The sequence below is a fragment of the Porphyrobacter sp. MBR-49 genome (assembly GCF_053628655.1).
In genome coordinates, this window is the sequence record NZ_JBRJGU010000002.1 from 317501 (window position 1) to 430500 (window position 113000).

Below are 113000 nucleotides of genomic sequence, written 5' to 3' on the forward strand. Positions count from 1 at the left end.
TGAGCTGCAAGGAGCCAATACCTGCTGTCAAACGTAATGGATACGAATGAACATGCTTATCATCCGGACAGGCGTGGAGCCCGTGATCGGATGTGGCATCGGCTTAAATTAACCGGTTACCGGAGCCTTGAGGTCCCCGGACCGGGCGCCGTCGCCCACATGTCCCTTCATCAAAAACCAACAATGTCAAAGAGCCACCAGACAGTAATAGCGGACAGCGATGGTTTCCCCGATTTACACCGGGGGACCGGCTATCCGTTTATGTTGGCGACCGAGCGTTGCGGTGGCGGTTGAAGCCGTCAGCGCCGCGTCGGTGAGGGGCATATATGGGCGACCTCAGATTCGGTCAACGGGTTTTTGCAATTTTATTTCAACGCAGCGAAAGCACGTTGATTCTATTGTAATTTTCTACCATTTCTGGTTTCATCTTGGTTGTCACATGCGGCAAAGGCACCCTTGCAGCGGGCAAATCTTCCCTGATTCAGGGACGAAACCGCGACTTGCGGGCTCAATAGAGCCGAAGAAAGCATCGTTCTCGACCATAAGCCGGGGCGCGATCACGAATCGCCGCTGCGATGTGCTCCCGGTCTGGTTTGGGCCGCAGCTCAACTAGTGGTAGTATCACCGCAACGGAGCAGGCCAATAGCGCCGCGCCGTAGTGGAGAGTGCAATGATCGTGCGGAACATGGCGGCATTGGCCGCGCTGGTGTGCAGCGCAACTGCGTTGGCGGAAAACCCGGCTTCGCTTGAGGCGCAGACCCCTGTGGCTGGCACCACCTTGGTCGATCCGGCGGCCGAGGTGCTCGCACTCCAGCAGGAACGCTACCGCCGGTTCACCCTGCCTGTGATGGTCGACGGCAGCGGCCCCTATGCCTTCATGATCGACACCGGCAGCGAAGCGACCGCAATCACGCATGAGATTCGCGCCGCGCTCAACCTGGCTCCGGCGGGCACGGCAATGCTGGTTGGCATGGCCAGCCGCCGGATGGTGGACCTGGCCAGCGTTGACCGGATCGACTTCGGCAGCAACAGCTTCACCGATTTCGTCGCCCCGGTGCTGATGCGCGAACATGTCGGAGCGGACGGGATCATCGGACTGGATGCCTTGCAGGATTTCCGTGTGCTGATTGATTTCCGCAATCACACGATTGCAGTCGAGGATGCCGCCGCCAAGCAGAGCAACCGCGGGTTCGAGATCATCGTGAGGGCGCGGCAGGAATTGGGCCAGCTCCTGATTACCAATGCGCTGGTCGAAGGCGTGCGTGCGACCGTCATTATCGACACCGGCGCACAATCGAGCCTGGGCAACATCGCCCTGCGCGAACGCATCCGGGCCAAACGCGCGCAGGCGGTTGTCACCACTGACGTCAATGGTGTTGATCTGATCGGCCAACTTGCGGTCGTCCGATCGCTCAGCATTCAGGGTCTGGCGCTCAACGATGTGCCGCTGACCTTTGCCGATACCCCGGCCTTTGCCGCGCTGGGCTTTACCAACAAGCCGGTTTTATCGCTGGGGATGCAGCATCTGGCGCTGTTTGACCGGGTGGCGATCGACTTCAACCGCCAGCGCGTGCTGTTTGACGTGCCGCGCGATGTCGCCAGAGCGATGCGCGAGGCGAAGCGATCAGGGGCATACAGGTCGGACTTCTAAGCCGCCTGCCTTGCGGGATGCGCCCCTTGCGCCCACATGATGGCGCGACATGCCACCTGATAAAGACCAGCCAGCCGATCCCCTCATTCGCGCCCGTGATGCCGAAAGCTGGGCGACGCTGCGGCGGTTCCTGCCGTACCTGTGGCCAAAGGATGATCCGGGGCTGAAGCTGCGGATCGTGATCGCAATGGCGTTGGTGCTGGCGGCCAAGGGCGTAATGCTGGCGCTGCCCTTTGCCTATAAGGGCGCGGTGGATGCGATGTCGGGTTCGGGGTCGGGTTCGGGTTCGGGGGCCGGGACGGTCGATGCGGGCCTTACCGTCGCGCTGGCGCTGGTGGTGGCCTATGCGCTGGGGCGCTTTACTGCGGTGGCTTTCGACAATCTGCGCAATATCGCGTTTGAACGGGTCGGCCAGCAGGCGACGCTGAATCTGGCGGAGGATGTGTTCGCCCGCCTGCACCGCCTGTCGCTGCGTTTCCACCTCGCGCGGCGCACCGGCGAAGTCACCAAGATCATCGAACGCGGCACCAAAAGCATCGATCAGATGCTGTATTTCCTGCTGTTCAACATTGCGCCGACGATCATCGAGCTGATCGCGGTCGGGATCATCTTCTACATCAATTTCGGGATCGAGCTGGTTGCGGCGACTGCGGTGACGGTGGTGGCCTATGTCTGGGTGACGCGCGCGATCACCGAATGGCGCACCAAATTGCGGCGCGAGATGAATGACCTTGATGGCAAGGCGCTGCACCGCGCGGTTGATTCGCTGCTGAATTACGAAACGGTGAAGTATTTCGGCGCCGAGGCGCGCGAGGAAGCCCGCTATGCCAGCGCCGCGCGCGCCTATGCCGAAGCGGCGATCAAGTCGGAAAACTCGGTTGGCCTGCTCAACATGGCCCAATCGGCGATCACCAACGGGCTGGTGGCGGTCGCGATGGCCTATACCGTGTGGGGGTGGAGCAAGGGCACCTTCACCGTCGGCGATCTCGTGCTGGTCAACACCATTCTGATCCAGCTGTTCCGTCCGCTGGACGTGCTGGGCTGGGTCTATCGCACCATCCGGCAGGGCTTGATCGACATGGCCGAAATGTTCCGGCTGATCGATACCGATATCGAGGTGAAGGATGCCCCCGGCGCGCCCGCGCTGATCGTGCGCAGGCCGACGGTGGCGTTCGACAATGTCAGTTTTGGCTATGATCCGGGGCGCACGATCCTGCGCGGCCTCAGCTTTGAAGTGCCCGCCGGATCGTCGCTCGCCATCGTCGGGCCTTCTGGCGCGGGCAAGAGCACGATCGGGCGGCTGTTGTTCCGGTTCTATGATCCGACGCAAGGCCGGGTGCTGGTGGGGGGTGAGGATATTGCCACCGTTACGCAGGCGAGCGTGCGCGCCGCGATCGGCATTGTTCCGCAGGATTCGGTGCTGTTCAACGAAAACCTCGCCTACAACATCGCCTATGGGGCAAAGGACGCGGATCAGGCGATGATCGAACAGGCCGCGCGCGATGCCGCGCTGACCCCGCTGATCGAACGCCTGCCGGATCGCTATGATACGATGGTGGGCGAACGCGGACTGAAATTGTCGGGCGGAGAGAAACAGCGCGTCGCCATCGCGCGCACATTGGTGAAGAACCCGCCGATCCTGCTGCTGGATGAGGCCACCAGCGCCTTGGACAGCCGCACCGAACAGGAAATCCTCGGCACGCTGAAACGCATCGCCAGGGGGCGCACCACGATTGCGATTGCCCACCGGCTGTCGACGATTGCCGATGCGGATCGCATTATCGTGCTGGATCACGGCCAGATGGTGGAAAGCGGCAGCCACACCAGCCTGCTCGGCCAAGCCGGGCTGTATGCCGATATGTGGGCGCGCCAGGCGAATGAACAGCGCGAGAATGATCCCACCGCCGCAGTCGAAGCGGCGGAGTAACGGGTCGCGAGGCTGATAAATCCGTAAACCACCACACCAAAGCTGATTGACGTAAGGTAAGAAGCAGGTAAGTCTTATTTCCTCTTTGAGGAGGACGCGTGTGGCCCTTATTCGGTGTACTGACTGCTCAAAGGAAATTTCAGACAAGGCTTCTTCTTGCCCCAATTGCGGAGCACCTGTTGATGCTGCCAACGCAATTCCAGCACCAGATAGACTGGGGTTCGAGGACGGCGAATTCGTTGGAACCTCAGCGCAACTGGTAGAGTTGGCAAAGAAGGCAATCGGGCGTCTGAACTACCGGGTTGATAGTGCCGACGCCTCTTCAGGAACCGTGTCATTCACCACCGGAGTTACAATGGGATCGTGGTCCGGCGTTTCAGGCACAGTTTCATGGGAAGAGACATCACCGTACCACTTCAAGGTGGTTGGTCATGGCAAGCAAAACGTAAAAGGCGGACAGGTTGTCGCGATCAACCTCTTCGATGAAGCGAACGGAAAAACGAAAAATGTAATCGATGAGATGCAACGATTGGCTTGCGGAGGCTCAGAAAATGACCCGCCAGCTTCATCTTGTTTGGTACTCTTATTCGTGATCTCGGGTTTTGCTCTGGGCGGAGGAGTTCTAGCATCAAAGCTAGTCTCGTGAAGGCGGCAGTCTTTCCAGCGCACTGACATAACCGCGCACCATTGCCTGCTTTGCCGCGCGCGGTTAGTCCTTTCTCCATTCCTACACCGGAGAGAGAGCCAACAATGCGCCATGCCCGACTGCCACTGCGCCTGACCGCCCTGCTGCTTGCCGGCGCCGCCGTTCCCGCTGCTGCCCAAGATGCCGCCGCCCCTGCCGCGCCCGCTGTGCCGATCCCCGCCGCGATGACGGCTGAGGATATGCCGCCGATCCCGCTTGCCTTGGCCGAGCGCGCGCGCCCCTATCTCGAAGCGCGCGGCGCAGGCTTTGCCGGATGGGATCCGAACGCCCGCGCAGTGCTGATCTCCACCCGCTTTGCCAATGTCAGCCAGCTCCATCGGGTCGAGATGCCGCTGGGCGCGCGCACCCAGATCAGTTTCGAAGCCGAGCCGGTGAGCGGAGGCTATGCGCCGGGCAAGGGCGACATTATTCTGGTGACCAAGGATCGCGGCGGGGATGAATATTTTCAGCTCCACACCCTGAAAGATGGCCGGCTGACCTTGCTGACCGACGGCAAGAGCCGCAACGGGCTGAATGCCTGGAGCAAGGACGGCGAACTGATCGGCTATAGCTCAACCGCGCGCAACGGGGTGGATGCCGATCTTTACGTGATGAACCCGCGCGATCCGGCCTCGGCGCGGATGGTGCATGAAAGCCAGGGTGGCGGCTGGGCCATCGTCGCCTTTGCCGCTGACAAGCAGACCGCCATCGTCATCGATTATAATTCGGTCCAGGATCTTGATCCCTACCTGCTCGATCTGACGAGCGGCGCGATGGTTCCGATTGGCAATCCGGCGGCAGAGATTGCCTATGGCGGGCTGGAAATCGCGCCCGATGGCACGTTGTGGGTAACAAGCGATCAAGGATCCGATTTTCAACGCTTGGGTCGTCTAGACCCCCTCTCGGGTGCCTTTAGCCATGTTTCACGTGAAACATGGGACATCGACAGCTTCGACATTTCGGACGATGGCAAGACCATCGCCTATGTGGTGAACGAGGCTGGTTCCGACCGGCTGCGGCTGCTGGATGTGGCCAGCGGCACAGTCACCAAAGTCGATGCCCTGCCCGCTGGTCAGATCGGCGGGTTGGAGTTTGCCCCGTGGGGCGAGATCGGCTTTTCGTTCTCCTCGGCCAAAAGCGCGGCGGACGTATGGTCGCTCGATCCCAAGACGATGGCGCTAACCCGCTGGACGCAAAGCGAGACCGGCGGGCTGGACGCGGGCGTGAATGTCGAACCGCGGATCGTGACCACCCAAAGCTTTGACGGGCTGGAGGTATCGGGCCTGCTCTATCTGCCCGATCCGGTGAAGTTCCCCGGCAAACGCCCGCTGATCGTTTCTGTCCACGGCGGGCCTGAAGCGCAGAGCACCGCCGGGTTCATGGGGCGCAACAACTACTATCTCAACGAATTGGGCATCGGGATATTCTACCCCAATGTGCGCGGATCGACCGGCTATGGCAAAACCTTCGTCAGCCTCGACAATGGCCCGTTCAAGCGCGAAGATTCGGTGCGCGACATGGAGGCGTTGATTGACGCAGTGCGCAAGGATGCAGCGGTAGATGCGGCGCGCGTCGGCCTCAGCGGCGGATCATATGGCGGCTATATGTGCTATGCCGCTGCGGTGCAGATGAAGGACAAGCTGACCGCGACGCAGTGCACCGTCGCGATCAGCAATTTCGTCAGCTTCCTCGAAAACACCAACCCCTACCGGCAAGACTTGCGCCGCGTGGAATATGGTGACGAGCGCGATCCGGTGCAGCGCGCCAAGCTGACCGAGATCAGCCCGCTGACCCGCGTGAACGCAATCGAAAAGCCGATGTTCGTGATCACCGGCGCCAATGATCCGCGCGTGCCCAAATCCGAAGCCGATCAGATGGTCGCCGCGATCCGTGCCAATGGCGGCGAGGCATGGCATCTGGTCGCCGCCGATGAAGGTCACGGTTTCCGCAAGAAGGCCAATTCGGATTACGCCTTCCTCGCGCAACTGGCGTTCTGGGAAAAGCACCTGCTGGGGAAATGATCGCACGCGGCCCTCACCCCGTTCAGGGGAGAGGGCCGCGACGGTCACAGGATATATTTGCTGAGGTCGGTGTCGCCCGCCAAGTCTGCCAGCTTGTCGCGCACATAGGCAGCGTCAATCGTCACTGTTTCGCCCTTCAAGTCCTCAGCTTCAAAGCTGACTTCTTCAAGCAACCGCTCCATCACCGTCTGCAATCGCCGCGCGCCGATATTTTCGACGCTGGCGTTCACCTGCGCGGCGATGTGGGCGATTTCAGCGACGGCATCCTCGGTAATGTCGAGCGTCACGTCTTCTGTGCCGAGCAGCGCCTTGTATTGCGCCACCAGATTGGCGCGCGTTTCGGACAGGATGCGCACGAAATCCGCCTCGGTCAGCGCGCGCAGTTCGACCCGGATCGGCAAGCGGCCCTGCAATTCGGGAAGCATATCGGATGGCTTGGCGACGTGGAACGCGCCTGATGCGATGAACAATACGTGGTCGGTTTTCATCGGCCCATGCTTGGTTGCCACCGTGGTGCCTTCGATCAGCGGGAGCAGATCGCGCTGCACCCCTTCGCGCGACACCGAGCCCCCGCGCACATCGGAAACCGCGATCTTGTCGATCTCATCAAGGAACACGATCCCGCTGGTTTCGGCATTGGCGAGCGCCGCGCGCGCGACATCATCCTGATCCAGCCGCTTGTCCGCTTCCTCGTCCACCAGCCGGTCCCACGCATCGGGCACGCGCAATTTCTGGCGGCGGGTGGCTTTGCGGCCCAGCGCCTTGCCCATCATATCAGACAGGTCGATCATCCCGATCTGCCCGCCCATATTGCCCATATCAAACGGGGCAGACGGGCCATCGGCAACCTCGATCTCGACCTCGACGTCATTCATCGCGTTCTGCACGATCCTCTGGCGAAAGCTGGCCCGCGTCGCTTCGGAGGCATTGTCGCCCACCAGCGCGGTCAGCAGCCGCTCCATCGCGGCATCGGACGCTGCCTCGCGCACGGCTTCGCGGCGGCGTTCCTTTTCCAGCCGGATCGCTTCTTCAACCAGATCGCGGGCAATCTGTTCGACATCGCGCCCGACATAGCCGACTTCGGTGAACTTGGTCGCTTCAACCTTGATGAACGGGGCCTCGGCCAGCTTCGCCAGACGGCGGCTGATTTCGGTTTTGCCGCAGCCCGTCGGCCCGATCATCAGGATGTTCTTGGGCGTCACCTCGTCACGCAAATCCGCACCGAGCCGCTGGCGCCGCCAGCGGTTGCGCAGCGCCACAGCAACCGCGCGCTTGGCGTCCTGCTGGCCGATGATGTGTTCATCAAGCGCGGCGACGATGGCTTTGGGGGTAAGGTTGTCGGTCATTTTTCGAGTTCGTCATTCCGGCGAAGGCCGGAAACCAGTGTCCGGCGTTGCGATACTGGGCCCCGGCCTGCGCCGGGGTGACGGATGTGTGCTAAACGGTTTCAACCGTCAGATTACCATTGGTGAAGACGCAGATATCCGCCGCAACCGCCATGGCCTTGCGCGCGATCACTTCAGCGTCGCTTTCATAATCGGCAAGTGCACGCGCGGCGGCGAGCGCGAAGTTGCCGCCCGATCCGATCGCGGCAATTTCGCCCACTGGCTCCAGCACATCGCCATTGCCAGTCAGCACAAGCAGCGTGTCGGCATCAGCAACGATCATCAAGGCTTCGAGATTGCGCAGGTATTTGTCGGTGCGCCAGTCCTTGGCGAGTTCTACCGCCGCACGCATCAACTGGCCCGAATGCTGTTCCAGCTTTTTCTCAAGCCGCTCGAACAGGGTGAAAGCATCCGCCGTCGCCCCGGCGAACCCCGCCACGACGCTGCCATCACCAATGCGGCGCACCTTGCGCGCATTGGGTTTCATCACGGTGTTGCCCATCGACACCTGCCCATCGCCCGCGATCACGGTTTTGCCGCCGCGCCGCACGCCGATGATGGTGGTGCCGTGCCACTGGATAAGGCCGTGGCTCGCCGGATCACTTGTCATGATCCCGAATATGGCGCGCCTGTCCGCAGGATCAAGCGCGCTTGTGGCAAAGACCTATGGCCCGCCCGGCCCGCCGCCACCCGGCAGCCCGCCACCGACCTGACCAATATTGCCGAACAGGTCTTCCAGGAACCCGCGCTCACGCCCAAGCGTCGGGGTTTTGTTACCATTGGGATCGAGGAAGACCACCTTGTCCACCCCGCTGCGGTTCACGCTGATTACGCGGCCCGCATCGTCAAACTGCACCGCCAGAACGGTGTGTTCGCGGATTTTCGGGCTGTTGAATGGGCGCTGGCCGGTAATGCTGGAAACGTAATACCACGTCGGCGTGCCGAACTGACTGGTGAAGGTGGGGCGCCCCAGCGTTCCTTCGACCGATTGCTGGTTATCGATCCGCGGCTGAATCGCGTTGGTCAGCATCGGATCGACGATATAACCGCGCGATTCGCGGATCGAAGAACACGCCGGAAGCGTGGCCGCCATCGCGGCCAGCAACACGACTGCCTTGATCCTGCGCGCGCCGGATTTCATTACGCCTGCGTCTTTCATCTGCGCCAAACCGTGTTCGTCCCGTCCTGTGTCGCGCGTTTGCGCTTTTGTCCCTTGGGGGATGCGCTTTAAGGGGCTAGGCGCAAGCTTGCAACGCACCATATGGCAAAGCGGTGGCGCAGGCGGCCTGAACTGCGGTTGAACTGCGCTTGGGCGCATCCGCATGATGGGGGTTTGCGTAACAAATGCGGTGCGATTGCGCCTGCGATGATCCGATTTTGAACGTGCGAAAGGCCCGTAAAGCATGTCCTTCCTCTCCCGCCTGCTCGGCACTGCCCCCGACCCGCGTGAAAGCGTGCGTCCGCTGTGGCACCGCGTGATCGAACTGGCGCGCGACCCGGCCTATTATACCGAATGCGGTGTGGCCGATTCGATTGCCGGGCGGTTCGACATGATTACCGCTGTGCTCAGCACCGTGATGGTGCGGATCGAAGCGTCCGAAATGCGATCTGAAAGCGCGTTGCTGGCGGAATTATTCGTCGAGGATATGGACGGGCAATTGCGCGAATTCGGGGTAAATGACGTGGTGGTGGGCAAACGCATCGGCAAGCTGATGAGCGTGCTCGGCGGCAGGCTGGGCGCCTATCGCAACGCATTGAACGCGGGCGATCTGGAAAAGCTGGCCAGTGCGGTGCAGCGCAACGTGACCTTTGCCGACGGGTCGGATGAGACGGCGAGCGCGGACATGGTCGCCGAACGGTTGATGCAGCTGTCGCAGCGGCTCACCCGGTTCAGCGACGACGATATGCTCAAAGCGAGCGCGATCGAATGAGCGCGCCTCCATCTTCCGTCACGCCCCCATCCGAACTGACCCGCATGGTCAAGGCGCGGCCCCTGCCCGCCGATCCGGTGGTGATTGAGGCCAGCGCCGAGGAGCGCGCTGCGCTGGCGGCACGGTTCGGGCTGGGCGCAGTGCAGAGCCTGCGGGCCGAAGTGACGCTCGACCAAAAAGCCCGCGCGATCCGGGCGACCGGGCGGCTGCGGGCCAAACTCATGCAGCCCTGCGCGATTTCAGCCGAGGATTTCCCGGTCAGCATCGATGTCCCGGTCGACCTGCGCTTCGTCGAAGGCAGCGGCCGGCCGATGACCGAGGACGAAGCACTGGAAATCGAACTCGAAGCCGATGATTGCGACGAAATCGCCTTTACCGGCGAAATGTTCGACCTGGGCGAAGCGGTGGCGCAGACACTCGGCCTCGCGATTGATCCCTACGCCGAAGGGCCGAATGCCGGAGCCGCGCGCAAAGCCGCAGGGATCGTGGCCGAGGGCGAGCAGGACGGGCCGATGGCGGAAATGCTGGCGGCGCTGAAGAAGGATTAGGCGGAACGTCCGCTTTTGGGTGGCGCGATATTCGCCAAGAATGGCGGGGATTGGGTGGTTTGTTGCCGGTCCGCTATTCGAACACCAGTTTGGCGCGACTTGAACTATCTCTTGATGTCTGGTTCACCGAACACTATGTCCGGTAAACCAGACACGGAGTTCCTCGGTCGATGCCACGAAGTATCATTACCGCATGCGGTGCGTTAGCCTTCGGTGTCCTGCTTGCCCTAGCTTCCCTGCATTTGAATTTCCCCATGGGATGGATCGGTGCGCTAGCTCTCGTGACATGGACTGCGTGGGCATGGCGGCGATGGGCAACGCTGGAAAAAACGACCGGATTGGAGCCGGGTGCTCCCGAGAGAAATGTGCGTTTCTATGCTGTGGGGACGGCACTACTTTTTGGTCACCTGATTGCGACGCTCGCTTATCCGGACATAGACTTTCACGTCGGTCACGGAAATTATCTGGCAATAGATTCGTGGACAATACTGGCGACGATGATCGTCGTGAGCTTTGCAGTGAGCAAGGCAGGCAATATCCGCGATGAGCGCGACGAAACGATCATAGCGCGCGGGACAAAGGCGGGCTTTGTGTCCTTGATCGCAGGGTTGGTCATATTTTCGTTTGTGATGGCATTTTTTCCGCCAGTTCAGGGAAAATCGCTGACACTTTTCATGGCCGGAAATATTCAAATTGCGATAGTTGTTGCATCTTTGCTGATCAAATATGCGACCCAACTGATCGAATATGCCAAAGATACGAATGCTGCGAGCGCGATTGGTCCTGACGAATGACTACCCTCCAGATCGGCAATAACATTCGCCGGTTCCGCTTTGACCAAGCGGAAATGACCCAGGCGCAACTCGCTGAAATCGTGGGCGTCACACGCCAAACAATCGTTGCTCTGGAAACGGGCCGATATGCTCCATCTCTGGAACTGGCCATGAAATTGGCGGCTGCATTCGGGTGCACTGTGGACGCTTTGTTTTTCTGGAAAGACCCGGAATTTGGGCGCGCAGACGCGCAGTCCCACATCAACAAGGATTCATGATGACCAAGTCAATTAAGTTCCTAAAATGGGCAGGTATTTCGATATCTGCGCTGATCGCGGTTGCAGTTGGTATTTACGCCTATCTGGTAATCAGCTTTGATGATCAAACGCTGCCGGAAAACCATGGCAGAGTGAATACAGAGCTTTTTCTGGGTGAGGGTGATAATCAACCTCTGATTGTCGGCTTCGGCGGTGCCGAAGGCGGTAATGCTTGGGCAAGCGACGTTTGGAAAGAGCAGCGCGACGCGTTCATCGCGCAGGGATACGCATTCCTGGCGGTGGCGTATTTTGGTGAGCAGGGAACTCCAGAAAATCTTGACCGCATTGCTTTGGAAGGCGTCCACCAAGCAATTCGCGATGCCGCCAATAAGCCGAAGATAAACGGAGAATGCGTCGCCCTGATTGGCGGTTCCAAGGGCGCAGAATTGGCCCTGCTTCTTGGAAGCCACTATTCCGATATTGATGCCGTTGTCGCCATAGTGCCGGGCAATGCAGTATACCCTGGGGTCACCATTGCAATGAATACGCCGTCATTTACCTTGAATAGAGAGAATTTGCCTTTTGTGCCAATGCCCACAAGCGCAACATGGCCGCTGATCAAGGGAGACTTGAGGGCTGTTTGGGAAGAGATGCTGAAAAATCAGAAAGCCGTGGATGCCGCTTCAATCGAAGTCGAGAAAATTAGCGGTCCGGTGTTTTTCTTGTCTGCGACCAAGGATGAATTCTGGCCATCAACGGAGATGTCTGCCTCGATGGTGGAGCGCCTCGAGGGGAACGGATTTCCATATTATTTCGAACATCTTGCAATTGAGGGCGGGCATAATGCACCGCTTGATCACTTCGATGTCGTTGAGCGGTTTCTCGCCAATAATTTCTTGCAAGGCGATTCATCTGGCTGTTCGGAGGCGCCATAGGTTCCAAGAGTAGGACATGAACGAACCTTGCACGGCCTTGGCTTGACGACCGACTTGGCGTCGCAAGCCGAACGGCAGGAATTTCCTCAACCGGGACGATTGTGTTGAAAAACCCGGCGCTGAGATCGCTGCTGGCGCGATCAGGGAGGGCGCGCAGAGGCTTCGCCCCCGCTTATGCGGGGGTTGGGGTGGCTGGCATCAGGATCAGCGTGGCCATTTTCCGAAGGTTTTGGGCGGCGGCGGCGGTGGTGGAACGCTGTTGGCTGCGAGCGCCGCAGCAAAAAGTTCTGAAAGCACGATAACCCCGCGATAAGCCACACCCGATCAGCGCTAGAGCTACCATGCCTTAAGCGCTTAAGTCAAAACGGAATATCATCATCCAGATCGTCATAGCCGCCACCCGAACCGCTGCCCGCGCCGCCTGAAGAACCGCCGCCCGCAGAGCCGCCGCTCTGATCCCAGTCGCCGCTACTGCCGCCTGCTGCTGCGCCGCCGCCATAGCCGCTCGCGCTGCCGCCCGAACGCCCACCACCGCCGCCGCCCTGCGCGCCATCAAGCATGGTCAGCGTGCCGCCGAGGCCTTGAATGACGATCTCGGTGCTGTAACGATCCTGCCCGCTTTGATCCTGCCATTTGCGGGTTTGCAGCTTGCCTTCGACGAAGACCTTGCTGCCCTTTTTGAGGTAGCGTTCGACCACGCCGACCAGCCCTTCGGAAAAGATCGCGACCGTGTGCCACTCGGTCTTTTCCTTGCGTTCACCGGTCTGGCGATCCTTCCACGTTTCCGATGTGGCGATCCGCAGATTGGCGACCTTGCCGCCGTTCTGAAAACTGCGAATTTCGGGATCGGCCCCCAGATTGCCGATCAGCATGACCTTGTTGAGCGAACCCGCCATCGAAACGTCCCTTCCCGTCAAAAACTTGCGCGCGCGAATGCGCGACTCTTGCGAGCGTCATAGGACATCAAAGCGGGCGAGACGACAAGCCCCGTGGGCTAATCCCCGAATTACCTTGCCGGATAGCGCAATCGGCCGAGAAACCGCGTCAGGCTCGGCAATTCGCGGTCTTTGTTCAGAAACTGGGCCTTGGCCTTTTCAAACCGCATCACCCCGTCAATCCGGCGGTCAAGGAAAGCGTGGGTATCGGCTTTGTCTTCGCTGTCATCATTCACGAAAACCGCCAGCGTGGCTGAATAGATGCCCGCAAGGATCGCGCGCTTGGTGTAGTGGTTGTAATCGGTCGCGGTGTCGCCCGCCAGCCGCCACATGATATCGGCCGACCGCCATCCCAGCTTTAGCGCGCGCGGCGCGTTCTGCGGCTGCGCCATTACCGCCAGCGCGCGGCGCACGGCTTCGTCAATATGCGCCACCGCGTCCAGCCGGAACGCGACCAGCGTGCGGATGCGTTCGCGGATTTTCAGCGTCGCCAGCCGATCGGCGGGCCATTGCGCCGCCATTGCTGCATCGACACTAGTGATCCACGCTTCGATCATGTCCATCGGCTTTGCGCCGGGGAAGGCGAGCCGGGCAATATCGACATCGCACCCGGCCATTTCCGCCGCCGCAATCAGCGCGGTTTCGTTCCAGCCGTCGAAGATCGCCGAGGCGGCAATATCGGGGGCGAGTGCGACGCGCAGTTCATCCAGCGTCAGGTCGGAAAAATCGGTGGTGGCCATATCAGAACGATGGCCCGTAATCGCGCTTTGGCCCTGCCTCTTCGCGCTTGGTGTCAGCATTGGTGAATTCCTGCTTCATCAGCGTATTGCCGCTCATCAACTCCATGTAATCGCGCGCGGAACGCCCGGAATTATCGTTGTGGTCAGGATCGGCGCCCTGTTCCAGCAGCACCCGCACCAGCGCCACATTGCGCGAATGCACGGCGGCGATCAGCGGGGTTTCCCCGGTCTGATCGCTGACATTGACACTCGCCCCGCCCTTGATCAGCGCTTCGACCCCTTCGGTAAAGCCCATCGATGTCGCCAGTTGCAGCGGGGTCACGCCTTTCTTGTTGCGGATATTGGGATCGGCCCCGCGCTGCAGCAGGAACCGGATCCACAACACGTCGCTGCGCGCGACCACGATATGCAGGCCGGTTTCACCTGAGGTGATATCGCGGGTGTTGACAATAGTGCTGCCCGGCTTGTTGAGCATGTCGGTGACCTCTTCCCCTTCACGATCCTTGACCGCTTCGAGGAACTTGTACCCCTCAGACTGGAACTGCGCTGCAGCAGGAACGCCCAGCGCCACCACGATTATCGGCGCCAGTATCGCCATGATTGCACTGGCAATCGCGCGGCGAGCGCTTAATTTGCGCAAAACAACGGCCGTCACGGTTTGATCCTTTCGCATTACCTGTCACACATCTGGTGTGTATAGCGGGAGTGGGCAAGCCTCGTTCCCTTCGCAAGCCAACAGTTAGCAGAGCATGAACCGTATCAACAAGCCTTCCGCCACATTCGCCCTTCTGATCGCTGGCGCGCTGGCGCTGGCGGGCTGCAATGCCGCCGCGCCTGATGCTGAACCGCCACTGGCGGGCGCAGCCATCGGCGGCGATTTTGCGCTCACCGCCAGCGATGGGCGCACCGTCAAGTGGGACGATTTTGCCGACAAATACCGCGTTGTCTATTTCGGCTATGCCTTTTGCCCCGATATCTGCCCCACCGACATGCAGCGCGTCGCGCAGGGGCTGAAGGTGCTGAAGGCGAGTGATCCCGCCAAGGCGGCAAAGATCCAACCGATCTTCATCACCATCGACCCCGAACGTGATACGCCGCAGGTGGTGGGCGAATTCGCCGCCGCGTTCTCGCCCGACATCATCGGGTTGACCGGCACCCCCGATCAGATCGCCGCTGCGGCCAAAACGTTCAAGGTGTTCTATGCCAAGGGCGAAGTGGTTGAAGGCGGCGGATACCTCGTCGATCATTCCGCTATCACTTACCTGTTCGGCCCCAAGGGCGAACCGCTGGCGACGCTGCCAACCGATCAAGGCGCCGATGCGGTGGCGGCGGAACTGGACAAATGGGTGAATTGAGAGAGCATTTCTGGGAGCTGCCCTTGGGCGAGCTGACCCGGCCCGAATGGGAAGCGCTGTGCGATGGCTGCGGGCGCTGCTGCCTACACAAGATCGAAGACGAAGACACTGGCGAAATCGTCGACACCAACATTGCCTGCCGCCTGCTGGATACCGGCACGGCGCAGTGCAGCGATTACCGCAACCGCAAGGCCTTCGTCCCCGATTGCCTGCGGTTGACGCTGCGGATTGTCGAACAGGTGAGCTGGCTGCCATCCACCTGCGCCTATCGTCTGCGCGCCGATGGCCGCCCGCTGCCAGGCTGGCATTATCTGATCAGCGGTGATCGTGATGCGGTGCGCCGGTTGGGCGTATCGGTGGTGGGCCGGGTGGTGAGCGAGGTCGACGCCGGGCCGCTGGAACATCACATCGTTGAATGGCCTTCACCGCGACATGACCGCCCGATGCTTGAGGAGGACGCCGAAGCGTGATCGACTGGCTGCGCCGCCCTGCCTTGGATGCCGCAATCGAGCTTGGCGGCAAACGCCTTCCGATCGTGCTCAAGCGGCAGCATAATGCCCGGAGGCTGACCTTGCGGCTCGCCCCCGATGGCAACGAAGTGCGCGTTACTCTGCCCGCCTGGGCCGAAGGGCGCGAGGCGATTGCCTTTGCCCATGCCCGCAGCGATTGGCTGGCTAGCCAACTGGCAAAGCTGCCTGCCCGCGCTGTGCCCGAACCGGGGGGCGAGGTTCGCTATCGCGGCACCGCACTGCGGCTGACGTGGGAGGCCAAAGCCCCGCGCCGCCCTGAAATCACGGGCGAGGCTTTGCGTATCGGTGGGCCGCAGACCGGGCTGGAGACGCGCCTGCGCCGCTGGCTTGAGGCCGAGGGACTGCGCCTCGCCCAAGCCGACATGCACGAATATTGCGCTGCCGCCGGGCTGGAACCGGTGCCCGTTGGCCTCACCCGCGCTCAGCGCCGCTGGGGATCATGTTCGGACAAAAGCCGCATCCGCATCAATTGGCGGCTGGTGCAGGCCCCCGATCACGTCCGCCGGTCGGTGGTGGCGCACGAAGTCGCGCATCTGGTGCACTTCGATCACAGTCCCGCGTTCCATGCGTTGCTGGCACGCATCTTCGAAGGCGAGATTGCGGCGGCTGACCGCTGGTTAAAGGAACATGGGCGCGGGCTTTATTCGGCGTTCGGATAAGAGACAGGTTTTGCGTTCGGGCGGACGCCTCCCTATAATGGGCTGATGCTGTCCAATTCCCGCTTCAACCCAGCCCCCGGCCTCGCCGATTTCTGGAACGAGTTCCGGCGGCCCAATCCCTATCGCTGGCCCATTCTGGTGCTGTCGATCATGCCGGTGGCGGTGATCCTGTATTGGGCGATGGGCACCACGGTTTACAAGGACCCCGAACGGCCAACGATCACCTATATCACCACGGTCGACCCGGCGCGCAGTGACGCGGAAATCGCCGCTGAAAACCTCGCCAACCAAGAGGTCAAAGACCTGCGCGCGGCTGAGCTTGCCCGGATCGCGCAGCGCAAGCGTGAAATGTACAAGGCGCTGGGCGCGGCCGCAGGGATGGATGTCGAAGAGATAGAGCGCAAGGCCGATGCCGAGCGCGCTGCCGAAGAAGCTGCGAGGGCCAAGCGCCGCGAAGAACTGCTTCAACAGGCTGGCAGGTCGGCTGACACCAGCAGCGAAGGTGCTGAGCAATAGCCGCCAGCGCGCTTCCGACCGATCACGACTGGATGGCCGCCGCCGCGCGGTTGTCGCTGCGCGCCCGCCCGCTGTCGCGCCCCAACCCCGGCGTCGCCGCGTTGGTGGTGCACCGGGGCCGGGTGGCGGCGCACGGGTGGACGGCGGCAGGCGGGCGGCCCCATGCCGAGGCAACGGCGCTGGCGGGGCTGGCCCCGGACGTGCTCGCGCAGGCGACGCTTTACGTCACACTTGAACCTTGCGCGCACCAATCAGCGCGCGGCCCGGCCTGCGCCGACCTGATCGTCGCGGCCAAACCCGCCCGCGTGGTGATTGGACAGCGCGACCCCGATCCGCGCACCGCGGGTCAGGGCATCGCCCGGCTGGAAGCGGCGGGGATTGCGGTGGGGTTGCTCAATGATGCAACCTCTGCCGCCAGCCTTGCCGGGTTTCTGACCCGCCAGCACTCCGGGCGGCCGTGGGTCACGCTCAAGCTCGCCACATCGCTCGATGGCTGCATCGCGCTGGCTGATGGCACCAGCCGCTGGATCACCGGAGAGGCCGCGCGCGCGCACGTCCATGCGATCCGCGCGCAGCATGATGCGATTCTGGTGGGCGGCGGGACGTGGCGTGCGGACGCGCCGCGCCTTGATGTTCGCCTGCCGGGGCTGGAAGCGCGCTCGCCAAGGCGGGTAGTGCTGACGCGCGGGCCAGCGCCCGAAGGCGTCACCGCGATTGCCGCGCCGCAGGACATCGCGGGGCTTGATGGCGCGCTCTATTGCTATGTCGAAGGCGGGGGCGAGACGGCAGCGGCTTTCCTCGCAGCTGATCTGGTGGACGAACTGCATCTTTACCGCGCGCCAATCCTGATCGGCGATGGCCGCCGCAGCTTGGGCGGGCTGGGGCTGGCGAGCCTTGCTGATGCGCATGGCCGCTGGCGCTTGCGCGATCAGCGCAAGCTTGGCAGCGACACCTTCACGGCCTATCTGCGCGGCCGAGCTTAACGAGGAACCCAGCCCCATGTTCACCGGCATCGTCACCGCCATCGGCACCATCGCATCCGCCGAACAACGCGGCGACCTGCGGCTGCGGATCACCGCCCCGCTCGACCCAGCGCGGATCGATATCGGCGCATCGATTGCCTTTTCGGGCGTGTGTCTGACGGTGGTGGAGCGCGGCGGAACTGCGGGCGATGCGTGGTTCGATGTCGATCTGTCCGGCGAAAGCATCAGCCGCACCGTGCCCGGCATGTGGGCGGTGGGTGCCAGGCTCAACCTTGAACCCTCGTTGCGGCTGGGTGACGAGTTGGGCGGACACATAGTCACCGGCCATGTCGATTCGGTCGGCACGGTTGTGCTGGTGCGGCAGGAAGGCGGCAGCTGGCAGGTCGCCATCCGCGCACGCGCCGAAATGGCCCCGTTCATCGCGGAAAAAGGCTCGATCACGGTCAACGGCGTATCGCTGACCGTAAACGACGTGCGCGACCGGGACGATGGCACTTGCGATTTCCTGCTCAACATCATTCCCCACACCGCCGTCGTGACGACGCTGGGTCAGTTGGCGGTGGACGACAAGGTCAACCTCGAGATTGACGTGCTGGCGCGCTATTTGAAGCGGATGCAATCGCTCGCAGCGGCGGGTTAAGGTCAGCGAAGAACCGATATTCGGGCGCGATCTGGCTGTCTTTGGCGGCTGGGCATGTGGTGCATCGCTGCAACGATCAGTCCTTGAAATGTGTGAGCGATTCCAGCGTCCATTGTTGGGCTTTCGGTAATGTGACAATCTGACTGCGTGAAGGCCTGCGCATTAAGCTACGCATCAAGAAAGCGGGCCGAATAATATCTATGCTTGGGGAGAGCATCCATGAAAGTTGCCAACGCATCCAACAAGTTCCTTCGCGGCCTGCTCTTGGCCGGCACAGCTTCAGCCTTCTGGGCAAGCCCGGCATTGGCACAGCAGAATGCTTCGGGTTCCGCCGAAAGCGGTGATAATGCTTCGGGCAATGTGATCATCGTTACCGCGACAAAACGCGATACCACAATTCAGGATGTGCCCTTTTCGATCAACGCACAGACGCAGGAAGACATTCAGAAATCCGGCGCAGTGACGCTGGAGGATTTGTCGCGTAACGTGGCGGGTCTGACGATCCAGAATTTGGGGCCTGGGCAAAGCCAGGTTTCGGTTCGCGGTATTTCTGCCGGGCAGGTGGTGCGCGATCAGCCCGGCGTGAAGGAACAGGTCGGCGTCTATCTTGATGAATCGGTCATTTCGCTATCGCTGTTTACGCCCGACCTTGATCTGTTTGATCTCAACCGGGTTGAAACCCTGCGCGGTCCGCAGGGCACCTTGTTCGGTTCCGGTTCGATGGGCGGCACGATCCGCTATATCTCGAACCAGCCAAAACTGGGGGTGACAGAAGGTCTGGTCGAAGCTGACATCAACGCGATTGATGGCGGCAACGCAGGCGGCAGCTTCAAGGCTGCGGTCAATCTGCCGCTGAGTGATATCGCGGCGGTCCGCGCGGTGGGTTACTATACCCGCTATGCCGGGTTTGTTGATGCCGCTGGCCCGGGTGGGGGCAAGAATGTCAATGATGGGGAGCGTTACGGCGGCAGGCTGGCGCTGACCGTGGAGCCGACCGACAATATTTCGATTACCCCGCGCGTTATCTATCAGAAGATTTCGGTAAACGGGTTCAACCGGCAGGAAACCTTCAATCTTTTTGCCAACCCTTTTACCACCAGCCGGCCCCCGCAACAGCTTGGCAAGCGTGAACAATTCCTGTTGCTGAAAGAGGATTTTGAGGACGAAACCTTCATCGCCGATCTGACGGTGCGGATCGGGCTTGGTAATGTCGATCTCACCTCGGTAACATCCTATACCAATCGCGATATTCTGGTCAGCCGCGATGCCAGTGCGCTCAGCGGTTCCGTTTCGGTTGATCTTGGCTTCCCCGACGAAGCAGTGCTGCTGCCGTCTAACCTGCGCGACACCACTGACCTGGAAACCTTCACGCAAGAAATTCGTCTCGCGTCCGATTATGATGGCCCGTTCCAGTGGTTGATCGGCGGTTTCTATTCCGATGTGCAGCGCAATTACATGCAGCGCCTGCCAACTCCCGGTTATGACGCATTTACCGATGCGGTGCTGGGCGCGGGCACTTCGGCGGCGGTAGCCAACGGCTTTCCGGCGGATTCGCCGTTCAATTCGGATCTTCCGTTCGATATCGAACAGACTGCGGTGTTTGGCGAAGTGAGCTACGAAATCACCGAGAAGCTGACCTTTACTGCGGGCGGGCGTTATTACGATTTTGATGAAATCCGCACCATCACCACCGGCGGCCTGTTCGCCAATGGTGATACTGGCGTAGTAGATCGCACCGCATCGGATGGCTTTACCCCGCGTTTTCTGCTGAGCTACGCCGCCAGCCCTGATGTTTCGATCAATGCTCAGGTGTCGCAAGGCTTCCGGCTTGGCGGCGTCAATGATCCGCTCAACACCCCGCTTTGCAATGCGGAGGACCTTGCCCTGTTTGGCGGATTTCAGGATTATGACGACGAAAAGCTATGGAACTACGAACTGGGTGTGAAGACGCAGGGCAATGGCTTCACCTTCAACGCTGCTGCCTTTTATAATGATATCAACAACCTTCAGACAACTTTGGATGCCGGTAGCTGTTCATCGCGGATTGTGTTCAACGTGCCTGATGCACACACCGCCGGGGTGGAAGCCGAAGTCGGGGTCACCCCGTTTGACGGCCTCAAGATCAATCTGAGCGGCAGCTACATCGAGGCTGAATTTGACAGCACGCTTCCTGGTGTGCTGGCTGGCGCAACCGGCATTCGCGATGGCAATCGCCTGCCTTCGGTGCCCAAATTCCAGTTTTCAGCCAATGGCAGCTATGAATGGGCTGTTGGCGCATCGACCACGGCGTTTGTGACGGGCTCTGTCCAGCATGTCGGATCGCGCTTCACCCAGCCTTCCGATCAGGAAGACAACCCGCGCACCTTTGTTCACGGATTGCCGTTTGCAGGGATGCCTGCCGATGCCGCGACAACGATTGACCTGAAATTGCCTGATTACCAATTGGTCAATTTAAGCGCCGGGGTCGAACTTGATAGCGGGCTATCACTGACCGCCTATGTCGACAACGTGTTCGATGAAAACGCGCTGCTGTCGTTCGATCGCGAACGCGGCGGACGCGCACGGCTTGGGTTCAATATCGGCCAGCCGCGCACCTTTGGGGTGACTGCGCGTCAGAAGTTCTGATTATCAAGTAAGATACTGTGCGCAACCGGGGCGATCTGCAAATGATCGCCCCGGTTGCAGCAATTTATCGCTGCACCTGCGATATGCGCGGCACATCACATTCTTAGAGTAAGGCGCTGGCCCTCAACCCGCCACCGCCGCCAATGCGGCGATGAACCGGGGCAGGTTTGCCATCGTCAGGCCAGCGATGTTGATGCGCCCCGATGCGGCCATGTAGATGGCATGATTTTCGCGCAGGGTGGTGACCTCGTCCTTCGTCACTGGCAGCATCGCAAACAGCCCGTTCTGCGCGGCCAGCGGGGTCAGGTCGATCCGCCCTGCCCTGCCAGCTGCTGCCAGCGCATCGCGCACCGCCCGCATCCGCGTGCGCATATCGTCAAGCTCCGCCAGCCACGCCGTGGTCATGCCCGGATCGCTCAGGATGATCCGCACCGCCGCGCCGCCGTGATCGGGCGGCATCGACCAGCAGGCACGCGCCAGCGCATTGGCGTTGGAGAACGCCGTGTCGAGCTCTGCCTGTCCATTGCCAAGGATGTAGAACGCCCCCACGCGGTCGCGATACTGGCCGAAGTTCTTGTCGCAGCTATAGGCGATAAAAGCCTCGGGCACCTTGGCCAGCACCGCGCGCATCCCGGCGGCATCTTCTTCAAGCCCCTGGCCCAGCCCCTGATAGGCCGAATCGATGATCGGGAAGGTGCCTGACGCCGCGAAAGCATCGGCAACCGTGTCCCACTGATCGTGCGTATAATCGATTCCGGTCGGGTTATGGCAGCAGGTGTGCAGCAGCACCGCCCCTTGCGCACCGGCACCATTGATCGCCGCCAGCACCGCATCCAGATTGGCACTGCCATCCGGGTTGGCATGGTCGAATGTGACCAGTTCCAGCCCCAGATCGGCGATGATTTGCGCATGATTTGGCCAGCTCGGTACCCCCAGATGCACGCGTTTCACCCCGGCTTTCTGCGCCAATGCCAGCGCCAGACGCACCGCCCCGGTGCCGCCCGGCGTCTGCATCCCGGCAATCCGCCCGCCCATCGTGGGATCAGCGCCAAAGATGTAAGGCATCAACGCATTAACGAAGCCGGTGTCACCTTCCGGGCCGAGATAGGACTTGCTGTCCTGCGTATCAACCAGCCGTTGTTCCGCCGTCTTGATCGCGGCAAAAACCGGGGTCGTGCCTTGCTCAGTTCGGTAAACGCCGACGCCAAGGTCGATCTTGTGCTCACGCGGATCGGCGGCGTGGAGACGAATGAGGGCGAGCAGCGCGTCGGGCGCCTGTGGGCTGAGTCGGTTGAGCATCATGCTGCGGCCCATGGCGCGCCAGCCCGCGCACCGCAACAGCGTTTGCACCTATCGGATCAGAAAGGCAGCCAGCGCTGTTCCTTAGAGAACTTCATGTAGCCCGCATTGATTCCAAGCCTGAGGCCCGCGCCCACACGGATCGGGATCAGCACCACATCGCCGCGTCGCAGATAGCTGGCATGCATCCCGCCGACGAAATAGGCCTGCCCCTCGCCCGCAGGGAAGCGTTCAAACAGCTCTTCGGAATCATAAAGATTATATACCAGCACAAAGGTGTTGGCAGCATTGGCACCGACATCAAAACCGATGGACGGGCCGGTCCAATAGACCTGCTGCGTGCCTTCAACCTTGTGATGCAGCGTGCCCGAGCCATAACGCGCACCGACAACGAATGCCCCGCCAGCCTCACGACCGACGATGTAGCCATTGGGCTCGCCCTGCTTTTTCAGCAGATCCTCGATCATCCGGGCCAGCCCTTCGGCGCCCTTGCCGAACACGCCTTCGGCGGCGCCAATCAGGTCGTCCTCGCCATAAGTGGCCGAATCGGTTGCGGCTTCCGACGCGGTTGGCACGGTGGCGGCTTGCTCTGCCGCTTGCGGCGCAGCAGCAGGATCGGTGGGCGCGGCGGCGTAATCGCCAAAGTCCCGGTCGAAGGACGGTTCAGCCGGAGCAGTAGGCTGAACGCCAGGCGCGGCAAGATCGGCGTCAATGCCGCCCGCAGGCGCCGCATCCTGCGCCGCATAGGCCTGATCGGGGTCGAATTTCTCAAGCTCCTGCGCCGCCGCCGGAACCATCAGCAAGCAAGCGGCAAGCGCAGCCAAAGCCGGGCCAAGCAGCCGTCGGCAAAGGTCAGGAGTTCGTGCGATCATGGTGATCATCATGCAGCCTTTCACAAGGACGGGTCAGCCCCGGATTGATGCGGTTTGCAGCAGAATCGCTTGTGCGCCCCGCTGCAATCGCTTGTCGCTGGAGCGAATCGGAATCGCGACGAGCCGTGACGAGCTAAGGCGCGAAGGCTGAACCGCTGCCGAACTCGCGGTTCGGCAGGACGCAATCCAGCGCCCGCTTCAAAGGCACAAGGTTTTTCTTTCAAGCCACCTTGCCGCTGGCAGACATGGCGATTATAGCCCCGCCCTCACAGCCTCGCTGTTACCCGGAGACGTGGGTGAGTGGCTGAAACCAGTTCCCTGCTAAGGAACCGTACTCTATCAGGGTACCGAGGGTTCGAATCCCTCCGTCTCCGCCATTTCATTTTTGCAGCCCAAAAAATCCTCTAAAGCCCTGAAAGGGAAGGATATTCTGTTAGTTCGAACACCCTGATTCCAGTCATATTCCAAATGACTGTCCAGAGTGAGTTGCAGCACTATCCTCTTGTCCTCCAGACCTCCTTTTTCCCAAAGATAACAAGGGTTTGATAAAAATTCGAACGCAGTTCGAAAAGTTTCGTCATAGTCTCGTGCGACAGTGCCGCAACGAGCCTGCTTTTCGGCGAGAAGATGCTTTTCACGCTCCAGTTCGGCGATCTTGCGCTCATAAGCGGCAACGACAGCGCCACTCTCGGATTCGACCACCCGATCCAGAAGCCCGTCGATCTTTTTCTCGACCGCGTTGATCTTGAGTTTGAAAGCCGTCTTCGCCTCGCGCATGGAGGCCATGCGTTTGTCCCAGAAGATACGGCATTGCGTGGAGACGAGCGAGAACAGGTTCTGGTTGGGCTTCATGGAACGCAAAAGTTCTTCAAACCCGTCTTCGACCTTGGCGCGGGCAACGGACTTGCCAAACTTCGCACAGCCACGGTGACGGCACACATAATAGGGGTAGGACTTCCTGCATCCCTTGCTCCAGTTCGCGGTGAGCGGATTCCTGCATTCCCCGCACACGACGAAGCCGCGTAACGGAAAATCCTCGTTGATATCGGTACGGGCGGGCGCATAAACCTTGCCCGACAGCCTCTCCTGAATGCGCTGATAGGTTTCCAAGCTAATCAGCGGCTCGTGCTGGCCTTTACGGAACGACACGCCCCAGACCTTGGATTCGATATATCCCGCATAGATCGGACGGGTCAGGATACGGTGGGCTTGCTCGTTGGTGAGAATGCCGTGGCGCGTGAGCCGTGCGCCGGGGCTGTTCTCAATGTGGCGTTTGACATCCGCCTTTGTGTTCAGTCGTCCATCAGCAAAGCCCTCCAAGGCTTCACGGATGGCGGAGGCCATCGGCTCGTCGGGGACGAGGATCGAACCGCCAGCAGGGCTTTTCTGATAGACATAGCCAAGCGGCGCATAAAACACCCAGAAGCCGTTGAGCATACGGGCGCGCATACGGTTTTTGGCTTGCTCGCCGTTCTTCTGGCGCTGGTGTTGCGACACCGAGGCCAGCAGATGCTCAACAAGCGTGCTGTCGGAATCCTCGCCGAACTCGATAGAGGGCGATTCCAGAACGCCGCCCGCCTTGTTGATCTCGGTGCGGAGCTTCAAATGGGCTTCGAGGCCACGCGCAAGGCGCGAAATGTCGTCGATGATGACGACCATGCCGTCGCGCCGATGCTTGCGCACAAAGGCGAGCATGGCGGTGATTCCCGGACGGCCCAGCATCGAGCCGGACATGTCGTCGGTAAAGACCTTGACGATCCGATACCCCTTATAGGCCGCATATTCGCGGCAACGGGTTTCCTGACTGTCCAGCCCGCTCCCTTCGCGGGACTGTTTCTTGGTGGAGACGCGGGCGTAAATGACCGCCTGTTTTTCTGTTGTCATTTTCATCGGTAAACCTTGCCCTTATGGGCCGTTGGGTGCGTTGCTCGCGCCCCCGTCACCGGGGTCAATGCTCTCGTCGCTTTGGAACAAACCAAGAATAGCATCATCCCGACCGTTTTGGAAATGCCTGTTTGCCCTCGCCGAGAGGGAAAGTTGCACGGGATGAAGACCGAAGGACTGATCCACGAACGATGCAACGATATTTCCGACAATGCGGATAAGTTCATCCTTATCCGCATCGCTCATGTCGATATCCGCGATGCATTCACGACATTGCTCGAATTCCTCTGGTGTAAACAGTGACACCCGCATGTCCCCTTCCCGCCGCTTCACGCAGCAGTTGATTCAACCAAGACGCGGGGATTGAGATATGCCGATTGCTGACTGTCTCTGGGGGAAACCTCACGTTCCTCCCGCGCCGACCGCAGCAATCCTCACTATCAAGATTTCAGTTTACCGCAGGGAGTTGGGGAAATGCAAACTTTTGAAAATATTGAATATTAGAAGATTCTGATAACAATGAGCGGGATAGCCCGTTTGCGCGCCCATATCGAAGTTAAGAATTCCCGAGGTTCGGCGGTCAGAACCCGCCTTGGTGAAGCTCGCGCACATCGCCAATCTGCGCTTTCCACGGATCGACTGCATAAAATGGCAGGCGGTCGCACACGACCAGTTGCGGCAGGCCCGCAACCTTGATGATTTGCCGTCCCGCGCCGATGCCGCGAATATCCTCCGCTTGCAGAACGGGACGGCGGCTCTCGCCGCGATTGATTCCGGCGCTTTCAACCGCACCACCGCCGATATTCTGCCCGCGAGTGACAATGGTGCGATTGCCCGACCACCGCTCCACATCACGCATCATGGACGGGTCTTCGATCCCCGTCATATTGAGGATCGAGGCCTGATCCTCAATCTCCTTCACCGCATCCTGTGACCAACGCCCCTCCATCGAGAAGCGGCCTTGCGCGAAGAACCAGAGTTGGATGCCCTTGCCGCGATAGAGGCGCAGTGCCTTCAAAATCGCGGGCGCTGGTGGAAGCTGCGGGAATTCATCGAGCAGGAAGCAGGTCCGCACGCCGCCCCGCTCGCGGGCTATCGCCTCGATGGCGTAATTGACGATCAGGCTGACCCACGGGGCAGCAACCCCGAGCTTATCGGACGGGGTGATGAGATAGACGGTGCAAGGCTCATGTTTCAGTCGCCCGAAGTCAAAATCATGCGCGGAAGTGGCACGATCCAGTGTCTTCCCGACCTCAAAGGCCGCAAGGGCTTCGATGGCGTCCGACCTGTAGGCCTCGAATTGCTTGGGCGCATCGGCATAGGTCGCGCCCATTGCGGCGGCCTTGCGGGCGATGCCCTCAATGCCGCAACTCGCCATCATCTGAAACTCGCGCTCCAGCTCGTCATTGCCTGCGTTCACGAACTTCCACAAACCGCCGAGCGTGCAATTCGCGGGATCGAAATGCGCCGCATATTCGGCGCGGATCGAGATAAGTCGCACCGAGCCTTTGCCGACCCAGCTATCCCCTTCACGCGGGTTCATTGGGCGGATGGTTTGGGCAATCTCGTCCGCCTGCGTGTCGATTTCGCCGCCATCTACAACAATATCGATCAGCACTTGCAGCGGATTGATGCGGGTATTGGGGAGGCCCAGAAGGTTGAACGGATTGAGGTAGATGCAAGGGGAGCCAAGCCCGTCCCCGCGATGCTCGCGGGACGCAAAGCAGTTCTCGCCATCCTTCACGTCCACGACGATCAGGCTGCGATCACGGACATGGGCGAGATTGGGTAGAACCAGATCTCGCCCTTTGCCCGACCCTGTGCGGGCATAGGTCAGGAGATGACCGTCGCCGCTGAAAAACAGCATCCGCCCTTGCTGCGCACCAAGAAACAAGCCGCTGGTCTCAAGGAGACCGGCGGCTTTCAGATCATCGAGACTGGCAAGACGCCCATCGCCGAGCTGCCCGGAGGGCGCGGCAATGTTCATCAGATATTGCTGCCATGCGGCCCGCTCGCGGGCTTCCTCTTCGCGCTGCGCCCGATCCATCTCCCGCGTCATGGAAAACAGACGCGGGAGGAACGCTGCCATCTGTTCGATCCGCATGGGATTATTCGCCTCCCTCGCTTTGCGCATCGCGGCTGATCTCAGGAAGGTCGGGAAAGCTGATCGGTGCCATCCTGTCGATATCGGCCTGAACCGCGCTTGGCGGAGGCAATCCCGTGTCCCAGCCCTCGACCGAGACGGTGACGCCATTCTGGACCGCAGAGGTCAGTTCCTGTTGAAGCTGACCGCCCACTTGGTCGGCATAGGCGAGCGCATCATCACCGCCGCCCGGTTCGATGACATTGGCAACCCGACCCCACAGGCGCGCCAGATTGATGACCAGCGCATCGGTGCCCTGCTGCTGGCGGGCGATTTCGGTGCGCTGATGCACATAGTCCTGCTGGAGCTGCGCCGTGGTCTGCGCATAAATTCGGGTACGATCATAGGCGGCCTGATAATTGGTCAGGATGCCTTGGGCCGCTGCGCGATATTGCTCTTGCTGCTGCGCAACGCTCACCTTGACCTCTTCGGCCCAATCGAGAAACGCAGCCTGCGTTTCCAGATCATGCGCCTTGATTTCCGCCGCATAGCGCCCGCCATATGAGCCAGTGATGGTCGAAGGACGATAATCGGGCGGCGCGAACATCTCCGCGCCATAAAGCGCAGCGCCGCACAGGATGATGCCGAAGAACATGCCCGCGCCAGCGGAAATCCGCTTCTTCTGTGGCGGCATGACTATCTGAAACGGCTGGCCCGCCGCTTGTGGCGGAAGGGTCGCCATCCCGCCTTGCTGGGGCGCTTCGCCCCCATAGTCTATGGAATATTGGGTATTGCTCATGGCAAAAGCTCCTGTCTGGTGGTTCTCACCAGACAGGAGCCGGATTTAGGGTGACAGCGTGGGGGAAAGCCCACGCTACCCATCATTCATGCGATGACCCGCGCCGCGACCGTGGGGTAACGGATCGCCAGCGCCAGATAAAGCAGTTCCAGTCGCGGCAGGGTGCGCTTTTGCGGCGCTTGTCTGGGCTGATACACCGCGAATCTCAGGAAACCGCCAAGCCACGAGTTGCTTGGGTCTTCGTCGGTTCGCAAGATCGTATCGACGCAGATTTCAAGCTGGTCGATCCTGCGCCCACTGGCATCGAGGACAATGCCATCGAATTCCCAGACGATATCGGACAGCAGATCGGCAAAACCACGACGGCTGCATGGCAGCAGCGCACGATAGGCTATCGCCAGTCGATATATGGCTGCTTTGGTCAGCAGCTTTTGGGGTGGAGGAAGGCGGACGATCCCCTCAAGGTCGTTATCGTTCGCGGCGAGCGCGTGAAGCGTTTCGGGAGACAGCCAGTCCGTCACGTTCGTCCCTCCCTTTGCCAAGGGCAGGCAACGCAACGCGACCAGTATTTCCACGCCCAATGGGCGCAAGAAGGGATGTTCCCGCAAGCCGGAAGGTCATTGTCATTCTGTGTCGGATAAACCCGCCGATCAGCGGTCAACACTCCGCGCCGAAGGGCGCGTCCATCACGCATAGCCATCGCTTCACTCCCGTATCACCCGCGAAAAGCGGGGTCGTGAGACGCTTCACCCGTTGAAGCGTCTGAGCGAGGGATGGCCACCTCTCAAGCCTGATATGGAGAAGCTTGCCTGATTCGGCAACCAAGAACGATACTCAAACATCTTTTTTAGTTCTTAAGGCCTCGACGACCCATCGCGCTTGAAGCACGGAAAATCTCATCTCTGCGGAAATAGTCGCGCTCGAGAAACTCGCTTGTCACGTCGGAAGCGCTTTTGACGCGCAACCCTTCTGGCAGCTCGTTGTTTCGCGTCCAATTTTGGAGAGCTTGATAGGCGCGATGGTCCGCATCCTTAAGGATAGGCATCGTCAGTTGCTCTGCATCCACCCATTCTCCCCAAACTTCACGTAAGAATGGGACGATCTCATCCTTCCGAGGAACGTATTTTCGCTCAGGCAGAGGCGGTGTGTGATCTAGGCGTGCGCGATCAAAATGCGATTTGAGGAACTTCCCCAGCTCCTCAACCAATGCGTCATCGAACAAAGGGCTACCGCTGGCGTTCGCCGCGATCTCCTGCATGAATCCTATAAAATCTTCTTCTCTCCCAAATTGCATCTCGGTCTTTTTTGGTTCGGGTTGCTCTTTTCTCCTCCGCAGATTTTCGCCTCTGAGGATCGCCAGATGCCGTTCGGCCTTTTGGCGGTCAAAGGGTTCAAGCCCGGTTGCATGCTGCACGATCTGTTTGGGCTCACTGGGCTTGACGCCGAATACCCTGGCACGAACCTTTTCAGCCTTGGACAGCTCTCGCCGTTCACCCTTGCTCATTGGTTGGCCCCAAAACGAAAATCACATTTCGAAGTTCGTACAATGTTCTTATGCAAAATGCAAGCATTTTCGCCGTGTGCGTGATGCAGCGCTACGGGCAGGGTGCTTTCTATACGAGCTTGTGGTGACAAGAATGCGGGGCGCTGTCCCCAGCGCCCCGCATGTCCATTTCTCCACTCCGTTCAGGCTTTTCGGGGTCGCCCAACCCGTCTTTGCGGGCTTGGAGCGTCGAGCGGACTTGGCTGACTGCCTCCGCCGCCCGACCCCCTGTGCGTGACCATCACGAACCCGAGCAGGATTCCGCCAAGCGGGATCAGCTCGATACACGCGCCAATCGCAATCGCCGCGATGGTCGCTTCGGGATAGAGCGCGAGATAGGCCATGTTCGACACGACAGGCATGGTCGGGATCGGCTCTTCTTTGAGGGCTGCGATATCATCCAGCCCTTCGGTCAGTTCCTCTGCCATGCCGTCGAAATTATGCGTGATCGCAGCGGCAGCGGACGGCGGCAGTCCCGCCGCGAGCCAGTCCTTGCGCATCGCGCTTGCTACCGCCTGCATGGCTTCGACAGGGAGCGCGTCGTTCACTTCCCGCGTCAGCCGCGTGAAATTCTCGCCTTTCTTGCGCACGGCGACAAGCTTCTCGTGGCGCTCCATGTCGCTGTCGATCACGCGCCGCGTGTCGATCAGCAGACGGTCGATCCTGAAGAAAAGCCGTTCCAGCTTTGCACGGCTCGCGAAGATCGCGGCCCGCGCATTGGCGCACCCTTCGCTGATATTGGTGAGCGCCGTCGCGACTTGGCCCACGTTGCCGCCTTCGCCGCTATAGACGCCCGTGCCGACCTCCTGCACGCTCATATTGGCAGCGGAACTTTCGCAATCATTCATCACCGACGAACGGTTGATCAGCGACGCGGCGGCACGCTGGCGTGCCTGCGTTGCTTCGGTCTGGGCGGTCAGGGTCGCTTCCATGTGCGCGACTTCGCCCGAAGCAGAGGCGAGAACGGAAGAAGACGCGATCCCGAGCATGAGCGCGACCGCGAGATAGGCCGCCACGAAAATCCCCATCACCTGATTGCGATTTGCTCGCGGCAGCGTCGGGATGTGCGTGAGGGCGATGTAGGAGCCGTATGAAAGCCCCGCCGCAATCGCAACCGCCGACATGACCGTCTCCAGCCATGTCAGCAAGGTCATCTCGCCCGTCGGAGCAACGAGGTCTGATATCCAGACCCCCGTGAAGATGCCCGAGAGCACATGGAACAGGATGTTGAGGATCAGGATTTTCCCGACCATCGCGGCAGTCAGTTCATTGGTCTTCGGCATAGCGCCCTCCTTCTAGGGAGAGCTTTGCGGGCTATTTGCATGAAGTTTGGGGGGAAGAGCGGCTGATATTTGCCGTGACGCATCATATTGCGGCTGTAGGGTTATGGCGGGACCGATAGGCAAATTCCGTTGCGATCCGTTTCGATATGGCGCGTTTCGGTATATAGGCGTGTGGCGAGGGCTGAGCCTCCCAAGGCTGGTTTTGGGCCAGTTTTATGCGTTAGCACGTTCCGCAAGATGTGCGTTTGTATTACAAAATCCTGCGCCTGCGGCTCCGGTTTTGCCAAACGCTCATCTTGGCAAGGGGAACCCGCTGCGCGTTCCCCGTTGCATCCCCTCCGGCTATATGGCGCTCCCCGATCACTCATCCGGCCTGACAACGGGTCAGACAGGATCAGTGCCATTTCGCGCCATCGGGGAGCCTTCGGCGCTCCCCGACAGGCATACGAGCGTATGCCTTCCCCCATCGACAAGGGGCGTGCCTGACCCCTTTGAACCCAGCCTCTCCCGAGGGGCCAACCCTCACGCGGATTGGATGTGCGCCACGGTTTCGCCCGTGGAGCCGACCAAGGGGCATTTCGCTGCCCCTCTGGACACCCTTGCGACAACCGAGCGCCGGTTGGGGCGATTCACAGGAAATCGTGCAAGCCATATGTTCGAGTATTGTTCTAGCGCCAATCTGCGATAGCATCGGCGGCATGGATACGTTTACGCCGCCCCCTATCGATCCACTGAGCCAAGCGAAATGCGTGGCTGACCCTGCCATCAAGGAGGTGATTGACCTTGATACGGGGCAAGTTCTGGGTTCGGCGGAATTCATTGAAAGATATCGCAACGCCGAGTTGATCGAAACTCGCGTCGAAATCCGCAGCCGCATGAGCGGGGATGAACCAAGAGTCATCTGCGCGATTTGCGAAGTTCCGGTCCATATTATTTTGCGCACGGATCGCAGCGCATTCCACTTCCGCCACAAGGAGGAAGATGGCTCATGCCCTGCGCAGACCCGCTCGCCTTTGAGCGAAGAGCAAATCCGGGCGCGGAAATATCACGGCCTCAGGGAAAGCGAACCGCACAAGAGGATTAAGGCGCTGGTGCTGCGCAGCGTCGATGCGGACCCTGAGTTTCGCAACACAGTGCCGGAACAGAAGTGGGAGAGTCGGGACGACCCCAAGCGATATCGGCGACCGGATGTGCAATCGGAGAACGATAGCGGAAAATTCGCGTTCGAAATCCAGTTATCGACCACCTTCCTCGGCGTCGTCGTTGGTCGCCGCGACTTCTATCGTGATGAAGGCGCATTGCTGGTGTGGGTCATGGGAAACTTCGATCCCGCTTATCGCCTGATGACGACCGATGACCTACTCTTCTCGAACAAATCCAACATTGTTGTCGTTGACGAGGAAACGACCGCGCTGTCCGAAAACACGCGCCAATTCCATGTTCGATGCCATTTCCGAAAACCCGTGCGCAACGGTGATGAAATATCGGACATCTGGACGAGCGAAGTCGTCCAATTTGCGGAATTGCATCAGGATCGGGCGCGGCAGCAGGCATATTTTTTCGATTACGACGCGGCCTACGATACGCTGGTTTCCGCGATAGCCGCAGAGCGCCAAGCCGCGCTGGATGCGGAAATTGTAGAAGATGCCGATGCGCTTTTTGAATTTTGGAAAATTCACGGACATCGGTTTCGGCACACGGCGGAAAATCGGGCGTATTGGCAGGATATTCGGGAGCGTTTTGAAAAATGGGAATTCGATTTACCCGAATGGCCTGACAACGACCTTGAATTCGAAGCCATGCTCAGTGTCATTTACAGCGTCCGCGAGGGAAAGCCTGTCGGATACAAGTTTTCCAGTCTGATTCAGGTCGCGCATCAGGTTGCCGAAAGCCATCCCCGATTGCTGGTCGCGTTCGGGCACGCCGTAAATATCTACGAACGGGCCAAGCTACTCAAAGAGCAGGACACCAAGGGCAAATGGAATGACAAGCTTATCGGCAAGAACGGTGCCGAAGGTATTTCCGCCAGAATGAAGCGGCGCGATGAAGCTCTCGCTCCGAACCCTGAGCTTTTACCGCTCCTTACCTTTCTTTTTCCCAAAGTCGGGGCAAAGGTCAGGGCTTATATCGAAAAATCTTAGTGCGACTGGCTACGCCTTTCTGTCAATGTGATGACTTACTCGTCACGGAACGCCGAGAAGGCTATATTTCATACCTGAATTTCCAATATTGAGAACGAATTTGTCTACAGGACCCAACCAACATTATTTACCTCGCTTCCTTCAGAAGCCTTTTGGCATTCGCCCAAAGCGTAAGGAGATTTGGGTCTTTGCGCGTGATTCTGTTCCTGAGCAGAAACGGCTCAAAGAGGTGGGAGCGTCAGACTATTTTTACGCCGACCCTGCCGCCGAAGGGGAGCGCACGCTCGATGATGAGATCACAGATATAGAAACACCCGTTTCCAGAATTCTGTCTGATATGCGCTCTCAGTCCGTTGGGTTCGTCATAGATTCAACGAAGGCCGCCGAGATCGTGAATCACCTTGTGCCTCGCACTGCCCATGTCCGAGTGAACATGGAGCGCGGTTTGCGAATGATGGCGGATGGTGTGCAAACCATTCTGAATGATGACGAGCGCCTTCAGTCGCTCATGGGATTAGATGAAGACGCACCAAATGATGTTTTTCGGCAGAACCTTGCCGACAAGCTGAACGAGATCGAAGGTCTCGAAAATCTGGGTCTGCCAACAGAGCTGATCCAGCGCCTTGCGTTCTTCATGGCGAAAGAGAACTTCACCACACTGGTGGCTGATTTTCTGCCCATGATGCGCAGTGCTTTTGCCACTTGGCTTCAGGCATCGGGGAGCCTTGTACGCGAAAGTCACAACAAGGCGCTGGCGCAAATTTCCAGCTCGAAACCTCGGCTCAAGCTTTTCGAAGAGTTGAGCTGGACCATTGTGGCAGCCCCTCACCAAGGCGCGATTTTGCCTGATTGCGCAGCACTAGCAATTGATCGAGCGGGGCATTCCACTCCTGCAATGTTTGCGGATTGGGGTGATCTTGCTGCGATTGTTCTGCCGATTTCCCCCGAAAAGCTCTTGGTTGGAGCCTCTGCGGAATTTGATGTTACGTCGTTGCCAGACTTCAATGAGGCGGCGGCGAGATGCAGTCATGACTTCTTTCTCGCCCCAACGACGAATGAGTACCTTGAGCAGTTGCACAAGTGTCTGGGCGAACGGTCAACACAGCTCGTTGACGAAGCCGTTAGCGGCGCGATGGAACCCTATCTGGCGCTCGTGCCCAAGCCGAGAGACGGGGGTAAGCCGCTCTTTCCGTCAGACCTCATTCGGCAAACCGAACAGGCATGGCAGTATGAATTATCGCTGATCGGCTGTGGTGACGCTGAGAACGTGCAGGAGCTATCAAACGCAATCCAAGGGATTGTCACCTCTCTTGCGCAGGCCCTTCCGTTGCATCGTTTGGATGGCATCACTGTCGCGACAGATTATCGTGAAGCCATTGCCACGTTGGACCGAGGATATGAGGGAGCTTCGCCCGCGGAAACCGCCCCCGAGGAAATCGGTCAGGGCATCGCCCGAACGATGACGGTCAAAAGGGGCGCGGTTTGGAAGCAGCGGGTTATCCTCGATTCCGGACCTGCCTTTGCGTTGCTGTCTGATGAAAGCGGCGATGTCGAATGGGGACTGTACATCCTTGTCAGGCAGCTCGCGGAAGTTGCGATCTCGGAAATGATCGAGCGCCATTTGCCTGATGTCTGGATGAAGCCGATCAATGATCCGCTCCATGGCTTTTTGTACCCAAGTGCACATCCCGCCATATTCGGATATCTGGGGTCGCACATCAGCGCGGGGTTTGGCGACCCTCCGCATCATACTGACGTCAAACGCGAGCTACTCATCACCGCCTTGGGCGAAATGAGATCGGCAGGCTTAGCAGCTAGACTTGACTACCGTCACCACGGTGACATGGATCGCCTTCTCGGGGTCGTCATGCCACGCATTTCCTACGTGCTGCAATTCGCCGCCGATCTGCTGGGGCATTGCGCGGCGAGCGGCGCTGATCCCTTCGATGCGGATGGTGAATTGGCGGCTGCGCTTGCCGAAGCTGGCTTGCAACATTGGTTTCCGATCTATCGGGATCGGCTGGAGCGGTTGCGCATGCGCATGGGGCTATGGGAATCCTTCGATGAATTTCTGGCTCTGGACGTCCATGTTGAGCGGCTGATGTGGCAGTTGGGAATGCTGCCGTGGGAAGGTCCAGAGGGGATGCGCGTAGAGGTGCCGCTCGGAACAGACATTGCGGCACTGTTGGCTGCGGAAGATGGCGCGTAGCTTGCACTTCATCAGCCTTGACAGTGCAATCAAACACAACAGATCATTCCCATCATGGATGATGAAGATGACCAGAAATATGTCTGCCACCTCTGCGTCAAAGAGGATTACCTCAGCGACCTGATCTACAAAGAGGCGAGTGAAGAAGCGTGCCATTATTGCGGGCAGTTTGAAGCTGCCATCCCGATTGGCGAACTTGCAGGTCATGTTGAAGGTGCGTTTGAGCGCCACTTTTACCGCACATCGGATCAGCCGACTGGACTGGAATATTCCCTCTTGGCGGACAAAGAATCCAGCTATGAGTGGGATCGACACGGCGAACCCGTTCTTTGGGCTATCGCCGAGGCAGCCGAAATTGAGGAGGAGATCGCGCAGGACCTGCTTGATATCCTCCAAGAGCAATATTCCGATTTCGACAGCGCAGCGATGGGCGAGGAAACCGAGTTCGATTCAGACAGCCGCTACGAGTGGAAGCGCCCCGATGATATCGAGTTTCAAATGGACTGGAAGGTTATCGAGGACTCGCTGAGGAATCGGTCCCGCTATTTCAATCGGACGGCGGAAGAGTTCTTTGACCGCCTCTTTGGCAATCTCGACCGCCTTGTCACCAAGGAAGACGTTCCTGTCATTGTTGTCGCGGGGCCTGATTGCGAGACGAAATCCTACTTTCGTTCTCGTGTGTTTCACAACACCGCAGACTTGGAAAAGGCATTGGCTCGCCCCGATCTGGAGTTGGGGCCTCCGCCGCCACGGTTTGCCCGAGCAGGCCGAATGAATGCGCAGGGTATCTCGGTATTCTATGGCGCTGGTGATGCTGAAACGGCGATGGCTGAAGTGCGTCCGCCAGTCGGAAGCAGAGTGCTGGTGGGGCGCTTTGATCTCCTGAAGCAGGTCCGCCTGGTCGATATACAAGCGTTGCGCGATCTCTATATCGAAGGCAGCTATTTCGATCCCGCGTATCTGAAGCAGCTCGAACTTGCCAAATTCCTTGGTGGCCTAAGCGCGAAGATGACCATGCCCGTCATGCCTGACGATGAGCCGACCGAATATCTGATAACCCAGATGATTGCAGATTATCTTTCCCGCACCCCCAAGCCGGGGCTGGACGGAATGCTTTTCCCATCGGTTCAGAAAAGGGGCGACCGAGCCAATGTCGTGCTCTTCAACCACGCATCAAAGGTCGCCCAATGGGAAATGCCCGACGGCACGCGGATTGATGCTTCAACCTATGACATGGATGAGGACGGCGGCGAGTTCAGCTATCACGTCTCGGAGATTGTGCCTCTCGCTGAGGGCGAGGACGAAAACCCCCGTACGGGCTTTGACGACCTAGACAACCTAATCCTAAAACCGGTCATTTTCGATGATGGACCTGCGGATATGCGGGCGGATACGCTTTCACTCGATCCAAAGTCACTCCACGTCCACCACATCGACAGCGTTAGTTTCGGCACGACTGACTATGAGGTCACTCGCTATCGAAGAGAGAGCGGGAAATTGCCTTTCTGAACGCGCTTTCTTTCTTGGTTTCGTGCATTGCGACCGCCGCATGAATGTGCGGTAATGTTCTGGTCGTAAATCAATTCTTCGGTTCCACGAAGTATTGGCGGGAAGCATGATTTTTGCGCGGGAAGGCGCGGCGCGAGGGGGAGCGCAATACGGGGAATGCAGCCGCTTGATCTCATAAGTGCCGCGCCGTGGCAGCGCGCCGTTTTCACCACCTACGCCCTCAGTCTCTCCTTCTTCGAAGCCGTGGTCCTTGATCGGCTGGTCCGTGGCGGTGGGCGGAACGCCCTCATTCTAGCTGATCCCGAAGGCATACGGGCGGCCTTGAGCGAACAAGGCGCCCGTCGTGCGGGTCGTGATTATGAACTTGAGCCTGTTGCCAGCACGACAGGCGTATTTCATCCCAAGCTGACCCTGCTCTTTGGCGAGGGTGACGCCCATATGCTCGTCAGTTCAGGCAATCTGACCTTTGGCGGCTGGGGCATGAATCTCGAGACAGTCGATCACCTCCATCCGAGCTTTGCCGCTGAAACATTCGATGACGCCGCCGACCTGTTCGACTCGCTCGCCATCGCGGACACGATCCGCACGGGAGTTGCCGACCAGTTTGAACCTATCGCGGCCCAGCTTCGCTTGTCGGCCCGAGGCGCACCGCGAAATGGCAGCTATCGCCTGCTTCACAGCGTAGGCGTCTCAATCGCCGAGCAACTGGCGCAATTTGCCGACGATCTTGGCGGCGCAACCCGCGTCACCATCGTTTCTCCCTATTTCGACAAGACAGGCAGTGCCGTTTCTCGCCTGTCCACATTGCTGAATTGCGAGGATGTACGTTTGCACGTCCACCCCGAACCCAAGGGCGCGGTCAGGGGGACGATGGGCACGAACTGGCCGGAGGCGCTCTCCGCCCGCGCCGTGTGCGTCGATACCCCGTTTGATGACGGCTCACGGGCACTCCATGCCAAATGCATCGAGATTCTGTGCAGGCGCGGGCGGCTGCTCGTATCGGGAAGCGCAAATGCCACCAATGCGGCACTTTTTGTCGGGAATGTCGAAGCCTCGCTCGTGCGCATCCAGCGCAACGTCACGGTTGGGTGGAAGGCAAAGGCCGCGAACAAACCTACCGCTTACCCCTTGGCTGAGACAGAAGACGCAGATGATGCGGAGAGCCGGAAAGGTATTCTTCGCGCCATACTTGAGGGTGATCGCGTTGTCGGCGAAGTTATTGTCCCACGCTTGCATGGTGCAGCCAGCTTAAGCGTTGCCACGACCGCCGGATATATCGACCTTGGCAAAATCGACATCGACAGCGCCGGACGGTTCGAGGCGGCAGCTCCCGACTTGGAAATGCAAAGCTGGGGTGGCGGCAGGATGGTGCTGCGCATCGAGCAGAACGATCATGTTGCCGAGGGTTTTGTATCTATCGCAGCGGCAGCCAAGATTATCCAGAAGGCGGGCGCGATGGCACCCCGCCTTCTTGCTATGCTGTCGGGCACGGAAACGCCTGAAGATGTCGCCGCCATCCTGACATGGTTCAAGGAAGATCCCGCTCGCATCGTATCCGCCATGCCCCGTGGCGGACAGGGCGGCGGAAAAGCCGAGCGCGAACCGATTTGGGTCTCGATAGAGGAGTTGCGTGCCGCCGGCGAATTTCATGCATCTGGACCAGCTTCGTCGGGTGCAAACGAGCCTGCATGGCAGCGGGCACTATGGCTGGTGCGATCCGCCTTCACCGAACCTCGCGGGCCGTGGAAATCAGGAACGGGTGAAGACGATCAGGCCGAGGATGAGGAAGATTCTGAGGGCGAGGACGAACGGCTGAAACGCCTTCAGCGGGAAGACAATGCCAAGCACCGCGCCATGAACGCGCTGGACGATCTTCTCGAAGAAATGCTCGCCGAAAGGCACAACGGTATCCACGCCGCATCGGCATTCGCGCTTGCGCACTATCTCGCGGATCGTATCCGGCCCGCGCCTTCGGTCGTCTATGGCTGGCTGGCCCGCATTCTAGGTGCATTTGCACACAACGAACTGCCGATGGATGCGCCCGTCGCAACCGCTGGCATTCTCCTTCGCGCAAGCGACGGACTGGACCGTGCCGCCGAACGGGCACGGACATTCCTGCTGCGCGTAAAGATTGATCCGATGGGGTTCGAGCCAGACGATCAGGCCATTCCGGGGTTCGTGGAGATTCTGTCGCCATCGTGGGATGCCGAGCAATTCATGGGGAAAGTCCGCGCTGCCCGTACACCGGGCGAGGAAGTGCGGGCATATCTTGACGCAGCGGAAAACGGTGAACCTCTCCCGTCGCTCCCCACCCTCCAGAATAGCCCGTATTGGCAGCAGTTGGCTGCGGCGTTCACAAACAGCGAGGCGCGTTCCCGCTTTCGCATCTTGGATAAAGCCCAGAAAGCGTGTCCCAAATGTAATTTGGTCTTGCCGACAGGTCGCTATCAAGACCTGCGATTGACGGGCGTGACGCACCATTGCGGCATCATATTGTGCAGGGAGCTATAGGGATGGCATCGCTCGAAGAACTCCTTGCTGTCGCAGCCAATGCATCTGCCCCCTCAATTGTAGATGAGAGCGGCGTGCAGGTCGGCGGCGTCGATCCGCTAGGGCTGCGCCAGATCAACTTCGACCTGATGGACAAGGTGCTACCGGGTCTGAACAATGTGGCGAGCCGCCTGCGCCCGTTTGTCCTCATGACATGGGCGTGGCGTCGGGTCAGGACCATCATTGAGCGGGATAAGCTCGGCGGGGCAACCGACGAGCAGATGCGTGATTTCGTGGACCGGATCGAGGCGATCTATTCATGGTCCCAATTTCTTCTCGACACAGATGCGGGAAGTCCGGGCGGTCAGGCGCTCGCCGATCTCATCTATGGCGAAAAGGAAACCTATCGCTTCGGCGGCAAGAAATGGGAGCAGCGCAGGAATCTGCGACGGACATCGACAGGCCTCATCTCGCCGCTGAACTATGGCCCCGGCCTGCGCAGCATGGGCTGGCTGATTCCCGCAGGTCCGGCAGGCGTGTTTCAGCCCAATCCGCTTATGGATTCTATGCTGGATGCCTTTGAAGAGAATTTCGCTGACGAACTGGACCATCCCGCCTTCAACAAGCTGGGAAGCGTCGAGGTCGGACGCGATGATGTGCGCCGATGGGGCGAGCTGTGGGAATTGTCCGATCTTACCGAAGCCGAGCAGTTGGCGGGTTTTGAACGGCTGGCAGGGCCGCACGCTGACCCCATGCGCCGCGAGGGCATGACCATGCTGGAGGCTGCCGTCGAGTTTCTGGACGATGATGAACCAGAGACCAGCGCCCTTCGCGCATTGATGGCATCGCCGCCTAAAGAGTGGTTGGACATCGCCGACCTTCACCCCCGAGCTGATGCATGGCGAAGACTCCAGATACGCCAGCTTTTTCGCCTGTCGCTCGAAGCAATGTTCTATTGGATTATACGCGAACTCGCGGACCGTCCGGTGGGTACGGAGGAACTTGCGCGGCGCTTCGCCAATCAGGCTGAACTGGAGGCCGTTGAAACGGCGCAAGAATGGTTGAACGAGGAAGTCGAGGGCAATGCCGTCGAGCAGCTCGATCAACTCGACGAAGCTTTGAATTCTCAGGACTGGCAGGGCGACATACCCGTGCAGATCGCCAGCGGTCTGCATTTCTGCCTGACTGCTGGTCGGAATGAGAAATGGGATAAATCTGAGGCGTTTGATCGTCTGCCCGTGTCCCGCGCCTTGGAAGAGGCGAACGAATGGCAAATGCTATCGCTTCGGGACTTCATCGGCAAATTTATCGAAGTCTGGATTATCGCGCAGCACGCCTATTGGTGCGTCGGGCGTGGCCTTGCTGATGCGCGTGGTCGCGGAAAGACACTTCTGCGCTTGCGGATCGTGATGGACGAAGGTGGATGGACCTTGACGCCGGGAGCGCAAGCACGGGGCGCGCCAGTCCCTACACCTGATCGGCTGCAAACGGCGATTAGTCTGCTACAAGAATGCGGACGAATCGCCGATTTAGGTTAGCTGCCAGTTCAAGGTTTCGGAGAGAGACTGTTGAACGGAGCAAGGCGCAAGGCATCACTGATTTACCAGCAAGTCAAAGACATACTCCGGCTCTTTTTCATGGCCCCCTTCAAATATTGTCAAACGAGCGCCTTTAAAGGATTTTCTGTAGAAAATCTTTCGATCCTCTATGGCGCCAAAATCTCCAATAGGTCTTTCAGTTTCATACAGGCTTAACTTGTCCTCATCCGAAACGATATCCTCCGTTGATCCTCCACTATCTTCGACTATTTTGTTGAAGAAGTTGATTGATTGAGAGATTGGCACACTGCCATTCTGGTGAATCCCATCATACGAGCCAGCATAAATGTCTAAATGAGAATTATCGAGCCGCTTGACTGGTGTGTCCCAATATATTGGCGAGCGTTTTTTTGCAGCCTGAACATCTAGCCTGCCGTCATGGGATTTTGTACAAAATTCTATGTCTTTATAATATTGCTTTTGTTTTCTTACTTTTGTCTGATGATACCACTCGCCTAAGTCCGAAAATGGAATCCACGCAACAAATTTAGAAATATTATACTTTCTGATTTTCATGTATGCGCAAAGGGTAGTGTAGCCACCTCCACTGGCACCAGTTATATAAATCTTGCGAGGGTCGATTTTTGAGTTCTTTATGGCGTATCCTATCGCGTCCTCTATATCGGATATCACAAAATCACTACAGCAAGACTTGGGGTTATTCATTCTTCCTCTTATGTCCGGGTGTATGTATGCGACTTCATGCTTGATAGCCTGTTCGGCAATATTATCTTTTTGAGCGTAGTCGCCGCCCCAAGTGTGCAGGCTAACGATCAATGGCACTGGTTTATCGGTTTTCGGCGAATGGAAGTATGCTGGTTGCTGGCTTCCATCTAGGCTCGAATTGACATTTACCATGACCAGACCATCGGGAACGATGGTATCATGGTCAGGTTCATCAAATTTGTCGCATGAAACGAAGAAATATGCAGCACATATGGTGAAAAATACGGCAATAGGAACCCGAATCTGTTTCAAAAAAGTATGTACCATCAGATGATAATATTTAGCATTTATAAAATAAAATTCCCATTTAATTAAATTAAAAATCACATTTTTGCGATGTCATATTGCTTCACCTTCCAAGCGTGAACGAACAGGTGTTGCTGAATCCCGGCAATTATTGAATGGATTGGGCAATCGCCGCATATAGCAGGGAATCCGATTTCATTTCGCGGTGAAGTGCAAGAAATCCATAATTGTATAAAATTTTATGTAAATTAAACGGTCGCTTTACGAATAATCTTTATATTATTTCTCATGTTAGAGAAAATTAATAAAGAAAAGGCTGTTAGGATTCTTCAAGGAGTTCCGCACGGAGAGGTACGCGATGCGGTACTTTTCATGATTAAGGATCATAATGACCGTGTTGGTATGTTGGATAGACGCGCCAACCGACTACGGCAATCCATTGAAACCTTAAATCTGCACAATCAGCGCCTCCAGCAAGAGATATTCTGGCTGGGCCAGTATGCCCTCGATCAATGGGCGAAAACAGACAATGTGGGTTACGCGTCCTTCATCAGATCAAAGATCGACGACGAGTTGGATTACATCATTCCGGGCGAATTGAGGCCTGACGACATTGAGAAATTGAACGGGGGAGAAGATTGACAGACATTTCTGATGCGACAGTTACGTATGATCGCTTGCTTCAAGCAATGGTGGGTATGCGGTTGGCGCTCAACCCCAATGCAATTCCGATAGTGACCAGCCCGATTTTTCGGAATGCTTCACCTGAACTGAATATCGGAGGCTTGGTTCATGACAATTAATCTCAAAGCCGCTTTCCGCGATACCCATGCGTTTATCGAAGACGCGGAACCTGACATGGATACACGCGTCGCAACGCCGCCCAGCGCATCCGCGCAGGATTTCGCCTTTGGCAAATCCGTCTGGGAAGTTGTCGATGGCAACCCTGACGGAGCTTCCGTTTCGGGCGTTGCAGGCATCAGCCTGATCGGCGACGACGAAGCTGATGCGCGTGGACGCAAGAAGGACGACGACAGGGACGGGTTCGGCTGGGATGATCTCGCCGACCTGCAAAGAGAGCAACGTGAAGCACGGGAGCGCGCCATTATAGAGAATGGTCGCATCACAATGTACGGCATGACCGTTGCCGAAGAGGATATGGATGAGGCCATCAGCCAGACATTGAACAACTTTGATGCCGACGCCGCCAAGTTCGGCCTCGAAGGCAAGGACAAGGCCGACTACCACTATTGGTTGCTTGTATACCAAAACGCGCCCGATGGCTCGCCGCAAAAAGCGCAAGCATTGGAGCAGATGGGTGCGATCAACGAGGGGATGACCGTGCATATTCTGTCTGAGGCCGACAGAATTGGTCGGGCGCGCACATCAGCGCCAAGCCTGACCGAGGCATCCGACGCCACTATCGCAAACATCGAAGACATCAGCGTTCGAGGCGACGCCCTTGTAGCAAGCGGCTATGACGAGCAAACTGCGCAGGAACTTGCTAGCACAAATCTATCAGGCGGGACTGATTCAATGGCATTTCTCGACGGCGAACGCGCAGGGCCGGTGATTTCAGCGGCATACAATTCGAGTGCTTCTGGCGAACAACAGTTTGCACAGACGCCTGCCCCTGCCGAACCTATGCGGCAATCAAATTTCGAGGTAGGATTGGGGTAGGTTAGCGAATGTCAAGCGCAGCCAGTTCACGGGGGAAGCGTCGCGCATATGCTTCTCGGCCCATACGAACGACCTCGGGGCGAACCATGGCCACATTGGCACCGCCAATATTCGCGCCATCGCCTTCAAATTGAGGAAGGCCACGCGCATAAATCTGGAAATTAGCGTCTTCCGCATAACCGTTGAGGTCGGGTCCGACGATGAAAGCCAAGGGAATCCCTTGGCCGCGCAAATCTTGCGCCGCTGCATACGCCTGACGCTGAAGCTCAACATTTCCGCCCCATACGACCACCGCGATCTTGTCACTTGATGCAATGGCAGCTCTGGATTGGACAAACCGCGCTTCTCTGCCGCGATCATCAAAGGTTTGCCATGTGACAGGCGTTGCCTGAATATTGGCGTTGGCTGCCGCAGGCTGGGCCTGCATGGTCTGGGCGATGCCAGAGGCTGGTATAAAGGCGGTTGCCGCCGCGCCGATGCCGAGCGCAATCGGGGCCGCATATTTGCCGAAAATTCCTTTTGTCAGTGCGGACATGTCCTCCACGCCCTCCTTTGCTGTCAATCTGCGCCGACAATAAGGTCCGATTCTGTCAAGCATGGCGGAAGGCAGGATGGAGGTGATCTTCGAGAGATTCGGTTTTTGTTGAAATTATCCAGAAAAAAGAATAAGTTGTTTGTCGGTTGAGGCGCTTGAAATGCGCCACATATTGTAACCTGACCGCGCCGCGATTGACCGAAACAAAAACGGACGTTTTTGGCAGTCGAAGGCCTGAATTTACCCTTTGAAAGAACACCGCTTTTCATGGCGCGTATCGGCTATGCCCGTGTCAGCACGGAAGAACAGAATCTCGATTTGCAATTATTCGCGCTGACAAATGCGGGATGCGACCGCGTTTTCTCCGATCACGGTGTCTCCGCCTTGGCAAAGCGGCGGCGGGGTTTCGATCAGGCGCTAAAGACGCTCCGGTCCGGCGATACCTTCGTCATCTGGAAAATGGACAGGGCGTTTCGATCATTACGCCATGCGCTCGAAGTGTTCGATCACTTCGAGGCCGAGGGCATCGAATTCCATGTCCTGACCGAAGGCATCGACACGACAACCCCGATGGGGAAATGTTTTTACCAGATCAGGAATGCTTTTGCCGAACTGGAACGCAATCTCATCTCCGAGCGCACCAAGGCGGGCTTGCAGGAAGCACGGCGGCGCGGGACACGGCTGGGGCGTCCTCGCGCACTGAGCCGTCGCCAGATTGCGGATGCACGGCAGCGCCACTCTCGGGGCGAGACAATGGCGCAGATCGCAGCCCGTTCGGGGGTGTCGGAGCGCACCATGTATCGCGCAATGGGAACGGCGCGCAGCGCATCGCCAGCGGCGCAGCATTTCAGGGAAAGTGCCGCAAATCTGTAAGGGCCGCGCATTTTACGCCGAGGGGGGAAGAGACGTGAATCGATCCGAATATGTGAAAAGCGTTTTCGTGGCGCTGGCTCTGATCGCAATTCCATTCTTCTTCGACGCGCTCCGTCTCCAACACTTTCCGGCCCCTGCCTCGGCAGGAGGGGAAATCGTCGAGCCAACGGGATTGTTCATCGCATTGTGGCGGTTCGCAGTGCGTCAATCATGGTGGATTTGGCTTATCAGTTCCGCTTCGGGGTATATATCCTTCTGCTGGGCAAGTTCGCAGCGTTTCAAAACGGTAGGCCTCAATTCGAACCTTCCGTGGCTCCCAATTCTGTTGGTGGCATTTCTCGCGCTGGCTCAGAGTATAAGTGGTGGCGCCGAAAGCGCCTATGTCGAAGCCGGAAACCGTATGATTGAGAAGGAGGTACAAAGCCCCGGTTTGCAGGCTCGGATGTTGCTCATCGCCTCATACGCCGTCATCTTCTCGCTCGCCGCCTTCTCGAAGGAGATCGAAGCGTAGAATGTCGTCGCCAGCCTCACCGGCAGCAAGCGGAGGAACGTCTGATCGCCCCATGTCGGTCAGCGCGGCGCGATTTTGCGCCGTGCCAACTCGTTACCGATCATGCGGATGGCGTATGAGGCATCGTTGAACGCCTTGCGACAGGGTGCTGTGGCTTGGTGACGCAACGCTCGGGCGAACAGGTCGCGGAGTTGGACGTCGGTTTTCTTGGTCAGGTTTTCACGGGTCGGTTTGAACATCGTCTCCTCCTTTTTTCGCGCCCCGGCATGGGCCGCGTGTCACGAGAAGCCGAATCCGTAGTGTCAGAGGTGATGCATTCCGCCGCGTCGTGGGGGAAGCAAAGGGAATCCGTATGCAGGCTTTAGGCCTTGCATCATGTCCGTCTGGCACATCCGGTAGGTTGATGGAGAACGGCGCGCCCTGACGGGCGCTTCGGAAATATGGAGGGGAGATAATCGAAGCTGTCCCCGCCGGACATCTTCAAAGAAAATCGCCTCTCACGAGGATAAATGTTTGCCCTTGGGGTTTGCCGTTGCCTTACGGCCCGCGCTCTATTCGCTGGGGCTCACGGAGCCTGTAGTCTCCGCCGTTCGGTGACGATCACTAACGGATAAAGGCTGGGGCACTGCCCCCAGCGCGCTTCGGATCACGTTCCGCCCAGCTTCCTTCACTGACGTTTCGTGCAGCAGGTTCCCCGCGAACGTGCCCACTCCGCTTGCCCCCCGATGCTCGCCGCATGGGCAGGGTTTCAGAACGCACCTGAAACCCAAACCAAACGGAGGATAAAATGGGAGAAGTCAAAGCGATCACAACAAACGAACCCCCCCGCATCTATGTCGCGTGCCTTGCCGCCTATAATTGCGGTTATCTGCATGGGAGCTGGATTGACGCAGCGCAAGACGCATGGGCTATTTATGATGAAGTGAAAGCCATGCTGGCGACTTCACCCATCGAAGAGGCCGAGGAATGGGCCATCCACGATTACGAAGGGTTCGGCAATGTCCGTATCTCGGAATATGCGGGATTTGCCTATGTGAGCGGCCTTGCCGCCTTTATCGCCGAGCATGGCGAACTGGGCTTGGCGGTGCTGGACTACCACAACGGCGACCTTGAGGAAGCGAACGAGACATTATCCGACCGCTACCTTGGTTCATATGCCAGCCTTGCCGACTATGCGCAGGAGGTGACGGAGGACACGAACACCATTCCCCAAAGTCTGGCCTACTACATCGACTACGAAGCAATGGCGCGGGACTCTGAATTGAGCGGCGACGTGTTCACCGTGCAAACGGCATGGGATTCCGTCCATGTGTTCGCGGGGTGCTGAGCATGGAAAAATCACATCAAGACTACAGGCCCGGACATTGCTGGTATTACCTCCTTGGAGGCCGGCGGCCGACCCTTAAGGAAATCAGGGAAGATGCGGAGGATTGCGGCTGTCGCGGCTATCTGGCGGCTGAGCTGGACAGGATCGACCGCATGAGCGAACCGACACGGACAGCGCGGTTGCGCGAACTGCGCGGGCAGGTCGTCGCACGGCTGGCGAAGGATGTTGCAGGTTATCGAGCGGCAGCGCGGAATCTCGCATTGCGCAGGGCATCGGGCGCGGACGCGCCGCCCTTCACGGTGGCGGACGGCGTTCACGTCGCGATGAGCCTGAAACACAGCCATCTTGCCAATGACTTTGCGCATCTGCACGTGCTGGATGAATTGCTATCGCGCCAGCTTGACCTGTTCGGGGGGCGGCTATGACCGCGACCGAAACACTGACACGCGAAGATGTGGAAGAGGCGTTCCGCCGCGCTACCAATAGTTTCATGGGAGCGGCGGAACGATGGGCGGCCTGCGTAAAATCAGGCCTTACAGATGAGGAACTGGCGCAAGCCCTTCGCTATGAACTCGGAATTGCGGGCGGAACGGGTGGACGCGGCGTTCTGTGCGTTGCCTACCAAGGCGCGGGCCTGAAAATCTGGGCCGCATGGGATGTATGTTCGCTGGCCCCGCCAGTCCTTGAGGGCGCACGGACGGTAGCGTTCGCACGGGAGGTTTACGGGATTCCCGACCTGTCCGACGAACAGATGAACTTATTTTGAGTGCGCCAAAATCGGCGCGCCCATGCCCTTGATCGGCATGGGCGCGGATGTTTCATGGAAGCGGCCTTGCGAACAAGGTCAGATCGACAGTGTTGTCGAGGGTTGAGGGATAAGTCTCGCCCTGAACCTCGAACCCGAATTCAGGGAGCAATGCCCTCATCCTCGCGGTCTTCGTGGTGGCATAAATGCCTTCGGAACACCCCGTAGCCCCAAGGGCTGCGCCGATCAGCGTCCGAGCATGACCCCGACCGCGATATTCTGAGTGAACGACAATCCAGCCCAATTCGAGAGGGTAGGAATCGGCGGACACGCCGACCTTCGCCTTGCGAAAATCACCGCGCCGATGGCTGTCATGCGGGCGTTTGACCGCCGCTGTGCCGATCAGTCTGTCCCCGTCATAGAGCATGACGAGGGCAACCGCCGCTTCGACCAAAGCGGACAATGTCTGCGCATTGACCTCGCGAGCGGCGATCACGAACGCCTTGAATGCGTCCTTGGCTTCATTGGACATCTCCGACGGTGATGCCGTTATTGTCCTGATATCTGTGCTTGATGCCATTCCATCGCCCCCGATCATAATTTCACCATGCCCGCGACTTTGACGCAAGCTTTCCCCCAAGGCCCATGCACCGCCAGCATAGCCCCTTTCCCTGTTTCATCATCAGGGAAAGGACGACCGATATGGCACGCATATCTGCGCAAATGCTCAATGAATGCAGGGTCGATCTCTACGACCTTTGCGCAGGGCTGGCGGGGACGTTGCAACTCGATCTTGCCGATTTCGCGGCGAACATCGGGATGGCGAGCGCACGGGAGATTGCCGCGATGCGAAGCGGCGAGCCGTGTCTACCTATCTCCTCGATACCACGCCTTGCGATCATTATGCTGCGGCTACAGGACCGCGTGAACGCAGCATATTTCCGTGAATTGCAGGATTCCCTCGCCCTTGATGCGCCCCAAGGCGAATTGTGCGACCCGTCGGGAGATGACGATATTCCGTTCTGACGGTTTTGGCGGTGGTCGAGCGGATTTGCTCTTGTCAGGTCATTTGCGCGGATAGCTGGATGAACCCATCGGCTTTCTTCATGGGATTTTGAAGACCCGTGCAGCACGGGATCAATGCGGCTCGCTTCCTGCAGTCATTCCATTCATTCCGTGCAGCTCCGCCCCCGTCATACGGGCGTTCCGGCATTTGACCCCGCGCCTCAAGCCCCCGTGTCTTTCTTCGCTCCCATGAAGCCGACGGGATCATCCGTACGGCAAATCACAAAGGAGCAATCATATGTCTGACACCACCAAAAACCGTCCTGCCTTCCGTCTCTATTCCGTGACTGGCGAAGGCAAATCCGCCCGCTGGACCGATATCGGCGTGGCCTGGTCAACCCGCGACGGAAAGGCCTTTACGCTCACCCTCAACGCCCTGCCGCTCAATGGTCGCATCGTCATGCGCGAGACGGCGGACAAGGAAACCGAGGCCGCCGCTTGAGGCGGCCTCCCACGACCCCGAGGAATTCCTTGCAGTTTCTCGCGAAAATAGCTAATATAGAGAATATAACCACTTCCTAAGGAGGAAGCCGATGAGCGACATTTCAGTGAGTGCCACCGAGTTCCAGACTCGGGCTGGACTCTACATCGAGCAGTCTGGAAAGGCACCCGTCTTCATCACGAAGCACAAGCGGCCCGCCCGCGTGCTAATCGACATCGACGAATATGAGCGACTCAAATCTCGCGATACCCGTCGCGCCTTCGCCACGGAGGAACTGCCCGAAGAGTGGGCCACCGCACTCGAAGCCGCCGCCTATGGTGACGCCGACCCCGAACTAGAAAAACTGATGAAGTAGGCCGCTCGTGCAGAAACCGGAGCCGGAAATCGGCCTTGTTATCCGATATGATTTCCTGTGGTCGCATGAGCGTGAAAAGGGCTTCGAAGAAGGTGCAAAGGAACGCCCCTGTGTGATCGTTACCGCCGTCGTCCGCAAGGATACCGGCGAGACCGAAATCCTCGTCGCGCCCATCACACATTCCGAGCCGCAGGAAGGCATCGTCGCCCTCAAAATCCCGACCAAGGTCGGCAAGCATCTCGGCCTCGACGATGAACGCAGCTATATCATCGCGAACGAGTCCAACAGCGTCGCATGGAATGACCCCGGCATTGTGCCTGTCATTGCGGGCAAACAATGGGCCTACGGAAAGATTCCGAAGGGTCTCTACGACGCTCTACGTGCCTCGATGCTCGATCTCCTAAACAAGAAAAGGCTCAAGACGGCAGTTCGCAAGAGCTGACTTCACCAGATCGTAAGTCTACCGACCCAATTCCAACCCGCGTGATGGATTGTCGCGCCCGCGTGGCTCGCGGGCTTCGCCCGCTTTCCGCGAGAACTCGCTGCGGATCGAGCGGTGTGCGTTGCCATCCCGCATGAGGCGATAATTCGCGGCCTGTTTGTGCAATTCCAGAATCTGGCGGGCATGGCGTTCCCGCGTCTCCCTGATACGGGCCTGTAATTCCCGCCGCTCTTTATGCTGCGCATCAAGCATGGACTGGCGCTGGTCGCGGTCGCGGCGCAATCCCCAATAGGCTTCGACCTCGTTCTGCTTCACGATCTTGGCGCGGTCGCCCGTCAGGCGATCCCACATGCCCCTGACACCCGTGCGAAGTCGTGCAGCGCGTTCCTGTGTTTCGCGTTGCCAGCGCTGCCGCTGGCCTTGCTCCATCCGACGACGCTCCGCCTGATGGGCGTCCCGCATCGCCAGCCTCTTTTCATGCAACTGCTTCATGGCGTCTTTCGCCTGAGTCTTTGCCTGTTTGAGATAGGCGTCGAGACGCGGGGCGATGGCTTCCGCGATATGGGCCTTCGTTTCCGCGACGGAGCGAAGATTATCGGCCTTGCCAATCTTAGCCGTGACATCCTTGGCTTTCACGCCGATCAGGCGCGAAAGCGCGAACACCTCTCCTTCATAGGTAACGGCGACATGGGAGCGGCGATCACCCTTCGCCAGATAAAGGCCGCGCTCTTCGAGCGCGTGGGCGAAGGTTTGCGCATTATCGGACACCGCCCAACATTCCTGCGCGATGCCCTTGACGGCTTTCGCATCAAGTTCTGCGCGCTTTGCCTGCTGCCACTCGGCAAGTGTGAAACTGCGCGGATCGCGGGCCTTGGAATCCATCAGGCCCGTCGGCATCTTCCAGCCGTTTTCGAGATATAGCTGTTTCGACACGTCACGAAGTTTGGACTTGAAGAAGGAAAGCTGTTTTGCGGTCATGGTCTCGGCATCAATGCGCGACCACACCGCATGGGCATGACGGCGACCTTCCTTTTCATGGAAGACCACCATGCGGGGCTGACCCTCAAGCCCAAGTTTTTTCTCTATCGCGGACAATGCGCCCTCGAAGACTTCAACGGGGACGTTTTCGGTTTCGGGAGGGTTGAGGGAGACAGAGAAAAGATATTGCTTACAGCGCGTTCCCTTCGCCATCGCTTGCGCCTCCTTCATCGCGCCCATGACGGATTCCGACATGAAGCCGCGAACTTCATGCACCTCGACATGCTCGTTCTCTTCTGTTTTTAGGAGGTGCTGACCGAGCTGGGCAGCGCCGCTGCGCTGGGACGCTTTCAGGATCATGGAGTTGCCTCCATGCCGAGAGCCTTAATCAGCAGGGCGCGAATCTCGGCAATGTCCCGTGACGCTTCTGTGAGCGCGTCTTCGGTTTCGGGGGTGGCAGGCAAAGTGCCAAGATTGGCTGCCCGTGCGAGCTGGTTGAGATTATTCGCGATCCGCGACTGCCCCAGTTGCCCCAGAACACGGAGCAGGGAATCGCGGTCGATTTCGCTCAACCGCTTCCTGCGCGGCGGCTCGTCGAGAAGGCGGGAACGGATATAGGCCCCGAGCGGCTGACCTTCGGCCTGCTCGGTCAGCCGTGCCCGTTCCTCGAACGAGAGGCGGAGCGAGAAAGGAGGATCGTATGGCTTTCGTGCCATCCCGCCCTCCGATTACGCTCGCCGACGACGCCTCCGCGCAACCGCAGGACGGTCGCACGGGGCGTGCTCGTCCTTCCCTTCATTGAGGTTTTCAGGTTGCATCTGCGCAAGGCTGGAATGTCGCAAGAGCTTGCCCCATTCCTCCATTTGCTCAAGGAAATAGTTCGAACAATCTCCCAGCTTGCCCGCCACCGGCCTATGAGAATATTGGATTTTTCCTCTCAAGGGACCACTGTTCCCATAATCGCTCCTCGATAGCTAACGCGCTTCTATTGAACGCAGTTGGCTCGTATCGCTCAAAAGGCGAAGTCAGTTTCAGGGGCGCATACTGGTGCAAGGCGAGGAAGCTCGGGACCAAGACACACCGTAGGCGGCGGATAGCAGCAAGAAATGATGGACAATCATGTCCATCTGATCCTGGTGCCCGCGCGCGAAGGCAGCCTGCGCGCCGCGCTGGTCGTGGCGTATCGGCGCTACACCCGGATGATCAATTTCCGCGATGGCTGGCGTGGCCATTTGTTCCAGGCGCGCCTGCGAACGGGCCGCCCGCTGGCAGCAGAGGAATGGATCAAGCGGCAGGAACCGGCGATATGGACTTGTAACGGTTTTGCGCCGGTCTCCTGTTGCGAGCTCTAAACGCTCAGGTGACCGGCGCAAAACCGTTACAAGTCCGCCCTGATCAAATCGTGGTGATGATCCGCTATACAGTTGACCTACCAGCATCCGATTGCAGATAAATGTCCAAGCTGCCAAATGCCGTGTTCAGGCCTTGGCTCTCTTTCTCTTCTTCGACACTTCATACATCGGAATCTCATAGCTTTGCCCAAGAAAATCGTCGCGGGTTGTTCCGAGAGTCTTGATCTCGATCGTTCGCCTTGGCTTGGGTATTGGAGCATTCAACTGTTTGGAATATAGCACGATTTCCTCCACGAAGACATTTAAAACTTTGAGATCCTGTCCTCAAAAGTAGCTTGGAGATATCAGTCGGTTGCGCTTGGCGCGCTGATATATCGCTGATTCCGGAGTTTCGCCAGAAACCACCGAGGATTTAACGATGTGGCCCGAAATCGCTCAAAGTGCGAGGTCACCGAGTGCTGTTTTAAGCTCGCCCAGCCACCGTTCGAACGGTTCCCACGCGCCTTGCCCCTGCCGGTTGAGCGGCTGGCGTACCTGCTCGCTAGATGCGGTGCGCACGGCGCGGGCCGTCTTGTAAAAATCGAGGCAGGCCGCCTCGAACGGCAGTTCCAGAAAATCGAGCATCCGCCGGGTCTGGCCTTCGAGATCGTCGAGCACGTTCTCATGCTGCACCCTAAGCACCTTGCCCGGCAGCACCGCATCCCAATGTGCCATCAGATCGACGTAATCAGTATAATATCGTCCGACTTCGGTGAGGCCGTAGGTAAATTCCTGCCCTTCTGCGAAAAGCTGCTTGAAGCCGGAAAAGCAGCAATCCATCGGCGCGCGGCGGGCATCGATGATCTTCGCTTTGGGCAATATCAGGTGGATCAGCCCGATATGGCGGAAATTGTTGGGCATCTTGTCGATGAAGAACGGCGCGCCCGCGCGATGGATGCGGGTGTTGGCGAGAAAATCGCGCCCAAACCCGGCCAACTGCTCGCCGGTCAGATCATGCAGCACCTGCGGATAACGGTCTTCGCCGACCCGCCGCCCACGCAGGCGGTGGGCGAGCGCGAGGATATTGGGCAGTTCGAGCGTTCCGTCGATCTGCGAATGGCTGGCGAGAATCTGTTCAAGCAAGGTTGAGCCCGCGCGCGGCAGGCCGAGGATGAAGATCGGGTCGGGCGCATCATGGCCGACGCCCTCTTGCTTCTCGAACAATTCAGCGGTGCATGCTTCCTTTTGGCGGGCAAGTTCGGCGCTCATCGCGTCGGCGCTGTAGCGGGTCTGGGCGCGTTTCAGCCGGTTGCCTTCCTCGTAGGCGGCAAAGCTGGCTGCATAGTCGCCGTGATCCTCGTGCGCCTTGCCCAGCGCAAAGGCGATATGGACGCGGTCCATGAAGGCCAGATCGCCGCGTGCTGCCTGTCCTATCATCCGCTCGATCTCGTCATCGGCAAAGCGATAGGTCTTGAGATTGGCCAGCGCGTACCATGCATCGCCGTGATCGGGTTTCGCCGCGATCGCCGCACGATAACTTGCAATCGCCTCTTCGGTTGCACCGGTGGTCTTGAGCGCATGCCCCTTGCTGGTGAGGTTGGCAGGATCGTCCGGCAGCTTTTCGAGCACCTTGTCGAACAAGGACAGTCCGCGCGCATAATCGCCGCTCTGCATGCTCTCGATCGCCAAACGTGACTGAAACAGAGGGTTGTCCGGATCACGTTGGTAAAGCGCTTCGGCCTCGGCCCGCGCTTTGGCGAAGTCCTGCCGCCGCCGCAACACATCGATGTAATCCAGCCGCAGTTGCACATCATCGGGCCGGAAAGCGAGTGCGCTTTCAAGCAGAAATTCGGCTTCCTCCAGCACACCAAATTCGATCCCGATCCGCGCCAGCAGCCGCATCCCCTCGATATGGTCGGCATCGCGCACCGGGTGCGTGCGCAGATAATGGCGGCAAATTTCCTCGGCGCGCAGCAACCGGCCCTCGGCAAGATGGTTTGTGACCGCCACCAGTTCATGCGGAAGCCGGGCTAGGCGCTGTTGCTGGAACGTCGCGGCATTGGCATCGGCCTTGCGCCCGGACTTGGCCAGCAGCCGCGCCTGTTCGCGCCAACTCGCTTCCAGCGCAGGGTTGAAACGTGTGGCCCGCTGGAACGCTGCCAGTGCGGCATCCCGGCGGCCTTGTGCCAAGGCCAGATGCCCAGCCTCTTGCCACGCGCGGCCATATTCGGGCATGGCAGTATGGAGCCGGGCGAGATAATCCCCGGCGGCCGGGAAATCCCCGAGGTATCGCGCAGCGACTGCTGCAAGATAGAGCGCGTCGCCTTCGTCTGGCGCATCATCCAGCAGCGAGCGCGCCAACGTCAGCCCCTCGGCAAAACGGCTCGCCCGGATCGCATCCTGCGCGGATTTGAGCTGTGTCTCGCGATTGCTCATGCTGGCCGGTCTACACGCAAGACGGCGGGGATGAACCCCTGTTCACCCCCGCCGCCTGCGCGCGCCCTGTGCGTGATCAGTAGTCGTAGCCCACTCTGAACCCGACCGTGAGCGGGCGGTTGGTGACGATCCGCGCGCGGTCGTTGACGAAATTGCCTGAAATCTGGGCGCGTTCATCAAACAGGTTTTCTCCGAAGATCTCAAAGCTCCACTGGTCCTTCTCGATCCCGGCAGCCAAATCGACCACGGTATAGCTGTCGAGCCGCAGCCGGTTGATCTCGATAATGTCGGTAAACTTGCTGGCCGAGTGCGTGACCTGCGGCATGACATAGGCGCCCAGCGTCGCGTTCAGATCGAATTCGTAGCGCACCCGGAAATTGCCTTGGAACGATGGCGCAAAGGCCAGATCCGAACCTTCGACCACGTCATCGGTGGGGATCAAAACCTCGGTTACCTCGGTGTCAAGGATCGATAGCGCCCCCGCCACTGTCAGGCCCGGCACAGCATAGGGTGCGAAGGTGAAGTCCGCTTCCAACCCATAAATTTCCGCGTCGGCGGCATTGGCCGAGAAAAACAGGTTGGTGATCGAGGGGTCGAAGATCGTCGTTTGCAGATTCGAGATATCGACATAGAACGCGCTGCCATTGAAACGCAGCTGCCCGTCGATCAGATCGAGCTTCCAGCCGAACTCATAGTTCTCCACCTCGTCGGTCTGCAGATCGAACGGCACGGTAAAGTTGTTCGGCCCCGGTGCGCCGCCCGGACGGTTGAGCAGGCCCGGACGGAAGCCTTCCGAATAGGTCGCGTAGAACAGGGTGTCGGGTGTTGGTGTCAACGTTACCGTGCCTTTGAGGATGGTGCCGTCGGTCGACGCTACATCGGGCGCACGCACCGAATTGAACACACGCTGCGCCTGCGCCGGGGAAAGCCCTGCTGCCTCGATATCAGCAAGACTGTCGTTCAACGTGAAGTTCTGCCGCAGGCTTTCCGAACATGACAGGTTGAAGAAGAAATTGCCGTCCCCGTCGAAAAGGTCGGAGATATTGGTGCCGAAGGCGTTTTCGTCAGTCCCGCTGGTGTTGCAGAAGCTGCCATTGGCGCCGCCTTCAAGGTCGACCTCGACATCATAATATCTTGCGCCCAATGTCAGGGTCAGCAGATCAGGTACAATGTCAAACGCGGCCTCGCCGAACAGACCGAACTGTTCATCGGTGCGGCGGACATCATTGCGGAAGATCACACTACGCGGGAACGGCCCGGCATCGGTGTTGAACGCATCCTGAAAGGGGAAATTGGGCGCAAAACCGCCAAACGGCGCGGCATCGATATTGCCGGGGTAGTTGAAGTCGTTGCGCTCCTTCAGCTCAAGATCGGAATAGAATCCGCCCACGGTCGCGCGCACCGGCCAGGTATCCGGGGTCGAAAAACGCAATTCCTGCGTGAAGACCTGCGTCTGGCTGTCCGAGGTAACGAACAGATTGGGTTCCTGGCAGGTGCCGCTGGGTGCGGCCGCGCCTGGATAGGTCACCGACCCGTCGCAGATGTAATAGGGCAGATACTGGCCCACGAACAGGTAATCGGTGTAGTCGATCCGCTGATCGGTGTCGCGATCAGTATAAGCGCCGGTATAAACCACATCGAGCATCGCGATGCGCCCTTCGACCGTCCAACTGGTGTTGGAGAAATCATCCTCCAGCCGGTCATCCTCGAAGCGCTGGATTTCCAGATCATCGAGCCCGCCCAGTTCAGGATCGGCGAAGAAAACACCATCGGTCTCAAGGCTCTGACGGGTATGGGCGACAGTCACCGTCCAGTCAGGCGTGATTTCCCACAGCGCGGTGGCGCGAAAGCCCGAATACTGGGTGTCGTTGAAATCCTTGCGCACGAGGCCGGCATTGTCGGCTTCAAGGAAAGTTACGCCCGAAAGGTCTGCGGTCGACTGGAACCCGGAGCGGTTGGCGTTCACCGGCACACCATTGGCGCGCACCGTGCCTTGGGGCCGGAAGCGCGCACTTTCAGACAGATCGCGCCTGCCCGCCACATTATCGATATAACCGCCCTGGTCATCAAGAAACACCACGCCGCGTAGGGCGAAGGTGTCGGTCACAGGGACGTTCAGCATGGCCTTGACCGAATAGCTTTCCTCCCCGCTTTTGGTGAAAGACACGCTTGAATCAAAGCTTGCGTCAAAGCCGGACAAATCGGGCTTGTTGGTGATCAACCGAACCACGCCCGCCTGCGAACTGGCCCCGAACAACGTGCCCTGCGGCCCTGACAGCACCTCGATCCGCTGCATATCGGCGGCATAGACATCGAGGTTTCGGCCCGGCTGGGCAAGCGGCTGTTCATCGAGATAGAAGGCGACATTGGGCGCGAGGCCCGCGACACCCGCGACGGTGAGGTTGGGCGTGGTCGATGCCAGGCCGCGGATATAGATCGTGTTCTGCCCAGGCCCGCCGCCGCCTGCAGTGACATTGGGCAACTGGTCGAGATAGTCTTCGAAGGTATCGATATTGAGCTGGGAAAGCTCTTTCTCGCCCAGCGCGGTCACCGAGATCGGCACATCCTGAAGGTCTTCAGAACGCTTCTGTGCGGTTACGATGATCGTCTTGACCCCGCCCTGATCTCGTGGACGCTGGCTGGAGGTGGAGTTGGAACCTGCGTCCTGCGCGGCAACAGGAGACGCAATCGCGATCGCAAGTGCGCCGATCGACGCACCGCCGAGTATCTTTAACATGTAAGCCCCCCTTAGGCTTAGGAACAGGTCGCGATGCAAGGAGTGCACCGACATGACCCAAGAAATGGCACGAGCACGGTAGGCATCGTGGTGATGAAAGGGGCGCTAACAAGGGAAATCTGTGATTTCCACCAGACTCGTCAAAATCATGCAAAAGCTTTTTGTGGCTGTTGCAGAATCACAACACCACTAAATATTCAAGTCGTATTTGCAATACATGAAATAATATCAAGAAAATTTTTCTTCGGGATTTTTTATATGTTATGGTCTGCGATATTTATTATTTATTTTTATTGATATTATCGCACAGTAGTCAATTTTTATTTATAGCATTGTGAAGTTGCACTCAAATCACTCCGCAGCCGATACTTTCCCGGCCCATTCCTCGCAGCCCTGCGCCGTGGTCGGCACGCCATGCTTTTTGCGGATGAGATCAAACACCACCGCTTTGATGATCGCGATGCCCATCAGCGCGACGACAAAGGAGAACGGCAGCGCGCCGATAATCATGGTGATGCGGATCGCCTCGATCCCGCCGAGGATCAGCATCGAGCCGACAACGAAAGCGATCGCCGCACCCCAGAACAAGATGTGGTAGCGTCGGCTGCCCTCATCATCGCCCGCGCCGTTGATGGTGTTGACGATCAGGATCGCGCTGTCGGCGGATGTGACCAGATAGGTCATCAACAGCACCACCACCAATCCGGCCACCACCAGCGCCAATCCCGGCTCAAGCAGCACGGCGAGGGTCGCAAACAGTTGGTCCGACATCGGCGCACCGAGAATCCGGCCTCCGGCAACCCCCGATAATTCGAGCTCGATCGCAGTCCCGCCAACCAGCGCCATCCATACAAAACACATAAGCGAGGGCACGATCGTGACCCCGAATATGTATTCGCGGATCGTCCGCCCGCGTGAGATGCGCGCGATGAACATGCCGACGAATGGCGCGAAGGCAATCCACCACGCCCAGTAGAACACTGTCCAGTCGAGCTGCCATTGGTGCAGCGCTGCGCCCATCGCAGTACCATCGGCGCTTAACAGGCTGAGCGATTGTTGCGGAAGCAAGCGGAGATAGTCCCATAGCCCCACGCCGAGCCGTTCGAGCCCATAGAGTCCCGCTCCGAACGTCGCGAACAGCGCGAGCAGGCTCAGGGATAACCCCATGTTGAGGTTTGACAGCCACTTGATCCCACGTCCCACACCCGACAATGCGCTCAGCGTCGCGGCTCCAACTAGCGTGACCAGAGAAACCACGATGGCAAGCGCCGAGGCCGAGCCGTTCTCGGCCAAGAGCCAGTCGCCTATTCCCAACCGCGCAAGACCGGCGACGAACTGTTCGACCCCTAACCCCATCGTCACTGCCACGCCGAGGATCGTTGCCACCACGGCGACGATGTCGACCACGTGGCCGGCTGGCCCTTCCATAACTCGCCCGAACAGCGGAGCGAGCGCGGAGCGGATCGTCAGCGGCAGATCGCGCCGGTGCGCGACATAGCCGATCGCGAGGCCGACGAGCGCATAGGTGCACCACGCTCCGAGCCCCCAGTGGAGGAAGGTATACATGTAAGCCGGGCGCACCGCCGCTGCGCTTTGCGCTGCGATGGTTCCACGGATGATATCGGGGTTATTGGCAAAATGGGCGAGCGGCTCACCGGTCGAATAGGTCAGCATGCCGATGCCGATCCCGGCCCCGAACAGCATCGAAAACCACGAGAAACGGCTGAACTCGGGCTTTTCTCCGGGTGGGCCGATCCTGAGCGATCCGGTCCCCGGCACCAGCGCCAGCCCAAGGCAGGCGATGATCAGGGCCGTGACGAGATAGACATACCAGCCGCCGAAGGTCGAGATGATGGTTGAATTGGCTGCGCTCAGCGTCTTGCTGGCATTCACCGGAAAAAAGATCGCCCACATGATCAGCAGCGATACAATCACCTTGGCCGGGATTGTCACTGCCCGGCTGAACCCGTCATAGAAGCCGCGGTCGTGGGTTTCGATTTCAAGTTCGACCAGCGGCGGATCAATCGGCCAGTCGGCTGGCTCGCCCATGTGCTGATCTGCCTGTGAGGGTGTCTCGCTGGCCCTGCTGCTCATCGCGTTCCTATCCCGAACGGAACCGTGGCAAAAGGCGACGCGGAATTACGCTGCCGGCATAAATGCCAAAGCTCTGTCCGCTTTCGTGAAAAGGCATGGGGCTGTCCCAGACGGACACCAACGTAACAGTCATGCGCATAGCGGCAATGACCCGTTCCCCGGCTGCGGAGTTTGTGATGGACGTAGTCCTACCCCGCTTGATGGCATTTGCAACCCCTCAGGACAGCACGCAGCACCGCAAGCAACGAATCACCGCTTCACCAGGTAAGGGTGCCTTGCGCCCTAGGTGTTTGGTCCCAGCATGTGATGGGTGGGTTTGGTGAGGCGATGCTCGATGCCGTTGCCTTGGCAGGTGCGGGCGAAGACCAGCTTTGAGGTGCGGTCGACAGCGACGAACAGGAAGCCTTTCCCGCCCTCGTAGCGCAGTTCGGCAATATCGATGTGGAAGTAGCCGATCTCGTAGTTCTTGAACTTCTTCGGCTTCTCGCGGTCGGCTTTGGGCAGGCGACTGATGCCGTGGCGTTGCAGGCAACGGTGCAGCGACGAGCGCGTCAGTTGGGGAATAACATCCTTCAGCGCGATGTAGACGTCATCCAGGGGCAGCCGCGCCTGCACCCGCAGCGCCACGATGGCAGTTTCTTCCATCGGTGAGAGCACGGTGCTGCGGCGCTCCTTCGGACCCATTGGCATGTCCTCCACTGACTGCCGCTTGCGCCACTTTAGGACTGTCTTCTCGTTGATGCTGAACCGCTTCGCAAGGCTCGCGACCGAAGCTTATGATCGCTGTAGCTCGCCTCGAATGGCGTGCGTGGTCTTGGCGCTGCCGCGTAGAATCTGTCCCATAGATCCCTCCGCTGTGATGATAATAATCTTACACCATCACATGCTGGGACCAAACACCTAGGCTCAGAGCCCTAGAGAATGACCCGCTCGAACAACCAGAAGCTGCCAGTTATGCCGATGCCATAGGCGGCGACCCGCAATGCTGGTAGTTCAAGCCGCGGCAGCGCACGGCTTATCGCGGCTAGCAGCGCCAGAACCCCCGCGATCACCAGCAATTGTCCCGCTTCGACCCCGATGTTGAACGCCAGCAGCGCGGCCGCGATTTCCCCCTGCGGCAGACCGATTTCGGCCAGCGCCCCGGCAAAGCCGAAGCCGTGAAACAGGCCAAAGCCGAACGCGACCAGCCACGGCACGCGCCGGGCCCATGTTCGCCGCTGCGGATCACGCAGCACCAGCGCAACCTCCACCGCAAGGAACACGATCGAAAGCGCGATCAACGCCTCGACCGGGCGGCTCGGCAAGCCGGCATAGCCCAGCGCGGTTGCCACCAGCGTGATCGAATGGGCGATGGTGAAGGCCGTCGCCGCCTTTATCACCGGCCATGGCGTCCGCACCAGCAACACCAGCGCAATCACGAACAGCAAATGATCCCAGCCCCACAGGATGTGCTGCGCGCCGATGATGAAATAATCGCGCGCCACCTGCCAGCGATCGGGCGCGGCGGCGATGGTGGCGGTGGGTGCAGCGGCGGTCAGGCGGAATGTCTGCGCCGCGCCTTCGCGCGGGATCATGCGGGCGATGGCATCGGCGCTGCCGATCAGTTCGGAAAAGCCGAAAGCCTGACCGGCCAGCGTGCCCGCGCACATCAGCCGCGCGCTGCCGAGCAATGCCGTGGGCGCGGCGCGCTGCACCAACGCGCCCTGCATGGTGCAGGTTTCCGGGATCACCGGGCCGGGCAGCGCGGCGATTTCCCCGCTGCGGGTTGCGGCGATGGGAATCTGCCATTCGATCGTCCATTCACCCGAAGCGCGTTCGGTCAATTCGATCACCGCAGGGCGCAATTCATCGGCGGTGAGTGGCGCAGCGGCGCAGGCGGCCCACAGCGCGGCCAGCATCGCCACCACGCGGCGGATCATTGCGCGATCTCGACCCGATAGGCTTCCCGCAGAACGGTGAAGGCGCGTTCCTTGCGCGCGGCGATTTCGGCGCTGCGCCAGTCGTTTTCAACGCGTGCGCGAACGCTCTCGAAGTCCACCATATCGCTGTAACGATTGCGCAGCCTGACAAGGTGCCAGCCGAAGCCTGAACGTATAGGCCCCTGCCAATCCTCGCCGGGTTTGAGGGTGGTCAGTCCGCGGGCGAATTCCGCCCCAAACTGGATTTCCACATCGCGCATCGGCTTGCCGCCGACCACGCCCGGGAGGCTGATCGAGCCGCCCCGCACATTTCCGCCCAGCGCCGCTTTTGCCTCGGCCTCGGTCTCGAACCACGCTTGGACGAAGCTGACCTTTTCCTCGCCGTCATACCGGTCTGCATTCTTTTTGTAGAAGGCGCGCAGCACCGCCTCGTCCGGATCGGCTGCTTCCGCCGCCGCGCTGGCCGACAGATCCATCTTGGTAACAAGCCGCCGCCGCACAACCGCGTCCCCCTGGCCCAGCCCCAACCGCAGCGCCTCACGATACAGCACCTCATCGCGCACGAACCGATCAATCGCGGTGGCGAGTTCGGCATCGGTCGGCGCGCGGCCCATCATGCGTTGGAATTGCAGCGCAAGCTCGGCCTGCTGCGCGCGATCGACCGAAATCACCCGGCTCGCAGGATCGACCTCACCGGAGCTGCTCCAGGTAAGCAGCGCAAACAGCGCGAAGCCTGCGACAAGAAAGTGGACCAGCGGTTCTCGCGTCCAGCCGGAAAGCCTCACTTGCGCTCCATCACCGCCGGGGCAGCGGGACGTTTTGCCAGCTTCAGCCAGATCGGCGACGTATAGGCGCGTTCTTGCGCCACGGCGTCATCCATCGCTTCCTTGCTCAGCGTGATCCCGAACCGCACCGCATCGAACAAAGTCCAGCGCGGTGTCGGGATTTCGATCACGCGCACGTAATAGAACGCGCGCTGGCCGGGGGTGTAATCGGGATCGGTCCACACGGTGCGCAGTTCGGTGGCACCGATGGTGTTGGTGAAGGTCGCGTTCTTGCGGTTGACCGTATCGCCGACCGCCGGAACCTTGCCGCCAGACCGCACGCGGGTGGCCATGTCGCTCCACACGGCATCATAGACGCGTTCCTGCGTCTGGCCGCTGGAATCCACCCAGCCCTTGACCACCTGAACGCGGTCAAGATTGGCGCCGTCCGGGTCTTTCAGCGCGCTGATCATAAAGCGCGGCGCGGTGCCCTTGTCGGTCAGTTCGCCGCCCATCGGCACGCCGCTGGCATAGCCCTTGCGCACCCAGTCGCCGTCCCAGTCCTGCGCATCGAAGTCAAAGCCGCCGAACACCCGCACGCTCATGCGCGGGCCGGTGGTGGCGTAAACCTCGCGCCGGGAGAAGGCATCAAAGATTTCGGCGCGCGTATTGCCCCGCGCCCAGGCCGCCGCATAGCCGCCGGCAAGGTAATGCCAGCCAAACCGTCCCTGTGACGTGCCAAGGTTCTGAGACACCACCGCACGGTCTTTATAGGCCGGTTCGTTGCCGGTGTGCTTGCCCCAGAAATTGTCTTCATCCGACGTGGCGAGCGAGGTGTGGCTATCCGTCGAACCGACCATGCCGAAAGCATAGGGGTTCACGCCAAGCTGTTGTTCCAGCGACAGGCCCCGCTTCAACGCCTCGCGCACATAGGACCCGCCGAACATATCATCCTTCATCGGCGCGGTCAGCGGCAGGTTGCCCAGTTCCCAGCCCTTGACACCAAATCCGGCCATTTCATCATTGGGCGAAAGGAACGGATGGCTTTCGCTGTCGCCCTTGATCTGGGCTGCCTCAACCACCGGTTCATAGGTCGCGCGCTTCATCGCGTATTCGGCAGTCATGGGCGACCCATCGGGCATGGTCATTTCGAACATCAGCCCGTTCGAAACGTTCGAATTATGCGGGATCGCCAGCGCCCTGCCGCCGGTGCTCTGTTCATAGGCCGCAAGGTAGTCCCACAGCTGTTCGGCAGTGGTGCTTAATCCCGGAAACGGCAGCACGGTTTCGGTCCGGTCGCGGCCATCGCGGAACATCACCACGCGGTGCAGATTGTTACCATCAGGCATCAAGGTCCATTCAAACCCGGCCAGCGCGGTGAACTTGCCCGGCTTGTTATAACGGTCAAGAATGCTCAGGTGAGTGGCCCAGATGTCGCGCGTGTTCTCTTCCCGATTGGCCTGATCGCGCAGCGCTGCGGGCAATTCGTTATTGGCCGCCGCAGTAACCAGTTCGGCAACGGCGCGAACCGATTGTTCGGGGCTTTCGTGCATCATGTCATACCACCGCAGCATGGTATCATCGCCGATCACCCATTTCACATACCAGCGTGGGGCGTCATAAAGCCGCCGGGTCGCGCCCAGCCCGTCCGAGTGATCGGCAATCACGAGGAAATCGAGCGGCCGCGCCAGTCTGGCCTTACCCCCGGTGGTCGCCTCAACTTCCTCGCCCGAGGCAAAGCGCAGCGCGGCCTCCGGCCCAAGCCTGACGCCAAAGCCGAATGCGTCGATCGAATTGTCGGTGTGAAGGTGGGTGTCGCCCCAATATGGCCGATCGGGAAATTCGGCGAGCGTGATCGTGCCTTCACCGGTGCCGGTCTGTTCTTCGGGCACGTCGGCTTCGCCGCCACACGCCGTCAGTGCCATCGCCAGAACGCTGGCCAGCGTCAGCCGCCTGATTGCGCGGTTCATGCCTTTTCCCCTCAAAATCGCCCGAGCGCGGTTATTGTGCCGCGCGGGCCGTGCGTCAAGCAGAGCGCCTCAGCAACGCCGACCGTTCGCAGCGGCACACCACCTCGTCGCGCTGGTTCCACATTTCGTGGATGAAGGTGACGATCCCGGCATCGGGACGCGATTTGCTGTCCCGCAATTCCTTGACCTCGGAATAGGCGCGCAGCGTGTCGCCGATGAACACCGGCTTGGGCGTCACCACCTTGTCAAAGCCGAGGTTGGCGACCAGCGTGCCCAGCGTGGTGTCCCCCACCGACAGGCCGACCAGCAGCGCGAAGGTGAAGGTGGAGTTCACCAGAATCTGCCCATAACCGCTTGCCTTGGCCGCCTCGACATCCAGATGCAGCGGCTGCGGGTTATGGGTCATGGTGGAGAACAGCAGATTGTCGGTTTCCGTCACGGTGCGGCGGATTTCGTGTTCGATCCGTGTCCCCACCACCCATTCATCGAAAAACTTGCCCGCCATTATGCTTGGCTCCCCCAGCTTGCGACCACATCCGCGCCGTCATCCGCGCTTGATCGAACGGCGCCCGGCGTGCGGCTGAAACGCGGCGCAGGGGCGGTGTGCCATGCGCCGTCATGTTCGACATAGGCCCCGCGCGCCTTCATGTGCGGATGGCTGCGTGCCTCGTCGAGCGTCAGCACCGGGGCGAAGCAGGCATCGCTGCCTTCGAGCAGATCGCACCACTCCGCCTGCGTCCGGGTGAGGAACAGCGCGGCCAACCGGGCGGCGTAATCATCCCAGTTGGCGGGGTTCATCTGGCCTTGCGCCAATTCCGCCGGAGCGCCTGCCTTGGCCAGCATCTCGGCATAGAATTGCGGTTCGATGGAACCGAGCGAGATTTCCTTGCCATCCTTGCAAGTGAAGCAGCGGTAGAAATGCGCCGCCCCGCCCAGCATCCCCTTGCCCCGCTCGGTCGAGAGATGCGGCACCCCGCGCGCCCCGAAGAAGAAACTCATCAGGCTGGTCACCCCGTCGACAATCGCGGCATCGACCACCTGGCCCTTGCCCGATTTTTCGCGTTCATACAGCGCGGCCATGATCCCGAAGGCGCAATACATCGACCCGCCGCCGAAATCGCCGACCAGGTTCTGCGGCGGGGTGGCGGTTTCGCCCGGCTTGCCCACCGCCGCCAGCGCGCCGGTGATGGCGATGTAGTTGATATCGTGGCCAGCCGCGTGGGCGAGTGGGCCGTCCTGCCCCCAGCCGGTCATGCGGGCATAGACAAGGCGCGGGTTGAGGCCGAGCAGTTCTTCCGGCCCCAGCCCCAACCGCTCCATCACGCCGGGGCGAAACCCTTCGATCAGCACATCGGCATGGGCCACGGCGGCGCGCACCTGCGCCTTGCCATCATCGCTTTTCAGATCCACCGCCAGCCGATGCCGCGCGCGTTCAACCACGGGGTTGCCCACCCCCGCGCCGGGCCGGTCAACCCGCACCACTTCGGCGCCCAGATCAGCCAGCAACATCGCGACATGCGGCCCCGGCCCGATGCCGCTGAATTCGATCACCCTGAGGCCCGAAAGCGGCCCTGATGGCTGGTTCATCTGTCTCTCCCTTTGGCCGCGTGTGTGGCGTGTCATGAACCGGAGGGCAAGCCCGCGCTTGCGACAACCCGGCCTGCGCGGCAATTGACAGCGCCAGCCTCCTGCCCATAGGCGCAACCTTACGTATTTGTGCGGGCGGCGAAACGAGGTTGACGAATGAAAAGCGGCTCGACCAGAGTGCTCGCAGCGGCATCGGGCGGCGGCCATTGGGAACAGCTGATGCTGCTGCGAGCGACGCTGGACAATTACGACATCCGCTTTGCCACGACCGAACCTGCGGTGGCCGCGCAGCACGGCATCGAAAGCGCTGAACGCCTGCCCGATTGCAACCAGAACAAGCCGTTGCAATCCGCGCTGTGCGGGCTGGTGGCCTTGTGGATCGTGCTCAAACACCGCCCGCAGGTGGTGATATCGACCGGGGCCGCGCCGGGTTTTTTCTGCATTCTGGCCGGGCGTCTGGTCGGCGCGCGCACCCTATGGATCGATAGCGTCGCCAATGGTGAGCAATTGTCGCTGTGCGGCAAGCTGTCGCAGCGCTGGGCGCATGAATGTTGGACGCAGTGGGAACATCTCGGCACGGACGCGCGTCCGCGCTATTTCGGAGCGGTGCTGTGATCCTTGTCACTGTCGGGATGCAGTTGGGGTTTGATCGCCTGATCGCAGCGATGGACGCGCTTGCGCCAACGCTGGGCCTGCCGGTGATCGCGCAGACCGGCAAGGGCCGCTACTCCCCGCAACATATGGATGCACGCGCAAGAATCGCACCTGCGGAATTTGAACGGCTGGTGCAACAATCGCGCCTGATTGTCAGCCATGCCGGGATCGGCACCGTGCTGACCGCAGCCCGCTTTGCCAAGCCGATCATCCTCGTCCCGCGCCGCGCGGCGCTGGGCGAACATCGCAATGATCACCAACTGGCGACCGTGAACCAGCTTTCCGGGCGGCCCGGCATTCTGGTGGCGATGGACGAGGCCGCGCTGCCCGCGCGCATTGCCGAGGGCTTGGCGGTCAAGGACTGGTCAGCCGTGCAATCATCCACCGCGCGCCAGTTGCATCGGGCATTGGCCGCCTTCATCGAAAACCGCCCCTTGTGATCCCCATCACACGGCGAGTGGAGCGCAACATGGTGAAAAACACAGCAAGCCTAACGCGATTTTAAGGGCTTTGCGGCCATGGTTCCGCCTGAAAAAGCCGGGACAGTGATTTCATGAACGCTCCTTTTTATGCCAATGCCGCGCTCGGGCGCGAGGCGCAGGTTCATCCCGCGCCCGATCATCAGGTTGCGGTGATCGGCCTTGGCTATATCGGCCTGCCCACCGCTGCGCTGCTTGCCAGCTACGGCTGGAACGTGTGCGGCGTCGATGTGTCGCAAGCCGTGGTCGATACGGTAAACGCGGGCGGCGTGCATATCGAGGAACGCGATCTCGATCGGCTGGTGCATGATGCCATCACCGCGCAAACGCTGGTGGCCGCGACCGAAGTGCCCACCGCAAGTTTCTACATGATCGCCGTGCCCACCCCGCTGGGGCCGGACAATACGCCCGACATTTCCTATGTCGAGGCGGCCGCGCGTTCGATTGCGCCAAAGATCCTGCCGGGTGCCTGCGTCATCATCGAAAGCACCTCGCCGGTCGGCACCACCGAACGCGTCGCCGCAATCATTGCAGAGGCGCGCCCTGATCTGGTGGTGCCGCGCGATGGCAGCACCGGCGCGGCGGACATCGCGCTGGCCTATTGCCCCGAACGCGTCTTGCCGGGGCGGATCGTCAACGAACTGGTGCATAATGACCGGGTGATCGGCGGGGTCACTGCGGCCTGCGCCGAACGGGCTTCGGCGCTCTATGCCAGCTTTGTGAAGGGCGATTGCCTCACCACCACCGCCCGTGTGGCCGAGACGGTCAAGCTGGTCGAAAATTCCTTTCGCGATGTGAATATCGCCTTCGCCAACGAATTATCGATGATCGCTGACGTGATCGGGGTGGATGTGTGGGACGTGATCCGGCTGGCCAACCGCCACCCGCGCGTGAACATCCTGCAACCCGGCCCCGGCGTGGGCGGGCACTGCATCGCGGTTGATCCGTGGTTCCTGGTGGCCGGCGCGCCGAATGCCGCGCGGCTGGTGCGCACCGCGCGCGAGGTCAATGATCACAAGGCGGTGCACACCGAAAACCGCATTCGCGCGCTGCTGGATGCCGCACCGGGCGGCAAGGTCGCGTTGCTCGGCCTTGCCTTCAAACCCGATATTGACGACTTCCGCGAAAGCCCCGCGCTCGCCATCGCGCAAAGCCTTTCCCACACGCACGGGCAGCGGATACTGGTGGTCGAACCGTTCACCGAAAGCTTGCCCGATGCCCTTGCCGGATCGGGCGCCGCGCTGGTGACGCTTGACGCCGCGTTGCTGACGGCCGAGATTGTGGTGGTGCTGGTCGATCACACTGCGTTCAAATACCTTTCGCCCGATGATCTGGCGGGCAAGCTGGTGTTCGACACGCGGGGCATGCTGCGGCGATGAGTCCGGTTGGCGGGAAACCCCGCATTCTCGTCACCTTCGGCACCCGACCCGAAGCGATCAAGATGTTTCCGGTGGTCGATGCCTTGCGCGAAACCGGGCAGTTCGATGTGAAAGTGGTGGTGACCGCCCAACACCGCGAATTGCTCGATTCGGTGCTCGCGCTAGCCGGACTTAGACCCGACCTTGACCTCGACTTGATGCAGCCTAGCCAGTCGCTAGATGCCCTCGCCGCGCGCATTTTGACGCGTTTTGGTGAGGCTTTGGACGCGCTCAAACCTGATCGCGTTCTGGTTCACGGCGACACACTGACAACGATGATGGCGACTTTGGCGTGCTATTTCAGGCGGATACCTGTAGGCCATGTCGAGGCCGGATTGCGCAGCGGCGATATCTATTCGCCTTGGCCCGAAGAGGTAAATCGCAAGGTAACTGGCGCAGTGGCCGACCTACATTTCGCCCCGACAGCAACCGCGGCGGCAGCTTTACGCGCTGAAAACGTGCATGAAAAAGCCATACACGTCACCGGCAACACGGTGATCGACGCACTGATGTTTGCGCAGCAAAAACTGGCCGCCGATCCGTCATTGGCACCCGCCATCGGCCCGCTAAAACGGCGCTTCGCGGGCAAACGGATCATCGCGGTCACGGCCCACCGACGTGAGAATTTCGGAGCCGGGATGCGAGAAATTGCCAATGCCTTACAGACACTTGCTAGGCGCGCAGACGTGGCGATCATCTATCCGCTGCACCCCAATCCCAACGTCACAGAAGTCATGCGCCCCGCGCTTTCGGGGCATGACAACATCGCCTTGATTGACCCGCTCGACTACCTCGATTTCGTCGCGATGATGGAAGCTTGCGACATTGTCCTAACCGATTCAGGCGGCATCCAGGAGGAAGCGCCCAGCCTCGGCAAACCAGTGCTCGTGATGCGCGACACCACCGAACGGCCCGAAGGTGTTGCCGCAGGGACAGCACGATTGGTCGGAGCGGAGTCGGCAAAAATTACCATGGAAACTAGTCGCTTGCTTGACGACAGCGACGCTTACGACCGCATGGCCAGGGCGCATAATCCCTATGGCGATGGCACCGCCAGCCGCACGATTGCAGCGATCCTTGCCACTGCCGGATAGTTTGCCCGGCCAACCGCTCAAGGGCGCGCACGCACCAATTGGACGTAATAGATCGCTGCAACCAGCACCACGAAGCTCACCCCGATATCAATCACCCAGTTAAGTTTCGGAGGGCCATAAAGGAGGGCATCGGTCAGGTGCAGCGAGGCGATCCGCAAGGCCATCAGACACACCATCGCAGCAGCGGCAAGAACCCCGGTCAAACGCGCAACGTTCCGGCGCCCGCGAAGGTTGCGTGCCCATCGCTGCAGCGCAAACATCGCTCCCGCTCCCGCGATGGTCAGTATCGCCGCTACCAGCGGGGCTTGAAGGCTGCGGCGGTCGCCATAATGACCTGATATTCTGAGGTAATCACGAAGAATTGCGCGCAGCCATTCTTCGGCATTGACCAGACGCAATGTGATCAGGACGCCGAAGAACAGCGCTAGCATCAACCAAGTTCGCAGGTGCCCCGACACTTGTCGCTGGCGCAGCGCGGTCGCGGCAGCGGCAAGGCAAGCGAGCATGACAATGCCGTAAAGGCAACTTGCGGCAAGGCTAAAGGTTGATGGGCCCGATATCATCACTAATTTTCCTGCCGCAGTTTACCAGTTGGGTCACGCCGCTGCGATGTGACCATGTCGATCATTCAGCCAACCAATTCTGCGCACAAGGCAATTCTGATAGGGTCAAACGTTTTTATATAACATCCTAATGCCCCGGCGCCGAGTATGGCTCGGCGTGGGCGACGCCTCGAATCGTGTGCCAAGTCGGCATTAGTATTGCACTGCGATATCCCTACGCCTAAGCAAAAATACGTGCCTAGGGAGGATGTTGTGAAGTTGATGAGCCACACTAGTTTTCGGACAGTGTCAGTTCTCGCAGCCGCCATGGTTGCGCTCACTGGCTGCGCATCGACACCCGAACCCGTGATTGGCGCAAGCGTGATCAAGCCAGCAACCGATTTGGGGCAGTCCGGGTATTCTTACCAGCGGCCAACGACCTATCTTCTGCGTCCGGCGGATCGCATATCAGTCAACGTATTTCGCGAACCGGACTTTACAATCGACGCGGTGCAGATCGGCGTAGAGGGCAATGTTTCATTGCCAATGCTCGGCTCGATACCTGCTGCAGGAATGACGGCAAAACAATTCGAACAGGACGTGACCCGACGGCTTGCTACAATCGGACTTAAATCGCCGATGGTCAGCGTCAATGTTGCTGAATATGCGTCGCATCTTGTTACTGTTGAAGGAGCCGTGAATACTCCCGGTGTTTACCCATTCCAACCCGGCGCGCGCCTCTCCTCTGCAATCGCGCTGGCAAAAGGGCCGAAACGAACTGCGAAAGTCCAACAGGTTGCGGTATTCCGGGAGAGTCCGGAAGGCATCATGGTCGCCAAGTTTGATCACCAGCAGGTGAGCCAAGGGACAATGCTTGACCCGGTACTTCAGCCCGGCGATCGCGTGGTCATGGGCACCGATGGTTTGTCGGTATTCTGGGAAGATTTGCTGAAAGCGTTGCCGGTTTTCGGTGTTTTCGCGGTGGCTGGTCTCGACAACTGATCCGATGAACGAAAGATCGATTATCCACTCACCAGAGCATTCCCGCCAAGGCACTTGGCTTGATGCTTATATGCCCGATGGCCCGATGGGACAGCTGGCCCCGCGTCAGCAGTTTTTCAATTTCGCAGCCATCCGTGGGATCATTTACCGGCAGCGCTGGCTGGTCGTCGCTGTCATCATGGTGGCCTTGCTCGGCGGACTGATTGTCACCCTGCTGTCCACCCCGATGTACCAGGCTGACGCCAAGGTAAGCGTAAAGCCCTACGGACAATATGTGGTTGAGGGGCAGGATACCGATCCCGGGTTCAATCCGGTTCAGATCTACGATTACCTCGCGACCCAAGTCGAAGTAATCAAGAGCCGCAGCCTTGCCGAAGGCGTGGTAACTGAACTCAATCTGGCCTCGCGCTATGACCTGTTGGGCAAGGATGTCGACGAAGGCCGTGCCCCGGGCATGAGCGATGAGCAGTGGATCAAAGCCAAACAGCAACTGGCTGTGTCGATCCTCACCGGTGACGTTGTCGCCGAGGTTCCAACCCAGAATTGGGTGATCACGATCGGCTTTCAATCCGAAAGCCCCACCCTTGCTGCGGAAATCGCCAATGCATATGCCGATGCCTTCGTGGCGACCGGTTCGCGCAACTCCGCTGAGGGGAACGAATACGCACTCGAATACCTCAAGAGTCAGATAGATGAAACGCGGCAACGGCTAGCTGAGGCCGAGCAGGTCTCCAATTCCTATGCTCGGAGCAGAGGAATCATTCTTGAGGCATCAGAATCCGAAGAAGGCACCCCCACCACATCGACTCTGACAGCAATTAATCTCTCCAGCATCAATACCCGCGCCGCAAACGCGCGCGCGGCACGGATCGAAGCAGAGCAAAGATGGCGGGCAATCCAGAAGTTGCCGGTAGCGGAGCTTCCCGAGGTGCAGGCCAATCCGGTGCTGCAAGGCCTATTGTCTGAACGCACCGCCAAGCTTGCGCAGCTCGCCGACCTAAGTCAGCGGTACAACGACGATTTCCCGCAGATTCAGAACCTGCAGGAACAGTTGAAGGTACTTGAAACACAGATCGAACGCATAAGCAGTGATATCAAGGCGAGCGCCCGCAGTCAGTTTCTGGTGGCCCAGAGTCAGGAGCGCGCGCTGACAGCAGAATTGGCCGCTCTGACGGGCGAACGACTGGTCGAACAAGATCAGCAGGTCGAACTAAGCGCCCTCGACCGTGAGGCCCAAGCGCTTCGCGATCAGCTCAAATCACTACTGGATCGCTATAATCAAATCACCAGCGCCGCGAACCTTGACCCCGGCACGATCAGCAAGATCGATTCAGCGATGGTGCCGGACTCGCCCTTCGCGCCGAATATACCGCGCAACATGGGCCTTGCGTTGGTGCTTGGCATTGCGTTGGCCGCTGGGCTGGCGGTGCTACGTGAAGCGCTCGATGATCGTATCCGCTCGCTGGATGACGTGGAGGAAAAGGTCGGCCTGCCGCTGCTGGGGCACACCCCGCATGTCGAGAACCGTGATATTGAATCACACGGTAATAATCGTTTCAGCGCGTTGATGGAGGCCTATTCCTCCATTCGTGCAGCGATTGACTTCACGCTGCCACGAAACCGCAACGTCATCCAGCTTACCAGCAGCCAGGCCGGTGAAGGTAAAAGCACGACCGCCGTGATTCTGGCCGAGCTATTCGCAAGCCTTGGCCGCAAGACCCTACTGATTGATGCCGACCTGCGCCGCCCCTCAGTGGCCAACCTCCTCGACATCGAGCGGCCCAAAGTTGGCTTGGTAGAAGTTCTGCTCGGCCACGTTGAGATCGAGAGGGCGGTGGTCAAAGGCATTCACGAGAATCTCGAAATCCTGCCCGTCGGCGAACTTCCGCCCAATCCCACCGAGATTCTGGCATCACGCGAGATGCGCGAATTCATCGAGAAGTACCGGCACGAATACTCGCTGATCATCTTCGATTCTTCCCCGATCCTGGGACTGGCTGACGCTCCGGTTCTCGCCAACCTTGTCGATGCAACGGTTTTCATTCTCGAAGCCAACCGCCTACCCTTCGGCCAAGCGCGCGCTGCGGTGCGCAGGCTGATGCAATCGGGCGGCACAATCATCGGTGTAGTTCTGACCAAATACCGCGCGCTTGAGGCTGGGCAGGCTTACGGCTACCAATATGGCTATTACGAATATGGGCGCGATAAATAGGGCCAGCTGTCGCGCCCGGCTAGCGGTAGGCTTGAACACTGGACCGAACTGCCCCGTTGCTCCAACTGGAAAATCAACCTTGGCTTTCAATAGTCGCGGACAAGGATAGGTCGCAGGTTTTGGTCGAGCATCAGCCGTTTACGGTCATCATTCCAGCCCACAATGAAGAGGCTGTGATTGCACGGTGCCTGGAAACCATATTTGCTGATGCCCCCTCAGAATGCATGATGGAGGTCATAGTTGCGGCCAATGGTTGCAATGACAAGACCGTAGAGGTCGCACGCATCGCTGCTCCAGGAGCAGTGTTGCTCAATCTTCCTGTCGGATCAAAGACCGCGGCGATCAACGCAGCCAATCGCGCTGCCTCATATTTCCCTCGCATCTATGTCGATGCAGATGTGCAATGTGGATACTGGTCATTATTAGCGCTTGCCCGTGCGTTGCGCGAAGAAGGTGTAATGACCGCCGCCCCCGCCATCAGGCTGGACCTGTCACGCTGCAACTGGATAATGAAGGCCTATTACCGCGCTTGGTTGCGCCAACCCTACGCCACGGCGGGCAAGGGCGGCGCCGGATGCTATGCCCTCTGTGCCGAAGCGCTTGACAGTGTGGGCGAGTTTCCGCCGATCACTGGTGACGATATATGGATCCATACGCGCTTCCCTGACCACCAGAAGCGCTACATCACCGAGGATGAAGTTGGGCGTCCGGTGGTCTCGGTCGTCTATCCGCCGCGAACTGCGCGCGAGCAGATCAGGGTTGAGGCGCGGCGCCAAAACGGCAATACCGAAGTCCGGCGGGAATACCCCAGCCCCCACTTCGCCAATGCGCGCAATGGTGGAGGATTGTCTGCAGCTCTCAGAAGCGGCACGCATCCGGTCGATCTGATCATTTTCTTCGCTATCAAGTTTGCAGCGCGGGCGCTGGCTGTTTGGAATCGCAAGCGCGGTGCCAGCACGGCGTGGACACGCGATCTGTCGACCCGACAGCCATCCTGAACACCGGCCCCGGACATGATGAACATTACTGCCACCACACCTGATGTCAGCATCCTGATCGTTGCCTATAATTCGCATGCGATTATCGCAGCCTGCCTTGGCTCGATCCCTGCCGCCTGCACGCGCCATACATACGAAGTCCTGCTGATCGACAACGGCGACGGGGCATCCGCCGATGTCGTCGTCGCCGCGTTCCCCTCAGTAAAAATCGTTCTCAGCCGCGGCAATGTTGGCTTCGCGGCTGGAAACAATCTGCTCGCCGCGCAGGCCAAGGGCAGGCATCTGTTGCTGCTCAATCCCGATGTGGTGCTCAAACCCGATGCCGTGGATCGACTGTTGGAGGCAACGAAGACCTATCCTTATGCGTCGGCGTGGGGTGGAGTGACCCTTGACCATAATGATCGCCCTGACTTGGGCAACACGGTGCAGATCCCATCATTAAAAGAGATGTTGAGCCGGACACTGGGCCGATCGTCTGCCGCCCTGCGAAACAATGCCACTGTAGCGGCTGACGCTGAGGTGGAGGTCATGAGCGGCAGTTTCGTAATGTTTTCGCGCAGCGCATGGGACGAAGCCGACGGGCTGGATGAACGATACTTCCTTTACTGCGAGGAAGTCGATCTGTTTCACCGTCTGGCGCAGCGAGGGCATTCATTCTGGAGAATTGCCAGCTCTTTAGCGAATCATGATATTGGGCATGGAGAGGCTTCATCCCCAAATAGGGAATTGTATCTAAATGCTGGCGTAATTCAGTTTACGCGACTGCATTGGAGTAAGATTGATAGCCTGCTTGCATTCTTTTTGATTTGGCTTTCATCCCTACAGCGAGTCATATTGGGTTGGCTTTTTGGTTGGTTTAAACCTAATTTGTCCACGGCAGGCAAAAAACAGCGTCTTGTAGCGCTAAGGCCAAATTATTGGCGTCATGGCTATGATCCGCAGCGCGGCCTTCTTGCACGGTTGCGGCGCTAGCGCAGCACCCTCTGACCATCCTCGCTTGATGCGGCCAGCATTAGCGCGGGCGCTCCGCTCCGCGTGTTGGCCGGGCGAAAACCATTTGCGCCGCAGGTTGCGCGCCGAGGCTCACCGTCAGCCCCAGCAGCATGAAGAACCAAGTGAGCGCTGACATCCACAGTGTCACCGAGTTGATCCCGAGCGCAAACACCGACAGCGAAATCGCCACACCGCGCAACAGCCGCGCATCGTGCGGTGGCATGTGCCGCGATCGGCGTGCAACCATGACCAGCCCGATCAGGGTTGCGCCGAGCAATAGCACCGTTTCCGGAATTCCGAATCGAAGCGCCATGATCAGCCAGAAGTGATCGAAAGAGCCCGAGTTCATCCAGTCAGGGCGAACCCAATCGGAGTATCCGATTCCGAACCACGGATGTCTTTCGATATTTTCGGTGCCATATCGCCATATCAAAACACGATTATAGGCTGAGGCTGTATTGAGCGACGCGTAGCGAATGAGCAGATTGTAGAAGCCGGAGTTACTCGCAAGTTCCACGACCCCATAGAAACTGACTGCGAAAAACAGAAATAGCCGCCAGCTCAAATTGCCTATCCGCTCGCCTATCCAGTCATAAACTGACAGAAGCCCGCCAACAACCACACCAAGCATGGCAGCCGAACTCATTGTGAATATCCCGCCAAAGGAGGCGGCCAATCCAAGCAATCTCGGCCATCCCCGCAATCCAGATAGAAGGTATATCGGCAGGAAACTCGCGAGGAAAATGCCCGCTAGAATTGGATGAGGAAATGACGCCGTACCCCGTACCAGGCCCATTCTGACCTCATACCTGATCGGCATCGGCATCCCCGTGACGGCCGACGCCAAGGGTTGAAGCAGTAAGGTGCGAGTGATGGATTCGATTATCACCACCGCGCCGATAATTGCGACCCCAGGGGCAATCAGGATGAGAAATCGTCGCAGGTCGGTTGGTGATTGAATCGTTGCGCGCGCCAGGAAATAGGCCAGCCCCATATCAACCGTATGGGAGCCTCCCATGATAATCGCAGTTCCGACCGAGCCACTGCTCATGTACGACGCCAACCATATCCAAGCCAAAGCAAGGATGATCAGCAAGTCCGGCCAGGCAAAACGTATGGACTTTCGCAACGTGCCCGACAGCACGTACAAACTCGCGCCGAGTAAAAATATGCGGGCAGGTGAAAGATAGACCCCTGCGATTGTTATATTGAATTGCTGAGGAATCAGAAGTAGATACAGCGACAGTGTCGCCAGAATTATTGCCACCATGCTTCCCCGTGGGCGGAAGGCCTGTACGCGTTGGGAGCGCAAAGGAACTGGTAACTGGCTGTAGGCTGTGCCCATCAGTTCAATTCATGCCCTTCGCTCGCCAATTCAGCATACCGGATAAGGCATACTGCATGATCTTCACCAACAGCGCTTCTCTGCCCCGACCGCATAGTGCATACCGCGTGACTGATTAGGCAAGATGCGTTCTAGGCGGCGCTAGCACCCCTTATCCGATCTTTCCAGACATAGCCTAAACCCAACCTGCCATTTACGTGTGCAGCACCCAATGTCCGCATCGTCGATTCGCGCCATAATAAAATCTCAGCTCGCATTGGTGGGCGCGGGCCTCGCTTTGGTTCTGGGCGAGTGAGATGCCCTGACCGTGACCACCTGGACCCTCTCCGCGACCGACGGCGAGCATTCCTTGACGAATTGCGCAAAAAGTCGCTTTCCTACACATAACCAATATGGTTCATTAAAGGGGTAAATTTCATGCAGAGAGGTTAGTTCATGTCGGACAATTTTATCGCTTTTGGATCATCGCCAGCAACACCCAGTGAAAATGCCTACCCTGTTACCCCGAACGACTCTGCAGCGCTGCCCTTGGTCCCGAAATATCTCTACGTTGGCCAAGCCGGAAACGTGGCCTTGCGCACCAGGGACGCAGCGAGCGATGTGGTGTTCGAAAATGTTCCGGCGGGCGGCTATCTGTTCGTACGCGCTACCCATGTCCGTCAGGCCGGAACCACCGCTGCTGCGATCGTGGCTTGCGCCTGATGATTGCCAACATGATCATGGCTCGCCAGCAACTCTTGTCAGGCACCACCCCCCGCCCACCCGCAGACTTCATCGTCACGTCTGACGCCGAGTGGGATGCCGTATTCGCCAATGACGCGGCGACGCTCGCGGGTAAGACTGTCGAGATTGTCGGCTCCAGCTTCACCCAGCGCACCATTAATAGCCGCGATATGTCGGGCAATCCGCTCACCATTCGCAGTGCCAATGCTTCGGCGTCCCTGCCGTCTATCCTGCTTGACGGGATAACGCGCGGGATCGACTTTTCGGGCCTCAATTTCCAGATGACGGGTTGGCCCAAGGCCTATGGCTCTTGCGTGGTGTTCAATAACGGCACATTTGGCGGCATCCGTTTCATCAACGGCACGTCCTTTCGCCACGGCTACGGCGTGGGACTGACCAATATCGACACCGCCGCCGACCTGCCTGAATATGAGCGGATTGATAATGTCCAGACCGCCACCACGACCAGCGCGGCCTATCCGCTGACATGGAAAGACACCGCGCCGGGGCTGACCGGGTGGATCGAGTTCTTCAATCGCGGCGCGCAGACCGTCTTTGTCGAAGTGGGTGGGCCGGGTGTGGTGGCAACCACAGGCAGCACCGCCGCACCAGCGGGGCAGCGCACACGCATCAGCACCGGCATCACACCTGCGGGAAGCACTCATTTCGCCGTGCTGGCCGCATCGGGGACGGTCGAGGTGAACGCCCGCACCGAAATCGGGCTGTCCACATATCTCGCTGCTGCATTCACTTCATCGGGCGCGGCCACCGTCGAGGATTTGGAAATCCGCAATTGTACGTTCCGCGATCTGGTGAACGGGGTGAAGGGAATAAATCCCATGTCCGCGGTGGTCATGGATTGCGACTTTACCCGCATCTATCAGGACATTCTTTCCTTTGCGCCGAAACCGGGCGGGTTTGCCTATGTCCTGCGCAATACCGAATGCCTGCCGTTTGCGCGGTCGGGCATTGCCGAAAACCTCAACGGCGATGCGCGCGATCCGCATGGCGACCAGTTCCAGATTTTCAGTGATGGCACAGGCGTGATTGGCCCGGTCTTCTATGCGGGCAACCGGGTGCGCCCCGGCAATCTGCGCGTAGGCGTGAGCAGCCAAGGCTTGTGGATTTCGGATAATGACCACACCCCGGCATTCTCGGACTTCTATGTGATTTCGACCATGCAGGTGGGCGGTGCGCCGAACTCGCTGTTCATGGGTGAGCCACCCAAGCCCGAGTTCATGGTGCGCAATGCCTTGGTCTATGGCGCAACCGTGGTGGACTGGCGCGATCCTGCGAGCATATCGCCGGGAATCACCTTTGTTACCGATGACGGCGGATCGGTCTATCTGGGTAGCGCAATTGCCGCCCGGATTGTGGCTTCCGAGGATGAGTTCATGCAGCAAGACACGCTGCTATTGCTCAGCGCCGCCGACCCCGCAGCGGTGTTCCCGAACCTTGGCGATCTGACCACGGCGAACACCCGCGCCGAAATTGAAGCGGCGATCACGCCTGCCGCCGAAGGAGCGGGGCTGGGCGCGGTGGCGACCCGTGACGCGGTGGACTGGGCCACCAGCGATCACACTGCGGTAATCCGCTGGGAGAATGTGCCGAGCGGGGCGCATTGGAATGACTTGGCCGGGGTGGCAGAGAACACGCTTATCTCCCTGCCGCTGCGCAAGGTGTTGAACCGGCGCGTAGGCCAGAGCGTGAGCGTTGGTGCGGGCACCGAATGGCGTAAGGTGGCGGCTGATGGCACCACCGAATTGCAGGCGTGGGGCAGCGCGGCGGGCACTATCGAGCCGGATCAGTTCATTCAGATCAGGCGGCAGAGTTCGCCCACGGGCAACGGCTTTGTCACCGCATCGGTGACGATCAACGGGTTTGAACAGGCGGTCAGCATTCAATCCGCCAACACGCCTTCGGTGTTCCTGACGCAAGGCAGCCCGGTGGGTTATTTTGGCGACACAGCCAATCCGCCAGCGGGCCTGACCCGTGTGACATACCGGGGCAAGTTCTTCTGGCCTACGGGGACGCTGGCCAACGCGCAGAAGCCGTTCGCGCAGCTTTCGCTGGGGTGTGATCTTGAAACCTTCAACAACGCTTTCCGCGTTTCGGTCGAGGACGGAACGCAGGCGGCGATGTTCGCAAGCGCTCCAGATCGTCATGCCGGCAGCCTTGTCGAGAACAAATGGCTGGACATCATCTTTGACGCGGATCAGTCTGCGCAGACAGTCACACTGACGGTCAATGGTGTTACCGAAGTCTATCCGTTCAATAACGCCAGCAACGGCGTGTTTAACACCGTGCGCCGGTTCAGCTTTGTTGCAGTGAACAACGGCACCAATCCGCTGCCCGCCGGAGTGCGGATGGCCGATATGTCGGTCGAGTTCAACGGGGTGCTGCACAAGGCAATCCCGAACAGTGCCGCCAGCGCCAACGCCGATCCGTGGAAGCTGGGCGGGGCGTTTGTGTGATGGGTGTGAGAATCAGAGCGAATAGCGCTTTAAACAAAAATCATGCCGATGCCCGACCAACGCCGATCAGCATTCGAGTTGCGTTGCAAGCTCGCGCGGATCAGCACTTGAGTCGCCAGCACGTTGCAAGCGCTTGCCAAGCGACTTCCACAACCGAAGCTTGGCCCACATCAGCGGGAAAGGAGAGCGAGTCAGCGGAACCGTAAGGGTGGGCACTGGCAACTGCTCACTCCACTTCCAGCGCATATAATGCCACGCGTCAGAATAGCCGCCGCGATAACCCCGCACAGGCTTACTGTTGTGGATTGCCGGAATATCAGCGACGTATGACTTCAGCCCGATTGCAGCCGCACTCAGGACGATATCGGTTCCATAAAGATGGAACCCCGGCAGCGCTGAATCGAAGCGCAAACCGCTCGCACGGTTGAGAACGATCACGAACTCGTCGATACACGTCGCCTCGACCGGATTGGGAAATCGCCCGCCCAACCTGCACGCTAACCCAGTCGACCACGCATGACCAACCGGTCGCCCGCCGAGGTCGACGCCGAATGCGCCGATAATCGCCCAATCCGGATCAGTGCTTTCGATCTGTGCGATGGCGCGGTCCAACTGTCGGCCCCAATTGTCTGGGAGAAATACGTCTTGGTGTGCAAACACCACGATCTGCGCCGCGCTATCATCGAGACCTTGATTATACGCCTCTGACGCAGAGGCCGCGCCACTATAACATTTGAGATCGACCTTCCCCTTACGGATGATCGTCGATCGCAAAAGATTGTGTGCCAGCACCGCCCCATCGTTGACTGCGGCGACAATCTGCAAGTTGTCAAGAATATCGGATTGCTGTGTCACGGTGCGCGCCCGACGATGCAAATTTGACGCATTGTAAGGTGGCGGAAACGGTTGAGCGTGAAAACATTAAACAGTGTGCCGGCCGGTCCCGGCGGAGCCATCGCGCGCACATGCTCGATCACAATGCCCGCATCCTCGAACATCCTCCTATACGTGCCTTGCGTGAACCAGCGCAGGTGAGTGCGGTCCATCACGCCTTCATCGGTCAGTTCCCAGCGGTCAGAAATCAGGCCGCGCAGCACCGCGATCTGAGCAACATTGGGCGAACTGGCAAGCACCACCGCACCGGGTTTGAGTTTGGCCACCACCCGCTTTACTACCGACCACGGGTCCACAAGGTGTTCTAGCACCTCGCTCATCAGTACCGCATCGAAATGCTGATCAGGCCAAGGCAGCGTCATTCGTTCAACATCGCCTTCAAGCACTTCGGTCAGGCGACCCCGTGCCACGGAAGCTGCCTGCGAGGCGATTTCCACTCCGATATACGAGCGCGCAAGACCCTGCGCGAGTGCGGCGCTCCCTGTTTCGCCCGCTCCACAGCCAATCTCAAGCACATTCGCCGATCCGTCTCTTGGCAATAGCGCAAGAAAATCGCTCCTGACCCCACCGAAATAGGACGCAGTTTTATCTTGGTAGGCTCTCGCACCCGCTTTCGTGTCTAGCGCCAAGGCCACATTGTGTGACACCGTCCGTCCTTTCAATCAATCTTACGCGCGAGACGGATGAACATCGTTTTGATCCTTTCACGCAAATCGCTCGACATCAATAGCGCAACAAACATTCCCGGCACACCTGCTATTGCCGCACTAAAAATCGCGCCGCTCCAGCTTGTAACTGGATTAAAAGTCACATTCCCCACTATCACCAGCGCGGCAAGGCCGGTGAACACCAGTCCCAATATCCTGCACGAAGGCGCGGCGGCCTTCGTCCTCTGGCTGACCCGCCACAACGCAAGGAACGTCGCCAATGCATCGCCCCCCGCCATGCACGCCGCGACCCAGACAATGTCCTTACCTGATGACAGCGCAAGCAATGCACCGCCCAATCCGATAATCCGCAGAATGCTGGCAGCCAGGATATCACTGGTGCCACCAAGGGTAAGCGAAATCGTCGCGCACCATGATCGCAGCATCATGGCTGCCGCCTGGATCGCAAGGAATGTCGCCAGCAATGCCGGGGTCTGGTAATCGGGGCCGAACAGCAGCACGACCAGCGGCGCGCCGACCATGGCGAGCGGGAAAACCATTGCCGAAACCAGCAGCAGCGATGTGGCCCCGGTGGTGCGGCAGCGTTCGCCAAACAGTTCAGGATTACCGCGCGCCTCGGACAGCAAGGGGAAATAGAGGTTGCCGGTCAGCTTGGCGAGAAACAGGCTGACCCCACCGGTCAACGCCGCAACCGCCACATAGCCGGCCAAGTCCCGCATTCCCGCCAGCGTACCGATCACGATCCGGTCGCCCTGCGTAGCGAAGAAAATCACGATGCCATTGAGCAGCAATGGCCAGCCGTAGCCTATAACCGCGGTAAAGGCCTTGCGATTGAGCCCGAGCCGATAGGGTTCGCGGGCGAGCCGGTGCGAAAGCGTCACCGCGACCACCGAAGTCGTTAATGCACCTGCCGCCACGGCAATGTAATTATGCGTGACCGCAGCAAGCGCCACCGCCAGCACCACGCCCGGCACAAGCCCCCCGATCAACATCTTTACATAGGCGCCGAACTGCATCCGCCGCTGCTGTGCGAGCGGATCGAGATTGCGGAATCCCTCAATCACCGGGATCATCGCGGCCAGCGCATAGAACCAGCCCAGTTCCGGGTGGCCAAACTGTGCCGCGATCCAACCCGATAGCAGCAGGATCATCAGGCCCATCAACAGTCCGCGGATCAGCAATAGAGTGGCAAGCGTCGGCATGGTGTCAGCCAGCTCATTATCACGCGCCTGAATCACATATTTCTCGAGCCCCAAATCGCTGATGAGTGCAAAAGTGCTCACTACCAACAGGAAGGTAACGCTGATCCCGAAAAACTCCGGGCCAAGCAGGCGCGCAACCAAGACCGTGCGCAGGAACATCAACGCATGTTCCAGAATCGAGCCAAAGCCCAGTGTCAGGCCGGCTCTGGACACCCGTTTGGCGGTCATGCGAACCTCACACGCAGCATCAATCCCTGCCCTGCCCTGTCAGCAGGCGGCGGAAGGTGCCAACGAAACTGCGCAAACTTTCCTTTACGCCCAGCCTATGCGCGGTGCGAACCAATGAGAGCTTGGCAAACCGCGGCCGCCTTCGGCCAGTTAACGCCATGGCCGCCAATCGCGGCAGCACCATGCCTTTGCGGCGCGCCTGAAACGGCTGCATATGACCAAGCGATTGCAGGCTCAGCGGCTCAGTCGCAATCGTGCCCGTCGCCATTGCCCGTGCCAGTATTGCCTCGCCGCGCTGTGTGCGGGTGAGAATGATGCTGCGGCCATCCATTTCTTCAAACAGAGGGTTGCCGTCCGCATCGCAATACCAGCCGTCGGCGCAGACGATATCGGCAAATTCGCCAATGCCATCAGGGCATATCTTGCAGCGGAACTGCAGGTGACGGTTGAGGATGCGGCCCCAACTGGTATCATAATCCATCGTCAAGATAGTGCCATCTTCGAGCCGCGCGGTGGCAAATCCCGGCCAGCCATCACCGCGATAGCGCAACGAAACGACCGCGCTTTCATCCTCCACCCCCATCGCCGAAAGCAATGCCGAAGTGCCGCGATAGCTCGGCACGCCTGCGCACATGAAGGCGATCATCACCGATACCTTTTCGTTGACCCGGGGATCGTAGCGGGCAAGCTGACGCAGACCTGCGACGTCGCAAGGCTTGCCGACAAACGCAAATTTCCCCGGCGCATCAAGCCGCACGCCAATATCCTCGAGCGGTGACGACGGTGCATAGCGCGAACCGGCAGCGTGAAACACATCGTCACGCCCGGTGCTGATCGCCAATGCATTGCGCACAGGCGATTGCGAGGACACCGCCGTTTGCACCACATAATCAATTTTCCGACTGGCAAGCAGATGCACAAGAATGCCCGACAATCCACCCCCCGATGAGGCATTGCGGCGCATCTCTATATCAGTGCTCCAGCCGAGGCGCGCGGCGATCAGCGGCCCCCAAACGGGGTGGTATTCGGCCTCATGCTGCGCGGGATCATGCCGGATATTGGCACCGGGGCAGACCGTGTCAATCATCCGTGCAAGCTCTGCGGAAACCTCTCCCACAACCTCGGGACGGCGATAACCCTCAGCCGTATCGCGCATCACGATCGGCGCATCGCCACCAACCGCCATACCCGCACACAGACCGCAACCCGAACACAGCCCATTGGCCTTGATGGTATCAAGATCATACATCGTGATTGCTCAACTTTGTCACGGTATCATCCAGCGCGGAAATATAGTGGCCAAGCCGCCGCTGTGCTTCGGCATTAGCCGCCACCGCCTCAGCGCGAAGTCCAGGCAAATCAGCCAATGCCGCGTCAAACCGAGCAAGCACCGCCGCGTTATCCTCACGCGTGAGATCGGCATTCCAGCCATACCCCAAGGAATCGAACAACCCGCTGAACTTGCGACTGTAGCCGAGCGGCACCACCGCCGTGCCTGACGAGATCGCCGCGATCGTGGCGTGCATCCTGCTGCCTGCAAACAGATCAAGGTTTGCGATGTAGCTTTTCGCCTGCGATGGCCCGGAAAAGCGCGGTGGCAAGATTGCCGCCGGGAAGCGCCGCTGCAATTCCTCGGCCAAAGCGTAATCGTCCTCGTAAGGCGTGGCCGCGGCGAGCACATGCGGCACGAGATGCAACTCGGCCCGTGGCTCGCGCGTTATCCGTTCCAGCAGCGCGTCGATCAGCGCCGGATAATCCACCGTCAGCCTGATCCGATCACCGCGTGCCAGTTCACGCCGATAGAGCAGCGCCGAAACATTCAGCCCAACCTTTATCGGCCCCGCCACAAGGTCGCGGTGCTGCTTCTCAGGCGCAGGCGTGAACGGCAGAGCAAAGGCAACATCCGTGGTCAACGCCGCGTTATGCGCCATGCCAAGTTCACCGAGCAGCTTGAACGATGCTTCGTCGCGCGCAAAAACCCGCTGCACAAAATTCATCGTCCCCACTGCGGCATGGCGGGCGACTGCGGTATGAAACGGGCCGATCGTCTGCGGGCTGAGGATTAACGGCCCTTTGGCACAGCGGGCTGCCCACTTTGATCCGATTATCAGCCAAAACCGGCGCACGGCATAAATATCTGAAAAACTGTCGCCACCGCCGATATCGAACACCACATCGCAGCTCCGCAGCGTCCGGTGAAGGCTTGAGAAGGGATTGATGAGCGACTTGTAGCCAATATTCTCGAAATGGTTCTCGAATACTATTTCGTGGCTGTAATCAAAGGTGCCGCGCACGCCCATCAGATGGAACACCGGTCGGCGGCCAGCCTTTACGGCAGCAGCGCCGATCAAGTTGGCGTTGGCGACACTGAGCGCGCCGACGCCAAGATTTTCGGAAAAGCAGGAATGCCAAAGTAAGCCCACGTTAAGCGGCACCGCTTCAGCGTTCAAGTGCGGCAAGGGGCGATCGGGCATTGATATTCCTTGCCCGGGCGGGCGTAAATTGGCGAAGTTGCCCTTCGTTTACAGAATTTTGCGATTGGGCAAATCGGCTGCCGATGGATCGGCTGCGCGGATGCGTTTTTCGGTTTCGTCCGCATCAAGAAAGCGGCCATAGGCACCCACCGCGATATCGCTGCGCATCAGCTTGGCCGGGTTGCCAGCAACAATCGAGCGCGGCGGCACGTCCTTGGTCACAACACTACCGGCTCCGATCACGCAATTGTCCCCGACAGTAATGCCGGGAAGGATGATGCTTCCCCCACCGATGAAGCAGTTGCGGCCGATATTTGTGTGCATGTACAGGCCGCGGGTGCGGTCATGGGTCAGTATCCGGGCGTTGAAGGCGACATAAGTATATTCGCCAATGTGCACGCCTTTGGGAAAGGTTAGGTCCGGCTTGGCACTAAGCGACATTTCTACTGTGGGATGAATGTCCATCTTCATCACCCCACGGAAAAGGCGCAGCCGTATTCCGGTAAGAAGCTTGCGCAAAACAGACAGTCGGGCGAGGTTCACCTTGTTCCTCCTTCAGACGCATCGAGCGCGATCGTACAGCGCCTTGACCCAAATCGCCTGCAGGCGCAATCCTGAGGGCGTGACAGCCCGGCCCCCTTTTCTGACCAGCGCAAAGAAAATCGCGCTGGCCGTGGCCGCGCTGTTGTTGGGCATGTTTGCCGCGCTTTGGCAAGAACTGCCGCAATGGCGATTAGGGGGCACGCAAAGCGCTGCGGCATCATCGGTTTCCCATCTGCTGGGTGATCTCGTCTGCCCTGCCAGGGGATCACACATCGCCATTATCGGAGACAGCCACGTTGCAGGAAGCCGAATGGGCGAAGGCGGCGCGCCATTTGGCGTGGTGCTCGAACAGTCGCTGGCAAGCCGCGTCAAGGTCGTGCGCTATGGAGTCGGAGGCGAGACAGCAATCGACGGCGAGAAACGCTGGCGAGGGCGAGACTTACCCGAGGCGGATCTGGTAATTCTCGTCTATGGCACAAACGATGCCGCGCCGCGTGGGTGGCTGGGCGACAAGACCACTGTTCCGGTTGACGATTACAAGGCCTCACTGAAACGTCAGATCGCAGGATGGCGCAATCGTGGGGCGCAGGTCGTTCTGCTCGCCCCGCCGCCAGGCGGCAGCACCGCGATCACCCGCAGGCTTTCCCCCTATCGCGAAGCAGCAGGGGCGGTTGGCCGGTCGGCGAAGGTTGCGGTGCTTGATCCTGCCGATGCCTTCACATCCTGCCCTTCGGCCCAACCCGTGTTGGTTGGCGACGCGCTCCATATGAATGCCGCCGGGCATGAGTGCCTTGGGTCATGGATGGCGCACCAATTCTGTCCTGCGCCCGGCTGAGGTTCAGCGCGCCAACAGCGGGCGCCACCAACTTTCGTGATCGAGATACCATCGCAATGTCTGGCGGAGGCCTTCGTCGAAGCCGTGCTTCGGGGCGTAGTTCAGTTCGGCGCGGGCTTTGGTCTCGTCGATGGCGTAGCGGCGGTCGTGGCCGGCGCGGTCGGTGACGAAGGTTTTGAGGGTTTCGGTTGGTTCACCGCGCGCTGCGGGCGCTTGCGGGTAGCGCTCGGCCAGCCCTTCGATCTCGGCAAAGACGCGGTCGACTTCGCGGCAGATTGCGGCGATCACTTCGAGATTGGGCAGCTCTGCCCCGCCGCCAATATTGTAGGTCTCGCCCGGTATTCCGCGCGTGAGGCAGGCTTCGATCCCGCGGCAGTGATCTTCGACGTGCAGCCAGTCGCGCACGTTCATCCCGTCGCCATAGATTGGCAAGGGCCGCCCGTGCAGCGCGTTGAGCAGAAACAGCGGGATCAGCTTTTCAGGGTATTGATAGGGGCCGTAATTGTTCGAACAATTGCTGGTCGTCACCTCCAGCCCGTAGTTGTGGTGATAGGCGCGCACCAGATGATCGGACGCGGCCTTGCTGGCCGAATAGGGCGAGTTGGGCGCATAGGGCGTGACCTCGCTAAAGGCCGGATCATGCGGGCCAAGCGAGCCAAACACCTCGTCGGTCGAGATATGGTGGAAGCGGTGGGCGCGTCCATCGCCAGCCAGCCAAACAGCCCGCGCGGCTTTCAGCAGGCTATTGGTGCCAAGGATATTGGTGTCGATGAAGGCGTCCGGCCCGGTGATTGACCGGTCGACATGGCTTTCAGCGGCGAAGTGGACGATGGTGGTGATGTCGCGGGTCTTTAGCAGGCTTTCCACCAGCGCGGTGTCACGGATGTCGCCTTCCACCAGTTCGGCATTGGTGCCTTCGAGCGTCGAGCGGTTGCCCGCATAGGTCAGCGCGTCGAGCACCGTCACCCCGTCGTCCGGGTGCTGCGCATTCCAGTAATGCACGAAATTGCCGCCGATAAAGCCGGCGCCGCCGGTGACGAGCAGATTAGCCAAGCTTTGCTTCCTCTTGCAGCATCAGGCGCAGGTTGGTGCGCCAGTGAACCGGGGTGTCGCCCAGAAACGCTCGCGTGGCGCTGCAATCGAGCAGCGAGAATGCCGGGCGCTTTGCAGGTGTGGGGTAATCGGCGGTGGTGATCGGGCGGATGGTAGGCATGCGCGCGATCAGACCAAGCGCGTGCGCTTCCTCGGCGATGGCGACCGCGAAATCGTGCCAGCTGCACGCCCCGTCATCGCAGTGATGGAAGGTGCCGGTCGCGCCCTTTTTAACCAGTGCCCAGATGGTGTGCGCGAGCCCGCTCGCCCAGGTCGGCGCACCCACCTGATCGGCAACCACGCCCAGTTCATCGCGCTCGTTCATCAGCCGGATCATGGTGCGCACGAAATTCGCCCCGCCTGCTTCGTAAACCCATGCAGTGCGCACCAGCAGGTCGTCGGCGCGCAAGTAATCCTCGCCTGCGACTTTCGTTCGGCCATAGGCAGACAGGGGGTTGCGGGCTGCTGATGGCTCGTAGGCCGCGCTTGCCTCGCCATCGAACACGAAATCGGTCGATATATGCACCAGCTTGCCGCCGCTTTCCGCCATCGCTGCGACCATCGCAGCCACCGCATCGGCGTTGATCGCGCGGGCCAGGTCTTCGTTGCTTTCGGCCTTGTCCACTGCGGTATAAGCCGCTGCGTTGAGAATGATGTCGGGCGCCTCCACCGACAGCCGCGCGCGCAGCATCGGGATATCGGTGAAGTCGCAATCATCAGCGCCGATCACGCTCACCTCGGCCCAATCCGGGGTCAGGCGTTGCAAAGCGCCGCCCAGCTGGCCGTTCGCGCCGGTGATCAGTACTTTCATGCAAACACCGGCACATCGCCGAGCGCCAGCCCGCGCGCGTCCTTGTCAGAGATGATCGGATCGATCCCTGCCGCCGGCCATGCAACCCCCACCGCCGGATCATCCCAGGCCAGGGTGTGTTCGGACTGCGGGGCATAGGGAGCGGTGCATTTGTAGAGGAAGTCGGTGTCATCCTCCAGCGTCAGGAAGCCGTGGGCAAAGCCTTCGGGCACCCAGAACATGCGGTTGTTGTCCGCGCTCAGTTCCACTCCGACCCACTGACCGAATGTCGGCGATGAGGCGCGCAGATCAACCGCCACATCGAACACCGCGCCGCGCGTTACCCGCACCAGCTTGCCCTGCGCACCCGGGTTCTGGAAATGCAGCCCGCGCAGCACGCCCTTTTGCGAGCGGCTGTGATTGTCCTGCACAAAGGTGACATTCAGTCCCGCTTGCGCAAACGCGGCCGTATTCCAAGTCTCCATGAAAAACCCGCGCGCATCACCGAACACGCGCGGTTCGATGATCAGCGGGCCGGGAATGGCGGTTTGAACAACCTTCACGCCAGCACCGGGTTTTCCAGCAGGCCAAGCAGATATTCGCCGTAGCCCGATTTGCGCAGCGGCTCGGCAATTTCACGCAAGCGGTCGGTGGTGATAAAGCCTTGCCTCCACGCGATTTCTTCGGGGCAGCAGATCTTCAGGCCCTGACGTTCCTCGGTGATCCGCACATAGGTCGCCGCATCGAGCAGCGAGGCATGGGTGCCAGTGTCGAGCCACGCGAACCCGCGCCCCATGATCTCGACCGCCAGCGAGCCTTCATCAAGATAGAGCCGGTTCAAATCGGTAATCTCCAGCTCGCCGCGCGGCGAGGGCGCAAGGTCGCGGGCGCGGTCCACCACCGTCTCATCATAGAAATACAGGCCCGTGACCGCGTAGTTCGATTTGGGCAGCTTGGGCTTTTCCTCGATCGACACCGCCTTGCCGTCCGCATCAAATTCCACCACGCCGAAGGCTTGGGGATCATTGACCCGGTAAGCAAACACGCTCGCCCCGCTGGCACGCGCATCGGCATTGCCCAACAATGCGGGCAGGCCGTGGCCGTAGAAGATATTATCGCCGAGGATCAGCGCGCTCGGCCCCCCGCGCACGAAATCCGCGCCGATGTGAAACGCCTGCGCTAGTCCTTCAGGCTTGGGCTGCACTTCATAGGACAGCGAAACGCCAAAATCCGACCCATCTCCCAGCACCCGCTGAAACTGCGCGGCATCTTCGGGCGTCGTGATAATCAGAATATCGCGGATCCCCGCCAGCATCAGCGTGCTGAGCGGATAATAGATCATCGGCTTGTCAAAAATCGGCATCAATTGCTTGGAAACGCCCCGCGTCAACGGGTAAAGTCGCGTGCCGGAGCCGCCAGCTAAAATGATGCCCCGCCTGTTGCTTCCAATTGCCATAGCGGGTGACCGCTGCCTCTCTAAATCAACCTAAATCAACACGTACCAACTTGACGCCGCATCGCAGCACGGTTTCCGCAGGTCAATCGCAAAGTGCCCGTCCGGCTTGCAGTCGCTTCAAATTGCCTTATCGCGGGAATGCTTGCCATCTGGCAATGGCCGCGGGACAACCGGGCAGCGATTACGTCGCGGGCTGGAGACCGAAAGAGTGATGCGCCGGATCTTATCGCCATGAACATTGCTGCGCTCGACCAGTACCTTGCGCGCTGCGTTTCCAGCATTCTGCGCGACGAGCAGGTTCCACCATGGCCGACGGAATGTTCCGGCGATGTAGACGCAGCGGCGCACCGGATTGCCTTTCACGGGGTTGCCCTGCTGATCGCGCAGGCCCCGGTGGCTTTCGCCACTTGGCCACCGGCGCTCGCCCGTGCGGTGCGGCAGCAGGCTGGGGTGCAATCGTTCTGGGAGGATAGCCACCGCGCCGCGATTGCCCCGCTGCTCGAAGCCTTCGCGGCAGCAGATATCCGTGCGATCGTCACCAAGGGGACCGCGCTTGCCTATTCGATCTATCACGATCCGGCGATGCGGAAGCGCGGCGACACCGACATCTTTGTGCCCGGCGCGCGCCGCAAACAGGTGAGGCAGGTGCTGCGTTCATGCGGCTGGCGCGAGGCTGGTGATACCAAAGCGCTGCAGGAAAGCTGGTTATGCGACACCGCCATCGGGTTTATCCCGACGGTCGACATTCATTGGCGCATCAATGCCAGCGCCGCCGCGTCGCGGATGATCGAGAGAGGACTGCGCTTTGACCAAACCATCGCGCTTGACCGCTTATCCTCCCTCGCTCGCGGCATCGGGCCGGTCGACAACCTCATCCTGATCGCGATCAATCGCGCCGCACACGGCCTGTTCGGGTATCATGTGGGGGCAGATGAAGTATTTGAAACTGACCGCCTGATCTGGGCGGTCGATACACACTTGCTGACCGGAATATTTGGTGCGAGCGATTGGCAGGCGCTGGGTGAGCGCGCCGCGTCCACGGGCACGCAGGCGATGGTGCACAACAGCTTGGCCTTTGCGCAGCGCACACTAGGCACAGCCGTGCCTGAGGCGGTTGCCGACACAATGGCACACGCACCGGAAAATCACGGCGTTGCCGCCTATTTCAGCTCATCCTCGCATCTGTGGCGCTTACGCCGCGACCTTGCCGCCTGCTCTGGGTTGAGCGAAAAGGCGCGCGTGTTTCGCTATGCCGCCCTTCCCGATGATGCGTTTTTGCAAGCCCGCTTTCCTGATGCGGACGGCTGGCCACGGCCCGCGCTGCACCTGCGCCGCTGGACTGAGGGCATCGGCAAACTGCTGATCGGGAAACGCTGACATGCGGCTGGCGTTTCTGCGGCATTGGACCAGCCGGTTTCGGGGCGAACTGGCGCTGATCGGGGGGCTTTCGCTCGCCAGTTCGGCGGTCACGCTGGCACTTCCGTGGCTGGCTGCCCAGCTTGCAGCCAGCATGGTTGGCGAAGCTGCGGTCAATCTCGATGAGACGCTGATCCTGCTGGCCGTCGCGCTGACCGGGCTGGCCGGGACAACGATCATGGTTGCGATCCTATCCGAACGGGCATCGGGGCGAATTCTCGCCAATTTGCGCAAGGAAACCCACGAACGCATTGTGGCGATGCCGATGGCGTTCCATGATCGCAGCCGCGGCGGCGACCTGCTCAGCCTGATGAGCCACGAGGTCGAAAACCTCAGCACCTTCCTCACGGCCACGCTGGCGCGGGTGCCATCAATGGCGATGACGGCGGCTGGTGCCTTCATCATCCTGTTCATCATCGATCCGGTGCTGACCTTCACCATCCCGATCCTGATCCCGCCGTTTTTCATCGTGATGAAGTGGGTGGGCAGGCGGCTCAGGGTGCTGGGCAGGCAGGTGCGCCGTGCCGAGGTCGATATCGTCTGGATTGCCGAAAGCGATATCGAGATGCTGCCCGCGATCAAAGCCTTCGCGGTCGAGCGCGAACATCGATCGCGCTACGCAGCGGCGGTTGAAAAGGCGCGGCTGCTGAAGCTGAAACAGGCCCGGATCACCGCCTTTATCGGACCGATTGTGGCGCTGGTGGCGGCCATCGCGGCGATCGTCATTCTGGTTATCGGCAGTGCGCAGGTTCAGGACGGCGCGCGCAGCCCCAGCGAAATGTTTGCCTTCCTGTTCTACGCCGCGCTGCTGACCCGCCCGGTCGGCAGCCTGGCCGATACCTATGGCAGATTTCAAATTGCCAAGGGGACACTTGCACGGCTGGAGGCAGTGTTCGCGATGCGGCCCGAACCCGGTTATGACCGCAAGCGTCGGATCGAACGGGCAAGGGGCGCGATTGCGATAGACGCGGTGAGCTTTGCCTATCCCGGCCGGCCGGCGGTGCTAACCAATGCGAGCCTTGCCATCGCACCGGGTGAAACCATCGCGCTGACGGGTGACAACGGCATCGGCAAATCCACCCTCGTCAACCTGATCCTGCGGTTTTATCAGCCGGATCAGGGGCGCATTACGCTCGACGGCGTGGATATTGCCGATCTGCAAGTTCAGGATCTGCGGCGGCAATTCGGCTATGTGCCGCAACGCCCCTTGCTGGCTTACGGATCGATTGCCGAGAATATCGCTTTCGGGTGCCCCGATCCTGACCCTGCGGCAATCGAAAAGGCGGCGCGGCTGGCGCAGGCGTGGGAGTTTATCGAACGTCTGCCGCGCGGGTTGGCGACCGAAATCGGCGATGGCGGCGTGCGGCTGTCGGGCGGGCAACGGCAACGGCTGGCGCTGGCTCGCGCGCTATTCCGCGATCCGCCGATCTATATTTTTGACGAAGCCACCAGCATGTTCGATCTCGACGGGGAAACCGCATTCATTCAATCCTGCGCCGATCTGCTGACTGACCGTACGGTGATCATCATCACCCATCGTCCCGCCAGTCTTGCGCTCGCCGACCGCATTATCGAGGTCACACCACAGGGGTTCAAGGTAATCGAGCAAGCTGAAGAAAAGGCCCGGCGATGAGCGGCATCTGCGGCGTCGTGCGGCTTGGTGGGGCCGCGTGCGCCCCGGACGAGCTTGCCGGAATGCTCCGATCCCTCGCTCCGCGCGGCCCGGATGGCAGCGCGGTGTGGGCTGAAGGGGCGGCGGCTCTCGGCCATGCGCTGCTGGCGACCACACCCGAAGCGCTGGAAGAACAGCTCCCCTTTCACCACGCGCCAAGCGGCTGCGTCATCACCGGCGACATACGGATCGACAATCGTGATGAATTGCTCGCTGCGCTGGGCCTAACCAATGCCGGGCGGATGATTGGTGACGGCGAATTGGTGCTGCGCGCCTATCTGCGATGGAGCACCGCCTGCCTCGCTCACCTGCTCGGCGATTTTGCCTTCGCCATCTGGGATGCGCCAAGCCAGCGTCTGTTCTGCGCCCGCGATCAGGTGGGGATGCGGCAACTGATCTACCATCACGCGCCCGGCCAGATTTTTGCCTTTGCAACCGATGCCGATGCGGTGGCCAGTCATCCCGCGATCCCGCGCCGGATCAATGAAGCGCGGATCGGCGATTTTCTCGAAGATCTTGAGGCCTGTGATCTGATCTCGACCTTCTATCAGGGCATCTACCGCCTTCCGCCCGCCCATGCGCTGATCGTGGAAGGCGATGTGCTGCGGATATGGCGTTACTGGGAGTTGCCGCCCCCCTCCCCGCTGCGGCTGGCAGATGATCGTGCCTATGCCGATGCCTTTCTGGAAGTCTTTACCGAAGCGGTGCGTTCGCGGCTTCGGGCGCCTGCGGGAAAGCTTGGGTCGATGCTGTCGGGCGGGATGGATTCGGGATCAGTCGTGGCGGTGGCTTCGCGGCTGTTGCAAAAGGCCGGGATGCCCCCGCTCCCCACTTTTTCAGCCACCGGCAGCGCCCGAGGCTGCGCCGAAACCCGCACCATCCGCGCGGCGCAGACCATGGCGCACCTCGCCCCGCACGACATCGCAATCGAGGATTTCGCCGCCCATGCGAATGAATTGGTGCGCCTGTCACAGCAGAGCGGTGAGCCGTTTGATGGAGATATGGCCATGCTGCGGGCGGTCTATCTTGCAGCGCAGCAGGAGGGCGTCTCCATTATGCTTGACGGGGTGGCTGGCGATACGACGTTGATGGCCGATGACATGGTCGCTTGGCGGCTGCGGCGCGGCGATATCATCGGTGCATGGCGCGAAGCGGCGGGAGCACGCCAGTTCTGGGGAGCGGAAATGCCGCCTGCCCCAACCTTTATCAACGGCGCAAGGCACGTTGTGGTGCCCGAAGGCCTGCGCGCGCTGCGCCGCCGCGCCGGGGCAACATCGCGCCAACGCCGCGCCGATCAAGCCAGCATGATCGCCCCCGCGCTTGCCCGGTCGATCAACATGGCAGAGCGCCGCGCCGCCCATGCCCGCCATATCGCACTGAAACTCGATGGTCGCTGCGATGACCGCCGCGCGCTGGTGATGCACCCCTATGTCGTGGTTGCCCGCGAGCGTTATGACCGGGTGGCGGCGCAATTCGGAATCGAACCGCGCGATCCGTTCCTCGACCGCCGCCTGATTGAATTCGTGCTCACGCTGCCCGCCGATCAGATCGAACATGACGGCTGGCCCAAGATCATCCTGCGTCGGTCGATGGCCGGGCTGCTGCCCGATGCGGTGCGCTGGCGCGTCGGCAAAGAGCATGTTGGCTGGCTGTTTGGCGACGCGGTGGCTGTCCATTGGCTGGGCGGAGCGAAGCCGGGGTGGACTGATGTGCTGCATCCATTCGTCCGATCAGAACGACTAACTGCGGTTGACGCCGCGCGGCATGGCCAGTTAGCAGTTGCAACACAAAAGACCTTGAGCTACCTGTTTTGGTGGATGTCCCGTTTTCGGGATAGGTGATTTTATGGGGATCAGACATGGCGCAGCGCAATGAGACCGCGAACGGCAAAGTCGAGTATTCACGCCCAAGGCTTGTAGTCTATGGCGAATTTGCCAATCTGACCGCAGGTGGCGTCGGATCGACCATCGAAGTGGGCAACAACGGCTCGAAGCGTCGCGCGTAAGATCGCAGGCGATCAAAGGGCATAGTCAGCATCATAACGACTGATTTGTTTGAAGAAATTATAGAGCGGGGTCCGTTTGTCACGGGCCCCCTTTCTGTTTGGCGGTTCGTGAATCTGGGCGCCCATATTCCTGTCGGCATCAACCTACCCGACCGACCCGCACTTTCCGATAAAGATCAGACCCCGCCGCTGCTGATCGAGCGGGACGGGGACGTGGTGTCATTCCATTTCCACGATGTCGCCCGCTTCCGGATCAACTTTGGCGATCGCTCCATTACCGGATTCGACATTAGCCCGGAAACCTCCAAACCCGTTCTCATTCACATCCTGCACGATCACATCGCGCCGCGCCTGCTGGCTGAACTGGGCGAATTGGTGTTGCACGCCAGTGCGGTGCGCTTTGGTGATCGACTAGCGCTGTTTCTGGGGCAGTCTGGTGCCGGCAAATCAACGCTTGCGACCAGCCTTCATCAAGCTGGCTGCGAGCTGCTGGGTGATGATGCGGCAATTGTCACGCCAGGGGTGAACGGTTTTCTTGCGCAGACCGTCTATCCAAGCCTGAGATTGTTTCCCGAAGCAATCACCAGCCTGCTTGGAAATGATGCAGCAACATCGCCGATGGCGGATTATTCGGACAAGCGGCACGTTCACCTCCCGACCCTTCCGAAATCAGCGGGTCAGCCAATGCCGCTCGCCGCCATGTTCTTTCTTTCTGGCGAATGCGGCGCGACCGATGCCGTTGCCACACCTATGAACAGCACCCGCGCTTGCATCGCGTTGGTCGAACAGAGTTTCTCGCTCGACCCCAAAGACCCGCGATGCGGTGCCCGGCGGCTGGCGGGGCTGTCGCAGCTGGCACTTAAGGTTCCGGCTTACCGGCTTTCCTATCCGCATGATTTCAACCGTCTCGGTGCAGTGCATCAAATCATCAAAGCCATCATGGATAACCGCAGACCAATACCGCTGGCCGAACGGCAAGGAAGCCTTTCGTGATGATCCGTGCCTCCAGCTAAGACATCGCCGCCTACGGCCAACCCGAACTTGTCGATGGCCGGTGACTGGATCAGAGCCCGGATCAAAGGCAAACTTAGCCGATCATCACTATGTGTGGTCATGGGACGGCGAAGTGATCGATTCCGCGACCGGTGAAACGCGCGGCGCATTCCGGCAGTCGACCTTTCTCAGCCGGGTCATTTCTGCCGATGATGCGAAGGCGGGGTCAAGCCAGCGCGTCCCGGCGCACTCACCCAAGGTGCAGATCGATACCGATTGCCTTGCGATAGCAGGCAGCGGATTTGATTTCGGCGGCATTGCCAAGGTGATGATGGAGCGTTACCCGCATCACCTGCCTGACTATCGCTCTGCACTCGATCATGTCGTCTCACTATTTTCCCGCTATCGCGAAAATTAGGGTCTGAGCCTTCCGCCGGCAACGCCCCGCGCACTGGCGGCGCGGGCAAGCATGATCCGGAGATTCTGTGTGACTGATATCCTCAATTCCCGCTGGACAATCAGCGATCAGGCGATCGCAAATCGCGTTGGCGATGAAATGGTCGTCTTGCACCTCGCCAATGGCACCTATTTCGGGCTCGATCCGGTCGGGGCACTGTTGTGGGAAGGCCTTACTGCTGGCAACCTCCCGAGCGAGGTGTGCGACAGAATCCTTGAACACTACGAAGTTGATCGTGATACGGCAGAACATGACCTGCGCACGTTTCTTGATGAATTGGCCGCAAGCGACCTTATCGCGCAGGCGTGATACGGCGTGCGTTAGCCCGTGATCTACGATGCGTAGCGCGTATTCTCTCCCACGCTTTTTGGTGCTTGCTCTACGCGGCTTGATTGACCTTGGCACCGCAAGGATCGGATTAGCCCGCATCAGGCCCCACGGCGTGATGGAGCGCAACCGCAAGGTGGCGATATTGCGTGCAACGGAAAATTCACCCGCCGAAATCGTGCGCCGTTGCGACGAGGCGGCGTTCTTCATCTCCCGCATGGCGGCGCGCGTGCCGTGGCGATCAGATTGCCTCGTTCAGGCACTGGCGGGGCAGCGCTGGCTAGCCCGCCTGAGCATCCCAAGCGAAATCGTGGTCGGGACAGCAAAATTGGCGAATGGTCAATTCGATGCCCACGCTTGGCTTCGTCACGGCGACCGGGTCGTATTGGGCGGTGATATATCCCGATTCCAGCCTTTGCTCAAACCGGATGCAACGGTTTTCAAGCAGGATTGAAATCGTCGAGCCCGTCAAGTTTTGCAAAACCCAATAAGCGCAGCTTAACGCGCTTTGGCAGCAGAAACACGCTTCGTTTACCGTTCCACCCTATCGAGCGGGTTGCCATGTATGTTGCAATGCACTAAGTATTAATACGAAGAAGTTTCACGAGGATTTGCCGATGATCAAATTTGCCGCTCGTTCCGTGATGGCAGCCGCAGCCGCCACCATGGCGCTTGCACCGGTTGCCGCTCAGGCGAACACGCGTGCGGGCGATAGTGCATCGGTGTACCGGGTCTCGGCGTCGAAGCCGGGTGTTGGACGCGCTGCGCAAGGCGAATCGAATTCAGACAGAGAAGTGAATGCAGAAACGATCATCATTGCTCTGCTGGCTACCGCTGCGATCATTGGCGCAATCATTATTGCCGCCAGTTCTGGCGATAACAACCAGTCGCCGGGCACCTGACCGCCTTCAGTTTTCTTGAAAAACAAGCTCCATCGAAAAAGTACCCGGCACGCGATGCCGGGTTTTTTCTGTGGCCCTTTGGCGTATCGTCAGGACAGGAACAGCTTGGTGTAAGGTAACGCCATTGGACAAGAACCTGACAGAGCGTACGACCTTTTCCGGCCTAGCAGCACTCTTGTGTGTCGCCTTTGTTCTTGGAGGGGGCGGAAGTTATTTCGGTCTTGCCAACCTTGCCGTCAAATTGGTCGCTTTGGCGATACTGTTACCAAGTCGCGGAGCGTTCTTGCAATTCTGGGCACAATCGCCGGTTCTTCTGCGCATCCTGGTGTCTGCGTCACTACTTTTGCCGCTGATCCAGATTGTGCCGCTGCCCCCCAGCTTGTGGGAGGAAATTCCGGGCCGCAATCTTGTCACCCGCTCGCTTGAATTGACCGGGGTCGTCGGCTGGATGCCGTTGAGCGTCAGCCCGCTACGCACGCTGCTTGCGTTTACAGCATTGATCACACCGATGGCGATTCTGGCTGCAGGCTGGACGCTGCCGCGCCAGCGCCTCATCGGGCTGGGCTGGTTAGTGGTCGGGTTTGGCATAGCCACCACCCTGCTTGGCGTGTTCCAACTCGGAGCAACTGGCAACGAGGCCACGCTGTTTGGTGCACGCAATCCCGGAGATGTCCTGCTCGGCACCTTCGCCAATCGCAATTCAACCGGCTTGCTGCTTGGGTTTAGCCTCACGCTTGCAGCGCTGTTGCCTGCTCCCAAACCGCACTTGGCAATGGTGGCCGTCAGGCTGGCCGTGTGTGCGGTTCTGTTGCTGGCCATCATCCTGACCCGATCACGCACTGCGGTGGTGCTGGCAATGCTGCCCCTGGCAATGGCTGGAATCAAGGCCGTTTGGTGGTTCGTGCGGGAACGCGAAACGGTTGATGCCCGCGGAATTGCTGCACGACCACTCGCCATCATGCTGGGGGCCATTGGCCTCGTGGCGGTCAGCACCGCAGCGTTGACCGTCACCGCGCCCGGCCCGATCGAAAAAACAATTGAACGGTTTGAGGCGAAAGATGATCCGCGCCGCTATATCTGGGATGATGCCAGCTACACCGCTGCGCGCTATTGGCCTGCCGGTGCGGGGATGGGAACCTTCGACGAGGTGTTCCAAGTCGACGAATCGCTTGAAAACCTGACTCAACGCACCGCTGGGCGGGCGCATAATGATTATCTGGAACTGGCGATTGAGGCTGGTTTGCCCGGACTTGTGCTGGCGGCGCTGTGGCTGCTGCTGGTTGCCTTGCTCAGCTGGCGTGCCCGGCATTCGCCGCAGCGCTGGGCTGCGTGGTCGGGCAGCGTGTTTCTTGTGATGATCGCCCTGCAATCAATTTCGGATTACCCCCTGCGAAGCCAGACCTTGCTTGCACTGGCGGGATTCGCCTTGCTGATGCTGGCGCGCACCGCCGATGATCAGGGGAGAGCGCGGCCATGATCGCCAGAGTGGCATGGTTCGGCGCGCTGTTTGCGCTCGCGCTGATCACCACCTTCGTCCAGATCGACCGGCAGGCAGCGACCACGTCGGCGCTGGCATCTGCGGTGCCGGGGCCGCTGCGCAGTTCGGCGCAGGCCGTGGTGGCCGCGCGCGCAATCGAGGGTAGTGACCCCGCGCTTGCGCTTGAAGAAGCGCAAAGGCTGGTTCGCCGACGCCCGATCCCGGCTGAAAATCTGACCTTGCTGGCTGTGGCTCAGACCAAGGCAGGCCTTATCGAGGAAGCCGGCGTCACGATCCAGATCGCCGGTCAGCGGGGCTGGCGCGAGCCGGTGGCCCAGGAAACGGTGTTGCGTCTCGCGCTTGCAGCCGGTGATGAAGCTGAGGCGGCGCGGCGCTATGCAGCGCTATTCCTCAAGGCATCCACGTCCGATACATTGCTGCAAGAGCTGGGGCCGGCGGTGCTCGGCGAGGCGGGCGGTGTGGGGCAGCGCACCCTGATCGACATCGTCAGCGGTACAGACCGTTGGAACGACACCTTCCTGCGGCGCGGAATGCGGGTGTTGCCCCCCAGCACTTTCAGCGAAATTACAGGAGCCGCGATAGGACGCGGTGCCCGGTTTGACTGCAGCGTGATCGCACAGACCATCGAGGCACTACAGCGGAGTGACGAGCAGGCCGCAGACCGGCTGAAAATCGCTTCAGAGGGCCAATGCCCCTGATTTCGGCAGCAGCGCATTACAGCGTGCGGATGATCCCTGAAAAATCGACCCCGGCATTGTCCTTGGCAAAGGCTTCGTAGATCGCGCGGGCGTGTTCGCCGAGTTCAACCTTGGCGCCTGCAGCCTTCGCCGCCTCGATCGCCAGCCGCAGGTCTTTCAGCATCAGTCCTGCAGCAAACCCGCCCTGATAGTCGTTGTCAGCAGGCGTGACCGGCCCGACGCCGGGGACGGGGCAGTAAGACGTCATCGACCAGTTCTGCCCGGATGAAACACTGGAGATATCGTAGAACGTCTGCGCGTCCAGACCCAGCTTTTCGGCCATCGTGAAGGCTTCGCAGGTGCCGATCATGTGGATCGCCAGCAGCATGTTGTTGCAGATTTTGGCGGCCTGTCCGTTCCCTGCGTCGCCTGCGTGGATCACCGCCTTGCCCATCGCGGCGAGGATCGGCTGGGCGCGGGCGAAGGCTTCAGGGGTGCCGCCGACCATGAAAGTCAGCGTACCGGCATTGGCGGCGGCAATCCCGCCGGACACCGGCGCGTCGACCATTTGGTAGCCATGCGCCTCCGTGACCGAGATCACCTCGCGCGCGGTGGCAACGTCGATGGTCGAACAATCGAGCAGGATCGCACCTTCGGGCGCATGGCCGATCACGTCGTCCCAATAGACCTGTTTGACGATCGCCCCGTTGGGCAACATCGAGACGACCGCATCTGCACCTGCGCAGGCTTCCTTGGCAGTGGCAAAGGTCGTGCACCCTGCCTCGCGTGCGGCGGCGAGCGCGGGTCCGGAGAGGTCGAAGGCGCGGACGTCGTGCCCAGCCTTAACCAGATTGGCAGCCATCCCGCCGCCCATGTTGCCGAGACCGATAAAGGCGATTTTCATGTCAAACCCGCTTCCTCAAGGAGACCATAGATGCTGACTGCAACCAGCAGAATTCCGAAGAGCCCTGACATCACCATCTGAAAATCGTGAAGCCAACTGTCAAACTTGGTGCGAGGCAGCGGCTCTTCCCCGCTCGCCTTGAGGATTGCGGCCTCCAGAAGACTGATCGAGCCGCCATCGCGGTACTTCCACAATCGGCTCGCGAGCCAGCAGAAGAACAGGCCGACGGCAAGCAGGCCGAAGCCGAAGATCACCGCCCCTTCCACTGCCCCTCGCGCTTTTCGATAAACGCCGCCATGCCTTCGGCCTTGTCCTCACTCGCAGTGAGGATCTGGAAGATCCGGCGCTCGACGATCAAGCCCTGATCCAGCGTCATTTCAAACGCCGAATTGACCATCTCCTTGTTGGCGATCACCGCCATCGGCGGCATCGCGGCAATGCTTGCTGCGGTCTTCAGCGTCTCGGCGATCAGTTCCTCATGCGGCACCACGCGGGCCACCAGATTGCTGCGCTCGGCCTCCTCGGCCGCCATCATCCGGCCGGTGAGGCACATTTCCATCGACTTCGATTTGCCGATCGCGCGGGTCAGCCGCTGCGATCCGCCCATGCCCGGCGCGACGCCCAGCTTGATCTCGGGCTGGCCAAACTTCGCCTTGTCGGAAGCGATGATGAAATCCGCCATCATGGCAAGCTCGCAACCGCCGCCCAGCGCAAAACCATTCACGGCCGCGATCCAAGGCTTGCGGGTCTTCTTGACGATCTCCGCCGTCCAGGGGCTAAAAAAGTCGTCGAGGTAGAAGTCGGCGGCCGCCTTGTCGCTCATTTCCTTGATATCCGCGCCCGCCGCAAAAGCCTTGTCGCCGCTGCCGGTCAAAACCGCGCACAGCTGCGAGCCATCGGCCTGATAGGCGGCGAAAGCATGGATCAGCTCTTCCAGCACTGTGGAATTAAGCGCGTTCAGCGCCTGCGGACGGTTGATCGTCAGCAGCGTGACGCCCTTGTGGCCCTGTGCGTCGGTTTCGACGGTGATGGTTTCGTAATCAGCCAATTTCGGTCTCCATTTTCGTCATTGCGAGGAGCCGCAGGCGACGCGGCAATCCAGATAGCGCCGGACTGGATTGCTTCGCTTCGCTCGCAATGACGAAGGAAACAATCCATAAAATGGTTCACTGCAGGGGCACCCACTCCTCGCCTTCGGGCAGGGGTGCGAAAATTGCGTCGAGCAGCTCCTCGGTCACGTCCTCGGGCGTTGCCGGGTTCCATTTGGGGTCGTTGGTCTTGTCGGTGATCACCGCGCGCACGCCTTCGGCAAAATCGGGGCGGGTCAGGACACGACTGGCGATGCGATATTCCATCCGCATATTATCGGCAAAGTCGGTCAGCGCCGCGCTTTGTGCCAATTGCCGCAGCGCGACCTTGCAGGTCTGCGGGCTTTTGGTGCCGAGCGTGTCTCGCTCCTTCATCGCCCAGTCGTCGCCTGCATCAGCGGCAGCGTCGAGACTGGCCAGGATGTCCTCGTAAGCGTCAGACGCGAAATGCTTGGCTATCTTGTCAGCATTGGCTTCGATCCGCGCCTTGGGCGGGGTGCCAACCGGTTCGGACAGGATGCCTGCGATCCGATCAGGATGATCGTGGATTCGCGCCTTGATATCCTCCAACATCTCGGCCGGGACGTAATGCGTGGCAAGACCTGTCCACAAGCATTCCGCCCCATCAAGCCGCGCGCCTGTGAGTGCGAGGAACTGACCCAGCCGCCGACCGAGCCGCGACAAATACCAGCCGCCGCCAACATCCGGGAACAGGCCGATCCCGGTTTCGGGCATGGCCAGCCGCGTATTCTCGGTCGCCACGCGGTGCCTGGCGGGCTGCGAAATACCCACGCCCCCGCCCATAGTGATGCCGTCCATAAAGGCGACGATCGGCTTGCCATAGGTGAACATCTGGTGGTTAAGCTGGTATTCGTCGTGGAAGAACTTGCGTCCCGACACACCCCCATCATTCAGCGCCGAATCACGCAGGAATGCGATGTCGCCGCCGGAACAGAACCCGCGTCCTTCTGCATGATCGACGATCACCGCCTTGATATTGTCATCATTCGCCCATTCGGTCAGGCCTGCGCTCATCGAATGGCACATTTCCAGTGTTAGCGCGTGCAGCGCCTTGGGACGATTGAGCGAGATATGGCCAATCGGGCCATTGGTTCGGATGAAAACATCGTCGGTCATTGGGCCGGTTCTTTCGGTTCGATCAGATCCCAGCGATTGCCAAACGGATCGCTGAAGACCGCAACAGTGCCGAAGCTTTCGTGGCGCGGTTGCTCGTGAAAAAGTATCCCTGCATCGACAAGGCGTGCCTGAGTGCCTGCGAAATCATCTGTGTGCGCAAAAAAACCGACACGACCACCAGTCTGGTTACCAATCGCGGCGGACTGCGTCTCGGTCGTTGCCTTAGCGATCAGCAAGCGGCCGCCGTCCGCGCCGCCGACCACGACCCAGCGCTTGCCTGAACCAAGATCGCTGTCTTCGATCAGATCGAAGCCAAGCGTGCCGACAAAGAACGCGATGCCCGCATCATAATCAGGCACCACGAGCGTGGTGAGTGCAAGTTGCATCGCGCTCACTGCCGCAACAGGTCCCGGCCCACGACCATGCGCATGATCTGGTTGGTGCCTTCAAGGATCGAATGCACCCGCAAATCGCGCCAGAAGCGTTCGATCGGGTAGTCCTGAAGATAGCCATAACCGCCGAACAATTGCAGCGCGCGGTCGACCACGGCGCTGCCGTTGTCGGTCGCCAACCGCTTGGCCATTGCAGAAAAACGCGTTTTGTCGGGCGCGTTGTCGGTCACTTTTGCTGCCGCCAGATAAAGCAGCGCGCGGGCAGCTTCCAGGTCGGTCGCCATATCGGCGAGCATGAACTGGGTGTTCTGGAACTCGGCGACAGGCTGGCCGAACTGGGTGCGTTCCTTGGTGTATTTGATCGCTTCGTCGAGGCACCTTTGCGCCCCGCCGAGCGAGCAAGCGCCGATATTCAGCCGCCCGCCATCCAGCCCCATCATCGCGATGCGGAAACCTTCACCCTCGCCGCCGATGTGATTTTCGACAGGCACGCGCACATCCTCAAGGATCAGCTGCGCGGTCGGTTGCGAATGCCAGCCGAGTTTCTTCTCATTCGCGCCGAAGCTGACACCGGGCATGTCCTTTTCGATCACAAGGCAGGAAATGCCCTTCGGCCCATCCTCGCCGGTGCGCACCATCACCACGTAGATCTCGTTTGCGCCCGCACCCGAGATGAACTGCTTGGTGCCGTTGAGGACATAGTAGTCCCCGTCCCGGCGCGCGGTGGTTCGCAGCGCGCTGGCGTCTGATCCGCTGGAAGGTTCTGTCAGGCAGTAGCTGGCGATTTTGTCCATCGTGATCAGCTGGGGCAGATACTTCGCCTTCACCGTCTCCCCGCCGAAGCGGTCAATCATCCACGATGCCATGTTATGGATCGAAATAAACGCCGATGTCGACGGGCAGCCATAGGCCATCGCCTCCATGATCAGCGCCGCCTCCAGCCGCCCAAGGCCGATCCCGCCCGATTGTTCCGAGACATAGATCGCGCCGAAGCCGAGTTCGGCGCTTTGCTTGATCGTCTCGCGCGGGAAGATGTGTTTTTCATCCCACTCGGCCGCATGGGGGGTGATGTTGTCGGCGGTGAACCGCTGGGCCACCTCGCGGATCGCGAGCTGATCGTCGGTGAGCTGAAATTGTCCGTACATAGCCAAGGTCTCTAACCGGGTTGCGTGGGTTAGAAAAGTCTGGCCCATGCAAGAGCCTTGCGCATTTTTGCTAAGCGCGGCGCGATTGTCGCAATCTGTCGGTCTGTGGCATGCGTTTCATCGGTCTGTGGCATGCGTTTCAAACGCTGTGGCTAGCGCCGATTGCCGCCTCAGCCTCAATCTCGACTCGCCATTCTGGGCGGCATAGCCACGCAACCCCGGCCATTGTCGCTGCCGGGCGCGCTGCGCCGAAAAACCGCGCGTGCACTGCGCCAACCGCTTCTTGGTCGGCGGGGTCGGTCAGCAACATCCGGGTTCGCACGACGTCTGCGGCTGAACCGCCGAGTTCCTCAATCGCGGCGCGGATGATGGTGCAGCATCGCTCCGCCTGTGCCGCCGCGCCGCCGGGGGTAGTGCTCCCGTCAGGTTCGACCGGGCCGGTTCCTGCGACTATGATCCGGTTCCCCTCACGCACGGCGCGGGCAAAGCCGAAGGTGGTTTCAAACGGCGAACCCGATGTTGCCCACTGCCGCTCACTCATCCGCAGGTGATCGCGATGATCTTCATTTGGTCGTCGTATTGCACATTTACCCGGTCTTGCCGGTAATCCATCGTCCATGCTGAGCGGGGCGGGCCCCAGCGCAGGGTGCGCGCGCCGCTTTCTTTCAGAATTGCGGTGCCCATTGCTTGCGTCGCATCATGCCCGATGTGGTACTGCACCGGCTCGGCATTGCACATCATCGCCTCAGGCGCGGGCGGCGCAGCGGCCTGCTCCGGCGCTGCATCCGCGCCATATGTCGCACAGCCTGCCAGCCCGATTGCGGCCAACCCAATCACTGCCTGTTTCATTGCACCCTCCCTTGCTGGCACCGGTAAGAATCGGCGCGCACGGCAAAGGTATCAGGCGGGATGCAAACGTCCAGCCAAAGCCTACTCCGCGTGCTTGTCCAACTCATCACCGGTCACGGTCACAACATGCAACAGATTGGTGCTGCCCGGTGTTCCGAATGGCACGCCTGCCAGCACGATCAACTTGCTGCCTGCCGTGCCAAACCCATGGCGCAGCGCCATGCGGCGGCCCTTGCCGATCATTTCTTCGAAGCTGCCAATATCCTTGGTCGCCACCGCGTGCGCGCCCCACAGCAGCGCCGTGCGGCGTGCGGTGCGGATCGACGGGGTCAGCACCAGCATCGGCGTGCCGGGCCTTTCGCGCGCCACACGCCGAGCGGTTGAACCGCTGGAGGTGAACACGGTAATCGCGCTGATCGGCACTGTATCGGCGATGGTCATACAAGCATGGGCCAGCGCATCGGACGTGGTCGCATCGGGCGTGGTTTCGAGGAAGCGCACGCGTTCCCTGTAACCCTCATCGCGTTCAACCTGAGCAGCGATGGCGTGCATCATCGCTACCGATTCTTCCGGCCAAGCGCCCGCTGCGCTTTCAGCCGAAAGCATCACGGCGTCCGCCCCATCATAAACCGCATTAGCCACGTCGGAGACTTCTGCGCGGGTCGGGGTCGGGCTTTCGATCATGCTTTCCAGCATCTGGGTCGCCACGATCACCGGCTTGCCCGCACGCCTGCTGGCAGCCACGATGCGTTTTTGCAGCGGTGGGACTTCGTGCGGTTCCAGTTCCACGCCCAGATCGCCGCGTGCGACCATGATGCCATCGGCGAGTTCGATGATCGAATCGAGGCGGTGGATGGCTTGCGGTTTTTCGATCTTGGCGCACAGAGCGATATCGCGGCTGCCGATCAGCTTGCGCGCTTCGGCGATGTCCTCGGGCCGTTGCACAAAGCTGAGCGCGATCCAGTCCGCTCCGTGTTCGGTGGCAAAGGCAAGGTCACGGCGGTCTTTTTCGGTCAGCGCCGGGATCGGCACTTCGGCATCAGGGACGTTCACGCCCTTGCGATCCGAAATCACCCCGCCAACTTCGGCAGAGCATAGGATGCGATTTTGGTCTGCCTCCAGCACCTTCAGCCGGATTTTGCCGTCATTGATCAGCAATCGCTGCCCGCGCTCCATAATGCCGAACAATTCGGGATGCGGCAGACATACACGGTTTTCATCGCCGGGCGTCTCATCGCGGTCGAGCACGAAGTGGCCCGAATGGCGGATCACCGCCTCCCCATTCTTGAACACGCCGACGCGCAGTTTCGGCCCTTGCAGATCGGCCAGGATCGCGATCGGCCGCGCAAACTGTTTTTCCAACGCGCGGATGGCGTTGATCGCGGCCTCGTGATCGGCGTGATCGCCGTGGCTCATATTGACGCGGAACGCATCCGCTCCCGCCAGCAACAGCTTTTCGAGCATCTCCGGAGATCGGCTGGCCGGGCCGATGGTGGCGAGAATCTTGACCTTGCGGCCGCGCGGGTCGATCCTGATCTGATCGCGTCGTGTCATGGTGTTGCCTATCCCTCGTTACGGCAGGCTATGACAGACCCATTTTGCAACTCAAGGAAAAGCCGCGATGAATAGCAATGCCGACCCGCTAGATGATCTTGACGATGTGCAGGCTGCTGCCGCGTTTCGGCGGTTGGTGCGTCATTTGCGCCATCGTCATGACGCGCAAAACATTGAATTAATGGGGCTAGCCGGTTTCTGCCGCAATTGCCTGGCCGACTGGATTCGTGATGCGGGGTATCCCGGCGACAAGGAAGCCGCGCGCGCGGTGATCCACGGAATGCCAAGCGCGCGGTGGAAGGAACGCTTCCAATCGCCCGCCACGCCGGAACAAATCGCCGCGATGGAAGCGAGTTTGGCGAAGAACACACAGGATTAATTTGCGCCGCCGGTTCAATCGGCGCGGCAGTCTGGCTATCGCCCGCTCCAACTGATTCTGTTTCCACTGGAGATTACCCGATGGCCGAAACCACCGACGACCGCCTGCGCCTGCTGATCGAACGCATCGAACGCCTTGAAGAAGAAAAGAAGGGCATCGCCGACGATATCCGCGACGTCTATGCCGAGGCGAAGGCAGTGGGTTACGATCCCAAGATCATGCGCCAGATCGTGCGCCTGCGTAAAATGAAGCCCGATGATCGCAGCGAACAGGATATGCTGCTGGAAACCTACAAGAACGCGCTCGGGATGGCGTGATTTTCTGCGTTGCAGACCGGCCTGTCATTGAGTTTTTATTCGCCTGTGTTATCTCTCTAATACAGCAATAGGAGAAACCCGATGGCATCCCCATGGAAAGACGCGCGCGGCATCACCGTCACCACCACCCCCACGATAGAAGGTCACCCGATTCAGGAATACCTCGGCATCGTCACCGGCGAAGTGATCGTCGGCGCGAACATCTTCCGCGATCTGTTCGCCAATATCCGCGACGTGGTTGGCGGGCGTTCGGGCAGTTACGAACGAATCCTGGCCGACGCACGCAAGCAGGCGATCGAGGAATTGCAGGCCGAAGCGGCGGCAATTGGCGGTAACGCGGTGGTCGGCATTGATCTCGATTACGAAGTGATCGGCGCCAATGGCTCGATGCTGATGGTCAGCGCCAGCGGTACGGCAGTTAAAATTTGAACGGTCACCACTACCCGTAATCGGTCCCGAGAAACACCGCGTTATAGGCCGCGTGATGCGCCATTGCTGCGCTCGCCGCGGCATCGCGCCTGCCACGCGCACCCTTGCATCCCCGTCCGCCATCGGAGTAAGGCCCGCGCCACCATTTCCAACATTCCGGTGAAGTTCATCCAATGGCAGGCCATTCCAAGTTCAAGAATATCATGCACCGCAAGGGTGCGCAGGACAAAAAACGATCGGCAATGTTTTCCAAGCTGAGCCGCGAAATTACCGTGGCGGCCAAGATGGGCATGCCCGATCCCGACATGAACCCGCGCCTGCGGCTGGCAGTCAACGCCGCCAAGGCGCAGTCGATGCCCAAGGACAATATCCAGCGCGCGATCGACAAGGCGAGCATGGCGGGCGGCGAGGATTACGTCGAGATCCGCTATGAAGGTTATGGCCCCGGCGGGGTGGCGCTGATCGTCGAGGCGCTGACCGACAACCGCAACCGCACCGCTACCAATGTCCGCACCGCGTTCAGCAAGAACGGCGGCAATCTTGGCTCGGAAGGCAGCGTGTCGCACGGCTTCGAACGGCGCGGACTGATCGAATATGGGCCGGACGCGGGTGACGAGGAAGCGATGTTAGAGGCCGCAATCGAAGCAGGCGCGGATGATGTCGAATCATCAGAAGACGGCCACACCATCTGGACCGCCGCTGACGCGCTCCACGGCGTGGCTGGCGCGCTTGAACAGGCTCTGGGAGCGGCGGATAACGTCAAACTGGCGTGGAAGCCGGTGCTCACCGTCGATGTCGACGAGGCGACAGCGGGAACGCTGATGAAGCTGATCGACACGCTTGACGATGATGATGACGTGCAGACCGTGTGGGGTAATTACGAAATCTCGGACGAGGTGATGGAGAAGCTGGGCTGATCATCCTCGGCCTTGATCCGTCGCTGACCTGTACCGGTTGGGGCGTGATCCGTAGCGAAGGTGCGCGGATCAGCCATATCGCCAATGGCCAGATCAAGACCGATGCCAGCGCGCCGATGGCAAAGCGGCTGGCGGTGTTGCAATCCGGGCTTGCAGCAGTGATCGCCTCCCACCATCCCGATCGCGCCGCTGCCGAGGAAATTTTCCTCAACACAAACCCGCAATCCACTTTGAAGCTGGCACAGGCGCGCGGCGCGGTGCTGGCGGCGTGCGGAGCAGCCGGGTTAGCAGTCAATGAACACGCCGCAAGGCTGGTCAAAAAAGCAGTCACGGGCACCGGCGGGGCGGAAAAGACGCAGGTCGCCGCGATGGTCAAGGTGCTGCTGCCGGGTGTCTCCATAGCGGGCAGTGATGCGGCTGATGCGCTGGCAGTGGCGATTGCCGACGCGCATCTGGCCCCGCGGATTTGAACGGAAACAGCAATGATCCACCTTTTCGGTATCCCCAATTGCGACACGGTGAAAAAGGCACGGGTGTGGCTCGACGCGCATGACCAGCCCTACACGTTCCACAACTACAAAAAGGAAGGCGCTGATCCGGACAGACTCGCCTTCTGGATCGCTGCCGCTGGCCTTAATGTGGTGGTAAACCGCAAGGGCACGACTTACCGTGCGCTGTCCGAAGCCGACAAGGCACTTACATCTGACAGTCACACGGCTGTCGCTTTGCTCGTTCAGCAACCAAGCATCATCAAGCGGCCAATCGTCGAATATCCCGGCGGTATTCTGGTCGGTTTCAGGGAAGACGAATGGTCCGCAGTCTTGCTTTGATCGCGCTGATGGCGCTGGCCCCGGTGGCCACCGGGGCTGAGGATATGCTCATCATCGCCCACCGCGGCGCGAGTGCCGAGCGGCCCGAGCATACGCTCGCCGCTTACGAATTGGCGATCGATCAGGGCGCGGATTATATCGAGCCCGATCTGGTCGCCACGAAGGATCTGGTACTGGTGTCGCGCCACGAAAACGAGCTGTCGGGCACCACCGACGTCGCCACCCGCGAAGAATTCGAAGACCGCCGCCGCGACAAGACCATTGATGGGCAAAAGGTCGCAGGCTGGTTCGCCGAAGATTTCACGCTGGCGGAATTGCGCACCCTGCGCGCGAAGGAGCGCATCCCGTCGCTGCGGCCTGCCAATGCGCGGTTTGACGGGCTGTATCAGGTGCCGACCTTCGCCGAGATCGTGCGGTTGGTGCGCGCCAAGGAAGCGGCAACGGGGCGCAGGATCGGCCTCTATCCCGAAATCAAGCATCCGGAATTCCTGTTGCAGGACGCAGGAATAGACATGGTCGATTTGCTGCTGCGCGAACTGCGCACGCTGGGCATCACGCCCGCAGATCCAGTGTTCATCCAGAGCTTTGAAGTCGGCCCGCTCCAGCGGCTCGACAAGCGGGAAGACTTCAAGCTGGTGCAGCTAGTGGCGCCCATTGGCGGCCCAGCGGATGAACCCGCCATGCGCTATGCTGAAATGGTGACGCCGACGGGGCTGGCCGAAATCGCGAAATATGCCAATGCGATTGGCGCGCATATAGGGCTGGTACTGACGCCAGAGGGCACACTGACATCGCTGGTTGCCGACGCCAAGACGGCTGGGCTGGAGGTGCACGCGTGGACGGTGCGACCTGAGAACGAGTTTCTGCCGCCGATGTTGCGGACGGGCGATGACCCCAAGGGCAAGGGCTGCGGCGATGTGCAGCTGGCCCAGTTGCTCAAGAAAGCAGGGGTGGCAGGGGTGTTCGCCGATGGGCCGCTGAAGAGGCGGAGTTGCCCTTCCAATTAATCGTCATCCCGGCGCAGGCCGGGACCCAGAGCCTCACGCGCCGCGCCCAGCCGCCATGGACCCCAGCCTGCGCCGGGGTGACGATGAAGATTAAGCCCGCCGGGCGCTCAGAATATAATTCAGCGCCATATCATCCGACAGATGCAGCCCCTTGCCCGGACGCCATGCGATCCCGCGCTGTGCCGTTACCGACAGCCCCGCGTCCGCCAGCAGCACCTCGAACTCGTCCGGGGTGATGAAATCCTCCCAATGGTGAGTGCCTTTGGGCACATAGCCCACCGCCTCAGCCGCACCGACCAGCAGCACGCGCGAGGCCGCCGTGCGGTTGGGGGTGGACATCACGAGCAGACCATCTGGCGCCAACCGCGCTGCAACATCGCGCAGGAAGGCGGGCTTGTCCGCGACGTGTTCGATCACCTCAACGCAGGCGACCAAATCGAAGGTGCCGATGTCCAGCCCCGCCACTTCACCCGCCATGTAACGGATATCCAGCCCGACGGCCTCGGCATGGGCGGCAGCCGCCGCAACATTCTCCGCCGCCGCGTCCACGCCTGTCACCGCCGCACCCAACCGCGCGAGCGGCTCGCACACCAAACCCGCGCCGCAGCCGATATCGAGCGCACCCTTGCCCGCCAGCGGCTTCGCCAGTGTCGCCGCACCTGGCCAATGCGCATCGATTGCGTCCCTGATAAACGCCATCCGCACCGGGTTTACCTGATGCAGACTCGCCATTGCCCCTTTGGGATTCCACCAATCGCGTGCCAGCCCGGCAAAGAAATCGGCTTCCTCAGGACGGATAGTTACATTCGATACGTTTGCGTTTCCCATAAACGCCCCTTAACAGCGCCCGCGAACACTCACCAGCAGGAGCTTCCTTTTGGCCCGCATCGTGATGAAATTTGGTGGCACATCCATGGCCGGAACCGAGCGGATTCGCCGGGTGGCCAATATCGTGCGCGCGCAGGCGGCCCCCAAGCCCGACGGCACGCGCGATTCTGTCGCCGTGGTGGTTAGTGCGATGGCGGGCGAAACAGATCGGCTGGTTAACTTTTGCCGAGAAGCCAACCCGCTATACGATCCGGCGGAATATGACGTGGTGGTCGCCAGCGGAGAGCAGGTGACCAGCGGGCTGCTGGCACTGACTCTGCAAGCCCTGGGTTGCAAGGCGCGCAGCTGGCTCGGCTGGCAATTGCCGATCCAGACCATCGAAGCCCATGCCAAAGCCCGGATCGACATGATCGACGCCCCCGGCCTGATCGCCGCGATGGAAGCAGGCGAAATTGCGGTGATCCCCGGCTTTCAAGGCGTGTCGGAAGATGGCCGGGTGACAACTTTGGGCCGCGGGGGATCGGATACCTCCGCCGTCGCTGTGGCTGCGGCAATCAAGGCGGATCGCTGTGACATCTACACCGACGTGGACGGGGTCTACACCACCGATCCGCGCATCGTCGCCAAGGCGCGCAAGCAGAAGGCGGTGACCTACGAGGAAATGCTCGAACTCGCGTCGGTCGGCGCCAAGGTGCTCCAGACCCGCAGCGTCGGGCTGGCAATGAAAGAAGGCGTGCGGGTGCAGGTATTGTCGAGCTTTATCGGCGAAGGCGCTTTGCCAGCCGATGATCTTCCCGGCACGCTGATCGTCTCGGACACGGAAATGGATGAATTGGTGGAGAAGGGCCTGATGGAACGCCAGCTTGTAACCGGCATTGCGCATGACAAGAACGAGGCCAAGGTCATCCTGACCCGCGTGCCCGACCGGCCCGGCGCGGTGGCGAATATCTTTGAGCCGCTGGCGGCGGCCAGCATAAACGTCGATATGATCATCCAGAACGTCGGCCGCGACAAGGGTGAGACCGACGTGACCTTCACCGTGCCGCAATCCGATCTGGCCCGCGCGCAGGCGCTGCTGGAGGATCGCCGCGACGCAATCGGCTTCAATCGCATCATCACCGACAGCAAGATCGCCAAGATCAGCGTCGTCGGCGTCGGCATGAAAAGCCACGCCGGGGTGGCGAGCACGATGTTCCGTTCACTGTCCGACCGCGGCATCAACATCCAGGCGATCTCCACCAGCGAGATCAAGGTCAGCGTGATGATCGACGAGGACGAGACCGAACTGGCCGTGCGCGTGCTGCACACTGCCTATGGGCTGGATGCAGTTAGCTGACAGCCGGGCCGCCCCGCCTGAATTAACCATTTCCGGTAACGCAGCTTTTACTTTTTGGGACGGACTGTGCCCGCTCTCCCCCGAGAGCGAAAGGCGCGTATTATGGCCATCAAGGCCCATCTCGATCCATCCAAGTCCGGCGACCCCCAGCGCGCTGCTCCCCGGCGTGAGTTGCGGCTGGAAACCAGCGGTTTTGTTCCGGGCGCAGGCGAAGCCAATGTGACGATCCACAATATCTCGGCCACCGGGCTGCTGC

The 113000-nt window shown here is 59.9% G+C and carries 115 protein-coding genes, 1 tRNA gene and 1 pseudogene (1 of these 117 cut by a window edge); 65 read left to right on the forward strand and 52 right to left on the reverse strand.

Features of this window, described 5'->3' with window-relative positions:
* The first annotated feature begins 670 nt into the window (after window positions 1-670).
* The 4 genes from ACSSV3_RS03765 to ACSSV3_RS03780 all read left to right on the forward strand — a co-directional run bounded on the left by ACSSV3_RS03765 (window position 671) and on the right by ACSSV3_RS03780 (window position 6284).
* Window positions 671-1651 (forward strand): retroviral-like aspartic protease family protein, encoded by a 981-nt coding sequence (locus tag ACSSV3_RS03765; RefSeq protein ID WP_354323854.1) that lies wholly within the window; start codon window positions 671-673, stop codon window positions 1649-1651.
* A 49-nt stretch (window positions 1652-1700) separates the two neighbouring features.
* Window positions 1701-3578, forward strand: coding sequence for an ABCB family ABC transporter ATP-binding protein/permease (locus ACSSV3_RS03770; RefSeq protein ID WP_354323855.1), 1878 nt, complete (start codon window positions 1701-1703; stop codon window positions 3576-3578).
* A 100-nt stretch (window positions 3579-3678) separates the two neighbouring features.
* On the forward strand, window positions 3679-4224 hold the full coding sequence (locus ACSSV3_RS03775; RefSeq protein ID WP_354323857.1) for a zinc ribbon domain-containing protein: 546 nt from the start codon (window positions 3679-3681) through the stop codon (window positions 4222-4224).
* 104 nt (window positions 4225-4328) lie between these two features.
* Window positions 4329-6284, forward strand: a complete 1956-nt coding sequence (locus tag ACSSV3_RS03780) for a S9 family peptidase (RefSeq protein WP_354323858.1) — start codon at window positions 4329-4331, stop codon at window positions 6282-6284.
* Between the two features lie 44 nt (window positions 6285-6328).
* On the opposite strand, the gene hslU is transcribed toward ACSSV3_RS03780, so the two are convergent.
* The 3 genes from hslU to ACSSV3_RS03795 form a co-directional block, all read right to left on the reverse strand.
* Window positions 6329-7630 (reverse strand): ATP-dependent protease ATPase subunit HslU, encoded by a 1302-nt coding sequence (hslU, locus tag ACSSV3_RS03785; RefSeq protein ID WP_354323859.1) that lies wholly within the window; start codon window positions 7628-7630, stop codon window positions 6329-6331.
* 91 nt (window positions 7631-7721) lie between these two features.
* Entirely contained in the window at window positions 7722-8279 is a 558-nt protein-coding gene (hslV, locus tag ACSSV3_RS03790) for an ATP-dependent protease subunit HslV (protein WP_354323861.1), read from the reverse strand.
* Between the two features lie 54 nt (window positions 8280-8333).
* Entirely contained in the window at window positions 8334-8828 is a 495-nt protein-coding gene (locus ACSSV3_RS03795; protein ID WP_354323863.1) for an outer membrane protein assembly factor BamE, read from the reverse strand.
* A 244-nt stretch (window positions 8829-9072) separates the two neighbouring features.
* Between ACSSV3_RS03795 and ACSSV3_RS03800 the strand changes: the two genes are divergently transcribed.
* From ACSSV3_RS03800 to ACSSV3_RS03820, 5 genes are all read left to right on the forward strand, one after another.
* Window positions 9073-9600: a ubiquinol-cytochrome C chaperone family protein gene (locus ACSSV3_RS03800; protein WP_354323865.1), complete on the forward strand. Its 528-nt coding sequence runs from the start codon at window positions 9073-9075 to the stop codon at window positions 9598-9600.
* A complete protein-coding gene (locus ACSSV3_RS03805; RefSeq protein ID WP_354323867.1) occupies window positions 9597-10148 on the forward strand; it encodes a YceD family protein in 552 nt (183 codons plus the stop codon). Before ACSSV3_RS03800 ends, ACSSV3_RS03805 begins: the two co-directional genes overlap by 4 nt.
* A gap of 254 nt (window positions 10149-10402) precedes the next feature.
* Window positions 10403-10942: a hypothetical protein gene (locus ACSSV3_RS03810; RefSeq protein ID WP_354323869.1), complete on the forward strand. Its 540-nt coding sequence runs from the start codon at window positions 10403-10405 to the stop codon at window positions 10940-10942.
* Window positions 10939-11199, forward strand: coding sequence for a helix-turn-helix transcriptional regulator (locus ACSSV3_RS03815; RefSeq protein WP_354323870.1), 261 nt, complete (start codon window positions 10939-10941; stop codon window positions 11197-11199). Before ACSSV3_RS03810 ends, ACSSV3_RS03815 begins: the two co-directional genes overlap by 4 nt.
* Window positions 11196-12113 carry an acyl-CoA thioester hydrolase/BAAT C-terminal domain-containing protein gene (locus ACSSV3_RS03820; RefSeq protein ID WP_354323872.1) on the forward strand — a complete coding sequence of 306 codons (918 nt, stop codon included), beginning with the start codon at window positions 11196-11198 and terminating at the stop codon, window positions 12111-12113. Before ACSSV3_RS03815 ends, ACSSV3_RS03820 begins: the two co-directional genes overlap by 4 nt.
* 359 nt (window positions 12114-12472) lie before the next feature.
* Here ACSSV3_RS03820 and ssb read toward each other — a convergent pair whose 3' ends face one another.
* The 3 genes from ssb to ACSSV3_RS03835 all read right to left on the reverse strand — a co-directional run bounded on the left by ssb (window position 12473) and on the right by ACSSV3_RS03835 (window position 14443).
* The gene (ssb, locus tag ACSSV3_RS03825; protein ID WP_354323874.1) at window positions 12473-13009 is read right to left on the reverse strand and encodes a single-stranded DNA-binding protein; all 537 of its coding nucleotides are present in this window, start codon (window positions 13007-13009) and stop codon (window positions 12473-12475) included.
* Between the two features lie 110 nt (window positions 13010-13119).
* Window positions 13120-13788: a COQ9 family protein gene (locus ACSSV3_RS03830; protein ID WP_354323875.1), complete on the reverse strand. Its 669-nt coding sequence runs from the start codon at window positions 13786-13788 to the stop codon at window positions 13120-13122.
* A gap of 1 nt (window position 13789) precedes the next feature.
* Window positions 13790-14443, reverse strand: coding sequence for an ankyrin repeat domain-containing protein (locus ACSSV3_RS03835; RefSeq protein WP_354323877.1), 654 nt, complete (start codon window positions 14441-14443; stop codon window positions 13790-13792).
* 94 nt (window positions 14444-14537) lie between these two features.
* Here ACSSV3_RS03835 and ACSSV3_RS03840 point away from each other — a divergent pair, with 94 nt between their 5' ends.
* From ACSSV3_RS03840 to ACSSV3_RS03870, 7 genes are all read left to right on the forward strand, one after another.
* Entirely contained in the window at window positions 14538-15143 is a 606-nt protein-coding gene (locus tag ACSSV3_RS03840; protein WP_354323879.1) for an SCO family protein, read from the forward strand.
* Entirely contained in the window at window positions 15131-15613 is a 483-nt protein-coding gene (locus tag ACSSV3_RS03845; RefSeq protein ID WP_354323881.1) for a YcgN family cysteine cluster protein, read from the forward strand. The genes ACSSV3_RS03840 and ACSSV3_RS03845 overlap by 13 nt, the downstream gene beginning before the upstream one ends.
* Window positions 15610-16332, forward strand: coding sequence for a M48 family metallopeptidase (locus tag ACSSV3_RS03850; protein WP_354323882.1), 723 nt, complete (start codon window positions 15610-15612; stop codon window positions 16330-16332). The genes ACSSV3_RS03845 and ACSSV3_RS03850 overlap by 4 nt, the downstream gene beginning before the upstream one ends.
* Window positions 16333-16377: 45 nt before the next feature.
* Window positions 16378-16848, forward strand: coding sequence for a hypothetical protein (locus tag ACSSV3_RS03855; RefSeq protein ID WP_354323884.1), 471 nt, complete (start codon window positions 16378-16380; stop codon window positions 16846-16848).
* A complete protein-coding gene (gene ribD, locus ACSSV3_RS03860) occupies window positions 16845-17831 on the forward strand; it encodes a bifunctional diaminohydroxyphosphoribosylaminopyrimidine deaminase/5-amino-6-(5-phosphoribosylamino)uracil reductase RibD (protein WP_354324096.1) in 987 nt (328 codons plus the stop codon). Before ACSSV3_RS03855 ends, ribD begins: the two co-directional genes overlap by 4 nt.
* 16 nt (window positions 17832-17847) lie before the next feature.
* Window positions 17848-18471, forward strand: coding sequence for a riboflavin synthase (locus ACSSV3_RS03865; protein ID WP_354323886.1), 624 nt, complete (start codon window positions 17848-17850; stop codon window positions 18469-18471).
* A gap of 219 nt (window positions 18472-18690) precedes the next feature.
* Window positions 18691-21096, forward strand: a complete 2406-nt coding sequence (locus tag ACSSV3_RS03870; RefSeq protein ID WP_354323888.1) for a TonB-dependent receptor — start codon at window positions 18691-18693, stop codon at window positions 21094-21096.
* 123 nt (window positions 21097-21219) lie between these two features.
* Here ACSSV3_RS03870 and ACSSV3_RS03875 read toward each other — a convergent pair whose 3' ends face one another.
* Together ACSSV3_RS03875 and ACSSV3_RS03880 are read right to left on the reverse strand one after the other, a co-directional pair.
* Window positions 21220-22395 carry an amino acid aminotransferase gene (locus ACSSV3_RS03875; protein ID WP_354324097.1) on the reverse strand — a complete coding sequence of 392 codons (1176 nt, stop codon included), beginning with the start codon at window positions 22393-22395 and terminating at the stop codon, window positions 21220-21222.
* Window positions 22396-22454: 59 nt separating this feature from the next.
* The gene (locus ACSSV3_RS03880; RefSeq protein WP_354324099.1) at window positions 22455-23276 is read right to left on the reverse strand and encodes a DUF1134 domain-containing protein; all 822 of its coding nucleotides are present in this window, start codon (window positions 23274-23276) and stop codon (window positions 22455-22457) included.
* A gap of 277 nt (window positions 23277-23553) precedes the next feature.
* Between ACSSV3_RS03880 and ACSSV3_RS03885 the strand changes: the two genes are divergently transcribed.
* Window positions 23554-23644, forward strand: a tRNA-Ser gene (locus ACSSV3_RS03885).
* On the opposite strand, the gene ACSSV3_RS03890 is transcribed toward ACSSV3_RS03885, so the two are convergent.
* From ACSSV3_RS03890 to ACSSV3_RS03920, 7 genes are all read right to left on the reverse strand, one after another.
* Window positions 23607-25157: a recombinase family protein gene (locus ACSSV3_RS03890; protein ID WP_354323890.1), complete on the reverse strand. Its 1551-nt coding sequence runs from the start codon at window positions 25155-25157 to the stop codon at window positions 23607-23609. The two genes, ACSSV3_RS03885 and ACSSV3_RS03890, sit on opposite strands and share 38 nt — an antisense overlap.
* Window positions 25158-25172: 15 nt before the next feature.
* Window positions 25173-25463, reverse strand: a complete 291-nt coding sequence (locus ACSSV3_RS03895; protein WP_354323891.1) for a hypothetical protein — start codon at window positions 25461-25463, stop codon at window positions 25173-25175.
* Window positions 25464-25731: 268 nt separating this feature from the next.
* Window positions 25732-27285, reverse strand: a complete 1554-nt coding sequence (locus ACSSV3_RS03900) for a type IV secretory system conjugative DNA transfer family protein (protein WP_354323893.1) — start codon at window positions 27283-27285, stop codon at window positions 25732-25734.
* Window positions 27260-28033, reverse strand: coding sequence for a hypothetical protein (locus tag ACSSV3_RS03905; RefSeq protein ID WP_354323895.1), 774 nt, complete (start codon window positions 28031-28033; stop codon window positions 27260-27262). The genes ACSSV3_RS03900 and ACSSV3_RS03905 overlap by 26 nt, the downstream gene beginning before the upstream one ends.
* 86 nt (window positions 28034-28119) lie before the next feature.
* Window positions 28120-28554 carry a hypothetical protein gene (locus ACSSV3_RS03910; RefSeq protein ID WP_354323896.1) on the reverse strand — a complete coding sequence of 145 codons (435 nt, stop codon included), beginning with the start codon at window positions 28552-28554 and terminating at the stop codon, window positions 28120-28122.
* Between the two features lie 326 nt (window positions 28555-28880).
* Complete coding sequence (locus tag ACSSV3_RS03915; RefSeq protein WP_354323897.1) at window positions 28881-29537, reverse strand: hypothetical protein; 657 nt, start codon at window positions 29535-29537, stop codon at window positions 28881-28883.
* A 182-nt stretch (window positions 29538-29719) separates the two neighbouring features.
* Window positions 29720-30859, reverse strand: a complete 1140-nt coding sequence (locus ACSSV3_RS03920; protein WP_354323899.1) for a hypothetical protein — start codon at window positions 30857-30859, stop codon at window positions 29720-29722.
* 698 nt (window positions 30860-31557) lie between these two features.
* On the opposite strand from ACSSV3_RS03920, the gene ACSSV3_RS03925 reads away from it, so the two are divergent.
* From ACSSV3_RS03925 to ACSSV3_RS03945, 5 genes are all read left to right on the forward strand, one after another.
* Complete coding sequence (locus ACSSV3_RS03925) at window positions 31558-33000, forward strand: DUF6035 family protein (protein WP_354323901.1); 1443 nt, start codon at window positions 31558-31560, stop codon at window positions 32998-33000.
* 100 nt (window positions 33001-33100) lie between these two features.
* Complete coding sequence (locus ACSSV3_RS03930) at window positions 33101-35209, forward strand: DUF4238 domain-containing protein (protein WP_354323903.1); 2109 nt, start codon at window positions 33101-33103, stop codon at window positions 35207-35209.
* Window positions 35210-35263: 54 nt separating this feature from the next.
* Window positions 35264-36718, forward strand: coding sequence for an RES family NAD+ phosphorylase (locus ACSSV3_RS03935; protein WP_354323905.1), 1455 nt, complete (start codon window positions 35264-35266; stop codon window positions 36716-36718).
* Between the two features lie 156 nt (window positions 36719-36874).
* Complete coding sequence (locus ACSSV3_RS03940; RefSeq protein ID WP_354323907.1) at window positions 36875-39229, forward strand: phospholipase D-like domain-containing protein; 2355 nt, start codon at window positions 36875-36877, stop codon at window positions 39227-39229.
* A 2-nt stretch (window positions 39230-39231) separates the two neighbouring features.
* Window positions 39232-40746 (forward strand): septum formation inhibitor-activating ATPase, encoded by a 1515-nt coding sequence (locus ACSSV3_RS03945; protein ID WP_354323908.1) that lies wholly within the window; start codon window positions 39232-39234, stop codon window positions 40744-40746.
* A 54-nt stretch (window positions 40747-40800) separates the two neighbouring features.
* Here ACSSV3_RS03945 and ACSSV3_RS03950 read toward each other — a convergent pair whose 3' ends face one another.
* Entirely contained in the window at window positions 40801-41799 is a 999-nt protein-coding gene (locus tag ACSSV3_RS03950; RefSeq protein ID WP_354323910.1) for an alpha/beta hydrolase family protein, read from the reverse strand.
* Window positions 41800-42066: 267 nt separating this feature from the next.
* On the opposite strand from ACSSV3_RS03950, the gene ACSSV3_RS03955 reads away from it, so the two are divergent.
* The gene (locus ACSSV3_RS03955; RefSeq protein ID WP_354323912.1) at window positions 42067-42420 is read left to right on the forward strand and encodes a hypothetical protein; all 354 of its coding nucleotides are present in this window, start codon (window positions 42067-42069) and stop codon (window positions 42418-42420) included.
* 150 nt (window positions 42421-42570) lie between these two features.
* Entirely contained in the window at window positions 42571-43458 is an 888-nt protein-coding gene (locus ACSSV3_RS03960) for a hypothetical protein (protein WP_354323913.1), read from the forward strand.
* Between the two features lies 1 nt (window position 43459).
* On the opposite strand, the gene ACSSV3_RS03965 is transcribed toward ACSSV3_RS03960, so the two are convergent.
* Entirely contained in the window at window positions 43460-43993 is a 534-nt protein-coding gene (locus ACSSV3_RS03965) for a hypothetical protein (protein WP_354323914.1), read from the reverse strand.
* Window positions 43994-44212: 219 nt separating this feature from the next.
* Between ACSSV3_RS03965 and ACSSV3_RS03970 the strand changes: the two genes are divergently transcribed.
* A complete protein-coding gene (locus tag ACSSV3_RS03970) occupies window positions 44213-44866 on the forward strand; it encodes a recombinase family protein (RefSeq protein WP_354323916.1) in 654 nt (217 codons plus the stop codon).
* A gap of 34 nt (window positions 44867-44900) precedes the next feature.
* A complete protein-coding gene (locus ACSSV3_RS03975; protein ID WP_354323917.1) occupies window positions 44901-45377 on the forward strand; it encodes a hypothetical protein in 477 nt (158 codons plus the stop codon).
* A gap of 59 nt (window positions 45378-45436) precedes the next feature.
* Here ACSSV3_RS03975 and ACSSV3_RS03980 read toward each other — a convergent pair whose 3' ends face one another.
* The gene (locus ACSSV3_RS03980) at window positions 45437-45616 is read right to left on the reverse strand and encodes a hypothetical protein (RefSeq protein ID WP_354323918.1); all 180 of its coding nucleotides are present in this window, start codon (window positions 45614-45616) and stop codon (window positions 45437-45439) included.
* Window positions 45617-46164: 548 nt separating this feature from the next.
* On the opposite strand from ACSSV3_RS03980, the gene ACSSV3_RS03985 reads away from it, so the two are divergent.
* The 3 genes from ACSSV3_RS03985 to ACSSV3_RS03995 all read left to right on the forward strand — a co-directional run bounded on the left by ACSSV3_RS03985 (window position 46165) and on the right by ACSSV3_RS03995 (window position 47470).
* Window positions 46165-46704 carry an antirestriction protein ArdA gene (locus ACSSV3_RS03985; protein ID WP_354323920.1) on the forward strand — a complete coding sequence of 180 codons (540 nt, stop codon included), beginning with the start codon at window positions 46165-46167 and terminating at the stop codon, window positions 46702-46704.
* Between the two features lie 152 nt (window positions 46705-46856).
* Window positions 46857-47129, forward strand: a complete 273-nt coding sequence (locus tag ACSSV3_RS03990) for a hypothetical protein (protein ID WP_354323922.1) — start codon at window positions 46857-46859, stop codon at window positions 47127-47129.
* Entirely contained in the window at window positions 47126-47470 is a 345-nt protein-coding gene (locus tag ACSSV3_RS03995) for a hypothetical protein (RefSeq protein WP_354323924.1), read from the forward strand. Before ACSSV3_RS03990 ends, ACSSV3_RS03995 begins: the two co-directional genes overlap by 4 nt.
* Before the next feature lie 52 nt (window positions 47471-47522).
* On the opposite strand, the gene ACSSV3_RS04000 is transcribed toward ACSSV3_RS03995, so the two are convergent.
* The gene (locus tag ACSSV3_RS04000; RefSeq protein WP_354323925.1) at window positions 47523-47981 is read right to left on the reverse strand and encodes a GNAT family N-acetyltransferase; all 459 of its coding nucleotides are present in this window, start codon (window positions 47979-47981) and stop codon (window positions 47523-47525) included.
* A 170-nt stretch (window positions 47982-48151) separates the two neighbouring features.
* On the opposite strand from ACSSV3_RS04000, the gene ACSSV3_RS04005 reads away from it, so the two are divergent.
* The 4 genes from ACSSV3_RS04005 (at window position 48152) to ACSSV3_RS04020 (ending at window position 49753) form a co-directional block, all read left to right on the forward strand.
* The gene (locus ACSSV3_RS04005) at window positions 48152-48475 is read left to right on the forward strand and encodes a hypothetical protein (RefSeq protein WP_354323926.1); all 324 of its coding nucleotides are present in this window, start codon (window positions 48152-48154) and stop codon (window positions 48473-48475) included.
* A gap of 277 nt (window positions 48476-48752) precedes the next feature.
* A complete protein-coding gene (locus ACSSV3_RS04010) occupies window positions 48753-48956 on the forward strand; it encodes a hypothetical protein (protein WP_354323928.1) in 204 nt (67 codons plus the stop codon).
* 91 nt (window positions 48957-49047) lie between these two features.
* Complete coding sequence (locus ACSSV3_RS04015) at window positions 49048-49311, forward strand: type II toxin-antitoxin system Phd/YefM family antitoxin (protein ID WP_354323930.1); 264 nt, start codon at window positions 49048-49050, stop codon at window positions 49309-49311.
* Window positions 49312-49318: 7 nt separating this feature from the next.
* Entirely contained in the window at window positions 49319-49753 is a 435-nt protein-coding gene (locus tag ACSSV3_RS04020; protein WP_354323932.1) for a hypothetical protein, read from the forward strand.
* An 18-nt stretch (window positions 49754-49771) separates the two neighbouring features.
* On the opposite strand, the gene ACSSV3_RS04025 is transcribed toward ACSSV3_RS04020, so the two are convergent.
* Both ACSSV3_RS04025 and mobC read right to left on the reverse strand, forming a co-directional pair.
* Complete coding sequence (locus tag ACSSV3_RS04025) at window positions 49772-51091, reverse strand: relaxase/mobilization nuclease domain-containing protein (RefSeq protein WP_354323934.1); 1320 nt, start codon at window positions 51089-51091, stop codon at window positions 49772-49774.
* On the reverse strand, window positions 51088-51447 hold the full coding sequence (gene mobC / locus ACSSV3_RS04030) for a plasmid mobilization relaxosome protein MobC (RefSeq protein ID WP_354323936.1): 360 nt from the start codon (window positions 51445-51447) through the stop codon (window positions 51088-51090). The genes ACSSV3_RS04025 and mobC overlap by 4 nt, the downstream gene beginning before the upstream one ends.
* A gap of 390 nt (window positions 51448-51837) precedes the next feature.
* Here mobC and ACSSV3_RS04035 point away from each other — a divergent pair, with 390 nt between their 5' ends.
* Window positions 51838-52083, forward strand: a complete 246-nt coding sequence (locus ACSSV3_RS04035; RefSeq protein ID WP_354323937.1) for a hypothetical protein — start codon at window positions 51838-51840, stop codon at window positions 52081-52083.
* A 435-nt stretch (window positions 52084-52518) separates the two neighbouring features.
* Here the strand turns inward: ACSSV3_RS04035 and ACSSV3_RS04040 are convergent, their stop codons facing one another.
* The 9 genes and pseudogenes from ACSSV3_RS04040 to ACSSV3_RS04080 form a co-directional block, all read right to left on the reverse strand.
* Entirely contained in the window at window positions 52519-54498 is a 1980-nt protein-coding gene (locus tag ACSSV3_RS04040) for a tetratricopeptide repeat-containing sulfotransferase family protein (protein ID WP_354323939.1), read from the reverse strand.
* A 76-nt stretch (window positions 54499-54574) separates the two neighbouring features.
* Window positions 54575-57235, reverse strand: coding sequence for a TonB-dependent receptor (locus tag ACSSV3_RS04045; RefSeq protein WP_354323940.1), 2661 nt, complete (start codon window positions 57233-57235; stop codon window positions 54575-54577).
* A 351-nt stretch (window positions 57236-57586) separates the two neighbouring features.
* On the reverse strand, window positions 57587-59329 hold the full coding sequence (locus tag ACSSV3_RS04050) for a BCCT family transporter (protein WP_354323942.1): 1743 nt from the start codon (window positions 59327-59329) through the stop codon (window positions 57587-57589).
* A 306-nt stretch (window positions 59330-59635) separates the two neighbouring features.
* Window positions 59636-60172 (reverse strand): annotated as a pseudogene (locus ACSSV3_RS04055) (IS481 family transposase); the annotation flags it as partial.
* A gap of 71 nt (window positions 60173-60243) precedes the next feature.
* Window positions 60244-61248, reverse strand: coding sequence for a HupE/UreJ family protein (locus tag ACSSV3_RS04060; RefSeq protein ID WP_354323944.1), 1005 nt, complete (start codon window positions 61246-61248; stop codon window positions 60244-60246).
* A complete protein-coding gene (locus tag ACSSV3_RS04065; protein ID WP_354323946.1) occupies window positions 61245-62033 on the reverse strand; it encodes a peptidyl-prolyl cis-trans isomerase in 789 nt (262 codons plus the stop codon). The genes ACSSV3_RS04060 and ACSSV3_RS04065 overlap by 4 nt, the downstream gene beginning before the upstream one ends.
* Window positions 62030-63982, reverse strand: coding sequence for a DUF3604 domain-containing protein (locus tag ACSSV3_RS04070; RefSeq protein ID WP_354323947.1), 1953 nt, complete (start codon window positions 63980-63982; stop codon window positions 62030-62032). Before ACSSV3_RS04070 ends, ACSSV3_RS04065 begins: the two co-directional genes overlap by 4 nt.
* A gap of 55 nt (window positions 63983-64037) precedes the next feature.
* Window positions 64038-64487 carry a MaoC family dehydratase gene (locus tag ACSSV3_RS04075; RefSeq protein WP_354323949.1) on the reverse strand — a complete coding sequence of 150 codons (450 nt, stop codon included), beginning with the start codon at window positions 64485-64487 and terminating at the stop codon, window positions 64038-64040.
* The gene (locus tag ACSSV3_RS04080) at window positions 64487-65569 is read right to left on the reverse strand and encodes a CaiB/BaiF CoA transferase family protein (protein ID WP_354323950.1); all 1083 of its coding nucleotides are present in this window, start codon (window positions 65567-65569) and stop codon (window positions 64487-64489) included. Before ACSSV3_RS04080 ends, ACSSV3_RS04075 begins: the two co-directional genes overlap by 1 nt.
* 156 nt (window positions 65570-65725) lie before the next feature.
* On the opposite strand from ACSSV3_RS04080, the gene ACSSV3_RS04085 reads away from it, so the two are divergent.
* From ACSSV3_RS04085 to wecB, 4 genes are all read left to right on the forward strand, one after another.
* The gene (locus tag ACSSV3_RS04085; RefSeq protein WP_354323952.1) at window positions 65726-66184 is read left to right on the forward strand and encodes a glucuronosyltransferase; all 459 of its coding nucleotides are present in this window, start codon (window positions 65726-65728) and stop codon (window positions 66182-66184) included.
* Window positions 66181-66663 (forward strand): glycosyltransferase, encoded by a 483-nt coding sequence (locus ACSSV3_RS04090; RefSeq protein ID WP_354323954.1) that lies wholly within the window; start codon window positions 66181-66183, stop codon window positions 66661-66663. The genes ACSSV3_RS04085 and ACSSV3_RS04090 overlap by 4 nt, the downstream gene beginning before the upstream one ends.
* 113 nt (window positions 66664-66776) lie before the next feature.
* Window positions 66777-68081: a UDP-N-acetyl-D-mannosamine dehydrogenase gene (gene wecC / locus ACSSV3_RS04095; protein WP_354323956.1), complete on the forward strand. Its 1305-nt coding sequence runs from the start codon at window positions 66777-66779 to the stop codon at window positions 68079-68081.
* A complete protein-coding gene (gene wecB / locus ACSSV3_RS04100; protein WP_354323958.1) occupies window positions 68078-69214 on the forward strand; it encodes a non-hydrolyzing UDP-N-acetylglucosamine 2-epimerase in 1137 nt (378 codons plus the stop codon). Before wecC ends, wecB begins: the two co-directional genes overlap by 4 nt.
* A 17-nt stretch (window positions 69215-69231) precedes the next feature.
* On the opposite strand, the gene ACSSV3_RS04105 is transcribed toward wecB, so the two are convergent.
* Window positions 69232-69777, reverse strand: coding sequence for a hypothetical protein (locus ACSSV3_RS04105; RefSeq protein WP_354323960.1), 546 nt, complete (start codon window positions 69775-69777; stop codon window positions 69232-69234).
* A gap of 345 nt (window positions 69778-70122) precedes the next feature.
* On the opposite strand from ACSSV3_RS04105, the gene ACSSV3_RS04110 reads away from it, so the two are divergent.
* The 4 genes from ACSSV3_RS04110 to ACSSV3_RS04125 are packed head-to-tail and all read left to right on the forward strand — an operon-like array spanning window position 70123 to window position 74940.
* A complete protein-coding gene (locus ACSSV3_RS04110) occupies window positions 70123-70758 on the forward strand; it encodes a polysaccharide biosynthesis/export family protein (protein WP_354323962.1) in 636 nt (211 codons plus the stop codon).
* Between the two features lie 4 nt (window positions 70759-70762).
* Window positions 70763-72970, forward strand: coding sequence for a GumC family protein (locus ACSSV3_RS04115; RefSeq protein ID WP_354323964.1), 2208 nt, complete (start codon window positions 70763-70765; stop codon window positions 72968-72970).
* Between the two features lie 56 nt (window positions 72971-73026).
* A complete protein-coding gene (locus ACSSV3_RS04120; protein ID WP_354323966.1) occupies window positions 73027-73968 on the forward strand; it encodes a glycosyltransferase family 2 protein in 942 nt (313 codons plus the stop codon).
* Between the two features lie 15 nt (window positions 73969-73983).
* Window positions 73984-74940 (forward strand): glycosyltransferase family 2 protein, encoded by a 957-nt coding sequence (locus ACSSV3_RS04125; RefSeq protein ID WP_354323967.1) that lies wholly within the window; start codon window positions 73984-73986, stop codon window positions 74938-74940.
* A gap of 40 nt (window positions 74941-74980) precedes the next feature.
* Here ACSSV3_RS04125 and ACSSV3_RS04130 read toward each other — a convergent pair whose 3' ends face one another.
* Window positions 74981-76231, reverse strand: a complete 1251-nt coding sequence (locus ACSSV3_RS04130) for an O-antigen ligase family protein (RefSeq protein WP_354323968.1) — start codon at window positions 76229-76231, stop codon at window positions 74981-74983.
* Between the two features lie 510 nt (window positions 76232-76741).
* Here ACSSV3_RS04130 and ACSSV3_RS04135 point away from each other — a divergent pair.
* Together ACSSV3_RS04135 and ACSSV3_RS04140 are read left to right on the forward strand one after the other, a co-directional pair.
* Window positions 76742-77008, forward strand: a complete 267-nt coding sequence (locus ACSSV3_RS04135) for a spike base protein, RCAP_Rcc01079 family (RefSeq protein ID WP_454184747.1) — start codon at window positions 76742-76744, stop codon at window positions 77006-77008.
* A 17-nt stretch (window positions 77009-77025) separates the two neighbouring features.
* Window positions 77026-79503, forward strand: a complete 2478-nt coding sequence (locus ACSSV3_RS04140) for a hypothetical protein (protein ID WP_354323972.1) — start codon at window positions 77026-77028, stop codon at window positions 79501-79503.
* A 66-nt stretch (window positions 79504-79569) separates the two neighbouring features.
* Here ACSSV3_RS04140 and ACSSV3_RS04145 read toward each other — a convergent pair whose 3' ends face one another.
* Genes ACSSV3_RS04145 through ACSSV3_RS04170 form a run of 6 tightly spaced genes read right to left on the reverse strand, consistent with a single transcriptional unit; the run spans window position 79570 to window position 85512 of the window.
* Entirely contained in the window at window positions 79570-80358 is a 789-nt protein-coding gene (locus ACSSV3_RS04145) for a hypothetical protein (protein WP_354323973.1), read from the reverse strand.
* Window positions 80355-81032: a class I SAM-dependent methyltransferase gene (locus ACSSV3_RS04150; RefSeq protein WP_354323975.1), complete on the reverse strand. Its 678-nt coding sequence runs from the start codon at window positions 81030-81032 to the stop codon at window positions 80355-80357. The genes ACSSV3_RS04145 and ACSSV3_RS04150 overlap by 4 nt, the downstream gene beginning before the upstream one ends.
* A gap of 23 nt (window positions 81033-81055) precedes the next feature.
* Window positions 81056-82495: an oligosaccharide flippase family protein gene (locus tag ACSSV3_RS04155; RefSeq protein WP_354323976.1), complete on the reverse strand. Its 1440-nt coding sequence runs from the start codon at window positions 82493-82495 to the stop codon at window positions 81056-81058.
* A gap of 19 nt (window positions 82496-82514) precedes the next feature.
* On the reverse strand, window positions 82515-83744 hold the full coding sequence (locus ACSSV3_RS04160; protein WP_354323978.1) for a Coenzyme F420 hydrogenase/dehydrogenase, beta subunit C-terminal domain: 1230 nt from the start codon (window positions 83742-83744) through the stop codon (window positions 82515-82517).
* Window positions 83737-84969, reverse strand: coding sequence for a polysaccharide pyruvyl transferase family protein (locus ACSSV3_RS04165; RefSeq protein WP_354323980.1), 1233 nt, complete (start codon window positions 84967-84969; stop codon window positions 83737-83739). Before ACSSV3_RS04165 ends, ACSSV3_RS04160 begins: the two co-directional genes overlap by 8 nt.
* Before the next feature lie 48 nt (window positions 84970-85017).
* A complete protein-coding gene (locus tag ACSSV3_RS04170; protein ID WP_354323981.1) occupies window positions 85018-85512 on the reverse strand; it encodes an acyltransferase in 495 nt (164 codons plus the stop codon).
* Between the two features lie 79 nt (window positions 85513-85591).
* Between ACSSV3_RS04170 and ACSSV3_RS04175 the strand changes: the two genes are divergently transcribed.
* On the forward strand, window positions 85592-86347 hold the full coding sequence (locus ACSSV3_RS04175; protein ID WP_354323982.1) for an SGNH/GDSL hydrolase family protein: 756 nt from the start codon (window positions 85592-85594) through the stop codon (window positions 86345-86347).
* Window positions 86348-86350: 3 nt separating this feature from the next.
* Here the strand turns inward: ACSSV3_RS04175 and rfbB are convergent, their stop codons facing one another.
* The 4 genes from rfbB to rfbA are packed head-to-tail and all read right to left on the reverse strand — an operon-like array spanning window position 86351 to window position 89685.
* On the reverse strand, window positions 86351-87400 hold the full coding sequence (gene rfbB / locus ACSSV3_RS04180; protein WP_354323984.1) for a dTDP-glucose 4,6-dehydratase: 1050 nt from the start codon (window positions 87398-87400) through the stop codon (window positions 86351-86353).
* The gene (rfbD, locus tag ACSSV3_RS04185) at window positions 87393-88250 is read right to left on the reverse strand and encodes a dTDP-4-dehydrorhamnose reductase (protein WP_354323986.1); all 858 of its coding nucleotides are present in this window, start codon (window positions 88248-88250) and stop codon (window positions 87393-87395) included. The genes rfbB and rfbD overlap by 8 nt, the downstream gene beginning before the upstream one ends.
* Window positions 88247-88792, reverse strand: a complete 546-nt coding sequence (rfbC, locus tag ACSSV3_RS04190; protein ID WP_354323988.1) for a dTDP-4-dehydrorhamnose 3,5-epimerase — start codon at window positions 88790-88792, stop codon at window positions 88247-88249. The genes rfbD and rfbC overlap by 4 nt, the downstream gene beginning before the upstream one ends.
* Window positions 88789-89685 carry a glucose-1-phosphate thymidylyltransferase RfbA gene (gene rfbA, locus ACSSV3_RS04195; RefSeq protein ID WP_354323990.1) on the reverse strand — a complete coding sequence of 299 codons (897 nt, stop codon included), beginning with the start codon at window positions 89683-89685 and terminating at the stop codon, window positions 88789-88791. Before rfbA ends, rfbC begins: the two co-directional genes overlap by 4 nt.
* 231 nt (window positions 89686-89916) lie before the next feature.
* Between rfbA and ACSSV3_RS04200 the strand changes: the two genes are divergently transcribed.
* The 11 genes from ACSSV3_RS04200 to ACSSV3_RS04250 all read left to right on the forward strand — a co-directional run bounded on the left by ACSSV3_RS04200 (window position 89917) and on the right by ACSSV3_RS04250 (window position 99653).
* Window positions 89917-91062 carry a nucleotidyltransferase family protein gene (locus ACSSV3_RS04200; RefSeq protein ID WP_354323991.1) on the forward strand — a complete coding sequence of 382 codons (1146 nt, stop codon included), beginning with the start codon at window positions 89917-89919 and terminating at the stop codon, window positions 91060-91062.
* A 1-nt stretch (window position 91063) separates the two neighbouring features.
* Complete coding sequence (locus tag ACSSV3_RS04205; protein WP_354323992.1) at window positions 91064-92734, forward strand: ABC transporter ATP-binding protein; 1671 nt, start codon at window positions 91064-91066, stop codon at window positions 92732-92734.
* On the forward strand, window positions 92731-94614 hold the full coding sequence (locus tag ACSSV3_RS04210; RefSeq protein ID WP_454184748.1) for an asparagine synthase-related protein: 1884 nt from the start codon (window positions 92731-92733) through the stop codon (window positions 94612-94614). The genes ACSSV3_RS04205 and ACSSV3_RS04210 overlap by 4 nt, the downstream gene beginning before the upstream one ends.
* A 17-nt stretch (window positions 94615-94631) precedes the next feature.
* Window positions 94632-94778 (forward strand): lasso RiPP family leader peptide-containing protein, encoded by a 147-nt coding sequence (locus ACSSV3_RS04215; RefSeq protein ID WP_354323996.1) that lies wholly within the window; start codon window positions 94632-94634, stop codon window positions 94776-94778.
* 45 nt (window positions 94779-94823) lie between these two features.
* Complete coding sequence (locus tag ACSSV3_RS04220; RefSeq protein WP_354323998.1) at window positions 94824-95771, forward strand: hypothetical protein; 948 nt, start codon at window positions 94824-94826, stop codon at window positions 95769-95771.
* A 61-nt stretch (window positions 95772-95832) separates the two neighbouring features.
* Entirely contained in the window at window positions 95833-96189 is a 357-nt protein-coding gene (locus ACSSV3_RS04225; protein ID WP_354324000.1) for a hypothetical protein, read from the forward strand.
* Between the two features lie 69 nt (window positions 96190-96258).
* Window positions 96259-96537 carry a PqqD family protein gene (locus ACSSV3_RS04230; RefSeq protein WP_354324002.1) on the forward strand — a complete coding sequence of 93 codons (279 nt, stop codon included), beginning with the start codon at window positions 96259-96261 and terminating at the stop codon, window positions 96535-96537.
* Between the two features lie 28 nt (window positions 96538-96565).
* Window positions 96566-97009: a lasso peptide biosynthesis B2 protein gene (locus ACSSV3_RS04235; protein WP_354324004.1), complete on the forward strand. Its 444-nt coding sequence runs from the start codon at window positions 96566-96568 to the stop codon at window positions 97007-97009.
* A gap of 163 nt (window positions 97010-97172) precedes the next feature.
* Window positions 97173-97457, forward strand: coding sequence for a hypothetical protein (locus ACSSV3_RS04240; protein WP_354324006.1), 285 nt, complete (start codon window positions 97173-97175; stop codon window positions 97455-97457).
* 325 nt (window positions 97458-97782) lie between these two features.
* Window positions 97783-98934 (forward strand): O-antigen ligase family protein, encoded by a 1152-nt coding sequence (locus tag ACSSV3_RS04245; RefSeq protein ID WP_354324008.1) that lies wholly within the window; start codon window positions 97783-97785, stop codon window positions 98932-98934.
* Window positions 98931-99653 (forward strand): hypothetical protein, encoded by a 723-nt coding sequence (locus ACSSV3_RS04250; protein WP_354324010.1) that lies wholly within the window; start codon window positions 98931-98933, stop codon window positions 99651-99653. The genes ACSSV3_RS04245 and ACSSV3_RS04250 overlap by 4 nt, the downstream gene beginning before the upstream one ends.
* A 16-nt stretch (window positions 99654-99669) precedes the next feature.
* On the opposite strand, the gene mmsB is transcribed toward ACSSV3_RS04250, so the two are convergent.
* The 9 genes from mmsB to pyk form a co-directional block, all read right to left on the reverse strand.
* Window positions 99670-100536 carry a 3-hydroxyisobutyrate dehydrogenase gene (mmsB, locus tag ACSSV3_RS04255; protein WP_354324012.1) on the reverse strand — a complete coding sequence of 289 codons (867 nt, stop codon included), beginning with the start codon at window positions 100534-100536 and terminating at the stop codon, window positions 99670-99672.
* A complete protein-coding gene (locus ACSSV3_RS04260; RefSeq protein WP_354324014.1) occupies window positions 100533-100790 on the reverse strand; it encodes a hypothetical protein in 258 nt (85 codons plus the stop codon). The genes mmsB and ACSSV3_RS04260 overlap by 4 nt, the downstream gene beginning before the upstream one ends.
* Window positions 100787-101584, reverse strand: a complete 798-nt coding sequence (locus ACSSV3_RS04265; RefSeq protein ID WP_354324016.1) for an enoyl-CoA hydratase-related protein — start codon at window positions 101582-101584, stop codon at window positions 100787-100789. The genes ACSSV3_RS04260 and ACSSV3_RS04265 overlap by 4 nt, the downstream gene beginning before the upstream one ends.
* Window positions 101585-101702: 118 nt before the next feature.
* The gene (locus tag ACSSV3_RS04270) at window positions 101703-102761 is read right to left on the reverse strand and encodes an enoyl-CoA hydratase/isomerase family protein (RefSeq protein ID WP_354324018.1); all 1059 of its coding nucleotides are present in this window, start codon (window positions 102759-102761) and stop codon (window positions 101703-101705) included.
* The gene (locus tag ACSSV3_RS04275) at window positions 102758-103147 is read right to left on the reverse strand and encodes a VOC family protein (protein ID WP_354324020.1); all 390 of its coding nucleotides are present in this window, start codon (window positions 103145-103147) and stop codon (window positions 102758-102760) included. Before ACSSV3_RS04275 ends, ACSSV3_RS04270 begins: the two co-directional genes overlap by 4 nt.
* A gap of 5 nt (window positions 103148-103152) precedes the next feature.
* Window positions 103153-104298 carry an acyl-CoA dehydrogenase family protein gene (locus ACSSV3_RS04280; protein ID WP_354324021.1) on the reverse strand — a complete coding sequence of 382 codons (1146 nt, stop codon included), beginning with the start codon at window positions 104296-104298 and terminating at the stop codon, window positions 103153-103155.
* A 139-nt stretch (window positions 104299-104437) separates the two neighbouring features.
* A complete protein-coding gene (locus ACSSV3_RS04285) occupies window positions 104438-104839 on the reverse strand; it encodes a RidA family protein (protein ID WP_354324022.1) in 402 nt (133 codons plus the stop codon).
* Window positions 104836-105147, reverse strand: coding sequence for an I78 family peptidase inhibitor (locus tag ACSSV3_RS04290; protein ID WP_354324024.1), 312 nt, complete (start codon window positions 105145-105147; stop codon window positions 104836-104838). Before ACSSV3_RS04290 ends, ACSSV3_RS04285 begins: the two co-directional genes overlap by 4 nt.
* A gap of 81 nt (window positions 105148-105228) precedes the next feature.
* A complete protein-coding gene (pyk, locus tag ACSSV3_RS04295; RefSeq protein WP_354324025.1) occupies window positions 105229-106701 on the reverse strand; it encodes a pyruvate kinase in 1473 nt (490 codons plus the stop codon).
* Between the two features lie 67 nt (window positions 106702-106768).
* On the opposite strand from pyk, the gene ACSSV3_RS04300 reads away from it, so the two are divergent.
* The 7 genes from ACSSV3_RS04300 (at window position 106769) to ACSSV3_RS04330 (ending at window position 110580) form a co-directional block, all read left to right on the forward strand.
* Entirely contained in the window at window positions 106769-107080 is a 312-nt protein-coding gene (locus ACSSV3_RS04300; protein ID WP_354324027.1) for a DUF1244 domain-containing protein, read from the forward strand.
* Between the two features lie 80 nt (window positions 107081-107160).
* On the forward strand, window positions 107161-107397 hold the full coding sequence (locus tag ACSSV3_RS04305) for a DUF2312 domain-containing protein (protein WP_354324029.1): 237 nt from the start codon (window positions 107161-107163) through the stop codon (window positions 107395-107397).
* Window positions 107398-107478: 81 nt separating this feature from the next.
* A complete protein-coding gene (locus tag ACSSV3_RS04310; protein ID WP_354324030.1) occupies window positions 107479-107826 on the forward strand; it encodes a heavy metal-binding domain-containing protein in 348 nt (115 codons plus the stop codon).
* Window positions 107827-107999: 173 nt separating this feature from the next.
* Window positions 108000-108743, forward strand: a complete 744-nt coding sequence (locus ACSSV3_RS04315; RefSeq protein ID WP_354324032.1) for a YebC/PmpR family DNA-binding transcriptional regulator — start codon at window positions 108000-108002, stop codon at window positions 108741-108743.
* Window positions 108740-109213 carry a crossover junction endodeoxyribonuclease RuvC gene (gene ruvC, locus ACSSV3_RS04320; protein WP_354324100.1) on the forward strand — a complete coding sequence of 158 codons (474 nt, stop codon included), beginning with the start codon at window positions 108740-108742 and terminating at the stop codon, window positions 109211-109213. The genes ACSSV3_RS04315 and ruvC overlap by 4 nt, the downstream gene beginning before the upstream one ends.
* Before the next feature lie 12 nt (window positions 109214-109225).
* Entirely contained in the window at window positions 109226-109573 is a 348-nt protein-coding gene (locus ACSSV3_RS04325; protein WP_354324034.1) for an arsenate reductase, read from the forward strand.
* The gene (locus tag ACSSV3_RS04330) at window positions 109552-110580 is read left to right on the forward strand and encodes a glycerophosphodiester phosphodiesterase family protein (RefSeq protein WP_354324036.1); all 1029 of its coding nucleotides are present in this window, start codon (window positions 109552-109554) and stop codon (window positions 110578-110580) included. Before ACSSV3_RS04325 ends, ACSSV3_RS04330 begins: the two co-directional genes overlap by 22 nt.
* A 90-nt stretch (window positions 110581-110670) precedes the next feature.
* Here the strand turns inward: ACSSV3_RS04330 and ubiG are convergent, their stop codons facing one another.
* Window positions 110671-111408: a bifunctional 2-polyprenyl-6-hydroxyphenol methylase/3-demethylubiquinol 3-O-methyltransferase UbiG gene (gene ubiG / locus ACSSV3_RS04335; RefSeq protein ID WP_354324037.1), complete on the reverse strand. Its 738-nt coding sequence runs from the start codon at window positions 111406-111408 to the stop codon at window positions 110671-110673.
* A gap of 49 nt (window positions 111409-111457) precedes the next feature.
* Between ubiG and ACSSV3_RS04340 the strand changes: the two genes are divergently transcribed.
* Both ACSSV3_RS04340 and ACSSV3_RS04345 read left to right on the forward strand, forming a co-directional pair.
* A complete protein-coding gene (locus tag ACSSV3_RS04340; protein ID WP_454184749.1) occupies window positions 111458-112744 on the forward strand; it encodes an aspartate kinase in 1287 nt (428 codons plus the stop codon).
* A gap of 102 nt (window positions 112745-112846) precedes the next feature.
* A protein-coding gene (locus tag ACSSV3_RS04345) for a helix-turn-helix domain-containing protein (RefSeq protein WP_354324038.1) crosses the window boundary here: on the forward strand, window positions 112847-113000 show its 5' end (the start). Its footprint extends 524 nt past the window's final position; only the first 154 of its 678 coding nucleotides appear in the window; it begins with the start codon at window positions 112847-112849; its stop codon lies beyond the right edge, outside the window.

Coding starts and splice junctions, on each gene's coding strand:
- ACSSV3_RS04160 (WP_354323978.1), bottom strand. CDS start 83,744: ATGTATGATCTTGATACCATCAAGGCCAATGGGCTGTGTTCGGGTTGC.
- ACSSV3_RS04085 (WP_354323952.1), top strand. CDS start 65,726: ATGAAAAGCGGCTCGACCAGAGTGCTCGCAGCGGCATCGGGCGGCGGC.
- ACSSV3_RS04235 (WP_354324004.1), top strand. CDS start 96,566: ATGCGTAGCGCGTATTCTCTCCCACGCTTTTTGGTGCTTGCTCTACGC.
- ACSSV3_RS04015 (WP_354323930.1), top strand. CDS start 49,048: ATGAGCGACATTTCAGTGAGTGCCACCGAGTTCCAGACTCGGGCTGGA.
- ACSSV3_RS04135 (WP_454184747.1), top strand. CDS start 76,742: ATGTCGGACAATTTTATCGCTTTTGGATCATCGCCAGCAACACCCAGT.
- ACSSV3_RS03820 (WP_354323872.1), top strand. CDS start 11,196: ATGATGACCAAGTCAATTAAGTTCCTAAAATGGGCAGGTATTTCGATA.
- ACSSV3_RS04210 (WP_454184748.1), top strand. CDS start 92,731: ATGAGCGGCATCTGCGGCGTCGTGCGGCTTGGTGGGGCCGCGTGCGCC.
- ACSSV3_RS03905 (WP_354323895.1), bottom strand. CDS start 28,033: ATGAGCAATACCCAATATTCCATAGACTATGGGGGCGAAGCGCCCCAG.
- ACSSV3_RS04075 (WP_354323949.1), bottom strand. CDS start 64,487: ATGGCGGGCAAGTTTTTCGATGAATGGGTGGTGGGGACACGGATCGAA.
- ACSSV3_RS03950 (WP_354323910.1), bottom strand. CDS start 41,799: ATGGTACATACTTTTTTGAAACAGATTCGGGTTCCTATTGCCGTATTT.
- mobC (WP_354323936.1), bottom strand. CDS start 51,447: ATGGCACGAAAGCCATACGATCCTCCTTTCTCGCTCCGCCTCTCGTTC.
- ACSSV3_RS04105 (WP_354323960.1), bottom strand. CDS start 69,777: ATGATATCGGGCCCATCAACCTTTAGCCTTGCCGCAAGTTGCCTTTAC.
- ACSSV3_RS04050 (WP_354323942.1), bottom strand. CDS start 59,329: ATGAGCAGCAGGGCCAGCGAGACACCCTCACAGGCAGATCAGCACATG.
- pyk (WP_354324025.1), bottom strand. CDS start 106,701: ATGACACGACGCGATCAGATCAGGATCGACCCGCGCGGCCGCAAGGTC.
- ACSSV3_RS04115 (WP_354323964.1), top strand. CDS start 70,763: ATGAACGAAAGATCGATTATCCACTCACCAGAGCATTCCCGCCAAGGC.
- ACSSV3_RS03900 (WP_354323893.1), bottom strand. CDS start 27,285: ATGCGCAAAGCGAGGGAGGCGAATAATCCCATGCGGATCGAACAGATG.
- ACSSV3_RS04300 (WP_354324027.1), top strand. CDS start 106,769: ATGAATAGCAATGCCGACCCGCTAGATGATCTTGACGATGTGCAGGCT.
- ACSSV3_RS03945 (WP_354323908.1), top strand. CDS start 39,232: ATGGCATCGCTCGAAGAACTCCTTGCTGTCGCAGCCAATGCATCTGCC.
- ACSSV3_RS04270 (WP_354324018.1), bottom strand. CDS start 102,761: ATGACCGACGATGTTTTCATCCGAACCAATGGCCCGATTGGCCATATC.
- wecC (WP_354323956.1), top strand. CDS start 66,777: ATGAACGCTCCTTTTTATGCCAATGCCGCGCTCGGGCGCGAGGCGCAG.
- ACSSV3_RS04060 (WP_354323944.1), bottom strand. CDS start 61,248: ATGATCCGCCGCGTGGTGGCGATGCTGGCCGCGCTGTGGGCCGCCTGC.
- ACSSV3_RS04325 (WP_354324034.1), top strand. CDS start 109,226: ATGATCCACCTTTTCGGTATCCCCAATTGCGACACGGTGAAAAAGGCA.
- ACSSV3_RS04010 (WP_354323928.1), top strand. CDS start 48,753: ATGTCTGACACCACCAAAAACCGTCCTGCCTTCCGTCTCTATTCCGTG.
- ACSSV3_RS03935 (WP_354323905.1), top strand. CDS start 35,264: ATGGATGATGAAGATGACCAGAAATATGTCTGCCACCTCTGCGTCAAA.
- ACSSV3_RS03965 (WP_354323914.1), bottom strand. CDS start 43,993: ATGTCCGCACTGACAAAAGGAATTTTCGGCAAATATGCGGCCCCGATT.
- ACSSV3_RS03795 (WP_354323863.1), bottom strand. CDS start 8,828: ATGAAAGACGCAGGCGTAATGAAATCCGGCGCGCGCAGGATCAAGGCA.
- ACSSV3_RS03995 (WP_354323924.1), top strand. CDS start 47,126: ATGACCGCGACCGAAACACTGACACGCGAAGATGTGGAAGAGGCGTTC.
- ACSSV3_RS04040 (WP_354323939.1), bottom strand. CDS start 54,498: ATGAGCAATCGCGAGACACAGCTCAAATCCGCGCAGGATGCGATCCGG.
- ACSSV3_RS03765 (WP_354323854.1), top strand. CDS start 671: ATGATCGTGCGGAACATGGCGGCATTGGCCGCGCTGGTGTGCAGCGCA.
- ACSSV3_RS03895 (WP_354323891.1), bottom strand. CDS start 25,463: ATGCGGGTGTCACTGTTTACACCAGAGGAATTCGAGCAATGTCGTGAA.
- ACSSV3_RS04240 (WP_354324006.1), top strand. CDS start 97,173: ATGATCAAATTTGCCGCTCGTTCCGTGATGGCAGCCGCAGCCGCCACC.
- ACSSV3_RS04305 (WP_354324029.1), top strand. CDS start 107,161: ATGGCCGAAACCACCGACGACCGCCTGCGCCTGCTGATCGAACGCATC.
- ACSSV3_RS03875 (WP_354324097.1), bottom strand. CDS start 22,395: ATGCTCAACCGACTCAGCCCACAGGCGCCCGACGCGCTGCTCGCCCTC.
- ACSSV3_RS04315 (WP_354324032.1), top strand. CDS start 108,000: ATGGCAGGCCATTCCAAGTTCAAGAATATCATGCACCGCAAGGGTGCG.
- ACSSV3_RS04070 (WP_354323947.1), bottom strand. CDS start 63,982: ATGAACCGCGCAATCAGGCGGCTGACGCTGGCCAGCGTTCTGGCGATG.
- ACSSV3_RS03925 (WP_354323901.1), top strand. CDS start 31,558: ATGGATACGTTTACGCCGCCCCCTATCGATCCACTGAGCCAAGCGAAA.
- ACSSV3_RS04280 (WP_354324021.1), bottom strand. CDS start 104,298: ATGTACGGACAATTTCAGCTCACCGACGATCAGCTCGCGATCCGCGAG.
- ACSSV3_RS04080 (WP_354323950.1), bottom strand. CDS start 65,569: ATGAACCAGCCATCAGGGCCGCTTTCGGGCCTCAGGGTGATCGAATTC.
- ACSSV3_RS03985 (WP_354323920.1), top strand. CDS start 46,165: ATGGGAGAAGTCAAAGCGATCACAACAAACGAACCCCCCCGCATCTAT.
- ACSSV3_RS03890 (WP_354323890.1), bottom strand. CDS start 25,157: ATGAAAATGACAACAGAAAAACAGGCGGTCATTTACGCCCGCGTCTCC.
- ACSSV3_RS03800 (WP_354323865.1), top strand. CDS start 9,073: ATGTCCTTCCTCTCCCGCCTGCTCGGCACTGCCCCCGACCCGCGTGAA.
- ACSSV3_RS03810 (WP_354323869.1), top strand. CDS start 10,403: ATGGGATGGATCGGTGCGCTAGCTCTCGTGACATGGACTGCGTGGGCA.
- ubiG (WP_354324037.1), bottom strand. CDS start 111,408: ATGGGAAACGCAAACGTATCGAATGTAACTATCCGTCCTGAGGAAGCC.
- ACSSV3_RS04165 (WP_354323980.1), bottom strand. CDS start 84,969: ATGCCCGATCGCCCCTTGCCGCACTTGAACGCTGAAGCGGTGCCGCTT.
- ACSSV3_RS03880 (WP_354324099.1), bottom strand. CDS start 23,276: ATGATCACCATGATCGCACGAACTCCTGACCTTTGCCGACGGCTGCTT.
- ACSSV3_RS03980 (WP_354323918.1), bottom strand. CDS start 45,616: ATGTTCAAACCGACCCGTGAAAACCTGACCAAGAAAACCGACGTCCAA.
- ACSSV3_RS03920 (WP_354323899.1), bottom strand. CDS start 30,859: ATGCCGAAGACCAATGAACTGACTGCCGCGATGGTCGGGAAAATCCTG.
- ACSSV3_RS04330 (WP_354324036.1), top strand. CDS start 109,552: ATGGTCCGCAGTCTTGCTTTGATCGCGCTGATGGCGCTGGCCCCGGTG.
- ACSSV3_RS04125 (WP_354323967.1), top strand. CDS start 73,984: ATGATGAACATTACTGCCACCACACCTGATGTCAGCATCCTGATCGTT.
- hslV (WP_354323861.1), bottom strand. CDS start 8,279: ATGACAAGTGATCCGGCGAGCCACGGCCTTATCCAGTGGCACGGCACC.
- ACSSV3_RS04250 (WP_354324010.1), top strand. CDS start 98,931: ATGATCGCCAGAGTGGCATGGTTCGGCGCGCTGTTTGCGCTCGCGCTG.
- ACSSV3_RS03770 (WP_354323855.1), top strand. CDS start 1,701: ATGCCACCTGATAAAGACCAGCCAGCCGATCCCCTCATTCGCGCCCGT.
- ACSSV3_RS04155 (WP_354323976.1), bottom strand. CDS start 82,495: ATGACCGCCAAACGGGTGTCCAGAGCCGGCCTGACACTGGGCTTTGGC.
- ACSSV3_RS04035 (WP_354323937.1), top strand. CDS start 51,838: ATGATGGACAATCATGTCCATCTGATCCTGGTGCCCGCGCGCGAAGGC.
- ACSSV3_RS04215 (WP_354323996.1), top strand. CDS start 94,632: ATGGCGCAGCGCAATGAGACCGCGAACGGCAAAGTCGAGTATTCACGC.
- ssb (WP_354323874.1), bottom strand. CDS start 13,009: ATGGCGGGTTCGCTCAACAAGGTCATGCTGATCGGCAATCTGGGGGCC.
- ACSSV3_RS03940 (WP_354323907.1), top strand. CDS start 36,875: ATGCAGCCGCTTGATCTCATAAGTGCCGCGCCGTGGCAGCGCGCCGTT.
- ACSSV3_RS04290 (WP_354324024.1), bottom strand. CDS start 105,147: ATGAAACAGGCAGTGATTGGGTTGGCCGCAATCGGGCTGGCAGGCTGT.
- ACSSV3_RS04130 (WP_354323968.1), bottom strand. CDS start 76,231: ATGGTGGCAATAATTCTGGCGACACTGTCGCTGTATCTACTTCTGATT.
- ACSSV3_RS04005 (WP_354323926.1), top strand. CDS start 48,152: ATGGCACGCATATCTGCGCAAATGCTCAATGAATGCAGGGTCGATCTC.
- ACSSV3_RS04200 (WP_354323991.1), top strand. CDS start 89,917: ATGAACATTGCTGCGCTCGACCAGTACCTTGCGCGCTGCGTTTCCAGC.
- ACSSV3_RS04025 (WP_354323934.1), bottom strand. CDS start 51,091: ATGATCCTGAAAGCGTCCCAGCGCAGCGGCGCTGCCCAGCTCGGTCAG.
- hslU (WP_354323859.1), bottom strand. CDS start 7,630: ATGACCGACAACCTTACCCCCAAAGCCATCGTCGCCGCGCTTGATGAA.
- ACSSV3_RS03865 (WP_354323886.1), top strand. CDS start 17,848: ATGTTCACCGGCATCGTCACCGCCATCGGCACCATCGCATCCGCCGAA.
- ACSSV3_RS03780 (WP_354323858.1), top strand. CDS start 4,329: ATGCGCCATGCCCGACTGCCACTGCGCCTGACCGCCCTGCTGCTTGCC.
- ACSSV3_RS04140 (WP_354323972.1), top strand. CDS start 77,026: ATGGCTCGCCAGCAACTCTTGTCAGGCACCACCCCCCGCCCACCCGCA.
- ACSSV3_RS03840 (WP_354323879.1), top strand. CDS start 14,538: ATGAACCGTATCAACAAGCCTTCCGCCACATTCGCCCTTCTGATCGCT.
- ACSSV3_RS04275 (WP_354324020.1), bottom strand. CDS start 103,147: ATGCAACTTGCACTCACCACGCTCGTGGTGCCTGATTATGATGCGGGC.
- ACSSV3_RS03870 (WP_354323888.1), top strand. CDS start 18,691: ATGAAAGTTGCCAACGCATCCAACAAGTTCCTTCGCGGCCTGCTCTTG.
- ACSSV3_RS03915 (WP_354323897.1), bottom strand. CDS start 29,537: ATGAGCAAGGGTGAACGGCGAGAGCTGTCCAAGGCTGAAAAGGTTCGT.
- ACSSV3_RS04205 (WP_354323992.1), top strand. CDS start 91,064: ATGCGGCTGGCGTTTCTGCGGCATTGGACCAGCCGGTTTCGGGGCGAA.
- wecB (WP_354323958.1), top strand. CDS start 68,078: ATGAGTCCGGTTGGCGGGAAACCCCGCATTCTCGTCACCTTCGGCACC.
- ACSSV3_RS03805 (WP_354323867.1), top strand. CDS start 9,597: ATGAGCGCGCCTCCATCTTCCGTCACGCCCCCATCCGAACTGACCCGC.
- ACSSV3_RS03990 (WP_354323922.1), top strand. CDS start 46,857: ATGAGCGAACCGACACGGACAGCGCGGTTGCGCGAACTGCGCGGGCAG.
- ACSSV3_RS04045 (WP_354323940.1), bottom strand. CDS start 57,235: ATGTTAAAGATACTCGGCGGTGCGTCGATCGGCGCACTTGCGATCGCG.
- ACSSV3_RS03830 (WP_354323875.1), bottom strand. CDS start 13,788: ATGGCCACCACCGATTTTTCCGACCTGACGCTGGATGAACTGCGCGTC.
- mmsB (WP_354324012.1), bottom strand. CDS start 100,536: ATGAAAATCGCCTTTATCGGTCTCGGCAACATGGGCGGCGGGATGGCT.
- rfbA (WP_354323990.1), bottom strand. CDS start 89,685: ATGGCAATTGGAAGCAACAGGCGGGGCATCATTTTAGCTGGCGGCTCC.
- rfbD (WP_354323986.1), bottom strand. CDS start 88,250: ATGAAAGTACTGATCACCGGCGCGAACGGCCAGCTGGGCGGCGCTTTG.
- ACSSV3_RS04310 (WP_354324030.1), top strand. CDS start 107,479: ATGGCATCCCCATGGAAAGACGCGCGCGGCATCACCGTCACCACCACC.
- ACSSV3_RS03960 (WP_354323913.1), top strand. CDS start 42,571: ATGACAATTAATCTCAAAGCCGCTTTCCGCGATACCCATGCGTTTATC.
- ACSSV3_RS03815 (WP_354323870.1), top strand. CDS start 10,939: ATGACTACCCTCCAGATCGGCAATAACATTCGCCGGTTCCGCTTTGAC.
- ACSSV3_RS04000 (WP_354323925.1), bottom strand. CDS start 47,981: ATGTCCAATGAAGCCAAGGACGCATTCAAGGCGTTCGTGATCGCCGCT.
- ACSSV3_RS03855 (WP_354323884.1), top strand. CDS start 16,378: ATGCTGTCCAATTCCCGCTTCAACCCAGCCCCCGGCCTCGCCGATTTC.
- ACSSV3_RS03955 (WP_354323912.1), top strand. CDS start 42,067: ATGTTAGAGAAAATTAATAAAGAAAAGGCTGTTAGGATTCTTCAAGGA.
- ACSSV3_RS03845 (WP_354323881.1), top strand. CDS start 15,131: ATGGGTGAATTGAGAGAGCATTTCTGGGAGCTGCCCTTGGGCGAGCTG.
- ACSSV3_RS04285 (WP_354324022.1), bottom strand. CDS start 104,839: ATGAGTGAGCGGCAGTGGGCAACATCGGGTTCGCCGTTTGAAACCACC.